The organism is Marivita hallyeonensis, assembly GCF_900129875.1.
GTDB lineage: Bacteria > Pseudomonadota > Alphaproteobacteria > Rhodobacterales > Rhodobacteraceae > Marivita > Marivita hallyeonensis.
Map to the genome: position 1 here is coordinate 1 of NZ_FQXC01000003.1, position 113437 is coordinate 113437.

Consider the following 113437-nt stretch of genomic DNA (forward strand, 5'->3'; position numbering starts at 1 on the left):
CAAAAACACTACCTTTGACCGCGATTACAGCGGGTTGAGAAAGCTCACGCAGGTCAAGTACAAGATGTAGTAGGTCGAGTTTTTCACCTAAATCGAATGTTTTTGTCCGCCGATGTCGATACCAGACGACTTGCTTTGGTGGCGCAATCTTCCTTTCGGAACACTCGAAAAACATGATCTGGCGGAAGGTATCAAAGTGGGGGTCATTGACAGCCCTGCAAGGCGCTGCCCTTCCCTTCAACATGTAGAAATGTACGACATTGAGGGTCGGCCAATCAACGAAGACACTCTGGGCACCAATTCGCACGGGCTTCGAGTGAGCGCAATAATTGGCGAACGAGGTCAGACCGAAGAACGAAGAGGCATTGCGCCGCTTGCTAACGTTACATTAATCGACGTCACTGATGATGATGTGAAAGATGAATGGGATTATTCAAAGATCGCACCAGCCATCCAAATATTAGTCGATGAATTTGATGTTGACATTATCAATATTTCTGGTGGGTGCACAGTTTTTCCGGACGATCCAAGATTTGAAGATGCATCATTATTCTTTGCTGAGGCTTTAGACTATGCTGCCGCGCGCGGTGTGATCGTGGTTGCGGCAACAGGTAATGACCCATCGGCACCTGTGGCCCTACCAGCACGGCTTGACGATGCCGTGGGTGTTGGAGCAATCGGATTGGCAAGCTTGGCACCAACGAAAACTAGGACTAAAGCCTATGAAGCTTGGGCTCTGGACTCCGCAGGCTGTACAGGAACACTGAATCAGCATACGCTGTACCACTTCAAGGATACCTCATTCGGGGATGGCCTTGACATGGTTGGACCAGGTATCGGTGTCGTGATGACATTTGAAGATGGAAGTTTTGTTGAATACGATGGAACTTCTTACGCGGCTCCCTACGTTACTGCTGTGGCAGCATGTGGTCTGTCGCTAACCAAGTTCGAGCCAGACTTGCGGGGAAGACCAAAGAGAGATATGCGCAAAAGTCACATTGAACTACTGTGCGTCGACCTTGGGATGAGCTTGGATCGACAAGGGCTTGGAATACCTGTATTAATGAGCAACGTGGGCGGCAAAGCGTGCTAGAGAGAGATATAATGAAGATCACAGTCGCTTTGAACAGTGAGGCCGCAACGTCAGGCGAGATCCAAAATCTAGGCGATTTGGTAAAAGATGACGAAGTGAGGGTACTGAAGATTTTTGGGCGCGGACGATTTGCTAACATTGAAGCTTCTCAGGACGCTTACATTCGTTTGAAAACGCGTATTGGACATGTCTGCGTGTTTACTCCCGCGTTGAAAGCTAAGCCTTTTTAAACGATTTTCACAACAGTCGTTCTGCACTCAACCGCTCCAGGCACTCGTCCAGCGACTTCCACGCCCTTGCAATCAACACGTCGATCTCCTCGCGGGAGATCACCAGCGGCGGGGAGATGATCATGCGGTCTCCGACGTGGCGCATGACGAGGTTGTTGGCGAAGCAGCGTTCGCGGCAGATGAGGCCGACGGTGCCTTCGTCGGCCTCGAACTTGGCACGGGAGGCTTTGTCGGGGGTGAGGGCGATGCTGCCCATCATGCCGACGATCTTGGCTTCGCCAACCAGCGGGTGGTCGGTGAGGGTTTCGAACATTTCCTTCAAATAGGGCGCGGTTTCCTCGCGGACCTTTGTGACGATGCCTTCCTCGTCCAATATCCGCAGGTTCTCCAACGCCACGGCACAGGCGACCGGGTGGCCGGAATAGGTGTAGCCGTGGTTGAACTCGACGGAGTTGATCACCTCAGCCACCTCGTCCGACAGGATCGAGCCGCCGATAGGCTGGTAGCCGGAGGACAGGCCCTTGGCGATGGTCATGATGTCGGGGCGGATGCCTATGGTCTGACTGCCGAACCAGTTGCCGATGCGCCCGAAGCCGCAGATCACCTCGTCCGCGATCAGCAGGATGCCGTACTTGTCCAGGATGCGCTGAATTTCGGGCCAGTAGGTCTCGGGCGGGACGATCACGCCGCCCGCACCCTGCACGGGTTCGGCGATGAAGGCCGCGACGCGGTCGGGGCCGAGGTTTTCGATGGCGGTTTCGAGTTGGCGCGCGCGTTCAAGGCCGAATTCTTCGGGCGTCATGTCGCCACCTTCAGCCCACCAGTTGGGCTGGTCGATGTGGTGGATGTCGGGGATCGGCAGGCCGCCCTGCATGTGCATGCCCTTCATCCCGCCAAGGCTCCCTGACCCGACGGACGACCCATGATACGCGTTCCAGCGCGAGATGATGATGTTCTTTTCGGGCTGGCCTTTCGCGGCCCAATAGGTACGGACAAGGCGGAGGTTGGTGTCGTTCGCCTCGGACCCCGATCCGGCGTAGAAGACGTGGTTCATGTGATCGGGCGCCAGTTCGGCGAGCTTTTGAGAGAGCGCGATCGCGGGCACGTGGGTCGTCTGGAAGAAGGTGTTGTAATAGGGCAGTTCTTCCATCTGCCGCGCCGCCACTTGCGCCAGTTCCTTGCGCCCGTACCCGATGTTCACACACCACAACCCCGCCATCGCATCGAGGATGCGGTTGCCCTCGCTGTCGGTGAGCCAGACACCCTCTGCGCGTGTGATCACCCGCGCGCCCTTCGCCGCCAGCCCGGCGCCGTGCGTAAACGGGTGCATGTGGTGCGCAGCATCCAGCGCCTGCAACTCTTCGGTGGGCATGTGATTGGTGATCGCGGCCATGGGGAGATGTCCTCTCAAACGGGTCAGCCGCAGAATATGATCAAATTATTCCAAGTCAATCGAATCGGGAGAGGCCGTCGCGGATCTGCTCCATCCCCTGCACCACATCCCCTTCCATCGCCTCTGCAGCGGCTGCAGCATCGCGCCCGGCAAGCGCCGACAGGATGTCCTTGTGCCGATCCGGAAGGTTGCGGGTGCCGAACTGCCCGCAGACGACCCGCAGCGAGGGCCCGAAGCGCAGCCACAGCCGATCCACCATTTCGGTGAGGATCGGAGCCTTGGCCAAAGCGTAGAGTTCGGCATGAAAGCGGTGGTTTTCAACGAGGTATTGCCGGACGTCGCCCCGCCGGATCGCATCGTCGAGGCGGCCATCGGTCTGGGTCAGCTGGGCGATATCAACGTCCTGCACCACCGCGACCGCGCGTCGTGCCAATTCGGGCTCGATAGCGCGACGGGCCACCAGCAATTGCTCAACGTCCTGCACCGCCAGTTCCGGAACCGCAATTCGCCGATTGCCCAGAAATGCCAGCGCGCCCTCTGCGGTCAACCGCCGCAACGCTTCACGCACCGGTGTCATGCCTACGCCAAGCGTTTCGGTCAAACCTTGTATGGTGACGGGCTGTCCCGGCTCCAGTTCCCCAAACAAAACCTGGTCGCGCAACGTGCGATAGACCACCTCGTGCGCCGGAGGACCGGCACGCCCCGATTCTGATTCAACGGCCGGACGCATATTCATTTCGCTCTCATACTTTGCCGCATCCTTGGGCAAACCGCTTCGGATACCCCGCTCACACGCAATCTTGCACGTTCTTCCGGGCCGTGAAAACATGACATCACTTGCCAGGACAGGCAACATTTGATCAAATTGGAAACCACGAAGCCGCAAGTGCTTCGGGTTCAACGGGAGACTTCCATGAAAACCCATCTGCTGACCATGACCGCAGGTGCCGCGCTGCTGGCTTCACTCGCCCATGCAGACGAAGTGCGTGTCTACAACTGGTCTGACTATATCGACGAAGACCTGCTCACGAAGTTCGAAGAGGAAACCGGGCTCGAGCTGATCTACGACGTGTTCGACAGCAACGAATTGCTCGAAACCAAGATGCTCGCCGGGGGATCCGGCTATGATGTCGTGGTGCCCACAGGCACCTTCCTGCAGCGTCAGATACAAGCGGGCGCGTTCCAGCCGCTCGACAAGTCGAAGCTGCCCAACATCGATAACCTTTGGGACGTCATTCAGGAACGGACTGCGCAATACGATCCAGGCAACGAATACTCCATCAACTACATGTGGGGCACAACGGGCATTGGTGTGAACGTCGGCAAGGTCACCGAGATCCTTGGCGCGGATGCCCCGATCGCATCGCTCGACCTCGTCTTCAATCCCGAGAATATGGAACAGCTTGCCGATTGTGGCGTGCATTTCCTGGATGCCCCGACCGAGATGATCCCGGCGGCGCTGTCCTATGTCGGGCTTGACCCGGACCGCAAGGACGAGGAAGCGCTGGCGGCGGCGGAAGAGGTTCTGCTGGCCGTCCGTCCGCACATTCAGAAGTTCCACAGCTCGGAATACATCAACGCGCTGGCGAATGGCGACATCTGCGTGGCGTTCGGCTGGTCCGGCGACATCCTGCAGGCCCGTGATCGCGCGGCCGAGGCCGATAACGGGGTCGAGATCGCCTACAACGCGCCGGTCGAGGGTGCGTTAATGTGGTTCGACCAGATGGCGATCCCGGTTGACGCGCCGAACCCCGAGGGAGCGCATGTGTTCCTCAACTTCATTCTGGACGCGCAGAACATGGCGCAGGCATCCAATTACGTCTACTACGCGAACGGCAATGAAGCGTCGAAAGAGTTTCTGATCGAAGATGTGATCGGCGACACGGCGATCTATCCGGACGAGTCGACGCTGGAAAACCTCTACACCGTCACCCCGTTCCCACCGCGTGAGCAGCGCAACCTCACCCGCATGTGGACCAAGGTAAAGTCGGGCACCTGATCGCATGTGACAAAGCCCACCCTGCACCCTGGGGTGGGTTTTTCTTTACGGATAGTTTTATGACTCAATGTGCTTTCGCACCGTGGAATGACCCCGAAGAGAAACCGCTGATCCAGTTCAGAAACGTCTCGAAGCGGTTCGGGGATTTCACAGCCATCGACGATCTGACCCAGGACATCTTCGAAAAAGAGTTCTTTGCCCTGCTGGGCCCGTCCGGCTGTGGCAAAACGACCATGATGCGGATGCTGGCCGGGTTCGATGCGCCAACCGAAGGCCAGATCCTGATCGCCGGGCAGGACATGGCCCGCGTGCCACCGAACAAGCGCGCGGTGAACATGATGTTCCAGAGCTACGCGCTGTTCCCGCATCTGACCGTGTGGGACAACATCGCCTTTGGCCTGAAACGCGAAGGCAAGGATAGCGAAACCATCAATGCGCGCGTCGACGAGATGCTGCGACTGACGCGTCTGGCAAAATTCGCCAAGCGAAAGCCGCATCAGATCTCGGGCGGTCAACGGCAACGCGTGGCGTTGGCCCGGTCCCTTGCCAAAGCACCGAAACTCCTGCTGTTGGATGAACCACTTGGCGCGCTCGACAAGAAGCTGCGGCAGGACACGCAGTTCGAGCTGATGGACATCCAGGAGAAAACCGGCACCACGTTTGTGATCGTGACGCATGATCAGGAAGAGGCCATGACAGTCGCCTCGCGCGTCGCGGTGATGGACGAAGGCCGCATCGTTCAGGTGGCCACGCCCGATCAGATCTACGAGGCACCGAACAGCGTCTACGTGGCCGATTTCATCGGCGACGTGAACATCATCTCGGGACGCGCCAAAACTCAGGGCGACAAGGTGGCGGTCCTGTGGGCGGAAGCCCAGCCGGACATTCTTGGAACCACGTCGAAATCCTTCAGCGACGGACAGGAAATCCACTTTGCCATCCGTCCCGAGAAGGTGGGCATCAGCCCGGACGAACCCGCGGATGCCCAGAACAAGATACAGGGGAAGGTGCTCGATATCGCCTATCTCGGAAATATCTCGACCTACCACGTAGAGCTTCCGACCGGCCATATCATCAAGGCTCAAACCGCCAACACCCGCCGCATCGCGCGGCGTCAGATCACCTGGGAAGACCCGGTATGGCTCAGCTGGACGGACACGGCCGGTGTCCTGTTGGAGCGCTAGCACATGCGCCGCCTGACCCTCATCGCGGTCCCGTACCTTTGGCTGATTGCGCTGTTCCTGATCCCGTTTGCGATCGTCCTGAAGATCTCGCTCTCGGATGTCGCGCTCGCGCGCCCGCCTTACATGCCCCAGCTCGACATCACCGGAGGCTGGGTCGCCATTCGCGAATTTTTCGCCGCGCTGGATTTCGAGAACTTCTGGTTTCTGACGACCGATGACCTGTACTGGAAAGCCTATCTGAGCTCACTTCAGATCGCGCTGCTCTCCACGGTTCTGACGCTTCTCGTGGGCTATCCCATCGCCTACGCCATGGCGCGCGCCGCGCCGGAATGGCGCCCGACCCTCCTGATGCTGGTGATCCTGCCCTTCTGGACCAGCTTTTTGATCCGCGTCTATGCCTGGATGGGCATCCTGTCGAACGAGGGTCTGCTCAACCAGTTCCTGCTGTGGCTCGGCGTCATCAGTGAACCGCTCACCATCCTCAACACCAACACCGCCGTGTATATCGGCATCGTCTACACATACCTGCCCTTCATGATCCTGCCAATCTACTCGGCGCTGGAACGGATGGATGACAGCCTGCTCGAAGCCGCCGAAGATCTTGGCTGCTCGCGGCTCAGCGCCTTCTGGCTGGTCACGATCCCGTTGTCGAAGAACGGCATCATCGCGGGGTGCTTTCTCGTCTTCATCCCGACGATCGGGGAATTCGTGATCCCCTCGCTTCTGGGCGGATCCGAAACGCTGATGATCGGAAAGGTCCTGTGGGAGGAGTTCTTCTCCAACCGCGACTGGCCAGTGGCTTCGGCCGTGGCGGTGATCCTGCTTCTGATCCTCGTGATCCCCATCATCCTGTTCCAGCGCAACGAACAGAAACAGCGCGAGGCCGAAGGATGATGCACCAGCCTGCTCCCTTCATCTTGCCCGTTAAACTCTGGGGGTCTGGGGGTAAAACCCCCAGCCGGTCGACCGCGACAGCGGGCGAAACCGAAAGGCGCCCAGCATGAAACGCTTCTCGTGGTTCAACGCCACCGCGCTGACGCTCGGGTTCGCGTTTCTCTACATCCCCATGATCATCCTCGTGGTCTACAGCTTCAACGCTTCCAAGCTGGTCACGGTCTGGGCCGGGTTTTCGACGCAGTGGTACGGAGAGCTGATCCGCAACGAAGAGTTCCTGAACGCGGCATGGGTCACGATCAAGGTGGCGGTGATTTCCTCCACCATCGCGACGGTTCTGGGAACCATGGGCGCATATGTTTTGGTCCGCGCAGGTCGCTTTTCCGGCCGCACGCTCTTTTCCGGCATGATCTATGCGCCGCTGGTCATGCCCGAGGTGATCACCGGCCTCTCCTTGCTTTTGCTCTTCATCGGGATTGGTCTTGATCGGGGCGTTTTGACGATCGTTTTGGCGCATACGACCTTTTCAATGTGCTACGTCTCGGTGGTGGTGTCTTCGCGACTGACGACCTTCGACCAATCGCTAGAGGAAGCTGCCCTGGACCTCGGCTGTTCCCCGTTCGAGGCCTTCCGGCTGGTGACCCTGCCGATCATCGCGCCCGCGGTGATCTCTGGCTGGCTTCTGGCCTTCACGCTGTCGCTCGATGATCTCGTGATCGCGAGCTTTACCACCGGGCCGTCGGCCACCACGCTGCCCATCAAGATCTTCTCTGCGGTGCGCCTGGGCGTCAGTCCCGAGATTAACGCGCTGTCGACAATCATGATCGGGATCGTGACGGTCGGGGTCATAACGGCCTCGCTGGTGACGAAACAGGCAGCGGTGCGTCAGGCACGCGAAGAGCGGATGGCAGACCGGCCCGCATGAGGCGCATCTACGAGGATGCGGCTTACCGGACACCCGGCGCGTGCTGGTGGCGCGAGAGCGCCGCGCCTGCCGCTCTTCCACGTGTGTCGGGCGACCGGCGCACGGAGGTCGCGATCATCGGTGGCGGGTTTACCGGGCTCAATGCCGCGCTTGTGCTGGCCAATGCCGGGATCGACGCCACTGTAATCGACACCGAGCAACCCGGTTGGGGCGCGTCGGGGCGCAATGGCGGCTTTTGCTGCCTCGGCGGCTCGAAGGCGAGCGGCAAAACCATCGGCCAGATGTTCGGCACGGATCAACGAGTGCAGTGGCACAAGGCAGAGCGCGCCGCTGTCGACCATGTCGCGGCGCTGCTTTCAGATCACGGTATCGACGCAGAGACACATTCCGACGGCGAGACAGTGCTCGCCCATTCTCCGAAGGCGATGCTTGGGGTGCGGCAAGCGGCGCAAGAGGCCGAACAAACCTACGGCGTTGCGGCGGAGGTCTTTGACCGCGCAGAACTGCGCCAGCGCGGTTTGAACGGAGATTTCCATGGCGGGATGACCCTGCCGATCGGGTTTGCGCTGAACCCCGGAAAATACCACGCGGGTCTGTTGCGCGCCGTGCAAGACGCCAACTCGCAGGTCTTCGGCCAGACACCCGCAATCGCGATCAACCGCGACGGCGAGGCATGGCGCGTCGATACGCCATCGGGCAGCGTCCGCGCACAGAAGGTCATTCTCGCAACGAACGGGTATTCATCGGAAGACGTGCCCGACTGGCTCCGCGGGCGGTATCTGCCCGTGCAATCGACGATCATCGTCACCCGCCCCATCACAGCCGAGGAACAAGTCGCACAGGGCTGGACCAGTCTGCAGATGTGTTACGATAGCCGCATCCTTTTACACTATTTTCGCCTGATGCCGGATGGCCGCTTCCTGTTCGGCATGCGCGGCGGCTTGCGCGCGACGCCCACGGCGGAAGCGCAGCTTGCGCGCAAAATCCGCGCGGATTTCGCGCGGTTGTTCCCGGCCTGGCGCGATGTAGACATCAACCACGAATGGTCCGGACTGCTCTGCCTGACGCGCCGATTGACCCCCTTCGCAGGGCCTGTACCGGACATGCCGGGCGTTTTTGCAGCCTTCGGCTATCACGGCAATGGCGTAGCCATGGGAAGCTATGCGGGCGCACGGTTGGCTGATCTTGTCATGGGCCGCGCTCCTACCGGCCCGTTTCCTGACTTTCTGAGCCTGCCGCCCAGGCGGTTCCCGTTGGGGTCCAAGCGGCGGGTGTTGCCGGCCCCGGCCTATGCGGTGGCGGCGCTGTTCGACCGCTGACACTGGTTTTTTCGTGCCGGCGGAAATGCGGTTTCGAAACCGCATGCAAAAGCCAATTCGAATTGGCTTCCGCTTGTGCCGTGCATCCCCCTTCGCTATTGCATTTCCAACAAAGAATTCAGGGAGGAGCGGTCATGCTCAAGCGTCCATTCGACAAGTCGAAACTGCCCAGCCGCCATGTGACCGAAGGGCCCGAGCGCGCGCCGCACCGGTCCTACTACTATGCAATGGGGATGACCGAGGAAGAAATCCATCAGCCTCTGGTCGGTGTCGCCACCTGCTGGAACGAGGCCGCCCCGTGTAATATCGCGTTGAACCGTCAGGCACAGGCCGTGAAGATGGGCGTAAAACAAGCCTTCGGCACGCCGCGCGAATTCACCACCATCACCGTGACCGATGGCATCGCCATGGGCCACGAAGGCATGCGTTCCTCCCTCGCCTCGCGCGAAGCGATTGCCGACACCGTCGAACTGACAATGCGCGGCCACTCCTATGACGCGGTTGTCGGCCTTGCGGGGTGTGACAAATCCCTGCCCGGCATGATGATGGCCATGGTGCGCCTCAACGTGCCGTCAGTGTTCATTTACGGCGGGTCGATCCTGCCGGGCCGCGCTCCACAGGTCGACGAGATCCCCGAGGATTTCCGGAGCCGTGACCTGACCGTGCAGGACATGTTCGAAGCGGTCGGCCGTCACCAGAATAACGAAATGTCGGACAAGGCGCTCGACATGCTGGAACGCGTCGCCTGCCCCTCGGCCGGCGCCTGCGGCGGCCAGTTCACCGCGAACACCATGGCCTGCGTGTCGGAAGCGATTGGACTGGCGCTTTTCAATTCGTCCGGGATGCCAGCGCCCTACGAGTCCCGCGATGCCTACGGTGAGGCGTCGGGACGCGCGGTGATGGATTTGATCGAACAGAACATCAAGGCGCGCGATGTGGTGACGCGCAAGGCGCTCGAGAATGCAGCGCGTGTGGTGGCCTGCACCGGCGGATCCACCAACGCCGGCCTACACTTGCCCGCGATTGCCCATGAGGCGGGGATCGACTTCTTTCTGGATGATGTCTGCGAGATCTTCCGCGACACGCCTTATTTCGTCGATCTGAAGCCGGGCGGCACTTATGTCGCAAAGGATCTCTACGATGCGGGTGGCATTCCGGTGGTAATGAAGGAACTGCGCAAAGCTGGCCTCATCCACGAGGATTGCATCACAGCCTCGACCCGCACCATCGGCGAGGAACTGGACCTGATCGAACGCACGGCGGATGGCAAGGTCATCTACCCGATTGAAAACCCGATCACCAAGACCGGCGGCGTTGTCGGACTCAAGGGCAACCTTGCCCCTGAAGGGGCCATCGTGAAAGTCGCGGGCATCCCGGCAGAGGGCCAGGTCTTTACCGGCCCTGCCCGCGTTTTCGAATGCGAGGAAGACGCCTTTGCCGCCGTCAAGGCGCGCGCCTACAAGGAAGGCGAGGTCATTGTCATCCGCAACGAGGGGCCCGCAGGCGGTCCGGGGATGCGCGAGATGTTGTCAACCACAGCAGCCCTGTCCGGTCAGGGCATGGGCAAGAAAGTGGCGCTGATCACCGATGGCCGGTTCTCGGGCGCGACCCGGGGCTTCTGCGTGGGTCACGTCGGCCCGGAAGCGGCGCAGGGTGGCCCGATTGCGCTTTTGAAAGACGGCGACATGATCACCATCAACGCGGTTGACGGGGTTCTGTCGGTCGATCTGTCGGATGCGGAATTGGCCCAACGCAAGGCCGATTGGTCCGGTCCGCGCGAGACGATCTACACCTCCGGTGCGATCTGGAAATTCGCAAAGCTCGTCGGACCGACCTACAAGGGCGCGGTCACCCATCCGGGTGCCGAAGGTGAAAAGCACCAGTATTCGGACCTGTGATCCGCAAGACGAAACTCTGGGCTACGCTTGCCGGCGCGGCCCTTCTCGCCGGGTGCGATGCAACCGGCACTGGCGGCAGCCTGTCGTTTCTCGATGCATCAACCGATCCCGCCAATTTCGCCGCAGCTAGTGCACAGCTCGCGGGTGGCGCTATCGTGGTCTCCGGACCTGACGGGTACTGCGTCGATGCCAGTACACTGCGCGCGACACGCGTCGGCGGCTTTGCGGCGGTGGCGAGCTGCAACATCCTGTCGGGTGGTGAAACCGGACCCATTGTCGAACCCGTGTTGGTCACGGTGACCGTGAGCCGTGCGACAGGGCCGGCTCCTGAACCGTCGGATCTTGCCCGCGCGTTGGGAACCGAACTTCTGTCCAACCGCGAGATGAGCGCAATCATCGCGGGCCGAATGGCGTCTGGCGGCGAAACGGCGTTTCAGGGGAGCGACCCACGGCACTGGCGCGGCGCATTCACACTAGGCCCTCACATGATCGGTCTTGCGCTCTATGCCCCTCAGGGCAGCCCGCTTGTGGGTGCCCAGGGAGCCGCGTTTCTGAACACCGTTTCTTCACGTATCCGCGCTAATTCCGCACCGGCAGAACAAAGTGCAGAACAGTCGCAGACTACACCAGATCCCATTACGGCGGGACTTGGTCGTTTATTTGGACGCGGTGATCTGCAATAAGGGCTATAACCGATCATCAAGGATCGGAGCGACACATGGAAAAGCGAGCAGCTGATGTCGGAGATGAAACCCGGACTGCTTGATCGCGTGATCGAGCAATCGGCCCTGCGTCGGTTCAGACGGTGGGCCGAAACCGCCAGTACGGCCCCCTTGCGCGAATTGCGTCGCAACAGGGCGTCGGCGCGGCAACTGAAATATCACCTCGATGAATTGATCCACGTTGCGGACAACCGTCTCGCCCTGCCGGTCATCGGCAATCAGGCGGTGCCGGTGCCTTACGACGCCGATTGGTCCTGGCGACCCGAGCTGTGGTGCGGCCCGCTACCGGTCAAAGGGATTTCCTCGGTCGAAAGCAAATCCATGCTGGGCCGTGAAGTCACCTTGTTCCACGACTGCGCGAAATCGGAACTGACACTTCGTCAACTGCGGAACACCAGTGAGCGCGATCTTGCGCCGTTCGGATTGCGGCTCGATGTGTTCCGGTTCGACGGGTCCTACCTGTCGCTCGTCATCGACCTGCCTGTCGACGCGACGCATGAATTGAAACGGAAACACCTGATCCGCATGGACGCGATTGTCGAACTTGAGCGCCCGCTCGAGATCTTCGCGAGGCTCAATGTCCAGCATGGGCCCAACACCGAGCAGATTGTGCGGGAACTCCCGCTGACGGATCGCGATCTCGTTGTGGAGTTTGACCTTGCCTACACCAAGCTGAATGAAAAGCGGGTCGAGAAGATCTGGATCGACCTCATCTTCGAGAACCCGGAGATGAGCCAGGTTATCCTGCGCGACCTGTATTTCAGCCGCCGCCCGCGGGCCGAGCTTTGAGGAGATCGTCATGACGGCCTATTCCCTGTCGAAATCCCGTTTCTTCGAAGGTGTCTGGGAAGGCGTGATCGCCGGAGATGCCGACGATGCGCCCAAGCCTCAGGTGGACGTTCGGGTCCACGACGTGCCCGTACCGGACGTCGTGATAGAACCGCTCGAAGACCCGGCGTCCTGGCTTTTGAAAGTTCCGGTCCCGGCAAACATGATCGCAGATGGTGTCCATACCTTCGTCATCTCAGAGGCCGCCATCGGTCAGCCTTTGGGTGATTTTTCGATCATCGCAGGCGATGCGGCGGGCGAAGATATCCGTGCGGAAATCTCGCTTCTGCGGGCAGAGCTGGATATGCTCAAACGGTCCTTCCGGCGTCACTGTCGCGAAACGGCGTAACAGGACTCGCTGCGCACACTTCGTCATGTCCCGGGACGGCATCCTGCGCTGACTGCGAAGAGTACGGTAACGTGGCGCAACAGCAAAAACTGGCGGAGACCTGCGCTGCAGATGGCGACCTTCCCGATCTGTTTTATAGCCGCTTTCGCCGAAATCGCAGGGTCCTTCGCGTTATGAGCTTGGTACAGTCTGGGCCACTCGCCGCTTTGGCTACTGTCGGGCATGGCACTTTTTGGGCTGTGCGCATGGCTCCTGACGCCAAGCTCCGCGGAACTGGCGGGACGGGCGTTTGCGGCTTACGGCGGCGTCGATATCGCGGCATCACTTCTGGGGTTGCGCCTTGTCGAGAGTTAGCGTCCTGACACTTGGGATACGTTAGGTGGGATCATGTGCCTGGCGGGAGCCGCCGTCATCCTGCTCGCGCCACGCGCCGTGGAAATGCCTCACGGCTCGGCACAGTTTTGCCCATTCAATTTCAAAGAAAAGTAACAATTGCCGCGTTAAGCCGGTGGCATGGCGACTTACGATTACCCCGGATATGACGACGATCAAATCACCTGGCCCGGCGGGACGGTCTCGAACGGGGACACGATCACCTTCACGCAACCCGCCGACCATCTGATCCAGATTACCGATGACGACACGCGGCTGCAGGATGGCACCGACGACCGGGATGATGAAGACGGCAATCAGACCGCTGTGGTTTATGACGAATTCGGCGCGGTCGAGACGTCCGGTCAAGTACAGCCTCGCGATGAGATCACGCTGACGGACGGCACGAATACTTTCTTCATGACCGAAATTTTCATCGCCGCGACGAATTCGTATTACTACATCTTCCACGATCCGGCGCCCCAGCTTGGCGTCCAGTACACCGTCACCAGCGTGACAAACCCGAACACAACGGATTACTCCGAACTGTCGACGACGGGCGTGGCGTGTTTCACGGCGGGGACACGCATTTCAACACCATCCGGTGACCGGCGGATCGAAACGCTTCGCAGCGGCGACATGGTGACAACGCTGGACCGCGGGGCACAACCGATCCTCTGGATCGGTCAACGCTGGGTGAGCTGGCGCGAAATGCGGCACCAACGGGGACTACGGCCCTTTCTCGTCCGCGCGCATAGCTTTGGGCCCGGACGCCCGTCGACCGACACCAGGTTCTCTCGCCAGCACCGCGTCCTGTTGAACGATCCGGACCTGGCGGGTGTCACTATCGACCCCGGTGGCGCGCTTGCCTCCGTGCATACGCTTACGGCGCTACCGGGAATTGAGGAACAGTGCCCGATGGCAGGCATCACGTATTTCCACATCCTTACCGAGGCGCATAATCTGGTTCTGTCAAACGGTCTGGCGACAGAGACCCTGTTGCTCACCGCGTACAGCAAAGGACTGACGCTGCGCGAGGCCGACGTGATCATTGGCGTCCCACCTGAGTTCTGCATGACCGAAATGCGCCCCGCCCGTGCGATCCTCAAGAACCAAACCGCACGCGAGTTCGGGGCGAAACTGGGACAGACTCAACGTGTTCGGGATGCCGCCCCTGCGCTTTAGGCAAACGCGTTCGTGGCGGGATTGAGCGGCTCACAACCGCAGGCACCACGCAAGACAGATGAACCTACCCACCCATCCGCGCATGAAGCTCTATGGGCGCGATCAGGCCAGTCTCCACGTTCTTGACCATGTGCCGCACTTTGACCGCCGTGTCCGCCCCCATGACAAGATGAAGCCCAAGGGGTGGAGGGCCGTCAGCCTGCTTTTGTGCCGTGGCGAGGTCCGCGAAAAACTGCTTTGCGAACGCCGTTCGGTCGATGCGATCCACGATGTCGAACCCGACTGATTTCAATGCGGCTTCATACGTTTCCGGTGAAGCCAGTGCGCTAAGCTCCGGCCTCGCCGCCCAAGGAACCGGGAAGTCCATCTGCCCATCCCGAACCTGCATAACGTCGTAAATTGCAAAACTCCCGTTTGGCTTCAGAACCCGCCGCACTTCGGTCGCCAAGGCCGTTTTGTCGGCAATATTCATGCCGACATGGATCATGTATGCCGCGTCAATCGATGCCGTATCGAGCGGCAGATCAAGCACACTGCCCTCAAGAAACCGTACGCGGTCCGTCAATCCCGCCCACTCCGTCAACACTCGGGCGGTTTCGACGAATTCCGGTGTCAGATCGATACCTGTGACGTGCGCACCGGTGGTGGACGCAACAAAGCGCGCCGGTCCCCCAAGTCCGCTACCAAGGTCGAGCACCTGATCGCCCTCGCGCAACTGAAGAGCCTGCACAAACGGTACGGTCGCACGTCGTCCGCCGATATGAAATTCATCGACGGGCGCCAAAGCGTCGGGTGACAATGGTGGTGTCAAATCCAGCGCGGCGCATCCATCCGAGATACGTTTGAGCAAATGGCCAGAATGATAGTGTTCCGCGATGTCTTGCAGGTTGGTCATGGCAAATCCCTTGGGCGGAGCTAGAAGAGTACATCAAAGCCACGGAGAAGTCATTGTTGTTCCGCTTTGACGCACTTCGGCAACGCGCCAGACGCATGTTCGACTCATTAGCCTCAATCGAAGCAGTGACCATCTGCCCCTGTTCAAAGGGGCGTCCTGCACATAGCTTCACAGGATGTCCTGGTCTTATTCCCTCGGCCACCTCTTCGGCTCCGAATTGCGCGTCCACGCGACGTTTTTCCTTTTGTTGGCCTGGATCGGCACGGCCGCCTGGCTGTCAGGCGGTCCCGCCGATGCGGTGGTGAACATTGCCTTCGTGTTGGCGCTGTTTGCCTGCGTCGTCGCGCACGAGTTCGGTCACGCTCTGATGGCCCGGCGCTTTGGCATACGCACCCCGGACATCACGCTTCTGCCCATCGGCGGGATGGCGCGGCTGGAACGGATCCCGGAAAAGCCATCGCAGGAAATCGCGGTCGCACTTGCAGGTCCGGCGGTGAATGTCGTGATCTGGGCTTTTCTCACTATCCTTTTGGGCGTCGAGACGAACCTTGCCGCGCTGGGCGAGATCGAAGAACCGGGCAGCGGTTTCTTCGCGCGCCTCGCTGCGGTGAACCTGTTCCTGGTGGTCTTCAACATGATCCCGGCCTTTCCCATGGATGGCGGGCGGGTTTTGCGTGCGACACTCGCAATCTCGCTCGGACGCGTCAGGGCGACACGGTATGCCGCGCTTGCCGGACAGGGCATCGCCTTTCTCTTCGGGTTCCTGGGCCTGACCACCGGCAATCCGCTCCTCATCCTCATCGCGATCTTTGTCTTCATGGCGGCGATTGCAGAAAGCTCGGATGTAGAGCTTCACGATCTCGCGCGGGGTTACGTTGCCCGTGACGTGATGATCACGTCTTATGAGGCGCTGCCCCCCAGCGCGTCCTTGCAATCGGCCGCCACGGCGCTCTTGCGCACAACACAGGCAGAGTTTCCCGTGATCACTCCGGACGGCACGCTTGCCGGTTTTCTCACCAAGGCCGAGATCTCAAGCCGCGCTTTGGCGGACCAGATGTCGATGTCAGTCTCCGCCGCGATGATCACCGACATCCCCTCAGTCGCGCTCCAGGCGCCGATGGAAGATGTGCTTGATGCGCTCCAGCACGCCCATGTTCCGGCGGTCGCCGTCACGGACAAGGCCGGGAATTTCCTTGGATACGTCACCCGCGAAAACGTTGGCGAATGGGCGATCCTTTACAAACGGAAATAAGCACACCGGGAGACAGGGCTACTGCAACTGGAACCGGTCCCACAGACCGTCAGTCCGCTCTCTGAGCAGATACAGGTAGGGCAGCGCGTCCCAACACATGACCTCATCTTCGAGGTTATCGAGCACAAACGTGCCAATGCTTGTTTCGACCAGCAAAACAGCATGCGGGAAAAGCTGCACCTGATGCACGGCAATTCCGCAGGTCAGCGCAGCACTGGGCACACCTAGATCGATCAATCGGCGCCGTTTCTCGAGAACGAAGTCCTCGCAGTCTCCAACGCCCTCGACAGGAAAATCCCAGCGCTCCTCAACGCCTAGCCGCTCTTGATCGGGAACAAATCTGATCTCGCGATTCACCTCCGCGTTGATCGCGGACAAGCTGTCGTAAAGGGCATCGGTCCACTCGATGACGTCCTCGCCATCAAGGACACAGGCGTCAGGCACCTTGTCGCAAAACGTCTGGTAAGGCCCCGGCGCGGTTTCCACACCGGCAATCGGCAAGAACCGCATCGACATGCATCGCGGCGCGTCTGACTGTGCCACCGATCCAAGGCAGACCACGCCCGCCGCCAAAACCATCTGCAATGAACGCGTTCGCGCAGTCATTTCGTTGCCTTTCATCGACCAGCATCGCACGGAACCCTGTTCAGGGATACCCGTCGCGCCTTCGCATCGCCGGCGACGCGGATTGACGTTCGGTGATGGCAGGGGCAGTGTTGCGGCAATCCTGACCCGGAGAACCTATGTCCCCTGTGCGCGGCATGGTGCTGAAGCTCAGCGCTGTCTTGCTTTTCGTCATCATGGCGTCGCTGATCAAGGCCAGCGCGGATGTGGTACCGCCGGGCGAGGCAGTTTTCTTCCGGTCATTCTTTGCCCTTCCCGTAATCCTCGGCTGGCTTGCCCTTCGGCACGAACTGGCGACGGGTCTGCGGACCAGAAACCCCATGGGTCATCTGTGGCGCGGCATGTTCGGGGTCAGCGCGATGGGCTGCGGCTTTGCGGCGCTTGGGCTTTTGCCACTGCCCGAAGTCACCGTTCTTGGGTACGCCGCGCCGATCCTGACCGTGATTTTTGCCGCGATCCTGCTGGGCGAACGCATCCGGCTGATCCGGATTTCCGCTGTCATCATGGGGCTTGTCGGCGTGGTGATCGTGATGTTGCCGCAACTCGGGAACGAAGACCTAGGAACCGCGGCACGCTGGGGCGTGGGGCTGGTGCTGGCCTCGGCGACGCTGCGCGCGCTGGCACATGTGCACATTCGCAAGCTGGTCCAGCATGAAACCACCTCTGCCGTGGTATTCTACTTCGCCGTGACCGCATCCTGCTTTGCGCTGCTGACCGCACCCTTTGGATGGGTCGTACCTGACCCCGTTACCGCGGCCCAACTCGTCGGTGCAGGGCTCGTCGGTGGGGTGGCGCAAATCCTTCTGACCTCTAGTTACCGCCACGCCGAAGCCGCGTTCCTCGCGCCTTTCGACTACGCATCGATCCTTTTCGCACTCGTGATCGGCTATACGATTTTCGATGAAATCCCCACGTCGCAGACGGTTATCGGCTCTGTGGTCATCATCGCCGCCGGTGTGCTCATCATCTGGCGCGAACGCCAGTTGGGCATGAAACGTGGACCCGCGCGGTCAAACCTCACACCGCAGGGCTGATTGCATTTCCCGCTGGTCAGGCTTAGATCACGAGCAGTCAAGACAGGGTGACGGGAGCCGCACTGCATGAACTGGATCACCAACTACGTCCGTCCCCGGATCAACTCGATCTTTTCCCGCCGCGAGATCCCGGAGAACCTCTGGGTCAAATGCGATGAATGCGGCACGATGCTCTTCCATCGCGAGATGTCGGACAATCTGAACGTCTGCTCGAACTGTGGACACCACATGGTGATCACACCGAGAGAACGGTTTCACGGGCTGTTCGACGGTGGCATCTTCTCCGAGGTAGACGTCCCCGAACCAGTCGCCGACCCGCTGCATTTCCGAGATCAGAAGAAATACCCAGACCGCCTGAAAGGCGCGCAGAAAGCCACCGGACAGAAAGAGGCGATGCTGGTTGCAACGGGTGAGATCGGCCGCACGCCAGTGGTCGCCGCCGCTCAGGATTTCGGCTTCATGGCCGGGTCCATGGGGATGTATGTCGGTAACGCGATCATCGCAGCGGCGCAAAAGGCGATTGAGCTCAAACGCCCGCTCATCCTATTCTCTGCCGCTGGCGGCGCGCGGATGCAGGAGGGCATCCTGAGCCTCATGCAGATGCCCCGCACCACCGTCGCCGTGCAAATGCTCAAGGAAGCCGGGCTGCCCTATATCGTGGTCCTGACCCATCCGACCACCGGTGGCGTCACCGCGTCCTACGCGATGCTGGGCGACATTCAGATCGCCGAACCCGGCGCGCTGATCTGTTTCGCTGGGCCACGCGTGATCGAACAGACGATCCGTGAAAAGCTGCCCGAAGGCTTCCAGCGCGCGGAATACCTGCTCGAACACGGGATGCTCGACCGAGTCACCGACCGCCGCAAGATGCGCGAGGAACTTGTGTCAATCGTGCGCATGCTGATGCACCTGCCGCCACCCGTGGCCGGTGACCTGCCTGCTCCGGGCCCGACGGATACGGCACCTGCGACGCCCGAACAACCGGAGGCAGACAAGACAGCGTGACCAAAACCGTTGGTTCCGACGTCATCCTGAACCGGATGATGGCGCTTCATCCCAAGATCATCGATCTGACGCTCGACCGCGTGTGGAACTTGCTTGCCGCACTGGACCACCCCGAGAAACAGTTGCCACCCGTCATCCACATCGCCGGCACCAACGGCAAGGGATCGACCCAGGCCATGATCCGCGCCGGACTGGAAGCGGCGGGTCACAGCGTTCACGCCTACACTTCTCCGCACCTTGCTCGGTTTCACGAACGCATCCGGCTTGCAGGCACGCTCATTACAGAAGCGCACCTGACCGAGGTCCTGGACGAATGCTACGCCGCCAATGACGGTGCCAACATCACCTATTTCGAAATCACCACCTGCGCCGCGCTTCTGGCCTTCGCAAGAACACCGGCGGACTACACACTGCTCGAGGTCGGTCTGGGCGGACGGTTGGATGCCACCAATGTCATTGAGACCCCAGCCCTGACCGTCATCACGCCCGTGTCGATGGATCATGAATCGTACCTCGGCGATACGATTGCCAAGATCGCCGGCGAAAAGGCAGGGATCATCAAACGCGGTGTGCCCTGCATTGTCGGGGCGCAGCAGCCCGACGCGCTGGATGTCATCGAAGACCGCGCCGCCCGCCTGGGCGCTCCACTTCTGGCGTATGGGCAGCAGTGGCATGTCGGCGAAGAGCGTGGGCGCCTTATCTATCAGGACGATTTCGGCCTGCTGGATTTGGACCTGCCGAACCTTCCCGGGGCGCATCAGATCGAGAACGCGGGCATGGCGTTGGCCGCGCTCCGGCACCTCGCCATGCCAGAGACCGCCTTCGACGGGGCGGTTACGCGCGCAGAATGGCCCGCCCGCATGCAGCACCTACAGAACACATCGCTCAACGCGCTGGCCCCGGATGCGGATCTCTGGCTGGACGGTGGCCACAATCCGGCCGCCGGTCAGGCGCTGGCCAAACACCTCAAGTCACTGCCCAAGCGGCCGACCGTCCTGATCTGCGGAATGCTGAACACCAAGGATGTGCGCGGCTACCTCGCGCCATTGGCCGAAACCGCGGACGGGCTGATCGCCGTGTCGATCCCGGGAGAGACTGCGACGCTGTCCGCAGCCGATACTGCCAAGGCAGCGTCAGACGTCGGCATGACGGCAGGGACTGCCGACACAGTGGAAGACGCCTTGCGCGATATCGCGGTCACTGCTCCGCAAGCGCGCGTATTGATTTGCGGATCGCTGTATCTCGCGGGACATGTGTTGCGCACGATCACCTGAGACAGCCTAGAACGCAGCGCTTTATATTGACGAAAACCCAGCAGGCCGCCTATATATCGCGGTCATAAAGAGCAGTATCCGCTCAAGCGGAACAAATGGGTGAACGCATGGTGCCAGTTTTTCGCGCAGTCGGTTTGACTGTGGCTCTCGCAGGGAGTCCGCTTTTTGCGCAGTCTTCCGCTATCACCGAAACGGCCCGCAGCTTTTCGTTCACCATGAACGGCACCGAGATGACGATCTCGCGCCAGGGACCTACCTGCCCGGGATCCTGCATCCAGCCGATGCAGGTCGCGCCGGGTGTTCGCACCTTGGGTGAGCTTGAAGTCATCGCGTTCCTGCAAAGCACGGTCGAAGCGGGAAGTGGTCTGCTAATCGACGTCAGGATGCCCGGCACCTTCATGTCCGGGTCGCTGCCCGGTGCGGTCAATGTCCCCGTCGCGACGTTTTCCACAGACAACCCGTACCGCGATGATCTTCTGTCGGCATTGGGCGCCGAGACCTCAGGCAACACGCGCAGTTTCTCCAACGCGTTCACCCTTCTGGTGTTCGGCGAAGGGGCAGATGACCGCTCCGCAACGGACGCCATTACGGGCCTCTTGGACGCCGGATATCCGGAAAACAAAATCCTGTATTACCGTGGCGGTACGGCGGACTGGACAAGGCTTGGCCTGAACTTGTCGGTGGGCCAGTGATGCAAAGGACGACCGGTCTGATCCGGATGGGGCTCATGGGCGCAGCCTTTATCGCGTTGACCATCGTGCTGATCGTGTTTCAGCCGGGGTCGCCGCGAAAGGCTGCGGTCACGCCCGTTCCTGAGTCGAGCGTCACGCGCGTCGCCCCGGCGATGGACAACCTCGCGGCCCCGTCGATGGAGGATGTCGGTCAAAAACCTCCGGCCATCGCCACCGATCCGGTGCGCGCCGGTGATGGCTCTGGTGTCGCGATCGTACACGCTGAACCAAGCTCGGTCCGTGACCTGACCTTCGGCGCAATCTCGAACCTCAAATCCGCAACCACCGGCGAGGCGCCCGCCCCCGGTGAGCCTGGAAGCTTTCTGCACAGCGTTGTGCAGCGCAGTCTGACCGCCACCGCGTCGACCCCCACGGGGGAGACGGTCGCACCGCGCCAGTTCAGAACGGCAAGCTATTTCGTCCGCCCCGGTGACACGCTCATCAGCATCGCCCAAGAGGTCTACGGTAATCCCGAGATGGCATCGGCCCTGTTCGAGACCAACACCGATATCTTGCCTGACCCGGATATGTTGCGTGCCGGAATGGTCTTGAGCCTTCCCGACCCTTAAACCACCACCTGTAGATAGTTTCGCAAATTGTGCGAAATTTGAAACTTTGCTCACCTAAATGTTGACCGGTGCGAATCACTGTGGCACAACACGTTCAGAACTCGTGACACGCCGGAAAGGCTGCACGACTGGGGGATAGCATCGGTGACAATCTGGACGTCAGAAGACAAGGTCAGGGTCGATTTCGACCAGCCTTGCAATGGCTTACACTCCACTCGATATGCGTCGCCCTCACGGACGAACCTCGGGCGCACCCTCGCGCCACCGACGTAAGGTAAAGCAAGGACCTGAACACAGGCGAGAAATATCGAGCAGCCTAAGAGGTCCTACGGGACCTCTTTTTTTGTGGCGCGACCGGCGCTTACACCTCGCCCCAATCCGCGGCCTGCATCTCGCGTAGCCGGCTGGCGGTGCGTTCGAATTCGAAGGTCCCGGTGCCTTCGACATAAAGCATCTCGGGTTCCGCGGCGGCGGACACGATCAGACGGACCTTGGCTTCGTAAAGCGCGTCGATCAGAGTGACAAAGCGTTTGGCCTCATTGAAGTTGGAACGGCTGAGGCGCGGAATATCCTCGATGATCAGAACTCGCACGGCATCGGCAAGCGCGAGGTAATCCGCCGGGCCAAGCATCTTGCCGCACAGATCGTAGAATTTCACCCGCGCGACACCATTGTGGAAACGCGGTAATTCAACCTCACGCCCCTGTACAAAGAGCGTCAGGCTGTCCTGCTGGCCATGGGTCAGTTCTTCCCAGATGCGATTGATCTCAGTCTTCGCGGCTGCATCGTTCGGCGCGAAATACACTTGCGCACCGGACAGACGATCCTGCCGATAATCGGTGGGCGACGCCAGTTCCTGCACCACCATCCGGGTCTTCAGCATGTCAATGAAAGGCAGGAAGATCTGACGATTGAGACCGTCTTTGTAAAGATCATCCGGCACACGGTTAGACGTTGTCACGACCACCACGCCCGCAGCGAACAGTTGTTCAAACAGTCGCCCGACAATCATTGCATCAGTAATATCGGTGATCTGCATCTCGTCGAAGGCCAGCAAGCGGACACTGTCCGACACCGACTTTGCCACCGGTTTGATCGCGTCCTCGACCCCGCGCTGACGGGCGGCGTGAATGGCGGCGTGGATCTCTTGCATGAAGGCATGGAAATGCACCCGCCGCGCCGGGGCGTTCAGACTTTCGACAAAGAGGTCCATCAGCATCGACTTGCCGCGGCCCACCCCGCCCCAAAGGTAAAGCCCTTTGGGCGGTTCCGGCGCCTTGCGGAAAAGCCCCTTCTTCACCGGCTGCGCTATCGCTGCGCGGATTCGCTCGAATTCCGGTAGCACGGCTTCCTGAGCCGTGTCGTGGGTCAAACGGCCATCTGCGATACGCGCGGCATAGATCTCGGGCAAGGTCGTCATTCCCGCCGATTAGCCTGTCTTTTCGGAATTGTGGAGAGGTCTATTCGACCGCGCGGATCAATTTGCGCTCCAAAACGCGCAGAACGGTTTTGAGGTCATGCCCACGCTTCAGGATCTGCCCGTCCATCCCGATCACCGCGTACTGACCTTGACGGCTCCGCAGCTTGGGGCGCTTTTCGATCCGGTAAAGCGGGTGCTCCGCTGTCCGGCGAAAGACCGAGAACACGGCCACGTCGCGCAAGGTGGAAATGCCGTAATCCCGCCATTCGCCCGCAGACACCATGCGGCCGTAAAGCGACAGGATCACACTCAGTTCCGTTCGGTGGAAGGCCACCTGCTCCGGGGCTGAGAAGGGTTTCGGGAACGGTGTGAGACTGTTCATATGTTATGATGTGTGCAGGGCTCAGGGTAAATCAAGCGTTTTGACGGAGGTCTGGTTTCAGAGTGGTAAATAGGTCCGGATTGGCCCTTTTGTTTCGCGCGCGAAACATTGGGGAAACCTGGCTGACCTACTTTGCCCGTGGGTTTGTTCCATCTTGATGCAAGACCTTTCAAAGCGTCCACCACGGTCGACGTCACACGTCAAACCGCAGTGAAAACCTCACCGAAGAAATCACTGATCTCATCTGTTGCATCCATCGGCAGGACCTGCGCAACGAATTGGTCGGGCCGGATAATCACCACCGCCCCGCGCTCTCGTTCAATTCCGCGAAGATCGAAGATATCGGGCCCGCCTTCTGCCGGGCAAAACGCCTTCTCATAGTCTGTCAGACCAAGAGCCCCCTTGGTCGGCAGCAACAGAGCGGGAAGACCGCCCAAATTCATCTCGCGATGCGGCTGCTGAAACACTGCGCGCACGTCGACCACGCTGTCGATATTGGCCGCTGGCGGCGTAACACGCCGCACCGGTCCTGACGCGCTCGCAAGGAAAGCGCAGAGCATTGCAATTGGTCCGTCGGGCTGCCCAATGTCTCCTGCGTTGGCGAACAGGAACATGCGCCACCGGCCGTCCGCCTTGAGCACGTGCCCCAACTGCATGGGCTTGGCATCCGCAAGGCGGGCGACCAGGGCCGAGTGAAAGCGTTTGCCGACGATGAGGCCTTTGGCAAGTGCTTGGTGCTGCGGCACACCAGTGATCAGGGACGGTGCATAGCAGGTCTCCACTCCGGCGGTGTACCGTCCGTGTTTCTGGAAATACTTCTGAAAGAGTTCTGCTTCGGCGGCGTTTTTCGGTTTCGCACTGAACAAGCGGGCCATGTCCTTGTCGAAATCGATCAGCTCCTGAGCCTTGGCGCGGCGCTCTTCGGAATACGTGTCGAGCAGCAAGGGAACCGCTGTGCCGCGCAAAACGGCAGCTAGTTTCCAGCCAAGATTGAACGCATCCGCCATCGAGACATTCATGCCCTGACCGGCTTTCGGGCTGTGCGTGTGACACGCATCTCCGGCAATGAAGAGGCGTGGATGTTTGGTGCCTCTCTCAGTCTCGGACACATCGTCGAACGCGTCGCAAACGCGCTGCCCGATTTCATAGGCAGACCACCACGCCACTTCCGCCACGTCGAACGTGTGGGGCGACAGGATCTCTTGCGCTTTTGCGATCAACAGTTCGGGCGTGACCTGTCGATCGGCTGCGCGTTCGCCGTCTTCAAGTTCGTCCAGTTCGATATAGAGCCGCACCATGTACCCGCCTTCGCGCGGAATGATCAGGACGCTCCCGGCGCTTGCGGATTGGATTGCGCATTTCAGCCGGATATCGGGGAAATCCGTGCGTGGCAGGACATCCATGACGCCCCAAAGTTGCCGGGCAGATTCGCCCTTCAATGCATGCCCCATCGCGGTGCGCACACGGCTGCGCGCGCCATCGCATCCCACAACATAGCGCGCATGGATCGTCTCGGTTTTCCCGTCCTCGTCGTGACAGGAAAATTCTGCGGTGACCGGAAAATCCGGATCATCGGTGCGCACCACGGACAGAAGTTCGCGGTTGTAGCACGGCGCGAGGCGTCGCGGGGACTTGCGCATGATATCAAGGTAGAAATCGTGGATGCGCGCCTGGCTCAGGATGATGTGCGGCATCTCGGACAGATCGTCTTCGACATCCTTGATACGATCCGCGCGGACAAGCGGAGAACCATCGTCACCGGGTCGCCAAAACGTCACTTCGTTGACCCAATATCCCTCTTTGACGACCTTTTCGGCAAATCCGAATGCCTCGAACATTTCGACGGATCGGCACGCAATCCCGTCCGCTTGTCCAACCTCAAGGGGTCCTGGCTTTCTTTCGGCGATGCGAACGGTGATGTCGGGAAACGCGGAAAGCTGGGCGGCGAGGGTCAGACCGGCAGGTCCGCATCCGACAATCAGAACGTCAACCTTATCAGGTTGCGCGTCACCACCTTCGAGTGCGGGGTGAAGCGACGGGTCGCCTGGCCGAAAGCCCTCTTCGTGGTACTGCATCGTGACCTCGCCTATCAGGTTGCAGGTCGACACTACTTGGCGCGATGGCCGCTTTGAAGTGTAAGTGTGTTTGATGGCGGGAGGGTTCGACTGCTGCCTGGCGTGTCACGCAAACGCACCCTGGCAGAACCAGCCAGACGACATGGTGCCGCCGTGGGCGTAGTAGAGCCAGAGGCGGTCGCCGTCTTCGGTGATCACCTCCCAATAGTCGCGCTGGCCACTGCGCCAGTTGGGATCGTCGAGCCACCATTCGGGCGCAATGCGTTCGGGGCCTGTCATGGCGTGGACGATGTGGTCCCTGCCCCGCCAGCGGAAGGTTTTTGGCAAGCGCGGGACGTCCGGCACCATCACAGGTTCGGGCCGCCACATGCGTAAGGGGCGGCGACGTCCGCGCTTTGGCCAGCCGCGCACGGGTTCTGACCAAGCGGCGGCGACAGTTATCGAGGTTTTCTCGGGGATGTGGCTATCGGCGGGCTGTACGCGGGTGATCGCCTCGATCCCCAGCCGCGCGCCAAGGCGACCGATCAGGTCGTCCAGACCTCCTTTCGCCGCGAGCCGCGCCTTGACCGCTTCCCCTGCTTCGAGATGGCCAACCTTGGTGCGCAGGTGAATGGGTTCGTGCACCACCGCTTCGAGCCGAAGCATGTCGATGCCATAGCCCGCATCAAGATCCTCGACCTTCATCCGCAGGAGTGGGCGGATCCGTTCGGGGTCGTCGGACGGCTTGGCCAGCGTGACGTTCATCCACTGCATCGTGCTGTCGCTGCGATAGGCCTCGAGTCGGAGGGTCCGCGCGCCACGGCCCTTGTTTCGCAGCGATCCACACAAGCGCGGAAGCATCCGGTCAAGCGCGGCCATCACATCGTCCTCAAGCCCGATCGGGTCCGGCAGGCTGAGCCGTGTGGCAAAGCGGTCAGGCGCGGGGGCCGGGCTGACGGGTTCCGGCAGGCTGCCCAGCGCCTGATCCATCCGCGCCACCAGACCCCGCCCAAAACGGCGGGCAAGGCCAGCGCGAGGCTGGCTGGTCAGGTCGTGCACCCGGCGCAGACCGAGACGGGCCAGTTGCGCCGCGGTGTGATCCTCAAGCCGCAGCGCCGCGATGGGCATGTGGGCGATGGCGGCATGGGTCTGACCGGGTGGCGCGACACGCAGGCGTTCGGCCACGGGCACGGCGGTGACTGTCGGTGCCGCGCCGCCACGTTCCCAATGCCGCCGCTTGCCCGCACGGGAGCGGGTGGCGCGCGCCTCTTGGTCGATGGCGTCACCGTTGCGGTGGTGGTCGTCCCCCGTCTGACCGCCGAACCGCGCGAGCGCCCAGGCCCCGCCCAGCGTATCGGCGACACCGAGTTGCACCGACAGACCCAGATCGGCGCAATCCTGATCGACCTGCCGGGCCAGACCCTCTTCCCCACCGAAAAGATGCGCGCAGCCTGTGAGGTCGAGCACCAGTGCGTCCGGTTCTTCCCGCGCGACCCAAGGCGAAAACTTGCCCGCCCAGCGGTGCAGCACCCCCAGAAACGCTGCCTCTGCATGCGGGTTCGAGAGCCGGGTCAGAAGATCGGCGCACATCGCATGGGCGTCGCGCAGCGGTTGGCCCTGGTACAGCCCGGCGGCCTGCGCCGACACGGACAGCGACGCGAGGACCTGCGCCTGCCCGATGTCCTTGACCACGGCAAAGGGCACCGACCCGAGGGTCGGGTCCCGGCGGATATGGCGTTCGGCGGCCAGCCGGGGAAACCAGATGGACAGGATACGTCGGTTGCGCATGGATCGCTTGGCAGCTTTTGTTCTTACTTTGTTCCTTTATAGAAGTGCTTCCAAGGGAGTCGAGAGCTTTGCCTTTCCAATTGCGTGGGGCATGCGTACCCTTTCCGGACATCGAAAGGACGAAGGACGCCTGATGCAGCACTCCCTGATTGGCGCGATTGCGGTCAGCTTGTTCGCGAGCTTGGCCTACGCCCATTCCGGCGTGACCAATCCGGCGGTACAGGCGCGCATGGATCTGATGGTCGGCGTGAAGGACGCAACGGCCGTCATCGGCAAGATGGCCAAGCAGGCATTGCCGTTCGACGCTTCCGCGGCAGAAACTGCGCGTCTTGCCCTGATCGATCACGCGACTCAGATCCCAGCCCTCTTTGAAGCCAACGAGCGCGATCCGCTGGATGAGGCGCGCGATGAGATCTGGCAGGATTGGGACGGCTTCGTTCAAAAGACCGAGACCATGCGCATTGCGGCGGGCTCCATGGACACATCCTCGCTCGACACGCTGCGCGCCGGACTGGCACCGCTCGGGGCAAGTTGCTCGGGTTGCCACGAAGCGTACCGCATCGACAAGTGACGCAGTCGGCCATCGCGTAATCCTTTCCTTGCAATGAGGACGCTTTCCCGCAAGGCTCCGGGAAAACAGGGACGAGGGAGGAGACCCGATGCGCACACGTGCTGCAGTCGCCACGCAAGCTGGCAAACCGCTGGAAATCATGGATGTGAACCTAGACGGGCCGCGCGCCGGAGAGGTGCTGGTCGAGATCAAGGCAACCGGGATTTGCCACACCGACGAATTCACGCTGTCCGGAGCCGACCCCGAGGGCATGTTCCCGGCGATCCTTGGACACGAGGGCGCGGGCGTCGTGCTTGAGGTCGGCGAAGGCGTGACCAGCCTGAAACCGGGTGACCACGTGATCCCGCTTTACACACCGGAATGCCGCGAATGCGATTACTGTCTGCATCCCAAGACGAACCTTTGTCAGGCGATCCGCGAGACGCAGGGCAAGGGTGTGATGCCGGATGGCACGTCGCGCTTTTCGACACTCGATGGGGATCCGATCCTGCACTACATGGGCTGCTCGACCTTTTCGAACCACACGGTGTTGCCGGAGATTGCACTCGCTAAAATCCGCGAGGACGCGCCGTTCGACAAGGTCTGTTACATCGGCTGCGGAGTGACAACAGGGATCGGTGCGGTGATCAACACCGCCAAAGTCGAGATCGGATCGCGCTGCGTTGTGTTTGGCTTGGGCGGCATCGGTTTGAACGTCATTCAGGGCCTGCGACTGGCCGGGGCGGACCAGATCGTGGGTGTGGACCTGAACCCCGACAAGGTGCCGATGGCCGAGAAGTTTGGCATGACCGATTTCGTGAACCCGAATGAGGTTGAAAGCGATCTGGTGCCGTACCTCGTGAACCTGACCAAGGGTGGCGCGGATTATACGTTTGACGCGACCGGCAATGTAAAGGTGATGCGCGACGCTCTGGAATGCGCGCATAAGGGCTGGGGCGAAAGCATCATCATCGGCGTGGCGCCTGCGGGTGCCGAGATCGCGACGCGTCCATTCCAGCTGGTCACGGGGCGCACGTGGAAAGGCACCGCGTTCGGCGGCGCGCGCGGGCGGACGGATGTGCCGAAGATCGTCGATTGGTACATGGACGGGAAGATCGAGATCGACCCGATGATCACCCACACGATGCCGCTTGAGGACATCAACAAGGGCTTTGACCTGATGCATGCCGGAGAGAGCATCCGGTCGGTTGTGATCTACTGATGTGACGCCTGAGGGGCCGCGCGCCCCTCTGTGACTGCTCAAATTATTTGTCGTGCGTGGTAGCCTGCGCGCGACCTTATGGTGTTCTCAAGTAAGGGAGACGATGTGATGAATTTTCATTTACGCACAGCTTTGACGGTGCTCTTGGTCGCGGCGACTGGACCGGGGTTGGCGCAACAGGTGACGGACAGTGTTGCGCCCGAGGCCGCAACCGAGGGCACAACCGCGTTCGGGGCACTGTCCGAGGCCGCCGCTGCGTCGCTTTCGGCGAAAGACGCGGGCACGCCGGTTGAGGCGCAGGACTGGATGGTGGCCGCTGCGAACCCGCTGGCGGTCGAGGCCGGGGCGCGGGTGTTGCGCGAGGGTGGGACAGCCGCAGACGCGATGGTCGCCGTTCAGGCCGTGCTGGGACTGGTCGAGCCGCAGAGCTCAGGCCTGGGCGGCGGTGCGTTTCTTGTCTGGTACGACGCGAACTCGGGTGAGGTCACAACCCTCGATGGTCGCGAAACCGCACCACTGGAGGCGACGCCGACGCTATTCCAGACCGAAGATGGAGAGCCTTTGGGGTTCTTCGACGCGGTCGTGGGTGGCAGGTCGGTGGGGACACCGGGCACGCCGGCCTTGATGCAGGCCGCACATGACAAATGGGGGCAGTCCGACTGGGCGGGTCTCTTTGCCGAGGCGATTGAGCTGGCCGAGGGCGGATTCACCGTCTCGCCACGGCTGGCGGGCATGGTGGCAGGTGACGCGGATCGGCTTGGCCGCTTCCGCGCGACGCAGGAGTACTTCTTTCCCGGCGGAACCGCGATTGCGGAGGGCGACACGCTCACCAATGCGGCTTATGCCAACACGCTGCGTCTGATCGCGGCGGAGGGGGCGGATGTGTTCTACACGGGTCCGATCGCGTCGGATATCGTAGCGACCGTGCGCACGGCGGCAGGCAATCCCGGAGTGTTGTCGCGCTCCGATCTGGCACTTTACGAGGTCAAGGAACGGGAGCCGGTCTGTGTGACCTACCGGGCGCATGATGTCTGCGGGATGGGGCCGCCGTCGTCCGGGGCGCTGACCGTCGGGCAGATCCTTGGCATGCTGGAGAGCTACGACCTTGCCGCGCTCGGCCCGGACAGTGCCGAGGCGTGGCGGTTGATCGGCGATGCCTCGCGGCTCGCCTTCGCGGATCGGGGGCTCTACATGGCCGACACCGACTACGTGCCGATGCCGACGCAAGGATTGGTCGCGCCCGCGTATCTGGCCGAGCGGGCGCAGCTTCTGCAGGGTGACGACGCGTTGCCCGAGGTGTCTGCCGGGTCTCCGGAATGGGATCACGCGATGCAGCTGGCGCCGGACGAAAGTCTTGAGCTGCCGTCGACCTCGCACATCTCGATTGTGGACAGCTACGGCAACGCGTTGTCGATGACGACCACCATTGAGAACGGCTTTGGGTCACGCTTGTTCGTGCGAGGGTTCCTTTTGAACAACGAACTGACCGATTTCTCATTCCGTACCCATGCCGACGGCCGCCCCATTGCGAACCGGTTAGAGCCGGGCAAGCGACCCCGGTCGTCGATGGCGCCGACCATCGTTCTGCGCGATGGCATGCCTACGCTGGTTTTCGGGTCGCCGGGTGGCAGCCGGATCATCGGGTATGTGGCCAAGACCATCATTGCGCATGTGGACTGGGGCATGGACGTGCAACAGGCCGTGGCCATGCCGCATCTGGTCAATCGGTTCGGCACCTACGATGTGGAAGAAGACACATCCGCGACTGATCTGGCACCTGCGCTCACCGAACTTGGTTTCGAGGTCGGCGCCCGCGCTTTGACATCCGGGTTGCACGCCATTGCCATCGGCGAAACCCTGACGGGCGGGGCCGACCCACGCCGCGAGGGGATTGCCCTTGGGGAGTGATGCAGGACCTGATACGGCGAGGATTGCGGGAACCGGAATATCCCTGAGGAGATTTCTTTATTATGTCTGACAGCCCTCCCCTCCTCGCCGTGCTCATCGACGCCGACAACACGTCGCCCAAATACGCGAGCGCCTTGTTCGAAGAAATCGCCTCTTTGGGCGAGGCGAGCGTGCGGCGGTGTTACGGCGACTTCTCCAGCCAGCAGATGTCGGGTTGGTCGCGGGTGCAGGCCGAATTCGGCCTCGTTCCGCATCACCAACCGGCCAACACCGTCGGCAAGAACGCCAGCGATATCGCGCTGGTGATCGACGCCATGGATCTGATGCACACCGGGCGGTTCGACGGTTTTGTGCTGGTGAGTTCCGACAGCGATTTCACACGTCTTGCACAGCGGCTGAGGGAACAGGGGCTGGATGTGTTCGGCATGGGGATGCAGAAGACCCCGGATGCTTTTCGGCGCGCCTGCAAACGGTTCATCTTTCTTGAAAACCTCGAAGGTGGGCCGGAGTCAGACAGCAAGACATCGGAACCCGCAAAGAAGGGGAACCTCACCGAGGCGCGCAATCTGATCCTCAAGGCGATGGATGCGATCGATCAGGACGAGGAATGGTACCGGCTGGGCCAGTTGGGTCAGCACATCGTGTCCGCCAATCCCGATTTCGACACGCGGACCTATGGCAAACGCAAACTGAGCGATCTGGTGTCCGAGATGAAAGTGCTTGAGGTCAAGCGCGGCGCCAACAACCAGTTGATGGTACGACGGCGCGACTGATCCCTGACAGCCTTCATTTTCTCTCCACTTGCCCGAAAACGGGAGGCGTGTCATGCTTTGTGCATATGCAATTTAGCCGATTGCACCGGGAGCCAAGGACATGGTGTCCGCCGATAAACCGATCCTGATCCGGGCGGTCGACGAAGACCCGCACGGAAAAGACGCCCGCCTGTCAGATGCAGCCTTGCTGGTCTTTGCACAGGAAGTCATCCAGCGCCTTTCCGTTATTGCAAACGATGCAGCCGTTGGCTCTGTGGTCGATGTCGACAGCTTCTGCTTTGCGCTGATCGAACCCACCGCGCAAAACGCCAAGATGATGCTTCTCAAGGCGCATGAGAACGGTGCGAGCCACCGGGACCTTTGTGTCGACTACATCGCGGCGGCCGCACGACGCCTTGGCGAATGGTGGGATGACGACATTATCACCTTTGGCGACATGGCGGTCGCGGCAGGGCGGATGCTGCATTTCCTGCGAGACCTGCGCGAGTTTGTGCCCGTTGTCCCGCAACGCGGATCACGCGAGGCCTTGTTCACCACCGTGCCGGGGGAACAGCATATTCTGGGTGTCACGATGGCGGCAGATATCATGCGGGACCATGGTTGGAAGATCGATCTTCAGATCAATCAACCGATCGAAACGCTGTGCGAGGTCGTGCGCAACAACAATTACATGATCATCGGCCTGTCGGCGACAAATGCGGAACGCGTACGGTCTCTGGCGGCAACCATCGTCGAACTGCGTCTGGCTGCGCCTCATGCCCGGATCTTCATTGGCGGCCACATCGTGCAGGTGGAACCGGATATCGCCGTGCGCACAGGGGCGGATGCTGCCGCCGATGATGTCGATTATTGTGTCGAAGCCTTGGAACGGCTGTATCAGTCTCTGCCGGTCATCAAGGACTGATTGACCGGCCTATGCGCCGTAGCGTGCCATGAAGGTTTCAATCGCACCGTGAATGATGCGCGCTTTTTGCTCTTCGGTGACGGTGTCGATAATCCCGAAGACCAGCTTGGGCCAGAGGTCCGCTTTACAGAGCTCCGCGAATTGGTCTGCGGCGAGGTCGAAATCGTCGATCTTCAATTCGCCCCGATCTACCGATTTGCGCAGGTAATCCACCAGAACGACCCGCATCACCATCGGACCAGAGTGATAAAACTCCTGGCCAAGCTTCGGGAAACGGTCAGATTCGGCCACACATATACGAAATATGCGCTGGCCCATGTCCGAGTAGATGAACGACAGGAACTGGTGCGCGACAAGGTGTAGGACCTTTTCCGGCGGCAGCGACATGTCGAGACGGTCAATCGATTCCTGAGCCTGCTGCTGGCACTGGACTGTCGCCACTTCCATGAAGAGCAAACGCTTGTCCGGGAAATAGCTGTAGAGTGTGGCTTTCGACACCCCGGCAGCACGGGCGATTTCATCGACGCTGGCGCCTTCGAACCCATCTCTGAGGAACACGTGCTGGGCGCCCTGAATGACCTGATCGTACTTCCGGCCTCGCCTGATTTGCGCCTGCGCAACTGCCATTTATGTCTCCCGACCACCTGACAAAAATCTAAACCGGACAGTTCACTTTATCAAGTGCGGGGCGGCGGAACAAAAAAACCCGGGCGCGAGCGCCCGGGCAGTTGGTCACGAAGGCTGATTGGAAGGAGAAGATCAGCCTTTGGAGAATTCGGGATATGCTTCCATACCCAGCTCGGCCATATCGAGACCGTTGATCTCTTCCTCTTCGCTGACGCGAATGCCGATGACGGCCTTGAGGATGGACCAAACGATCAGCGCTGCGACGAAGGTGAAGACACCGTATGCCGCGATACCGATCAGCTGAGTGATCAGGTTTGCTTCACCGTAGAAGATGACCGCGATTGTGCCCCAGATACCTGCGAACAGGTGAACCGGGATCGCACCGACCACGTCGTCGATCTTCATCTTGTCGAGCAGCGGCACAGTGAAGACCACGATCACGCCACCGATTGCACCGATCCACAGAGCACCGAAGAGTGTCGGAGCCAGAGGTTCAGCCGTGATGGACACGAGACCGGCAAGCGCACCGTTCAGCACGAAAGTGAGGTCGACCTTCTTGTAGAGCACCTGTGTCAGGATGAGTGCTGCAACCGCGCCAGAAGCCGCCGCCATGTTGGTGTTGGCAAAGATGCGCGACACGTCGGAGACGTCACCCACGGTGCCCATGGCAAGCTGCGAGCCGCCGTTGAAGCCGAACCAGCCGAGCCACAGGATGAACGTACCGAGGGTTGCGAGCGCCAGGTTGGAGCCCGGGATCGGGTTGACACGGCCATCCTTGTACTTGCCGATACGCGGCCCGAGGATGATCACACCAGCCAGAGCAGCCCAGCCACCGACAGAGTGCACAACAGTCGAGCCAGCGAAATCGGAGAAGCCCATTTCGGACAGCCAGCCGCCACCCCACTGCCAGGAACCCGAGATCGGATACATGAGGCCGGTCAGCACGATCACGAAGATCAGGAAGGGCCACAACTTGATCCGTTCAGCAACTGCACCCGATACGATGGATGCGGTGGCAGCAACGAACACGAGCTGGAAGAAGAAGTCAGAGCCGACAGACGCGTAATCCAATGCAGCATCTGCAGCGGCGACGCCGACTGGGTCGAGCACGGTCTGACCGCCAATGGCGAAGTAGCCATTGAAGTCGCCCGGGTACATCGTGTTGAAACCGATGAGCCAGTACATGATCGCCGCAATCGAGAAGAGCGCGATGTTCTTCGTGAGCTGCATCGCGACGTTCTTGGAGCGAACGAGCCCCGCTTCGAGCATGGCAAAACCGGCAGCCATGAAGAAGACGAGGAAACCTGCCATCAGGAAGAGCAGCGTCGTAAAGATATAGGGCCCCACCTCGTCCATCGACGGTGCGGCCTCTTGAGCCATGCCCATAACCGGCAGCGCAGTCAGCGCGGCAGCGGGCAGGAGTGTCTTGAGTAGTTTCATCGGTATGTGTCCCCTATCTCTGTCACAGCGCCGGTTCAGAGCGCATCCCCATTGGTTTCGCCCGTCCGCACGCGGATCGCCTGCTGCGCGTCGAGTACGAAAATCTTGCCATCGCCGATCTTGCCGGTCCGGGCGGTATTTGTAATGGTATCAACCACTTGATCGGCCATGTCGTCGGCGACCACGATCTCGAGTTTGATCTTCGGCACGAAATTCACCGCGTATTCCGCACCGCGATAGATCTCTGTATGGCCCGACTGAGAGCCGAACCCTTTGATCTCCGTTACCATCATGCCGCGGACGCCGATGTCTGTGAGCGCTTCGCGGACCTCTTCAAGCTTGAATGGCTTGATCGTCGCTATGATGAACTTCACCTTGGTCCCTTTCCCTTGCAGGTCGATCTTGTTTGCATGCGCAGAAAGTAGGATCGGCCTTGCGAAGGGAAGGAATGAGCCAGCGCTCACGGGGCTGTGAATTCGGAAGTTGCACAAATTTTGCACAATTTCAGACTTTTGATTATTTCTTAAGCAAATAAAAAACGCTGCCCTTGCAGGAAGGCAGGTCCACATCGACGCCGAAAGCCACTAAATTACATAAAACGAGCAGCATCTCAGGCGGTCCAAATGACTGATTCACGACGCGGCAAAGGCCGACTGGTGGCGGATCGTCGCTATCCCAAGAAGGCACAGCCGAAGGCAAAAGCGCGAAAACCGGCGCAGACCAAGCGCCGAAGGACCGCTGCCAAAGCGCCGCGCCGGGGGATCGTCGGCTTCTTTTCGCGTATCATCGGCTGGATCTTGCGCTTCTTCGTACGGCTTTTCATGCGCGCGGGGATTGTCGCTGCGCTGATCATCGCGGCGTTCGTCGGGTACGCCTATACAACACTTCCCGACGTCTCGACCGCATCTGACGGGCGCGCACGCGGGTCGGTGCAGCTTCTGGATCGGGACGGTGTCGCGTTTGCGTGGCGCGGAGACCAGTTCGGCGGCATCGTGACCGCGGACAGCGTATCCCCACATCTGAAGAACGCGGTGGTCGCGACCGAGGACAAGCGCTTTTACCGCCACTTCGGAATTTCCCCGCGTGGCATCGCCTCTGCTGTGCGCATCAACCTGTCCGAGGGGCGCGGGCCGTTGTCTGGACACGGGGGTTCGACGATTACACAGCAGACGGCAAAATTGCTGTGCCTCGGTGTTGAGTACGATCCGAGCGAATGGGAAAGCGAAGCCGAGTACGTCTCGGATTGCCGCCGCGGATCGCTCTATCGCAAGGGCAAAGAGGCGATCTACGCGCTCGCGATGGAGCTCAAATACTCCAAGGACGAGATCCTCTCGATCTATCTGAACAGGGCCTATATGGGCGGCGGGGCCTACGGCGCGGCGGCTGCGTCGGAACGGTTCTTTTCCAAACCCGCCTCTGCCCTGACCCCCCAAGAAGGTGCGATGATCGCGGGGCTTCTCACCGCGCCCTCAAGTCTCGCACCCACATCGAACCTCGAACGCTCACAGGCACGGGCCGCGACGGTTCTGCGGCTGATGAACGAACAGGGCTACTTGACCGATGAGCAGACCCGCGCGGCGCAGGCCAACCCGGCAACGCTGTCGCAACAGGCGCAGACGCAGACGGGTGGCTACTTTGCGGATTGGGTCATGCAGTCCGGTCCGGACTTCTTTACCCGCGACACGACCGAAGACGTAATTATCGAAACCACGCTCGACCAGCGCATCCAAAGCGCCGTGGAAGAGGCGGTCAAAACGGTCTTTGCGACCAAGGTGCGCGAAGGATCGAAAGCGCAGACTGCCGTTGTCGTCATGTCCGCCGATGGTGCGGTCCGCGGCATGGTTGGTGGCCGCAAGACAAATGTTGCCGGTGTCTTTAACCGCGCGACGCAGGCGAAACGGCAGACCGGGTCAGCCTTCAAGCCGTTCGTTTATGCCACCGCGCTGGAACTTGGCTACAGCCCTTATGACACGGTTCAGGACAGTCCGTTCTGCATGAACATCCCCGGCTCCGGTCAGTGGTGCCCCGAGAACTATACGCGGGATTACAAAGGAACAGTCACACTGGTCGATGCGCTGGCCGCGAGCCTGAACGTGCCTGCCGTCAAGATTTCCGAATCCGTCGGGCGCGATCTTGTGCGCAAGGTGTCGGTCGATTTCGGCATCGACAGCCCGCTGACAGACACACCAGCCTTGGCTCTCGGCGCGTCTGAGGCATCGCTTCTCGAAATGACGGGCGCGTTCGCTGGCATCCTGAACGGGGGGTCTTCGGTCACGCCTTACGGGCTCAAAGAGCTGCGTCTCAAAGGGGACGACACACAGATCATGGGCACCGGAGGCGGTATCGGTGAGCGCGTCATTCAGGAAGACGCGGCCCGGCAGTTGATCTGGATGATGGAAAAGGTGGTCACGAATGGCACCGGGACCCGCGCTCGCTTGCCCGACCGGCAAGCCGCAGGCAAAACCGGCACCACGCAAGCGGCGCGCGATGCCTGGTTTATCGGGTTCACGGCGGATTACGTGGCCGGTGTCTGGATGGGCTACGACGACAACACGCCTTTGACCGGTGTCACAGGCGGCGGACTGCCCGCTGAGATCTGGCACGAAACGATGCTCCGTGTGCATCAGGGCTTGCCCGCCCAGCCGCTTCCGATGATCGCGCCCGATCCTCCGCGTCAGGTGGCGCAGCCGGAACGCGCACAACCTCAGCGACAGCAACCACGTCCGCAACGCACCGGAAACGCGCTCGAGAACGCATTGAACCAGCTTCTGCGCGATATCCTCGGCCAGAACTGAACCGACAATCCCGGTCACAATGCCCCTTCCCATTTCGCCCCTCGCGCAATAGCGTCCCGCAAAAATGGAGGGGAGATCGCCATGTCCAACGCAATCGAGGAAAAGCTTGCGGAACTGGGGCTGAGCCTGCCGGACGCGCCAGCACCGGCAGCGAATTACGTGCCGTTCGTCCAAACGGGTAACCAGATCTACGTGTCCGGCCAATTGCCGGGCGGCCCAGACGGGCTCGTGACCGGAAAACTCGGGGCCGATCTTGATGCGGAGGCCGGCGCCGAGGCGGCAAAGTACTGTGCGTTGGCGCTGCTGGCGCAGGCACGTAAGGCGGCCGACGGTGATCTATCACGCGTACGACTGGTCAAGCTTGTCGGCTTCGTGAACTCGACAGCGGATTTCCACGACCAGCCCAAGGTCATCAATGGGGCCTCTGATCTCATGGTTGCCGTCCTCGGAGAAAAGGGTCGGCATGCACGGTCTGCTGTGTCCGCTGCATCCCTGCCCTTCGGCGTGGCGGTTGAGATTGAAGGCATCTTCGAGATCTCATGACCGGACTGCCGCCGTCCTTCTTTGCGCGGCCAATCGCGCATCGCGGTTTTCATGACAAGGCTGACGGTCGGATTGAAAACAGCCCGTCCGCCTTCTCCGCCGCTTTGGATGCGGGGTACGGGATCGAACTGGACCTGCAACTGTCCCGCGATGGCGTGGCCATGGTGTTCCATGATCCATTGCTCAATCGGTTGACGGAAGAAACCGGCCCGGTACGAGAGCGTGACGCCGCGGCGTTGCAGCAGATCAGGCTCAAAGGATCGAGCGATACGATCCCGACTTTGGCCGAGACGCTCGTGCAGGTTGACGGCGACGTGCCCTTGCTCATCGAGTTGAAGGATCAGCACGGTGAGATGGGCGAGACCGATGGTATGCTGGAGGCCGCGACAGTGGACGCGTTGCGGGGCTATGGAGGCGACGTGGCGCTCATGTCCTTCAATCCACATATGGTTGCCCGTCTGGCGAAACTTTGCCCGGAGCGGCCGCGTGGGTTGATCAGTTCGGCCTGGCGCAAGATCGACGAACCGGAGATCCCCGTCGCCACCCGCGCGCGGCTCGCCGGTATCCCTGACTTCGACGCCGTCGGAGCGCAGTTTCTGAGCCACGACGTGACCAACCTGGAAAACCCCCGTGTCGAGCAGCTCAAGTCTCAGGGTGTCCCGATCCTGTGCTGGACTGTCCGAAGCGCGGCGCAGGAGCATCAGGCGCGCAAGGTTGCCGACAATATCACCTTTGAGGGCTACGCCGCTTGAACCGCGCCAGATGTGGACCAAGTACCAAGGCGTAACCAAGGAACGGCCATGTCGGACCCCGCCGAAAACGTACCCACGATTGCGATCAACATGCATGGCTCGATCAATCAGATCGAGCCCGCGGATTGGGATGCGTGTGCCTGTCCGGAAATCGCCGACGGCGGGCGGGCCTACGACCCGTTCACGACACATCGTTTCCTGAAGGCACTTGAGGACAGCCGGTCTGTCGGGGCAGGCACGGGATGGGAACCACGCTATCTGACGGCTGAAATGGACAGTCAGATCATCGCCTGTGCGCCACTTTACGCCAAAAGCCACAGTCAGGGCGAATACATCTTCGACCACAACTGGGCGCACGCCTGGGAACGCGCGGGTGGTCGGTACTATCCGAAGCTGCAGATCGCTGTGCCTTTCACCCCAGCCACGGGACGGCGGTTCTTGACGCGACCGGGGTATGAGGTCGAGGGGATCAGCGCTTTGGTGCAGGGTGCCATTCAGGTGGCGGCGGACAATCAGCTGTCATCGCTGCACATTACCTTCTGCACCGAAGCGGAGGCGATCGCGGGTGAGCAAATCGGTCTCCTGCGACGGCGCACACAGCAATATCACTGGGAGAACCGGGGCTATGAGAGCTTTGACGCGTTTCTTGCAGATCTGAGTTCACGGAAGCGCAAAACGATCCGCAAGGAACGCGAGCGGGCGCAGGGTTTCGGCGGCACCATCCATCGACTGACCGGCGATCAGATCCTGCCCGAGCATTGGGACGCGTTCTGGGACTTTTACCAGGACACTGGCGCGCGGAAATGGGGCACGCCGTACCTCACGCGGAAGTTCTTCGATATCGCCCATGAGCGGCTGCGCGACGACATCCTGCTCGTGATGGCGGAACGTGACGGCCAATGGGTCGCCGGAGCGCTGAACGTCATTGGGCGCGACACGCTATTCGGGCGCTATTGGGGATGTGTCGAGGACCATCCCTGCCTGCATTTCGAGCTTTGCTACTATCAGGCCATGGATTACGCGATTGCGCATGGCCAGAGCCGGGTCGAGGCCGGGGCGCAGGGCGACCACAAACTGTCGCGCGGGTATCTGCCGGTCTTTACACATTCCCTGCACTGGATCGGCGATCCCGGGTTTTCAGAAGCTGTGGAGCGCTTTCTTGAGGCAGAGGCTCGGGCCGTGGGCGAAGACATCGAAGTGCTCACCGGCTATGGGCCGTTCAGAAAAGACAACGTTGAGGAGCAGCAATGACAGAGAAATTATCGGACATCGCGCGCAAAACGGTGCTCGAACCTTTGATTGCGGACGGGTGGACGGTCGATGAGGATCGCGATGCGATCTCGAAGACCTACAAGTTCGACGACTTCACCGAAGCCTTCGGGTGGATGACGCGCGCGGCACTTTGGGCCGAGAAGTGGGATCACCATCCCGAATGGTCGAACGTCTACAACAAGGTCGAAGTGACGTTGACCACGCATGACGTTGGTGGCCTGTCGTCGCTGGATGCGAAGCTGGCGCGGAAGCTGGATACGCTCTGAGGGGGCTGTGAAAGTCGCGCATATCCTTTATAATGAATCGGGTATTTAATTAACGCATTTCATCATGACCCAAGCCACAAACGAGCGGCTGACGCATCTTGTGTACGAAGCCTCCCTCGACAATTCCCTGCTTCCCGAGCTCATTCTGGAGCTGACCGAACAGGTGCAGATAGCGGCGGACGGCCGGATGATCGAGGCCGAACGACGCCACGACCTTAGCGATCTGATGGCGCATTTCCGACGCGCCATCGAAATCTCCGAAAAGATGGTGCGGCTGCAAGAACGCGAATCCGATCTGGAAGCGGTGCTTGGGACGCTTGCCGTGGGGATAGCGCTGGTTGATGACTCCGGTCGCGCGTTCGTCACGAACCGCGCCATGCGCGACACGGGTCTCGCACTTGATGGTCCCATCCGCCTGCTGCCAGCGGACGCGCCCGAAGGCGCCGCGTCGGAACCACAAAGCCTGACGCGCTGGGTGTCAGAGACGAACCGTGTTGAGATACCGAAATCCTTCGTGACGCGCGAGAGCGATACGACCTATCTGCTCCTGCCCCGTCAGGAGGCCATTCGCATGGGCTTTCCGGCGAAAGCCGCGGCTGTTCTCGTGGCAACGAACCCGAATACGGCGGATGGCTTGCGCGCACTGGCTACGGCGCATGATCTGAGCCTGCGTGAACAGGCACTGGTCCGTGCTCTGATGGAGAAAGGCGATCTGCGGGCCGCCAGCGAGGCCATCGGTATCAGTTACGAGTCGGGGCGCACCTATCTCAAACGCGTGTTCGAGAAGACCGGGTTAAAAAGCCAGGTGGACCTGATCAACACCATAGCGCGCAATCCGCTTTCTATGTTTCGCGAACGCCAGATCTCCGACGATGAGCGGTTCCAGGTTCGGCGCCTGCATCGTTTGTCCGACGGTCGGATGCTGGAATACTTCATTTTGGGTCCCGAGACCGGTCGACCGGTCGTCCTATTCGACGCTTTGTCGGGATCTTCAATCGACCTCATCGGCTTCCCACGCCGGTATCTTGAACACCTTGAGCATTATGGCGTCCGTCTGATCATGCCGTGCCGTCCCGGGATTTACCGGTCGGACTTCAGGAAGATGACGAGCCTGCGAGACTTCGCGCCCGACCTGCAGTCGCTGATCGACATGCTGGGCTACGAACAGGTCTCGCTGATGAGCTTTTCCTTTGGCTCCGGCATTGCATTGGCCACCACTCACGAATTGCCGGATCGCGTCAAAAAGGTGCTTCTCTCCTCACCGAGCTACCCAGAATACAAGCATGACAATTGGCGCGAGCTGGACCAGTTCTACCACCTGTCGGCGGTGCTGGCGCAGCGTTGGCCGGCCATGTTCCGACAGCTCATCCCGTTCCTCGTACGCTCCATCATCCAGAACGGACCGCGATACATGGACAGGTACTGCAAGCGCAGCCCAAGCGCCGACGATATCGCGCTGTTGTCCCATCCAACGATTGGCATTCGATCTTCCCAGATGCTTGAAGAGCGCACCGCCGGAGGCGTCGAAGGGATGGTCGAGGAGAACCTGCTGAACGCACGCGGATGGGATTTCGACGTCGCTGCGATTGGAACCGAGGTCGAAATCTACCACGGCGCGTTCGACAACGTAGCCCCGGCGCAGGGCGGTGCGGCGCTGGCCGAACGCCTGCCCAATGCGACCTACACCCGGTTCGAGGACAAGGGCCATTACCAGCATATTTCAAGCTGGCCATGGATGGTCGCCCGCGCGGCAGGGCTGGACGTTGCGCCCTATGATCGGACCTATTCGATCCCGGATCTCTGACCTGTCTCACATTGTCCCCAAATGGGGATATTGAAGCCGAATCCGCTGACCTAAAGTCAGCGCATAGTTCAAGATTTTTCAGCTTCTTTTTCGACAGGTTTTTATGACACAGGTTATTACCAAACTCGCCGCCTATGAGCTTTTGGCGCAAGAGCGTCCAATGGTGTCTCTCATTGATCGGGACATCCTAGCTCTGGGCGGCGACTTCATTCCCCTCCGCTCCGATTGGATTTCTTTGTTTTATGACACCGGCCACAAGGTCACTTCGGATGACGGCAGCCAATACGCGTTCCGGGCCATAACCACGCGCGGCGAGTACCTCTGGCTCGTGTTCTCCGCAGGCAAGACCCGGGGTTACCATGCCGAAACGACCTGTCCGCACAGCGCCTTCGCCGAAGCGCGCGAGGCGTTGACCTATCGGCGTGCCGTCAAATCCCGGTGGGATGACGTGCGAGCTGTGGCGCGGGCGCTCAGGCGCGGCAAGCTCCGGTTCGACGTGCTGATCGAGGACGCAATGGAGTCGCCACTCTGCGCCATGGGCACCCGGCATTTCCTGCGGTCCTTTGGTTTGAGTGGGATCAAGCGCATATCCGGCTTCAAGCTTGCCTGGATGATGCTGATCGAACCGCAATTGGGTTTCGTGATTTATCAGGCCGCATTGCGAGAAGGCGTTCTGTCTGCGTGTTCCCAGGATGATATGTTTGCCTCACATCTTGACCTCGCGACCCCGGATCAACCGGCTGCCTAAACAGCGCACCACGCCTGTTTTTCCGCGTTCCCTTGTCCAAAGGCTTGGCCTACGCTGCGGCCAATGCTGCGCTACACTCTCAAACGTCTTGCTTCGCTCGTCGTCAGCCTGATCGTCGCCTCGGTCGTGATCTTCACCGTGGTCGAGATCGCCCCCGGCGACCCCGCAAGCTTTATGCTGGGGATCAATGCGCAACCCGATACGGTCGCCGCGTTGCGCGCGGAGCTGGGGTTGGACCAGTCCAAGCTTGACCGGTATCTCGACTGGGTCGGCGGCATGCTGACCGGCGATTTCGGAACCTCTTACACGTACCGCGCGCCTGTCGCGCAGATGATTGCGGACCGGCTGTGGGTATCTCTTCCGCTGGCGCTCTATGCGCTCACCCTCTCTACCGTCATTGCCTTTCCGGCCGGTATCTTCGCCGCCGCTCGGCGCGGGGGTGTTGGTGATCTGAGCGTCACCGGGGCAACGCAACTTGGCGTCGCGATCCCGAACTTCTGGTTCGCGATGATGCTCGTCCTGATCTTCGCCATCAACTTGCGCTGGTTCAGCGCCGGGGGGTTTCCCGGCTGGGACCGCGGGTTCTGGGGCGGGATGAAGGCCTTGACCCTTCCGGCGATTGCTCTGGCTCTACCCCAAGCCGCGATCCTCACACGGGTGATGCGGTCGTCGTTGCTGGACATTCTGGGCGAGGACTTCATCCGCACCGCGCGCGCGAAGGGCCTATCGGCCCGCCAAGCCCTGTGGCGGCACGGGTTGCGCAATGCTCTGATCCCGGTGCTGACCATCATCGGCCTGCAATTCGCCTTTCTTCTGGCCGGCGCGATCATTATCGAACAGGTGTTCTTCCTGCCTGGGCTCGGACGGCTGATCTTTCAGGCCATCACGCAGCGTGATCTGATCGTGGTGGAGTCGGTGGTAATGCTGCTGGTTTTCGCCGTAATCGTCGTGAATTTCGTCGTCGATCTGGCCTATGCCGCCGTCGATCCGCGCCTGAGGACACGGGCATGAGCCGGAACCTCATCCTTGGCGGGACGCTGACCTTAGTATTCGTGCTCGCCGCGCTGCTGTCCTTTGTCTGGACACCCGATGGCGTCGAAGCGATGAACATTGCGGGTCGACTGAAGCCGCCCAACGCCGACAACCTGCTCGGGACCGATCATTTCGGTCGGGACATCCTGTCGATGTTGATGGTCGGCGCGCGCACCTCGATTGCCGTGGCGCTGGTCGCGGTCGGGATCGGCATGGGGATCGGCGTGCCGCTGGGCCTCGCGGCGGCGGCGCGCAGTGGCGGAATGCTGGACGAGGTCATCATGCGAATGAACGACCTGATCTTCGCCTTCCCGTCTCTCGTCATCGCGATCCTGATCACCGCGGTCTTCGGCCCCTCTGCCACGAACGCGATCATCGCCATCGGCATTTTCAACATCCCCGTCTTCGCCCGCATCACGCGGGGCACTGCGCTCAGCCTGTGGAAGCGCGAATTCATCATGGCTGCCAGAGTGGCGGGCAAGACCCGAACGCGGATCAGTGTTGAACACATCCTGCCGAACGTGGCGAACCTGCTGATCGTGCAGGGCACCATCCAGTTCTCGCTGGGTATCCTCGCCGAAGCGGGGCTGAGCTATGTCGGCCTGGGCGCGCAGCCGCCGATCCCTAGCTGGGGGCGGATGCTGGCGGATGCGCAGACCATGGTGGCGCTCGCGCCGCACGTGGCGCTGATCCCCGGCCTTACCATCGTTGCGATGGTTCTGGGTCTGAACCTGCTTGGTGACGGGCTGCGCGATGCGCTCGATCCGCGGCTCAAGGTGGCCCGGACATGAGCCTGCTCGACATCCGCGACCTGACCCTGTCGATCCATGGCAAGGAAATCCTCAAGGGCATTTCCCTGAGCCTTGCCGAAGGCGAGATCGTGGCGCTCACCGGGGAAAGCGGGTCGGGCAAATCAATGACCGCATTCGCAACGATGGGGCTTGTGCCCAAGGGCACCGAGATGCGAGGCGCAATCCACTTCGGCAAAACGAACCTCCTGACCCTGACAGAGCCGCAGATGTGCGACCTGCGTGGGCGCGAGATCGGGATGGTGTTTCAGGAACCCATGACGGCGCTGAACCCGGTGCAGACCATCGGCGCGCAGGTGATGGAGACGATCCTGGTGCATGACGCGATGACGCCTGCCCGTGCAGAAGAGCGCGCGCGGGACGTACTTGACCGCGTGGGCCTGCCTTCCGACCGGTTTCCGCTTGGTCGGTACCCGCATGAACTGAGCGGCGGACAGCGCCAGCGCGTCGTGATCGCCATGGCCATCGCGCTGCGCCCGCGGCTACTGATCGCGGACGAACCGACAACAGCGCTCGACGTGACGACACAGGCGCAGATCCTCGATCTGCTCAAAGATCTCGTCCGGGAACAGAATATGGCGCTGATGATGATCACGCACGATCTGGCCGTTGTCAGCGATTTGGCTGATACGCTCAACGTCATGCGGCACGGTGAGATCTTGGAGTGCGGGCCAACCGGTCAGGTCCTGCGCGAGATGCGCCATCCTTACACACGGCAGTTGTTCGAGGCGTCGCGCCATGAAGCCAATCTTGGCGCCGCAAAGGCAGATGATGTTCTTCTCTCGGTCCAAGATGTCAGCCGTGACTATCCCCTGCCCCGCACATCCCTGTTCGGATCGAGACCGCAATTCAGGGCAGTCAAGCAGGTCAGCTTCGACATCAAACGCGGCGAACGTGTTGGTCTGGTGGGAGAGTCTGGCTGCGGGAAATCCACCCTCACGCGCGCGATCCTCGGGCTGGAGCCGGTGCAGGAAGGCCACATCACGCTCGACGGCGATCCGGTCTGGCAGGACGGACACGCCAACCTTACGGTGCGGCGCAAGATGCAGGTGGTGTTCCAAGACCCCTACGGCAGCTTCAACCCCCGCCACCGCGTTGCACGTCTGATCACCGAACCGTTCCACCTTTTGCCGGACCCGCCATCGGGCGCGAAGCGTGACACAGCCATCGCCGATGCGCTTGCGGCCGTCGGGCTGCGCCCGGAAGATGCGGACAAGCACATACACGCGTTTTCCGGCGGCCAGCGCCAGCGCATCGCAATCGCACGCGCGCTTATCATCCGACCGGAACTGATCGTCTTCGATGAGGCCGTCTCGGCGCTCGATGTCCGCGTGCGCGCACAGATCCTAGACCTCATGGCCGACCTCAGCCGGGACTACGGACTCACTTACCTGTTCATCAGCCACGACCTGAGCGTCGTACGCTCCATCACCGACCGCGTGCTTGTCATGCGCGCTGGCGAGATCGTCGAGGACCGACCGACCTCGGACATCTTCGATAACCCGCGCCACCCATATACGCGCAGTCTGATCGACGCTGCACCACAATTGCCCGACTTTCAGGAGACACAAGATGCTGCCCTCCCTGCCCTTTGACCCGTCGCATGTCCTGATCGGGGGCACGTGGCGCGCGACTACAGACACATTGCCCCTCGTCAATCCGTCTGACGGCAGCACCCTGTGCCACATCGCGCGCGGCACCGCAGATGACGTGGACGCAGCGGTCAGCGCGGCGCAAGCGGCTTTGGACGGAGAATGGGGTCAGTTCACCGCATTAGAGCGCGGGCGATGCCTGTCGCGGCTCGGGCAACTTGTGCTCGAACATGTCGATCTGCTGACCGAGCTCGAAGCGCTTGATGTCGGGAAACCGCTGACACAGGCGCGTGCGGACGCAGTTGCACTGGCACGTTATTGCGAATTCTACGGTGGTGCGGCGGACAAGATCCATGGGACAACGATCCCCTATCTCGACGGATACACTGTCTATACTTTACGAGAACCGCACGGGGTGACGGGTCATATCGTGCCCTGGAACTACCCAATGCAGATCATCGGGCGCTCTGTATGCGCGGCATTGGCAATGGGCAATGCCTGCGTTCTCAAACCGGCCGAAGACGCCTGTCTGACCGCGCTGATGTTCGCGCATCTGGCGCAAGCGGCGGGGTTGCCGGATGGGGCGCTGAATGTGGTGCCGGGGCTCGGGTCCGAAGCGGGTGCGGCGCTCTCGGGTCATCCCGGCGTGCATCACCTCAGCTTTACCGGATCGGTTGCCACTGGGCGCGCGGTGCAGCGGGCGGCGGGCGAGAACGTCGTCCCTGTCACGCTCGAACTTGGCGGAAAGTCCCCGCAGATCGTGTTCGCCGATGCTGACATTGACGATGCCCTGCCCTTCCTCGTGAACGCAGGGCTGCAAAACGCCGGCCAAACCTGCTCTGCCGCCTCACGCATCCTGATCGAGCGCAGCATCTTCGACACCGTCGCGAACAGAATGGCGGACTCTTACCGTCTGAAGCGCGTTGGTCCAGCCACCAGCGATCCCGATATCGGGCCGCTGATCTCGCTGAAACAAAAGCAGCAAGTCGAAACCTTGCTTCAGGCGGCGGGTGACCTGCCGGTTATCGCCGAAGCGCCGCTCCCGAAAGATCTGCCAGTGGGCGGTGCGTACGTCCAACCCCGCCTTTACGGCCCGGTCGCCCCAAAACATCCGCTGGCGCAGGACGAGGTCTTCGGCCCCGTGCAGGTCCTCATTCCGTTCGACACCGAGGACGAAGCCATCCGCATCGCCAATGGTACGATCTACGGTTTGGTCGCGGGGGTCTGGACCCGCGACGGCGCGCGCCAGATGCGGCTCGCCAAGGCGCTGCGCAGCGGGCAGGTGTTCATCAACAACTACGGCGCGGGCGGGGGCGTCGAACTGCCGTTCGGCGGGATCGGCAAGTCCGGACACGGGCGCGAGAAAGGCTTCGAAGCGCTCTATGGGTTTTCGACGCTGAAAACCGTGGCGGCACGGCATGGCTAAGCCGGTGCAATTCGTTGTCTTGCTCATTGCGGCTTGCCTCGTTGCCGGTGTCTTCGGAGCGTTACACAACCAACTCAGCTACTCGGTCGGCCCGGCCTATTTCGAAGATCTGAAATTCACACAGTTCGGCATCCCGGAAGACCAGCGCAATCGGATCGGCGCCGCGCTTGTCGGATGGCGCGCGTCGTGGTGGATGGGTCTTTTGCTCGGTCTGCCGATCTTCGGCCTCGCCGTGGTTCTTATCCCGCAGCGCCATGTGCTGGCGCTTGGGGCAGGCGCGCTGTTTATTGCGCTCTTTTGTGCGATGGTCGGTGCGCTGATCGGCCTCTTGCTTGGATTGCTGGGAAAGTCGCTACCGCTGATTGCCGATCTGCTTGCGGAACTGCCACCAGATACCGGTTTCCGCCGCGCGGCGCTGATGCACGAGGGCAGCTATCTCGGCGGTGCGGTTGGCGGCGGGATTGCCCTCTGGACGATCTGGCGCGCGCGGCGCAGTCTGAACGCCTGACAGGGGAGCAGCGACATGCGGCTTAGCAAGAAAAACGCCATCGTCACCGGCGCGGCTTCGGGGTTCGGTGCCGGAATCGCACGCAAATTCGCGGCCGAGGGCGCGCGCGTGATGGTCGTGGACGTGAATGCAGAGGCAGCACAAGACATTGCGGACGAGATCGGCGGGATCGCGCAGACCGCCGACGTCTCGAAAAGCGGCGAAGTGGACGCGATGATCGACACCGGCGTCAAGACGATGGGCCATATCGATATTCTCGTGAACAACGCAGGCGTCACACACCTGCCCGGCCCGCTGGAAGACATCAGCGAAGAGGATTTCGACCGGGTGTTCGCGGTGAACTGCAAATCCGTCTACCTCGCCGCACGCAAGATCGTACCGCATTTCAAGGCGCGTCAGGCGGGCACCATCCTGAACATCGCGTCCACCGCAGGCGTTTCGCCGCGCCCACGGCTCAACTGGTACAACGCCTCGAAAGGCTGGATGATCACGGCGACACGCACCATGGCGGTGGAGCTTGCACCAGACGGCATCCGCGTAAACGCGTTGAACCCGGTGGCGGGTGAAACGCCGCTTCTCAAAAGCTTCATGGGCGAAGACACACCCGAGATCCGAGCGAAGTTTCTGTCAACAATCCCCTTGGGTCGCTTCTCCAAGCCCGAAGACCTCGGCAATGCAGCTGCTTTCCTGTGCTCGGACGAAGCCAGTATGATCACCGGCGTGTGCATGGAAGTGGACGGAGGTCGCTGTATATGACGGAGGCTTCTTTGGTTCGGAAATATACCGGGGGGAGCCGCCGTGAGGCGACGATGGGCAGCGCCCCCCAAGTGACGGCAAGTGAGACGTCCGTATGACGCCGGGCCGACGCAATCTGATCACGGATGTCGCCGGTTTGCGCGTGGGTCATGCGCAGGATGACAAACTGAAATCAGGAACCACGGTGCTTTTGTCAGAAGACGGACCGATGACGGCAAGCTATGCGGTGATGGGCGGTGCGCCTGGCACGCGCGACACCGATCTTCTGGAACCGGACAAAACCGTTTCCGGCGTCGATGCCATCGTACTGTCGGGCGGATCCGCTTTCGGCTTGGCGGCGGCGCAGGGCGTGATGGATGCACTTGCGGCGCAGGGGCGCGGGTTCCCCGTCCACAGTGCACGCGTGCCGATTGTTCCGGCGGCCATCATTTTTGATCTGCTAAATAACGGCGACAAGGCTTGGGACGAAAACCCCTACCCGGCGCTTGGCCGTGCCGCAATGGCAGAGGCACGGCACGACTTTTCACTGGGCACCGCAGGGGCTGGCGCGGGCGCAACCGAGGCGCGGTACAAGGGCGGCCTGGGGTCCGCATCGATGGTGATGCCGGACGGGACCACGATTGGTGCGCTGGTGGTCGTGAACGCGCTTGGCAGCGCGGTCACACCGTCGGGCAACAATTTCTGGGCCGCGCCGTTCGAGATCGGGGATGAATTCGGCGGGTTGGGACCTGACCCCACAGGCGGGCTTCAAGCGCTTGCCCCCAGCCGCAAGACCGCAGCGATGGCCGAACATGGCAACACGACAATCGGAATTGTGGCGACGGATGCGATGCTCGACAAGGCGGGTTGCAAACGGCTGGCGACGGCTGCGCATGACGGGTTTGCCCGCGCGCTGGTTCCGGCGCATACGCCCTACGATGGTGATCTGATCTTCGCCGCGGCAACCGCGCGACGCGGACCACCCACAGTGGATGTTCTACCACTGCTCGGACACTTTGCGGCGGTTTGCATGTCCCGTGCGATTGCCCGCGCGATCTGGGAAGCAACGCCACGCGACCGGGACGCGCTACCGACGTTTCGGCAAGAACTCGGCGAAAAGCACTTGGACGGGCTTTGACAACGCGGGTCCAAACGCGCTTCCCTCACCTCAGGATCGGTGGTTTATCAGGATCGCTGCCCGGCGCGAGTGGTTCCACCCGCGCGACTTGCTGTGGCTCGGGGAGATCGAACCGCAGCCCGACCCGCGCAAGCTGCGCCGTCACCGGATCGCTGTCGCGGAGGAACACCACGTCAAGTGCAGCCGCCTCCAGCCCGGAAAACACAAGCGCTTCCTGAATGGCGCGCGCCAAGGCGGATTCCGCGCCCGGGATCGTGCCTGTGAACCCAATAAGATGACCGCGAACGCCTGTATCGTAGGTGACCTCCGCCAAATAGCCGCGACGCGCCATTCCAGTCGCCGTGCGCAGCTTTGCGTCGATGGCGTCCAGCAATCCGTCCGGCATGCCTCCCGGCGCGCGCAGTTCTTGCGGGCGCGCTTCTGCCTCGGACGGGCCTTGCGCGACGGTGTCGGCCAGCCAGTCCACCGCTTCGGTTGGTAGAAGGATTGACGACGGCGCAACCTCCGGATTGAGCGCGATACCGATCTCCTGTCCGGCAAGCATTCCGACAATCGAGCGCCCGGACAGGGCCGCATAGGGCACGGCACGGCCCGCGAATGTGCTGAGGCGGTCCTCGGTGTCGAAGACCAAAACAAAGCGTGCGTCGCCCAGATCGAACAGTTCCGGTTCCGCCTGATCTCCCTCTGCCTCACGTGCGAGCATCAGGTATAGCTCGGTCTCGGACAGGCGGTCATAGAAGCGCAACCGGGCTGTGCTGTCTTCGGGCGCGGCCTCCATCGCCGCGTGGGCGTGATCCAGGGGCGTTTCCAAACTCATGCCATCACCTCTGCCACCCGCACGCGCAAAGCGGGCAGGACCTCTGCCTCGAACCATGGGTGTTTCTTCAGCCAAGCGGTATTGCGCCAGCTCGGATGCGGCAAGGGCAGAACCGACGGCCAATGGTCGCGCCAGTTACGCACCACCTCTGTCACACCCGCCTTGGTTCCCAGATGGTATTTCTGTGCGTATCCGCCGACCACAAGCTTCAGCGGCACGTCACCGACATGTGTCAGCACTTCGTCATGCCATGTCCGACGGCAGATCACGGGTGGCGGCAAGTCGGAACCTGCCGCATCGTAGCCCGGAAAACAGAACCCCATCGGCACAATCGCCACTTTGCTTTGGTCGTAGAAGGCAGGCCGGTCCAGTCCCAGCCAGTCGCGCAGCCGGTCGCCCGAGGGGTCGTCAAAGGGCACACGGCTTTGATGCGCGCGCATGCCGGGGGCCTGGCTGCAGATAAGAAGCCGCGCGCCGGGTCGGAACCACACCACCGGTTTCGGCCTGTGCCGGGTTGCGGTGGCGGCAAATCGGTCGGCGCAGAGAGCGCAGTCGGAAAGGCGGGCCTGAACGGTCATGTCAGCAGATGTAATGCGCCGCAGCTCAGGTCAAAGATACAGGCACGATGAACCGCGTTTCGTAACGGATCATCTCAACGATGCGGCGCAGATGGTCGGGGCGAAACGCGATACAGCCTTCCGTCGGGAAACCCGGCCTGCGCCAGCGATGCAGGAAAATTGCAGACCCCCGACCTCTCTCGGCGTAGGGCCAGTTCCAGTCGGTCAACAGCACGAGATCGTAGAGCGGATCGGCGCGGCGCAGCGTTTCGTGGCTGTGCGGATACGGCGCGCGAACCATGAGGTTATAATCTTCGTGGCCTGGATCGTCCGACCACAGATCGCCCGGTCGGATCGGCACCGCCCAGTCTACCGGTTTCGCCATGCGGTCTGGCCGGTAGAGCAGCCCGACTATCCGATGCACCCCCACCGGCGTTGCGCCGTCGCCTTCGCGCTTGTCCGCCTGAACGCCGCCGCGTCCTATGGTGCAGGGCCACTTTCGGCCCGCAAAACGCAGCCCCTGCCGGGTCAGCACCATGTCGGACGGCGTCACAGCATGTGCCCCGATTTCCGCGCTTTCGTCGCCAGGTAGGCGGTATTGTGCGGGTTCTCCCCCACTTTCAATGGGACCCGTTCCGCAACCTCGATCCCGCAGTGCTGCATCATGTCGATCTTGGCCGGGTTGTTCGTCATCAAGCGCACCGACGAGAAACCAAGCTTGCGTAGGAGTTCTGACCCGATGCGAAAGTCGCGTTCGTCGTCCTCGAACCCCAGCCGGTGATTGGCCTCTACCGTATCGAACCCCTGATCCTGCAAGGCATAGGCGCGCATCTTGTTGGCAAGGCCGATGCCGCGCCCTTCCTGATTGAGGTAGAGGAGCACGCCAGCACCTTCAGCCCCCATCGCTTCGAGCGCTCCGTTCAACTGCGGACCGCAATCGCATTTCAAACTGCCCAGAAGGTCCCCCGTGAAACAGGCCGAATGCAGCCGGGCGAGCACGGGCTTGGCCCGATCCGGGCGTCCGATCTCGATGGCGTAATGCTCTTCTGATCCGTCTTCGGGACGGAACACGTGCAACCGGGCATTCTGCGCGGCGCGCAAGGGAACGCGGGCCGCGATCACTTCGTCGAATACCAGCGTCGCCCCAAGCTGTGGCGCCGCAGCATCGGGATCGAGGCAAGTCAGTGCGTTGTCTTCGGCGAAGCGCACCGCATCCGTCACGGGCACCGCGATCACGGCAGGTAACAACCGGGCCGATTTCACAAGCATGACCCCCAAACGGTGCAGTTGAGGATCACCGTCCCGGCGTGTCACCAATGGGCCTTTCATCGGGCGGGACAGATCATCTGCCGGATCGGCGATGGCTTGCACCCAGTCCACCGTGGCATCGGACGGCAGCGCGACCCGCGCCACGTCGCCGTCATAGGCCCGCGCCTTGAGTGTCTCGGCCCGCCTGCCAGTCACCACGAGGTCGACGCTTTGGCCCATACCCATGATTGTGGACAAGCGCCCTGGACTGATGGTCTCCGCCGCGGCCACCACGAGACCGGATCCTGCGCCCAAAACAACCGGCACGCCCATGCGCAGGTCCGCCCGCGCGCGCGAAAGCAGGTCTGTTATGTCAGGAGCTAGCGTCATTCAGATCGGGATCCCGAGGGCCGTGCCTGAAACAAACGGCCGCGATTTGTGTAACATTAAGCCCGTGCATACACGAGGCCGTGAAACACTTGCAGCAATTCTTGCCGCTGTGCAACGCCTCCCCCATCTCCGATGAAACCGACGGAGAGACATGACAATGGCACAGCTCAAGAACATCCTTCTGGTCGACGATGACGACGATCTGCGCGAGGCGTTGGCCGAGCAACTCGTGATGACCGAAGATTTTGAAGTGTTCGAAGCCGATTGCGGCACGGCCGCGATGGGCCGCGTCAAGGAACAGCTTTATGACCTCATCATTCTAGACGTGGGTCTGCCCGATACCGATGGCCGCGAATTGTGCCGCCTGATGCGGAAACAGGGCGTGAAGGCTCCGGTACTTATGCTGACCGGTCACGACTCGGACGCGGACACCATTCTTGGCCTCGATGCCGGCGCGAATGATTACGTGACCAAGCCTTTCAAATTCCCGGTGCTTCTGGCCCGTATCCGCGCCCAGCTGCGCCAGCACGAGCAATCCGAAGACGCCGTCTTCACGCTTGGGCCGTATACATTCAAACCGTCGATGAAGCTCTTGATTACGGAAGACGACAAAAAGGTGCGCCTGACCGAGAAAGAGACGAACATCCTCAAGTTCCTCTACCGCTCGACAGATGGTGTGGTGGCGCGCGACACGCTTCTGCACGAGGTCTGGGGCTACAATGCGGGCGTGACGACACACACACTGGAGACGCATATCTACCGCCTGAGACAAAAAATTGAACCAGATCCGTCCAATGCGCGTTTGCTGGTGACCGAGTCAGGTGGCTACCGCCTCGTCTCCTAAGACCTTGGTCGGTTATTGATGCAGATCAAAGTGGCATTCCGCCCGCATCTTTAACCCATGTTGCAACAGTTCCCGTCGCATATGCGGGTCATCATATGCACCTCCCTGTTGGACTTGGCCCGGGCATCTGCCCGGGTCTTTTTTTATCAGTAGACAGAGATGGATTTGACCTGAACGTCGGCTTCGTAATCCGCGCCGTAGGCGACAACGGCAAGGCTTCTTACTTCTGACGGCGCAAAGCTTTGCGGCATGGCGTCGTGCGACGCCTCGAATGAAGAGAACGGCAGGCGCATGGTCTGCCAACTCTCGCTGGCTGTGAATGACGCGCGGTAAGAATACCAGACGCGGTTCAGATCAGGCGTTTTCAGAAAAACGTAATATGTCTGCCCGTTTCCCTTGGTGACAAGAGACAGGCCTTGCGCATCGGCCGGCCAGGCATTTGCGAAGCGATGACGTACCTGAATGAAACCGCCATTGTTCTTCGTGCTAACCATGCCGCGCAGGCGCAACACCGCGTCCGGACCGGACCCTGCGATTTCAGCCCGGCCTTGTGAGACACCGCCCATGACTCCATCCGCGACAAACTCCCATCGCGCGGAGGCACTGCCGGAGAAATCCTCGAACACCGTTTCGGCCATCGCTTGCCCCGCCATGATGATACTGATCAGGATCGCCACTCTTCGCATACAAGACGAGGTAGCTTGACCCTCAAACAAAAAAAGGTGCCCCGCAGGGACACCTTTCTGTCTCGAAGATAAAGGACGCGAGATTACTCTGCATCTTCCTTCTTCTTCGGTTCTGGAGCCAACTCTTCGCCGGTGTCCTGATCGACCATCTTCATCGCAAGGCGGACCTTGCCACGGTCGTCGAAGCCCAGAAGCTTCACGAACACTTCCTGACCTTCCTTCAGCACATCCGACGGATGGTTCAGGCGGCGGTTTTCGATCTGGGACACGTGCACCAGACCGTCACGCTTGCCGAAGAAGTTCACGAAGGCGCCGAAGTCGACGATCTTCACGACCTTGCCCTTGTAGATCTGGCCTTCTTCCGGCTCTGCCACGATCGAATGGATCATGTCATAGGCCTTCTGGATGGCTTCGCCGTTCGGGCTGGCGATCTTGATGATGCCGTCGTCGTTGATGTCGACCTTGGCACCGGACACTTCCACGATCTCGCGAATGACCTTACCGCCCGAACCGATCACTTCACGGATCTTGTCGGTCGGGATTTGCATCGTCTCGATGCGCGGTGCGTGGACGGAGAATTCCTGCGCCCCGGTCAGGGCCTTGTTCATCTCGCCCAGAATATGCATCCGGCCTTCTTTCGCTTGAGCGAGGGCTTTCTTCATGATCTCTGGCGTGATGCCCGCGACCTTGATGTCCATCTGCAACGACGTGATGCCGTTTTCGGTACCCGCCACTTTGAAGTCCATGTCACCAAGGTGATCTTCGTCGCCCAGGATGTCGGTCAGAACCGCGTATGAGCCGTCTTCTTCAAGGATCAAGCCCATCGCAACACCTGCAACCGCAGATTTAAGCGGAACGCCCGCGTCCATCATGGACAAAGAGCCACCACAGACCGACGCCATCGAAGACGAGCCGTTGGATTCCGTGATCTCGGACACGACGCGCACGGTGTACGGGAAGTCCGTTGCCGCTGGCAGAACCGCCTGCAACGCGCGCCATGCGAGCTTGCCGTGGCCGATTTCACGACGTCCGGGAGGGCCCACGCGACCCGCTTCGCCCACCGAATAGGGTGGGAAGTTATAGTGCAGCAGGAAGTTTGACCGATAGTTGCCATGCAACGCGTCGATGATCTGCTCATCGTCGCCGGTGCCCAGCGTGGTAACAACCAGACCTTGCGTTTCACCACGGGTGAAGAGCGCAGAGCCGTGTGTCCGCGGCAGAAGGCCTGTCTCGCACACGATGTCGCGGACTTCGTCCAGCGCACGACCGTCGATCCGCTTGCCTGTCTTGACGACATCACCGCGCAGGATGGACGCTTCGAGCTTTTTCATCGCCGACCCGAGGTTCGGGTCTTCTTGCTGCTCTTCTGTCAGGGCCTCAACGATGGCTGCCTTGGCGTCGGACAGGGCCGTCGTACGTTCCTGCTTATCGGTGATCGCATAAGCGGCGCGGATCTTGTCCTCGCCTGCGGTTTTCACGGCGTCGTACAGCTCGGAATAATCCGGCGGCTGGAAGTCGAACGGCTCTTTCGCCGCGTCTTCTGCCAGATCGATGATCAGGTCGATCACCGGCTGGATTTGCTCATGCGCGAACGTCACAGCGCCCAGCATTTCGTCTTCTGTCAGCTCATAGGCTTCGGATTCGACCATCATCACGGCATCTTTGGTGCCAGCGACAACAAGGTCCAGACGCTGATCCGGGTTGTTTCGCAGCTGGTCCATATCCTCAACTTCTGGGTTCAGGATATACTCGCCATCGGAATAACCCACACGGCAGCACGCAATCGGCCCCATGAACGGCGCGCCAGAAATTGTCAGGGCAGCGGAGGCGGCAATCATCGCAACAACGTCGGGGTCATTGACCAGATCATGGCTCAGCACGGTGCACATCACGAGGACTTCGTGCTTGAAGCCTGGCACAAACAGCGGGCGGATCGGACGGTCGATCAGGCGCGCTGTCAGCGTTTCCTTCTCGGTCGGACGCGCCTCGCGCTTGAAAAAACCACCCGGGACTTTGCCAGCCGCGTAGTACTTTTCTTGATAGTGGACGGTCAGCGGAAAGAAATCCTGACCCGGCTTCGGCTTCTTGGCAAACGTCACGTTGGCCATGACCGAAGTTTCACCGAGGGTCGCAATCACGCTGCCATCGGCCTGACGGGCAACCTTGCCCGTTTCCAGTGTGAGCGTTTCTTCGCCCCACTGCATGCTTTTCGTCACTGTATTAAACATCATCGTTTCCTGTAAGGGAGCGCTCCCGGCCCTCCGGGTCTCCCGTTTGAATGGCGGCCCCATTGCCGCCGACCCCTTCATCCATGTCATGCGCCGGGGTCGAAGCGTCACGTCTCAGATGAGTGCGCCTTACAGGAGATTGCGTTGATTGGAAAGCGGTTTACCGTGTGCGCTCTCAGCCATTTGAAGCACACGACTATAGGTGAAACGGCAGGTGCGAGCACCCTCACCCATTGCCGCCATTTGGTCCGCTATCATTCCTCGCTTCGCGTGATTGATTACGTCGTGCCACATGGCGTCGAAGCTGCACAGGACAGGGGTCAGGTCGCTGCGACCGGCCTGCCAGAAGTAGTCGCGGAAGGCACAGTCAGTGACGGTCAGTTCGATCCTGCCCTCACTGCAGTGTTGTTCCGCCTTCAGCGCGTTGCCCCACATGCGACGCATCCAATCGAGCGGTGAGACCTTTTCGAGGTCGCCGAACGGATCGCGACGGGACCAGAGCCATGCACGAGTCATGCCATACGTCAGTCTTCGCCCAACCGCGCGCAGAGCTTTCTGTACAACGGCAACAGCTTCGGCGCGGTCGCAACCATATTCGTTTTCCAATGCGCTGGCTGACGCGAGCACCGTCGTCGCCAGCGTTTTGGCGAAGCCCTCATCCCTGCCCCACGAGAGGCCTCTTGCTTCATAGCGAGCTTGTTCGCGGTGCAGGTCCGCGTGGCCAAGTCTCGTTCCGCCGACCCTGGCGATTTGCCTTAGGTACGCTGAGACCCAGAGCTTCTCGACAAGCGATTTCATGCTTTCTTGCGCGCCTCGAAATAGCATTTCATCACCGTCTGAAACCGGTGCGCCAGTTCGCGCTGCGCGTCCTTGTCCATCTCCGGTTCGGTCAGGATCGTCCCGATATAGGCGGCGTATTCGATCCGCGCTGCGAACTCTGCGTCGTTTTCCGGAATGTTGTAGCGCTCAGAATAGATGTCGCTTAGGAAGGCCAGCCTGCGCCGGTCGGCGTCTGCCACGCGTCGCGCCAAATCACTGTCACGGCGCGCCAATTCACGAATTCCAAGCTCAAGTCGGTAATCCACATCCATTGCCATCTCGGTAAGCAAGCGGTCTTTTTCTTCCGGATCAAGATCATTGGGAATGGCATCGATAAGTGCTTCTGTCTGCGCCTCGATCCAGTATTCGACCAGTGCCGAAAGGAACGCGGGATGATCTTCGAAATGGTGGTAGAACGAGCCCTTCGTGCGTGCGGCACTTTCGCAGATCGCGTCCAGTTTCAGCGCTTCTGGCCCCAGCTCCGATAACTTCGATAGGGCATGGACCAACCAGTCTTCCTTGGTGAAACGTCGGCGTTTCATACCTGGAAAAGCCCGATTGCGCCGAACGTCGCCACAGGAACGAAGAGCCAGCCCTGCGGGAGTTTGCGATGGCTTTGGCCAATCCGGATGACCAAGCCAATCCCGGTCACGGCAAACGCTGCCGCAAGCAAGGTCACACCCCAAGCCAAAGCGATATCACCGGACCAAGCCGCGTAAGCAAAACCGACGGCCATCGCGGCGATTGCGCAGCTTGTGAAGTGCCAGCACAGGTATTGCGTGTCACGCACCACCGGCACCAATCCGTCGGCACGAAGCAGCGGGGCCGCGATATCCTTTCCGCCAAGAACCAGATGAACGCCAAGCCAGACCGCGCTTAATGCTGCCGCAAGTGAAAACCACATCATGCCAAACTCCATTTCCCATACCTTATTGTATGTTTTGCGAGAACCATCAATACTTTTTGGTATGTTTTTGCGTTTCCACAAAAAAAGGGGCCCGAACCGGCCCCTTTTCAGAGATACTAACTCTATTTGATCAGCGGCGGATGCCCAGACGCTGGATCAGGTCCTGATAGCGCGCTTCGTCTTTGCCTTTGGTGTAGTCCAGAAGCTTACGGCGCTGCGCAACAAGCTTGAGCAGACCACGACGCGAATGATTGTCTTTCTTGTGCGTCTTGAAGTGCTCGGTCAGTGTGGAAATCCGGCTTGTCAGGATCGCAACCTGAACTTCAGGAGAGCCTGTGTCGCCCTCTTTCGTTGCGAATTCCTTGATCAGACGGTTTTTTTCTTCGGCAGTGATCGACATCGGGGTCTCCTTTCGAAGGTTTGTGTGAATGGCACAAGCCGGGATGTCGTCCAGCAGGGCCCATGGAGAATCTCCGCGCGTTGGCGGATGCGGGCGTATAGGCGATAATCCTTGGTTTGGAAAGCCCCCGTAGTGGGCTAGCCCGCGCGGCGCATCCGTGGTTCATCGCGCGCAGTCAGAGCATGCGTTGCGACATGCGCTACGATGCGGCCATCTAACATGACATCCGTCCACTCCGGCCCTTCGACCTCAGACAATTGTAACGCGATGAGGGGCGGCGTCGCCCTTTTCGGATCGACAAGGTTGAGAACGTAAGACTGCGTCTCGTCAAAGTTTTGGAACCGCTGGACAGGCCGACGGATCGGCCTGTCCTCTGGCAATGGCTGGTTGATGCGCCCTTCGCGTCGAAACAGGCCCAAGGCGTGGACCGGGACGTCCGGCCAATCGACCGGCGGATGCGCATAAGGCGAGGGTTTCACAGATGTCGTCCGACGCGGTTCGGCAAAGGTCGTGAGAGAGAGACCAAGCAGCGCCAGAAGACAGATCGAGAAGAACAGCATAACAACCATAATCGTGAGCGATTGCGTCAAGCTCTAGTCTGCAGAGGTAAACGGCGTGTTTTCGCGTGCGTTAGCCAGGCCGCAAAAAAGATAAACTTGTCACGATCAAAGCCCCTCACTCAGGACTGCGCGTTTCTCTTGGCCATACCGTCGGGTTGGTTTCAAAGGAGACATACAGCGGATGGCGGGGATGTCCGTGCTTGGTCAGCCCCAAATGACACGCGTTTTCGGGAAGACTGCGCGCCACTTCCGTAGCGCGATCCCGATGCGCACCATGCGCTCCCCAAGCTGCCACTGTCAGGTCTGCTGCATCTACCCATGATCGGAGCACCGCATCATTGTCTGCGCCAACCGGATCCTCTGCCAACTTCAGGTCAGCCGGCTTGGTCGCACGAAATGCAAAGATATTCGCAACCATCATTGCGCCGTATCCCATCCGCCGCGCCCGGATTTCACATCTGGCCACGGTGGGGTCATTGCGGTGCTCATCTGCCGTGGACGGATTCAGCATCACGAAGAGAACGGACGGCAGGCGCTTGTCCCAAACGCGCGACAGACCATAGCGATACGCATCACATGGTGAATACCACACACGCGAGACGCAGCCCTCGGATGCGTGCATTCTGAAGACCAATCGGTCGCTCAAACTGTTGGGCAACGTCGTCAAGGCGTGACGAAAACCCGTGTCGGATGCACCTCGCCAGCTTTGTACTGTCCGACCGCGACCGGCTCTCCATTGAGCGACACCCAGCATTCATCACCATATTCGACGCCGGAGGCGACAACCATCGCCGGATTGCCGTTCCGCAAACGTGCCGCTGCCTCGGGTGTGCAGGTCAGCTCCGGCAACTCCGTGAGCCCGACTGCAATGGGTTGCACGTACGTGTCCAAATCCGGAGTGCGCGCCAACCTGTCAATCTGCTCAAGGCTTATTCCGTCTTTCGCTTCGAACGGTCCGGACCATGTGCGCCTGAGCCAGGCCACGTGTCCGTAACACCCAAGCAGGTTTCCAAGGTCGCGCGCGATGGACCGCACATATCCCCCCTTGCCGCAGATCATTTGCAGTACCGCGTGGTCAGCATCGGGACGGTCCAGCAGCGTCAGCTCTTCGACCCATAGGGGCCGCGCCGACAGCGTTACATCTTCCCCGTCGCGGGCAAGTTTGTAAGCGCGTTCGCCATCGACCTTGACTGCAGAGAACTTCGGCGGAACCTGATCGATCTCGCCCACGAACCGATGCAGCGCCTCTTTGATGTCGTCATCGGACGGGCGCAGGTCAGAGGTCTGGATTATCTCCCCTTCGGCGTCATCGGTGTTGGTTGCCTGTCCCAGACGCACGGAAAACTCGTACGCCTTTAGCGCATCGGTGATGTAAGGCACTGTTTTCGTGGCTTCTCCAAGCGCGACGGCCAGAACACCGGTTGCGTCGGGGTCCAGTGTCCCCGCGTGCCCTGCCTTCTTCGCGTCCAAGGCCCAGCGCACCTTGTTGACCACCGCCGTCGACGTGATGCCTGCCGGCTTATCCACAACCAGCCAGCCAGAGATATCACGTCCTCTACGTTTTCGCGCCATGTGAAGTGCCTGCCGGATTGGAAGACCGGCGGGGTAACGCAGGCATTTCAGCCTGTCAATTCGAAGAAGGCAGATCAGTCGATTTCGCGCGCTTCGTCGATGAGCATCACCGGGATACCGTCCCGGATCGGAAAAGCCAGATGCGCCGCGTGGCTGATCAGTTCCTGCTTCGCTGCATCGTATTCCAGACGTCCCTGCGTCTGCGGACACACCAGAGCTTCAAGCATCTTGCGGTCGAAACCGGGATCGGTCGTCATTGGAGGATGTCTTCCGATTGACCGCCGCGCAGAGCGTATTCGATCAAGGTCACCAGTGTTTCGCGACGCGTCGACAAGGACGGTGCTTCCAACAGCGCCTGCTTTTCTTCTGGTTCGAAATCCAGAAGCATAGACAGCGAATTGATCAGCAACTCATCATCGGCATCCTTGAGCGTGGCCCAATCGGCTGACAGGTCCCGCGCTGAGAAGTATCGGTCTAGCAGTTCCAGAAAACCGGCTCGGTTGAACCCACGGTCGTGCTCGGGTCCACCCTGGTCACGCTCGAACCCATCCCAGTTCACTTCGAACTTCCGGTAGGGTGTGAAGCCGTCGACCTCATCGCCCAAGCGGAATCGCGAAATACCGCTTAGCGTTACCATATAGCGGCCATCTTCGGTTTCCGAGAATTGCGTCACGCGTCCCGCACAGCCGATGCGGTGAAGCGCGTTGCTGTCACCTTTGGGATGGGCGTTCGGCTGCACCATCCCGATCATGCGCGCCGGCGTTTTCAGGGCGTCTTCAAGCATCTGAAGGTAGCGCGGCTCGAAAAGGTGCAAGGGCAAGCGTGCACGAGGCAGCAAAAGCGCCCCGGGCAACGGAAACACGGGGATGGAACCCGGAAGGTCAGAGACGCGTGTCATGCCCACAGACGTAGCCCCAACGACCCGTCAGGCAAATATCATCGAACTCAATTTACGACGCCCGTTAAGGGCAACCGGATCGTTCGGCTTAAGGGCGTCGAAAACCGTCATCAACTGTGCTTTCGCGGCGCCGTCATTCCATTCCCGATCCCGGCGGAAAAGCTCCAGCAAATGATCGACGGCGGCCTGGCCGTTACCGGCTGCGTAGAGCGCCTGAGCAAGATCGAAACGCGCCTGATGATTGTCCGGGTTTGCCTCCACTTCCGCCTCGAGTTCGGCGACCGGGCCGGAATTCGCGGCTTGCTTGGCGAGTTCGAGTTGCGCGTGGGCGGCCTCGATTTCGGCACTGCCCGAGATCTCTGCAGGCGCGCCGTTGAGGATTGCTTCGGCCTGTTCCAATTCGCCCATGGCGATATGCGCCCGAACAAGACCCCCATAGGCGCCTGCGTGGTTCGGGTCTTCCTGCAGGATCGCCGCAAAGGTCTGAGCCGCATCGACAGCCGCGCCCGTTTCGAGCATCTCTTCCGCCGCCGCCACGGCATCGTCCAGACCGCCGCTGGCGTCTCCGCCCGCTGCTTTGACGACGCGGTCAACAAAGGCCTTGATTTCGGAGGCTGGCTGCGCCCCTTGGAACATGTCGATGGGACGTCCCTGCACGAATGCCACCACCGTAGGGATCGACTGGATCGGCAAACCCTGCTGCGCCAATGCCTGCACAAGGCCCTGTGCCTCATCGACATTGACCTTCGCCATCTTGACCGCGCCGCGCACCTCTTTCACCGCCGCCTCGAGTTGAGGACCAAGCGTCTTGCACGGGCCGCACCAAGGTGCCCAGAAATCGACAATCACCGGCGTTTGCATGCTGGCTTCGACGACGTCTGCCATGAAGCCCTGCTCCGAGACGTCTTTGATCAGATCGGTGTCTGCCGGGCCTTGTCCGAGTTCGATCATTGCTGTCTCCTAAGCGTTCCGATTGCGTTGGGGCTTAGATGGCGCAGCGCACACTGCGTTGCAAGTGGTAGCCGGCAAGCAGAGCGTCTATTCGCGCCGCAACCGCCTCTGGATGGGTGATCGGCACCATGTGCCCGGCCCCTTGAATGACAGCGTCGGTTGCCTTCGGAATGCGCGCGGCAAGGGCCGCATGGATGGCAGGGATGATCGGGTTCGTCTCGCTTCCTCGGATCAGACAGGTCGGACAGGTGATGTTTTCCAGTCCATCTGGTTTCAGAAGGCCTGCACTATCGTGAAGGAGTATGGCCTCTGTATCCCGGATGAAATGCATCTGGTTTGCGAAGGCCGCGCGTTCCTTCTCGCTCAAACTGTCCCATGCACGCCCGTCGCCCCAAACGCGCGTGAATTCCTGCGCGGCCGTGTCCCAATCCTCGGTTTGTAGCGCGGTGCTGAAACCTGCTTCTTCCACTATGTACGTTTTCAGCGCGGCGGGCTCACTGTTTCGCGCGGCGGCGAAGAGTACCGGTTCGATAAGCGTCACGCTCCGCACCCGGTCGGGTTCTTCCATTGCAACGCGCAGTGCGACGGTCGCACCAAAACTGTGCCCGATCAGATGCGCGCCGTCGCCAAGACAGTCTTTGGCAATCGCGGTGACCTGATCGTGAATGTCGCAACGGTTGTCCCACGCTGCGCTGCGACCATGCCCCGGCATATCCGGGGCAACCATCGTGAGCCTATCGGACAAGAGCTGCGCCAATCGCCCCCACGCTTTCGAATGCGCCAACGCGCAATGCATAAGAACCGCCGGTTCCGGCCCTTCGCCGAAGCGACGCAAAAAGACCGGAAAGCCGCCTTTGTCGACCAAGTGCGTCAAAGCTTGCCGGAGAGGTAGAGATCCAGATCCGCGATCCGGTCCTGCCCCCAAAACCGCTCGTCAGTGTCGGTGATATAGAACGGCGCGCCGAAAACCCCCCGCGACACGGCTTCTTCGAGGTTGGCGGCGTAGGTTTCGGCCCCAGCCAATAATCCGCTGTCGGCCAGAGCCGGATCGAAGCCTGCGTCTTCCAGCGTCGCGCGGACGATGTCATCTTGCGAGATGTCCTTTTCTTCGGCCCAAACGGCGCGCAAGAAGCCATGCGTCAGCTTGCCAAGGTCGCCGCCTCCCGCGTTCTGCGCGGCAATGATGGCGTAGGACGACGGCGCGCCATTGGTCGGCCAGAACGCAGGCTGCAGGTTCAACGGCATCCCAAGCTTCTTCGATTGACGCGTCAATTCCTGCGCACGCAGTTCCATGCGGCTTGGATGCCGTTCCTTGGGCGGTGTGCCACCGGTGCGTCCGAACAAGGCAACAACGTCAAGCGGCTTGTACGTGATCGTCGCGCCGTGCTTTGCCGCCACCTCTTCCATGCGGGTCCCGGCAAGGTAGGCGTATGGCGACAGTGTTGAGAAAAAGTAATCAATGTGGGCCATTCGGCGTCCTCCCCGCGTGTTCGCTTTGCGCGACGGTAGGCGCATGCTAAGGCGAGCGCAACGTCACGAATCTGTCATATCCGACTGCCACGGAGCCCCTTTCATGCCATCCATCGTCGAACCCAAGCTCATTTCGGGCAACGCCAACATGCCTCTTGCGAAAGGGATCGCCCGGCGGATGTCGATGTATCGCGGAATGAACGTCGGCTTGGTGGATGCGCGGGTCGAGCGGTTCAACGATCAGGAAGTCTTTGTCGAGGTGTTCGAGAATGTTCGCGGCGAGGATATGTTCATCATCCAGCCAACCTCGAATCCGGCGAACGACAACCTGATGGAACTGCTCATCATGTCGGATGCGCTACGCCGGTCCTCGGCTTCGCGGATCACGGCGGTCATCCCCTATTTCGGCTATGCACGCCAGGATCGTCGGTCCAAAGCGCGCACGCCGATCAGCGCAAAACTGGTCGCCAACATGATCGTCGAGGCGGGCATTGAACGGGTTCTGACAATGGACCTGCACGCGGCGCAGATCCAGGGTTTCTTCGACATTCCCGTGGACAACCTCTACGCCTCGCCGATCTTCGCGCTCGACATTCTGCACCAGTTCAAGGACGGCGTGAAAGACGTCATGGTGGTGTCGCCTGATGTCGGGGGTGTGGCCCGGGCCCGCGAGTTGGCGAAACGGATCAACGCGCCGCTGTCCATTGTCGACAAGCGCCGCGAGAAGCCGGGCGAGGTGGCAGAGATGACCGTGATCGGCGATGTGACTGGCAAGAAATGTATCATCGTCGACGACATCTGCGACACAGCAGGAACGCTCTGCAAAGCCGCCGAAGTGCTGATGGAGCATGGCGCGACCGAGGTTCATTCCTACATCACCCATGGCGTCCTAAGCGGGCCGGCGGTGGATCGGATCACCAAATCGGTCATGAAATCCTTGGTCATCACTGACAGCATTCAGGCCACGGGCCCGGTGGCGGAGGCCAAGAACATCCGGATCGTCCCGACCGCGCCGATGTTCGCGCAGGCGATCCTGAACATCTGGAATGGCACGTCCGTGTCATCCCTTTTCGAGACGGACACACTCGGGCCGATCTACGAGGGTATTCTGTAAAGCCCCTGCGCAGGTGGGTCCCTCCGCCGCGCTTCGCAATTCAAACTAAATTAGAAAACCGCAAACAACAGGTGACCACGATGTGGTCGCCTGTTGTTGATTGCGTGTTTCAGGCGCTTCCGATCCACAACCGGTTTCGGGGGGTTCCGTGAGGTCGGCTGCAGACCGGAAGCTTGTGAGCAAGACAGAGATGCAACCCAACTCTCCCGCTCTCAATGTTATTATCAATGTTAGTATTTAAGTCAATAACATTGTAAATAACATGGTCATTGACTGAATCTGGTCCATTGCTATGCAGATCGTGTGACTACAGAAGCGTCAAATCGGCCGGTTCGCAGAACTGCCAAAGATATCCGCCGCGAAGAAACGCGCGCGCGTCTTCTCGACGCTGCAAAAAACCTTTTTGCCGAACATGACTACGATTCCGTCACGGTTACTGAAATTGCCCGCGAGGCGGGCGTCACCCACGGAATGATCAACGTGTACTTCGGTGGCAAACCGGGGCTGCTCTACGAAATCATCCGGCAGACCAACGCGCTCCAATATGACGACACGCTGAACGTCGCTGCAGAAGAGGACTCAGCGCTCAAACAGTTGGAACGCACCTTGTTCTCATGGATCGACGGCGACACCGAGGATACGCGACTGCTGGCCGTCATGCAGTCATATTCATGGGTCTGGCCAAGCGAGACGGAACTCGACAACCAGACTGTCCGTTCCGGGTTCAAAGCCGTGATTGCGAAGATCGTGTCAAATGGAAGCGGCTCTGGGGAATTCCGATCTTCGCTCGACCCGCACCATACCGCCCGATCGATCTGGGCGATCTACACTTGGGGCATCCGCGCAGCAATTTTCCAGGGTGCCACCGCGCTCGAATGCCACACAGAGATCATGCTGCAGGTGCGCCAACTCGTCCTCGCTGATCCATGACGTCATCGGCACCCTAACCGAGTGGTGTCGCGGGTGACCTGTTTCCGTCGCGCTTTTGCTTGATCCATCCTCTCTTCCGGTTGACGCTGCACTGACTGTTCAAGGAGTGCGGAATGCCGATTGAAAACGCCCCTTTCTCTCAAACGGAATACGACCGCCGGATCGCGCTCACTCGGGGCGCAATGGCCAACGCGGGGCTGGATGCGCTGTTCGTCACCGATCCCTCCAATCAAGCCTGGCTGACCGGGTATGACGGATGGTCCTTCTACGTGCATCAGGGTGTCCTGCTGCGCATGGACGGCGAACCGGTCTGGTGGGGCCGTCACATGGATATGCTAGGCGGACGGCGCACCTGCTGGATGCATGATGACAATGTCCTTGGTTACGGCGATCACTACGTGCAATCAACCGTGCGACATCCCATGCAGGACCTCGCGGCGCGCATCGCGGCGATGGGCCTGGACCGGGCGCGCATCGGTGTCGAAATGGAGAACTACTACTACTCCGCAAAGGCTCACGCCGTACTTGGTGCGGAATTGCCGGACGCCACACTGATCGACGCCACCGCGCTAGTGAATTGGCAGCGGATCGTCAAATCTGATGAGGAGCTGGCTTTCATTCGCAAAGCCGCACGGATTTCGGATAAGATCGTTCAGACCGCCATCGACAGGGCGGAACCGGGTCTGCGAAAGAACGACCTTGTGGCGGACATCTTTCATGCCGGCATCACCGGTGTGGATGAGATCTGGGGCGACTATCCTGCCATCGTCCCGCTTACACCTTCTGGTCTGGATGCCACAGCGGCACACCTGACATGGAACGGCGACCCGATGCGCTCAGGTGAGGCGACATTCTTTGAACTCTCGGGGTGTTACCGCCGCTATCATGCGCCGCTCTGTCGAACCGTCTTCCTTGGCACCCCGCCGCAGGAGATGCTGGACGCCGAAAAGGCACAGCTTGAGGGCATCGCCGCCGGTCTGGACGCCGCCCGCGCGGGAAACAGGACCTGCGACATCGCAAATGCTTTCATCGACGTGCTCAAGACACACGGTATCCACCGTGAAGGCCGCTGCGGCTATCCCATCGGGCTCAGCTATCCCCCCGATTGGGGTGAGCGCACCGCGTCCATTCGGCCCGAGGACGAAACCGTTCTGCAACCTGGAATGACCTTTCATTTCATGCCAGCGCTGTGGATGGACACCTGGGGATTGGAGACAACCGAGACGATCCTCATCACGGAAACCGGTCCTGCCGAGCCGTTCTGTACCGTCGAACGCAAGCTTTTTGTGAAACCCTGAGCGATGGATGCCCTGAACCGAAGTATCGACATCCTGCGCGAGTTGATCGCGTTCCCGACCGTATCGACCGACAGCAATCTCGATATGATTCAACACATGGCCGGTTTGTTGGAGGAGGCAGGTGCACGCTGCGAACTGATCGCTGCGCCGTGCGGGACCAAGGCCAACCTCTTCGCAACGCTCGGGCCGGAGCGGGATGGAGGAATCCTCTTGTCCGGCCACAGCGACGTCGTCCCGGTAAGCGATCAGGAGTGGACCAGCGATCCGTTCGCCATGGAGGAGCGCGACGGGCGGCTCTACGGGCGTGGGACCTGCGACATGAAAGGCTTTATTGCCGCGACGCTCGCCCTCGCCCCAGTGTTTGCGGCACGTGTCAAAGACCGGCCGCTGCACTTCTCGTTCACCTATGACGAGGAAACCGGCTGCCTTGGCGCACAGCATCTGTCGGAAGTTCTGAAAGCCAAGGGCCTGACGCCCGGTGTGGCCATCGTCGGCGAACCAACCGAGATGCGCATCATCGACGGACACAAGGGATGCTACGAGTACACGACGCGCTTTTCCGGCTTGCCCGGTCACGGATCGCTGCCCGATCAAGGCGTCAATGCGGTCGAATATGCGGTGCGCTACGTGAATCACCTGCTTGGCCTGAAAGACGCACTGCGCTCCCGCGCCCCGGCGATGTCGGGCTTCGATCCCCCCTGGACCACAGTGAACGTCGGCGCGCTTACTGGCGGGGTTGCCCATAACGTGATCGCCCCAACAGCGCAGGTCGATTGGGAGATGCGGCCGGTACAGATTGAAGACGCGACTTTCGTCAAAGACAGCCTTCATCGCTTTTGTTCCGAGGAACTCCTTCCTCGCATGCGAGCAATCCACCCGGACGCAAGCATTGAGACCGAGGTGATCGGCGAGGTCGCCGGCCTCGAACCCGCCGACGACAACGAAGCCCGCCGGATCGTGTCGGAATTGACCGGGGCCAACACGTCCGACCTCGTGTCCTTCGGCACGGAGGCCGGCATCTTTCAGGCCCTCGGTATGAATGTTGTCGTCTGTGGTCCGGGTTCTATAGAACAGGCGCACAAGGCCGACGAATACCTCGCCATCGATCAGCTGGGTCAATGCGTCCGGATGCTGGAACGTCTCGCTGAACGGCTGTGATTGGTAGGTCGAACCGGTATGTCCGACCTACGCTCCCATGATGCGCTTGCGTCGTTCCCTGATCTTCACGTCGGCTGCGACAGTTCCGTCATGAAACGATCCAAAGAGTTTGTCCCACGGAATCTCCAGTGACCCGTAATTGCACTCGAAATATCGGTGATGCATTTGGTGGTGAAATGTCCCCAGCTTCAACCGGTTCTCATCCTTCACGAGAAGCCCCTCGAACCCGGTATGCGTCGTGGCCGCCGTGAGCGTGTAGTATTGCAGGTGATACAGGATATGCACCGGGTGGGCCGGAACAATGAAGTGAATCAGCACCGAGCCCAGAAAGATCACATGCTCCACCGGGTGCATCGACAGACCTGACCACGGACCGACATTGATGTTGCGGTGATGCAGGGCATGCACGTGTTTGTAGAGAACCGGCACGTGTAACAGACGGTGGATCCAGTAGAAGTAAAAACTCTCCCAGATCGGAATGAGCAGGAACAACAGCACGAACCACACTGGGTGCGCTGCCCAAGTCAGCATCGGCGCGTAGCCATTTGCCAAGGCCCAGAAGAGGAGCACTTCATAGGCCGTCCAGATCGTCACGCCGCTCGCCAGCGTCCAGAACATGTTGTCCCGGATCTGACCACCCAGCGTGAACTGCCGCCCATCCTTCATCAGCGGGCGCGGATCGAATTTCAGTCGCTGGCCTTGTTTGGTGAAGGTGTAGAAATACAGGTGGAGCCCGCCCGCGACGACCGTCATCAGCACGAGGTTGCGTACAAACATCTCTGCAATCCAACCGACCGCGAGTGTGCGTGTTTCTTCCAGCGGCGGCTGAAACCATGTCAGTGAAACGAATGCGATAGCGACGATGATGAGCTTCTCGGAGATCAGAAACCAAGAATTCCAGAACCAGAGCGCAATCTCTTTCGGCCGCAGGGGCCACCGAAAAAGCGGCGACACCTGAATTGGAACGTCCGGAACATGGTTCCATCCTTTGAACGGTGCATCGGCCACGCGTTGGTTTCCCTCGCAAAGGTGACAACACATCGAAGATGGCACACTCGAAGGTCAGTGTATGTAGACACTCCGCATCAGTCCGAAAATTCCCTGCGAACTATGGGACATCCCAGTCGTCTTCGTTGTCGATTGCGCCGATGGCGATCCAGGACATCCGGACACGCGCAACCTTTGTGTCGAGCCATGTGCGAAAGATGGCTTCAAAGCCTGTCTCTGAAACTTTCTCTGCCGAAATATCCGCCCGCACGTTATGTGCGCTGTCCATATCCCAGAGCGTCAGCGACACGTGGACCAGAGGCGGTAACGAGAATGGACGTTCGAAGGCGATCCATTGGCTGCGCGACCGAGCGCCCTCGCCGGTCCACATCTCACCGCCTTCTTCGAAGTCCGAGAAAAGGTCCACTGATCCCTGCGCGATCCCGACCCGTGCGCTGTCGATCACTTGCATACTACCGCCTCACACACTGCGGTGCCGGACACTCCGGCTTCACCCGCCACTAAACGAAAAAAGCCCCGCATTGCTGCGAGGCTCATGATAAACAAACCGATACCGTCCTCAGAGCGACGGCTGTTTCGGCGACAAACCGATATGAGTCCCAACCGCGACCATATCCGCCAAAAGCTTGGCAGCATCATCTACCGGGCCCGGCTCGTTCTTGAAGGCTTCCTTGGTCTGGTTGTAGGCGTTCTGCGCCTCGTCGACCATCGCTTCGTAAGCAGCCTGATCCACGTCCCCTTTCGGCACCGCACGTTCGGCGAGAACGGACAGGCTTTCGCCAAGCTCGGCGAAGCCGCCGGTCACAACGAATTCCTCTGTGCCCTTCTCGGTCTCGACAGAAAGAATGCCTGGACGCAACGTGGTGATCAGCGGCGCGTGGTTCGGCATCGCCGTCATGTCGCCGTCGGCACCGGGGATCTGCACAGATTTGACCTGCGCGGACATGAGGCTGCGCTCGGGGCTGACCAGATCGAATTGCATGGTGTCTGCCATGTCAGAACTCCTCTTGGGTCACGCCCCTCGCGAAAAGCTCCGCGAGGAGCGATGAGCGCCTGGTTAAGCGGCTTCCGCAGCCATTTTCTCGGCCTTGGCTTTCACTTCGTCGATGCCGCCCACCATGTAAAAGGCCGCTTCGGGCAAGTGGTCATACTCGCCAGCGACAACAGCCTTGAAGGACGAAATCGTGTCTTCGAGCGGAACCTGAACACCGTCGGACCCGGTGAACACCTTCGCCACGTCGAACGGCTGCGACAGGAAGCGCTGGATCTTACGCGCACGGGCCACGGTCATTTTGTCTTCTTCGGACAGTTCGTCCATGCCGAGAATCGCGATGATGTCCTGAAGCGACTTGTAGCGCTGCAGGATACCCTGAACGTCACGTGCCACCTGGTAGTGCTCTTCACCCACGATCTGCGGGTCCATAAGGCGCGAGTTGGAATCGAGCGGGTCCACCGCCGGGTAGATGCCAAGCTCGGAAATCGCACGGGACAGAACGGTTGTCGCATCGAGGTGCGCAAAGGTCGTTGCAGGTGCAGGGTCGGTGAGGTCGTCCGCAGGGACGTACACGGCCTGAATGGAGGTAATGGAACCTGCCTTTGTCGATGTGATGCGTTCCTGCATCTGGCCCATGTCGGTCGCCAATGTCGGCTGGTAGCCCACAGCAGATGGGATACGACCGAGCAGAGCGGACACTTCGGAACCAGCCTGTGTGAAGCGGAAGATGTTGTCGACGAAGAACAGTACGTCGGTTCCGGACGCGTCACGGAACTGTTCCGCAAGCGTCAGACCTGTCAGAGCAACACGCGCACGCGCACCGGGAGGTTCGTTCATCTGACCGTACACAAGCGCCACTTGGCTTTCCGCCAAGTTGTCCGGCTTGATCACGTTGGATTCAATCATCTCGTGGTAAAGGTCGTTGCCCTCGCGGGTCCGTTCGCCAACGCCCGCGAACACGGAATATCCGGAGTGCACTTTCGCGATGTTGTTGATCAATTCCATGATGAGAACGGTCTTGCCCACACCGGCACCGCCGAAGAGACCGATTTTACCGCCCTTGGAGTAGGGGGCGAGGAGGTCGATGACCTTGATACCTGTCACGAGGATTTCCGACTCGGTCGACTGCTCCGCGAATTCGGGTGCAGCCGCGTGGATCGGGCGGGTTTCGTCCGCTTCGACCGGGCCACCTTCGTCGACCGGCTCACCAACAACGTTCAGGATGCGGCCCAGTGTTGCTGTGCCCACCGGCACCGAAATCGGGCCGTCCTGATCCACAACTTCCTGGCCACGCACGAGACCTTCAGTCGCGTCCATCGCGATCGTCCGGACGGTGTTCTCGCCCAGGTGCTGCGCCACTTCCAACACCAGCTTCTTGCCGTTGTTGTCCGTTGTCAGCGCGTTCAAAATAGCCGGCAGATGGTCGTCGAACTGAACGTCCACGACGGCGCCGATCACCTGCGTGATTTTGCCTTTTGCGTTTGCCATCTAGTTAACCTCTCAGGCTAGAAGTGTGGTTTCATTTGCTGCCAACCGCAGCAGATTTTTTTTTTGATCCCGCCTTTTGGGCGAGGTTCGAAAACTTTGATCCAAAGCGCTCGACAAGGTCGTCGATCACTTTCTGAAGTCGGCCCCGCGCCCCGACATAAAGACAGGCCGCCGGTGTTCTAAGACGATGCGGAATGTGCAGAGCGGCGTATTTGTCCGTGAACCGCGCCCGGCTTTCCTCGAAGGCCGCACTGGCCGACCCGCCGCTGTGGTGTTTGACACGGAACGGCACAACATAGCTGCGCCCGCCTGCCATACGGCTTTGCATACACATATCGAGCGCAAAAAGGTGAAATCCGTTCAGGTCAACCGACGGAAACACCATACGCGCACGCGGCAGGATCAACAGGTTCTCGTCCAGAGACATCACATCGACCGGTCCGGATCGTGCATCCCGCCAGTCACCGTGTGGGTCATTGAGGTGCAGCACCAGGCGTTCAGGGTGCGCCGAAGACCAGCCCGCGTTGCCCGCCACCATCCAGTTCGGGTCCCGCGCTTCCAGATTGTTGAGAACCGACGTCAGCTTTTCCGCTCCGTCTTCCACAAGTTCGATATCGTCATGCGTCAGCAAGATGTACTTGCCCTTGCACTGCGGGAAGACACGACGCAGCGCATTGTAACCGTCGAACCGGTTTTCACCCCTGTTGTCGAGTGCGAGAAATTCGGTGTTCGACGCGTCGAAACCTTGTTTCTCGAACGACTCAAGCAAGCGCTGATATTTCTCGTCGGACGCCACCAACGAGCACACGGAGAACAGCAGCTCGGGCTGCTGTTCTTCGGTGACATAGTGTGGCGTGATACCCAACATCGTGATGATCCGACCCGTCCGTGATTACAGCGCTTCCGCGCCCGAGATGATTTCGATCAGTTCGTTCGTAATCACGGCCTGACGCGAACGGTTGTACTCGATGGTGAGCTTGTCGATCATCTCGCCCGCGTTCCGCGTCGCGTTGTCCATCGCGCTCATCCGGGCACCCTGTTCAGATGCTCCGTTTTCGAGCAGCGCCGCAAAAATCTGCGTCGCCACACCGCGAGGGAGAAGGTCAGCAAGGATCGCTTCTTCATCCGGCTCGTAATCGTAAAGCGTGTTTGCACCGTCGCCCGCATCGTCATCGGTCTCGTAGGCTGCGGGGATGATCTGCTGGGCCGTCGGGGTCTGGCTCACGACGTTAACGAATTTTGCGTAGAAGATCGTCGCAACGTCGAATTCGCCTGCATCGAAGCGGCCGAGGACATCCTTGGCAATACCCTGCGCATCGGCATAACCGATCCGCTTTACCTCGCTCAGATCGATATGACCGACGAAGTGATCGCCGAAATCGCGCTTCATCGCGTCGCGGCCCTTTTTGCCGACGGTCAGGATCTTGACAGTCTTGCCCTTCCCCTTGAGCTCGGTCGCATGCTGCTTGGCGAGTTTGGCGATGTTGGCGTTGAAGCCACCGCACAATCCGCGCTCTGCCGTCATGACTACCAGAAGATGGACGTCATCTTTGCCGGTGCCGCTCAGCAGTTTTGGCGCGCTGTCGCTGTCGCCCACACTGGCGGCCAACGCACCCAAAACTGCATTGAAGCGTTCCGTGTATGGGCGCGATTGCTCGGCGGCATCCTGTGCCCGCCGCAGTTTCGCGGCGGCCACCATCTGCATGGCCTTGGTGATCTTGCGGGTCGATTTGACCGACTCGATCCTGTTTTTCAGGTCCTTAAGACTTGGCATTGCCTCGTCTCCTTACGAGAAGTCGGCGGCGTATTCGTCGATCGCTGCTTTGAGCTTGTCGGCAGCGTCGCCCTTGATCTTCGGATCCTCGTTGGTGATCCAATCTAGGATATCCTGACGCTTGCCGCGCATGTGTCCCAACAGACCGGCTTCGAAATCTTTCACCCGGTCGAGCGGGATTTTGTCGAGATACCCGTTGGTGCCCGCAAAGATCACGCAGACGATTTCCGCGTTGGTCAGCGGCGAATACTGCGGCTGCTTCATCAACTCGGTCAAACGCGCGCCGCGGTTCAGCAACTGCTGGGTCGAGGCGTCGAGGTCGGAACCGAACTGCGCGAAGGCCGCCATTTCGCGGTACTGCGCGAGGGACAGTTTCACAGGACCGGCGACCGAGGACATCGCGCTGGTTTGCGCCGACGATCCCACACGAGACACCGACAGACCGGTGTTCACCGCAGGACGGATGCCTTGATAGAAGAGTTCCGTTTCAAGGAAGATCTGGCCGTCGGTGATCGAGATCACGTTGGTCGGAATAAACGCCGAAACGTCACCACCCTGCGTTTCGATGATGGGCAGAGCCGTCAGCGAACCCGCGCCGTTGTCTTCGTTCAGCTTCGCGGACCGCTCAAGCAGACGCGAGTGGAGGTAGAAAACGTCACCCGGATACGCTTCACGACCCGGGGGACGACGGAGCAGCAGGGACATCTGGCGATACGCAACCGCTTGCTTGGACAGGTCATCGTAGATGATGAGCGCGTGCTTGCCGTTGTCGCGGAAGTATTCCGCCATCGACGTCGCCGCGTAGGGTGCAAGGAACTGCATCGGAGCCGGATCGGACGCGGTGGCCGCGACCACGATTGAGTAGTCAATCGCGCCGGACTCTTCCAGCTTCTTCACCAGCTGCGCCACGGTGGAGCGCTTCTGGCCAACGGCGACGTAGACGCAGTAGAGCTTCTTGCTCTCGTCGTCGCCAGCCGCATCGTTGTAGGACTTCTGGTTCAGGATCGCGTCAAGCGCCACAGCGGTTTTACCGGTCTGACGGTCACCAATGATGAGCTCTCGCTGGCCACGGCCGATCGGGATCATGGAGTCGACGGCCTTCAGGCCGGTTGCCATCGGTTCGTGCACCGACTTCCGCGGGATGATGCCGGGTGCTTTCACGTCCGCAATCGAACGCTCTTTCGCGTTGATCGGACCCTTGCCATCAAGCGGGTTGCCCAGACCGTCCACAACACGGCCCAGCAGTTCCGGACCCACCGGCACGTCCACGATCGCTTTCGTGCGCTTGACGGTGTCGCCTTCCTTGATGTCCCGGTCGGAACCGAAGATCACGATACCAACGTTGTCGGCTTCGAGGTTCAGCGCCATGCCGCGAATTCCGCCCGGGAATTCGACCATTTCACCGGCCTGAATGTTGTCGAGGCCGTAGACACGCGCGATACCGTCACCAACGGAAAGGACGCGGCCCACCTCGGTGACTTCGGCGTCCTGCCCGAAGTTCTTGATCTGCTCCTTAAGGATCGCAGAAATCTCGGCTGCTTGGATACCCATTTATCCGACCTCTTTCATTGCATTCTGGAGGGAGTTGAGCTTGGAGCGGATCGAGGTATCGATCATCTTCGAGCCCACTTTAACGACAAGACCGCCGATGAGGCTTTCATCAACGGTCGCATTTATCTTAACGTCTTTGCCAACTTTCGCCTTGAGCGTCTTGGCCAGCTCTTTGGATTGCGCCGCGCTCAATTTGACCGCCGATACGACATCCGCTGTAACCTCGCCCTTCTCATCCGCGATCAGATCGCGCAGGCGGTTGATCATCTGAGGCACAACAAACAGGCGGCGCTTGGACGCCATCAGCGCCAGCACGTTCTGCATGGTCTGCGTCAGACCCATCTTTGCCGCAACAGCGGAAATGGCGGCAGATTGTTCTTCGCGGGAATAGACGGGTGAATGGATCAGATCGGTCAGTTCAGGGCTGCTGGCAAGGGCGGCCGACAGATCGTCAAGGTTGGCTTCAAGCTTGTCGAGCTCTTTACCCTCTTTGGCAAGGTCAAAGACCGCCGTGGCATAGCGATCTGCGATGCCTGAGGAAACGGATGCTGATTCAGACACGTCCACCCTTCCGCTAGTTAGCCTCCGATCCCCCGGTTTCAGCGGTGGTCAGAGGCGTTTTCGTTTGTGCAAATGCCGTGAGGCATAGAAATCAGCGCGGATGTAGCAGAGGCTTTCAAAGCCCGCAACACGGTAAGGTGAAATACCCCGAGTCGGCATTTTCATTGTTTACAAGGAGTTAACACGAAGTGCGACGGAATGCGCGCGCGCTAAACACCTAAAGTCGAGCCATCTTCTCAACTTTTCGCGATTCCTGTTAGCGCGAACTCATCAGTCGTAAGACAGATCGGGCGATGGCGGGATTGGAAGCTGACAGCATCGGCGGCTTTCACCAGTAGAACCGCCCGCGCAACCCACGCGGGAACGTTTAGAGAAAGACACTGCCCTCGATGACGATCTGGCTCTCCCCGCCGATCAAGACGGTTTCTCGATCCCTGTCGCCAAGGCGGATGTAGACACGCCCAGTCCGGCCGATCGCGGTGCCTTGCGCAATCGTAAGGTCATGCTTGAGTCGCCCTTCCTTCTGCATCCATTTCGCGACCGCTGCATTCAGCGATCCGGTGATCGGGTCTTCGCTCATTCCGCTGGATGGCGACACGTTGCGAATTTCGAAATCGCAAGGTTGACCGTCACCATACGCACCAAGAAGGCTCACCCCAGAGAATTCAGGCCAGCGGATCAGATTTGCGTCGACCGCAAGGACATCAGCCGCGGTTTGCAGCTCGAGCAACTGCCAGACAGGTCCATTCTCGAGTCTGGCAGATCGCAAAACGAGGCTCGCGTCAATCTTTAGCTTTTCGCATAACTCGGTTTGCGTATCTTCGGGCATAGGTGCGACCCGTGTCGGTGGCGCGACAAAGGCCGGAACGGCTCCGACAAGGTCAATAGCGACCAATCCGATCTCGCATTCCTGCACGACTTGACCCGAAGATTTCGGCCTGCCCCCGACGTGCCGCCAAGCGGCGCAACTGCCGAGTGTGGGATGGCCCGCAAAGGGCATTTCTTTCGCTGGGGTGAAGATGCGAACGCGGTAGTCGGCCGCAGGAGAGGAGGGCGGCAACAGAAACGTCGTTTCGGCAAGATTGGTCCAGGCCGCGAAGGCTTGCATGTGCTCGGTGGACAGACCTTCTGAGTCGATGACGACGGCAAGGCCATTGCCTTTCGTTGGCTCGGACGCGAAAACGTCGACCTGCACAAATCGACGTTTCATCGTCACGCCTCCTGTCTGGGAACATTCACGGGAACACGCGCCCTGGCCGGCTTGGCGGCCGGACTTGGGACAAGATTTCCCAAGGGTTTGAGCACCCGGCTTTCAGCACGATTTCCCGACGGCTTGGGATGCACCTTCGTCACCTCAACCATCAGGATACCCCCGGCGATGAGCGCTGACACGCTGCGACCAACCGTTTCCCAGATCGGTCCAGTCTTCATCCAGAACCTTCGGGTCGACGGCGGTTGATAAAGCACTGCCGTATGTCGCTTCGGATCAAAGAAATGCGCCTGAAGCTGTGCTTCGAGCTGGCCCATTGAATACGGTCGACCAAACCCGAAGGGCGTTGCGTCGGATCTCGCCCATAGACCGGACCGGTTCGGGACGATGAACAACGCCTGCCCACCTGGGCGCAGCACACGCCAACATTCTTCCAGCAAGGCGGACTGCCTTTCGGACGTTTCGAGGCCGTGCATCAGAACAAGCTTGTCGAACCTGTCATTTTCAATCGGCCACAGCGTCTCTTCGCAAAGGACCGACACGTTCGGCATGCCGGCGGGCCAAGGCATCACGCCCTGCTGTGCGGGCATAAGGCCAATGATCCGACGCGCCTCGCTCAGGTAGGGGCGCAACAACGGCACCGCAAAGCCGAACCCGCCGAGGGTTTCGCCCTTGGCATTCGGCCAGAAGACCTTGACCTGATCCCGCACAACACGTTGCGCCACACGACCAATCGCGCTTCGATAATAGAAGTCGTGCAGGGTCTGCACATCGAGATGCATTGTGGCCTCCGGCTCAATCGGCCTACGTTTCCCTGAATGTACCCACTGCCGTGAGAAACGCCATGCCCCTTGAACTCGTCACACTCCCAGCGCTTTCGGACAATTACACTTACCTGCTGCACGACGCTGGCAGCGGGGAAACGGCCTGTATCGATGTGCCTGAAGCCAAACCCATCTTGGACGAGCTATCCAAACGAGATTGGACGCTGACCGAGATCTGGCTCACCCATCACCATCATGACCACATCGGCGGCGTGGATGACCTGCTTTCCAAATACGATGCGAAAGTGACCGGCGCCAAGGCCGATGTTCACAGGCTGCCCCCGCTGAACCGCGAAGTCGCCGATGGCGATGCGTTTGAATTCGGCGGCGAAACCGTTGACGTGTTCGACGTTTCCGGTCACACGGAAGGTCACATCGCCTTCATCCTCAATTCTTCTGACTACGCGTTTACTGCGGACAGTCTTATGGCACTGGGCTGTGGCCGCCTGTTCGAAGGCACGGCGGCACAAATGTGGGACAGCCTCCAAAAGCTCGCGGCGCTGGACCCTGAAACGCTCATTTGTTCCGGTCACGAATACACGCAGGCCAACGCCCGCTTCGCAATCACGGTCGATCCGGACAATGCCGACTTGAAAGCCCGGATCAAGCGCATAGATCAGGCGCGTCGCAAGAACGAACCGACCGTTCCAAGCACACTTTCCGACGAACTGGCGACAAACCCGTTTTTGCGCGCCACAGACCCTGCAATCCAAGCCCAACTCGACATGATCGGCGCCGCGCCCGTTGATGTCTTTGCCGAAATCCGAGCGCGCAAAGACCGGTTCTGATGCAAAATCACGCGAAGTTGCGCACAATCCGACAGAACAATCCTGTCAAGACCAAGAAAAAACTTGAAGCTTGGTCGGTAACAACCAAACTTTAATATTAAGATGACAGTTGTTTCGTACGCTGCGGAGCAACAAAAATAGAAGGAGCACTGCATCGTGCCTTCATTTTCGAATACCCTTGAGCAGGCAATCCACTCTGCGCTGGCGCTGGCAAACTCACGGTCGCATGAATTCGCGACCCTCGAGCACTTGCTTCTCGCGTTGATCGACGAACCCGACGCCGTCCGCGTGATGAAAGCGTGTTCGGTTGACACCGAAGAACTGCGAACGACGCTGGTGGATTACATCGACGATGATCTATCCAACCTCGTGACCGATATCGAAGGGTCCGAGGCGGTGCCGACTGCCGCCTTCCAACGCGTGATCCAGCGCGCCGCAATCCATGTGCAAAGCTCTGGCCGGTCCGAAGTGACCGGGGCGAATGTCCTTGTTGCAATCTTCGCGGAACGCGAAAGCAACGCGGCCTACTTCCTTCAGGATCAGGACATGACCCGCTACGACGCGGTCAACTTCATCGCGCATGGTGTCGCCAAGAACCCAGCCTACGGCGAAAGCCGTCCGGTCTCTGGCGCGACCGAGAACGAGGAAGAAGCGCAAGCGGCCGAGCCGCAGGGCGAACAGAAGGAATCTGCGCTTGCGAAGTATTGCGTCGATCTGAACGCGAAGTCGCGTGAGGGCGATATCGATCCGCTCATCGGTCGCGATTCCGAAGTTGAACGCTGCATTCAGGTCCTGTGCCGCCGCCGCAAGAACAACCCGCTGTTGGTGGGGGACCCCGGCGTGGGCAAGACCGCCATCGCCGAAGGCCTCGCGCGCAAGATCGTGTCGGGCGAAACACCTGCCGTTTTGGCGAACACGACGATCTACTCGCTCGACATGGGTGCGCTTCTGGCGGGTACCCGCTATCGGGGTGATTTTGAGGAACGTCTGAAGGCGGTTGTGACCGAATTGGAAGAGCACGAAGATGCCGTCCTGTTCATCGACGAAATTCACACCGTGATCGGTGCAGGCGCAACGTCAGGTGGCGCCATGGACGCCTCCAACCTGCTCAAGCCCGCGCTTCAGGGCGGCAAACTGCGCACCATGGGATCGACCACCTACAAGGAATTCCGTCAGCACTTCGAAAAAGATCGGGCGCTGAGCCGCCGGTTCCAGAAGATCGACGTGAACGAACCGACGGTCGATGACGCCATCAAGATCCTCAAGGGCCTCAAACCCTATTTTGAGGAGCATCACAGCGTCAAATACACCACCGATGCGATCAAGACCGCCGTCGAATTGTCGGCGCGCTACATCAATGACCGCAAACTGCCGGACAAGGCCATCGACGTGATCGACGAAGCCGGCGCTGCGCAGCATCTCGTGGCGGAGTCCAAGCGGCGGAAGACCATCGGCGCAAAAGAAATCGAAGCCGTCGTCGCGAAGATCGCGCGCATTCCGCCGAAGAACGTTAGCAAGGACGATGCAGAGGTGCTGAAAGACCTCGAAGCATCGCTCAAGCGCGTGGTTTTTGGTCAGGACGCTGCAATCGACGCCCTGTCTTCGGCGATCAAATTGGCACGTGCCGGTTTGCGTGAACCGGAAAAGCCCATCGGCAACTATCTGTTCGCCGGCCCCACCGGTGTCGGTAAGACCGAAGTTGCCAAGCAACTGGCGGACACGCTGGGTGTGGAACTCTTGCGCTTCGACATGTCCGAATACATGGAAAAACACGCTGTCAGCCGACTGATCGGCGCACCTCCGGGGTATGTCGGATTTGACCAGGGCGGTCAGCTGACCGATGGCGTGGATCAACACCCGCATTGCGTACTTTTGCTCGACGAGATCGAAAAAGCGCACCCGGATGTCTATAACATCCTGCTGCAGGTGATGGACCACGGTTCGCTGACCGATCACAACGGGCGTACTGTCAGCTTCCGCAATGTGATCCTGATCATGACGTCGAACGCCGGTGCTGCTGAGCAGGCGAAAGCGGCCATCGGCTTTGGTCGGGATCGTCGTGAAGGCGAAGATACAGCGGCCATCGAACGTACGTTCACGCCGGAATTCCGCAACCGTCTTGACGCGGTGATCTCCTTCGCGCCGCTGCCGAAAGAGGTCATCCTCCAAGTGGTCGAGAAGTTTGTGCTGCAACTCGAAGCGCAGCTCATGGATCGCAACGTGACCATCGAACTGACAAAGCCTGCTGCCGAATGGCTGGCCGAGAAAGGCTACGACGACAAGATGGGCGCACGTCCACTCGGGCGCGTCATTCAGGAAGAGATCAAGAAGCCGTTGGCCGAAGAACTCCTGTTTGGCAGCCTTGCCAAAGGCGGCGTAGTCAGAGTGTCGGTCAAGGACGGCAAACTTGTTCTGAACACGGAAGGCCCGGACAATCCGCGTCTTTCCAGCAAGAAGCCTCCGCTTCTGACGGCGGATTGATCCGCCTCATCTCAGCGATACTACTTGCGTCCGCCACACCTGTTCTGGCGGACGCACCATTTCTGGGGTTTCCCTTGGACTGCACGCTCGGAGAGACGTGCGTGATCGAAGACTACCCCGATGTCGATCCGTCTGAGGGCGTTTCGGATTACCGCTGTGGTTTGAAATCCCGCGACGGGCACAGCGGCACTGACATCGCCTTGCTGAGCTTCGAACAGATGGTGCAAGGCGTGCCGGTGATCGCTGCTGCGCCGGGGCGGGTTCAGGCGACCCGCGACATGCTTCCCGATCAACCGTACGTTCCCGGGACTGAATTGAACGGACAAGAATGCGGCAATGCAGTGCGCATCGACCACGGCAATGGCTATCAGTCGGTCTACTGCCACATGAAGCTTGGCTCGATCCTTGTCTCTGCCGGCCAGCGCGTATTGGCGGGTCAGATGCTGGGCGAAGTTGGTCTGAGTGGACTGACCAACTATCCGCATCTTCACCTGACGATCACTCAGGGGAACAGCATCGTGGATCCCTTTGCACCAACGCAAGAAAACGCCTGTAGCGAACCGCTTGAAACGCTGTGGCTCGACACGCCATATTACAGTGATGCCGGGATTTTCACGGCAGCGGTATCCAACCAGGTACCCGAACTTGAAGAGGTTCAAACCGGATCAGCGCGGGTGACGACCCTCACGGGGACCGACGCGATGGTGCTTTACGGGCATGTTTTCCACGCAAATGCCGGGGACAAAGTAGAGTTTTTGATGACAGGACCCGATGGACCGGTGTTCGACCACACTGCACGGATCGACGCCGATCAGGCGCAATTGTTTCGCGCGTTCGGGCGTCGCGCCCCGGATGGTGGGTGGGACGCAGGCAAATATCGCGGCTACGTACGGTTGATCCGGGGCGACACGATTCTCGCGGTGCGTCACGCGGACGTCACCGTCAAATAGCTATTGCTCGGTAAGCTTCAGCTCAATCCGACGGTTCTGCGCGCGCGCTTCAGCCGAATCTTCGGTGTTTACGGGTTGATACTCCCCGAAACCATTCGCCGACAATCGCTGCGGCGGGATGCCAAGCTCTTCGATCATATAGCGTACGACTGACAACGCCCGCCCCTGCGACAGCTCCCAGTTGTCGGCAAAACGCCCTTGCCCTGACAAGGGCAGATTGTCGGTGTGCCCGTCCACCCGAATGATCCAGTTCAGTTCGTCCGGGATATCTTGGGCGACATCCTGAAGAATCTGCGCCACATTCGCGATCTGCGCGCGACCCTCCGGGGACAATCCGGCTTCGGCCGGCGGGAACAGCACTTCGGACGAAAAGACAAAGCGGTCGCCTTCGATGCGCACACCTTCACGGTTGCCCAAGACCTCTCGCAAGCGCCCGAAGAATTCCGACCGATAACGCTCAAGGTCCTGGTTTTCGCCCGCCAGCCGCCGTTTTTCTTCTTCCAGACGCTGACGTTCTTCTTCGAGCCGGATGCGCTCGGCCTCTTCCAACTGACGGCGGCGGCGTTCTTCGGAGGCGACCCGCGCAAGCGCGGTGTTCAGTTCGTTGCCAAGACTTTGTAGCTGGATTTGCGCCTCGACATCCCGAGCCTCGGCCTCGTCCAGCAGCGCTTGCAAGGACGACAACTGTCGCCGCAGCGCCCCGACCTGCTGGTTCAACAGCTCGGTCTGACGCTGCGCTTCGGTGGCCCGGGCAGTTTCCGTGTTCAACTGTTCGCGTGCTCGTTCCAGCAACAACCGCCGCTGTTCTGCCTCCGAAAGACGGTTTTCCAAAGCCGTTTCCGCGGCAAGCTTGGCCGCCAAAGCCGCAGCCAATTGGTCCCGCGTGTTCTCCAAAGACGTTGCCGTGCTTGTCTGTTCCGCGAGGGCCGCAGCCAGACGCTGCTCCAGCGTTTGCTCCTGTTCCGTCCGCGCGGCTGCCTCCGCCTGTGCCTCGGCCAAGGCCTGCCGTAAGGCCGCTACGGTCGCAGCGGTCGCTTGCGCGTCAGAGAGGCCTTCGGACAGTTGCGCATTCTCCGCCCGCAGCGCTTCAAGACGTTCCTCGAGTGCGTCGGCTTCGGCCAGACGTGCCAGAGCTTCGGACAGTTGCGCTTCCAGTGACGACAAAGAGCTTTCGTTGATTGCAGCCGCTGACAGATCCGTCTGAAGCGCTTCAATCCGCTCCGCCTGCGCATCGAGCCGCGCCTGCAATGCAGCGGCGGTTTCCTCGCCTTCCAGAAGTGCCGCAGCCAAACGTGCGGTCAAATCATCTTCGGCCGCGCGCGCAGCCGCCAACAGTGTCAGCGTCTCTTCTGCCTCTGCGCGCTGCTGCTCGAGCGCGAGGGTCATTGCGGTCAGTTCGGCATCCGCGTTCTGCAACCGCTCACGAAGCGCTTCGGCCGCAGCAGCCTCGGCCAGACGCAGTGCCTCCTCCTCACTCAACTCGGATTCAAGCGATCCCACCTGCGCGGTGAGGTCCCCGATTGTCGCGGTCGCATCAGCATTCTGCGCACGAAGATCAGCGACGAGCGCCTCCAGCGCCTCGCGTCGCGCTGCTGCCAGCCGCGCCGCTTCGGTTTGTTCATCGATTTCATTACGCGCCGTCGCAAGTGCAAGGTTCAGCGCCTCCTGCTCCGACAACAGCCGCTCGCGCGCCTCGGCTAGGTCTGCAACCTGGCCCAGAGCAGTGTCGCGTTCCGCCAGCAATCCGGCCACCTGTTCTTCGAAAGATGCGATGCGCGCATCCGCAGCTTCAAGCGCCGCCGCCTGCCGGGCCCGCGTGGCGGACAATGACGCAATAATCGCTTCCTGCTCGGTCAGACGCGTGCGCGTATCGTCCAGTGTCGCGTTCAGTACGCCAAGCTCATTGGTCAATGCCGTGTTGCGTTGCTGCTCAAGCCCGAGCGCACGCGCGAGTTCCGCGATCTCGGAGGAAAGCGTGTTGAGTTCGTTCTCTTGACCGGTGATGGTGTCACGCAGGACGGCCTGCACCACCATAAAAATCGTCAGAACGAACATCAGGACCAGCAAAAGCCCCGTCATCGCATCCACAAATCCGGGCCAGATCGAGGCTTGGAAACGCGCCCCAGTGCGACGGGACAGGGCCATGCCTAGCCCTCCTCACCTTTGTCGTCGCGCGTCGCTCTGCGCCCTAGTCGATCAAGAGACCGGGCAATCGTCGACAAGTCGGTCCGCAATTCCGCCATCGTCTCCTGCCGACCTGCAGCGATTTCCTCAAGAATACGCAGCATCTGTACATCTATGGACCGTAGGCGCATCCGGCTCTCGGCATCGAGGCCCTCGTTTTCGGACTTGTGCTCAAGAGCGTCGAGAAGGCGTTCCTGCCCTTCCGCGAGGCGCGCAAACGCCGTGGCGGTCGGGGCGGTGGCTTCCATCCGTTCGGTCATCCGCTCCAAGGCGTCACCAAGTTGGCCGAGCCGATTTTCCACCTCTGCCCGTCCCTGTTCGGAGCGGGCAAACAGCAGTTGCAGCGTCTCCATCTGGTCGACCATCTGATCCAGTAACAGACCCGCCGTTCCCATCTCGCCAGTGCCGTCACTGTCGCCGCTGGAAAACCCGAGCTTGGTGATCGAACTCAACCATTCTTCAAGCTCGCGATAGAACCGGTTTTGCCCATGCCCGGCAAAAAGCTCCAACAACCCCACAACCAGAGACCCGGCAAGCCCCAGCAAGGATGAGGCGAAGGCGACACCCATACCGGACAACTGACTGTCGAGGCCGGTCATCAGGCGCGCGAAAACCTCGGTGCCCGTCTCACCTTCTTCAGGTGCCAACCCCCGGATCGTGTCAACCAAAGCCGGAACGGTCGTCGCCAAACCGTAGAACGTGCCAAGCAAGCCAAGGAAGATCAGAAGGTTGACGATGTAGCGCGTGATCTCGCGCGCTTCGTCAATTCGCGTGGCAACGGAATCCAGGATAGATCGGGTCGACGCCGTGTTGATCTGCATCCGCTTGCTGCGAGACCGCAGGAGCGTCGCCAATGGGGCCAGCAGCAAAGGCGCCTTTGATTGAACCCCGCTTTCACGCTCACGCGCAAAGGTTTCGATCCAGCGCACCGATTGAATGAGCTGCCAAACCTGCCAGAACACGGCCAGCACGCCGACGACAAAAACGAAAAGAATGAAACCGTTCAGGTACGGGTTCGCCTCGAACACCGGCAGCACCCGAGGCAACGCCAGAACCGCCCCGGAGCCTGTCAGCCCCAGAACGAGAAGCATCATCAAAACCTGTCTGACAGGCTGTGAAAACTGTGGCTCGGCCTCGATGTCCGGCTGATCCATAAGGACAGGTCCTGACGCGGGTTTCTTATTCTTCGCGCGCCACCCTAAGCGGTTCATTGCCAATCGCCAAGTCGTTAAGCAAGCAACGTACGCACCCGGTGACTCAGCCATTCCAGGTCTGCATCCGGAATGCCCAATTCGGCCAGATGAGACGCCGTATTGAACAGGTAATCGCTGTTCGGACCTCGCCCGCCCACGGCACGCGCAATGATCTGCGCCTGCTCCTCAAGCTCCAGCGCACCGCAATACTGGACATGGTCGGGATCGATGACATAAGTGACAGCCGTCACTTCGCGCCCGTCGTGCAGCGTCACGGTCAACGATTTTTCGAGGTAAGCCGAAGACACCAGTTCCCTTTCCCGCAGGTAGGTCATTGTTGCGTCAACCTCGGCCTCGTGCATTTGCATCGCCAGACCGTCGCACACGCTGCCCGGATGTTCGTCCAGCGCGAGCACAAGTCCCGGGTCGGTCTGCGTCCCGCGATGATGGATCGACCGCATGCAAAAGCTCCGGGCGTAGCCACGAAGCTGCGCATGCGCGGTCTCGACCGGTTCAAAGCCCGGGTTCCACAAAAGGGAGCCGTATCCAAAAACCCAAAGCGTCATCGTACTGGTCCTGCTGTCCTGCGCGCGATAAACACCAATCGCGCAGCGGACAAAAGGGGGATGCGTCGGTGAAACGCCTGTTTCTGGGGATCGTTGCGGCCACGCTCGCCTATTCCGGCTGGTGGTTCTATGCCGCGCAAGAAATGCGAAGCGGTGTGGAAGACTGGTTCGCCGATATGCGCGCCGCCGGTTGGGACGCCGACTATGCCGACCTCACCGTGCGCGGCTTTCCAAGCCGTACTGATGTGACACTGACGAACCCGAGCTTGCGCGCGCCGGACGGGTCGATCGCCTGGACCACGCCGTTCTTACAAATCCTCGGACTTAGCTACAAGCGCGGGCATGTGATCGTCGCGTGGGCAGACAGCCAGACGTTGCAAACCGACGCCGGTATGATCGAGGTCACCTCAGACGGGATGCGCGCCAGCGTGGTGCATGAGGACGGTCGCATCCTGCGAAGCAATTTCGAGGCGCCCGTGCTCAATTTGGCCGGCCCGGATCAGACCTTGGCGGCCGCCGGTGTCAATGTCGCGCTCGAACACGTGGCCCCCACGCCGTCATCCTACCGTCTTTTTCTGTCAAGCGATGGTCTGGCCATGTCCAGACCGGATCTCATCGCCGGAATTGCGCCGGAGTCGCTCGCCACACTGCGCGCGGATATGGGTTTCGACCTGTCAGACGCTCTGACGGTGCAAAACTTCGCGGAAGACCTGCCGCAGCTCACTCAGCTCTCCATTCGCACAGCGCAGGTCGATTACGGTGCGCTGACGCTCCAACTTGCCGGGGATGCAGATCTCGACAGCCAAGGCCGCGCCACGGGGGAGCTTCGCGTCGAGGCGCAGAACTGGCGTGAAAGCCTGCGCATGGCCGAAGCAGAGGGCCATTTGCCCGAGGGGGTTGCGGATGGGCTTGTCGATCTTCTGTCACTTGTCGCCTCTCTCAACGGCAACAGCGAAACGCTCGACGTAACACTGGGGCTTGATCGCGGCGCCGTCCGGCTTGGACCCTTGCCCGTCGGAGAACTGCCACCTTTGCGCTGGCGCTGAGTCTTGCCAAACCCCGCGCCCGCCGCGACAGTACCACCCAGACGCGAGGGAATGCATGACAGACGCAATATTCCGACGGATCGACGACGCCCGCGATGATTTGGTCACGCTCACACAGGACCTCATCCGCATCCCGACGCTGAACCCGCCCGGCGAAAACTACGCTGCGATCTGTGACTATCTCGACAAACGCCTCTCCGGATCAAATTTCGAGACAACCTGGATCCGTGCCGAAGGCGCGCCCGGTGACAGCGACCGCTACCCGCGCTGGAACCTGATCGCACGTCGCGAGGGCAAGTCCGGTGGCGATTGTGTTCATTTCAACTCTCACACGGATGTGGTCGAAGTCGGTCACGGCTGGACCCACGAGCCGTTTGGCGGGGCGGTCGAAGGAGACCGGATCTACGGGCGTGGTTCCTGCGACATGAAGGGCGGTCTTGCCGCCTCGATCATCGCGGTCGACGCCTTCATTGCCGAACATCCCGACTATCACGGCGCGATCGAGATCAGCGGCACGGCGGATGAGGAATCCGGCGGCTACGGCGGCGTCGCCCATCTGGCAGAACACGGTTGGTTCGACCCGAAACGCGTCCAGCACGTCATCATCCCGGAGCCACTCAACAAGGACCGCATATGTCTGGGACACCGCGGCGGCTGGTGGGCCGAGATCGAAACCAAGGGCGAGATTGCGCACGGCTCAATGCCCTTTCTCGGCGATTGCGCCGTCCGCCACATGGGAGCCGTTCTGCACGCGTTCGAAGAAACGCTCTTCCCGGCCATGGCCGCCCGGCATACGGAGATGCCCGTCGTCCCCGACGGCGCGCGGCAATCAACGATGAACATCAATTCGATCCATGGCGGCCAGCCTGAGCAGGACGCCGACTATACCGGCCTGCCTGCCCACTGCGTCCCGGACAGCTGCCGCATTGTCATTGACCGAAGGTTTCTGATGGAGGAACCCATTGAGGCCGTCCGGCAAGAGGTCATCGACCTACTTGATGATCTCAAATCCCGCCGCGCAAATTTCGACTACGAGATCCGTGAGATCAATCGCGTCATCCCTTCAATGACCGAACGCGACGCCCCTATTGTCACCACTGTGCACGACGCCATCCGCGACGTTTTGGGGCAGGACCCATCCTATGTCGCCTCCCCCGGCAGCTACGACCAGAAACACATCGACCGCATCGGCAAACTGAAGAACTGCATTGCCTATGGCCCCGGCGTGCTCGAACTGGCGCACAAACCAGATGAATGGATCGGCATTTCCGACATGCTCGACAGCGCAAAAGTCATGGCGCGAAGCCTCGAAACCCTGCTCCTTCCCTGATCTTCTCCGGTTCGGAAATATCTCGGGGGTGTGGGGGCAGAGCCCCCACCCTGATCGGATTGGCGAAGCCAATTCGAAAAATTCACACCGCAATGTTATCGATCAACCGCACCCCGGCGAGCCACGCTGCCGCAAACAACCGTGCCGGTGCCTGTGCCGACTGCAACAAGCGCAGATCATCGGCCGCACGCAGTTCGAGGTAGTCAATGCTTGTGAACCCGGCCGTCTCCAACCGCTTGACCGCATCCGGCAACAAGTCAGACATCTCCGAGCCGGTCTGCAACGTTTCGGCCATGCCTTCCATCACCTCGTTCAGAACCGGCGCATAGACCCGCGCGCGATCTGACAGGAGCAGGTTGCGTGACGACATGGCAAGCCCGTCTTCCTCCCGAATGGTCGGGCAGCCAACCACTTCAATCGCAATATCCAGATCCGCCGCCAGTCGCGTCACCACCTGCAATTGCTGATAATCCTTCTCGCCGAAGAACGCCTTATCCGCACTTGTCTGCAGGAACAGCTTGGAGACAACGGTGGCCACCCCATCGAAATGCCCGGGCCGTGTCGCGCCGCACAGGCAATCGGTGAGACCGGATACCGACACATTGGTTGAAAAGCCCGCCGGGTACATCTGTTCCCCGTCCGGAACCCAGATCGCATCGACCGCGAAGCGTTCCAGCTTGCGCGCATCCTGCTCTTCCGTTCGCGGGTAGTTCGCGAGGTCCTCTGGATTGTTGAACTGCTTCGGGTTCACAAAAATCGTCACGATAACCCGGTCGCACACCGCCTTGGCCGCAGCGACAAGACTCAAATGCCCATCGTGCAGCGCCCCCATCGTCGGAACAACACCCACCACCTCGCCTGCGCGTTTCCACGGTGTGATCAACGCACGTAACTCGGACTTGTCCCGAAAAATCGGCACGATCACGACTTCGGCTCCTGCGCAGAGTCGCCGAAGACATGCTCGGCAGAAGGGAACGCCCGGCGGCGCACCTCGTCCGCATAGGCCGCCACCGCCGCTTCGGCCTGCTGACCCAAAGTGGCGTAACGCTTCACGAATTTCGGTTTGAACCGTGTGAAAAGGCCCAGCATATCGTCAACGACAAGGATCTGCCCATCACAGCCAGCGGAGGCGCCAATCCCAATCGTCGGGATCGGCACGGCCGCAGTTATCTCGTTCGCGAGCGTCTCCGGCACTTTTTCCAACACCACCGCAAAGGCTCCCGCCTCCGACACCGCCTCCGCGTCAGCGATCAGCTGCGCCGCGGCATCGCCGCGCCCCTGCACCTTGTAGCCGCCCAAGGTGTTGATCGATTGCGGCGTCAGGCCGATATGGGCCATCACCGGAATGCCGCGCGCGACGAGGAAGGCAATCGTGTCGGCCATTCCCACACCACCCTCGAGTTTCACGGCACCGGCCTCGGTCTCGGACATCAGTCGTGCGGCGTTGCGAAAGGCCTGCTCGGGGCTTTCCTCATAGGAGCCGAACGGCATATCGACGACCATCATCGCCTGCCTGAGGCCGCGCTTTACCGCTTTCCCGTGCAGGATCATCATTTCCATCGTCACGCCCAGCGTCGATGGCAGGCCATGCAGCACCATGCCGACACTGTCGCCCACCAGAACGAAATCGCAGTGCGAATCCATCAGTTCCGCCATGGGTGTCGTATAGGCCGTCAGACTGACCAACGGCGTAGCTCCTTTGCGCGCCCGAATGTCGTCGGGAAGAGGGGCGGATTTTCTGGCTGTGGCGCTCATGGCGGGGCGTCCTTCTTGGCCTTCGTTGCATTCGAAATACCAGCGCATCCGGGTGCTGACACTGCGCAAATTGCAGCATGTGCTTGATTGCAGGGCGATTCGCCATGACAGTTGGACAAACAACGGGGCTCAGCCCATCAACAGGAGGGACCTATGACCGGACGTTTTCTCAGCGGAGTTGCGGCTGCGACGCTTCTATGCACCCCGGCCATCGCGCAACAAACCGACTTGACCATCGCGCTCCAGCTCGAACCACCGCATATGGACCCGACCAGCGCAGCTGCAGGCGCGATTGACTCGGTGCTGTACTCGAACGTTTTCGAAGGGCTGACCCGGTTCATGTCCGACGGATCGGTGGTGCCCGGTCTGGCGGAAAGCTGGGAGATCAGCGAGGACGGCACGACCTACACGTTCAATTTGCGCGATGAGGTGACGTTCCACGATGGCACCGCAATGGATGCCGAGGATGTGAAATTCACACTCGACCGTGCCCGCGCTGAAGACAGTGCCAACGCGCAAAAAGCCCTGTTTGCGGGCATCGAAGAGGTGACGGTCCTCGACCCGTCGACCGTCGAAGTCAAACTCTCCGCACCCGACGGCAACTTCCTTTTCAACATGGCCTGGGGAGACGCGGTGATCGTCGCGCCCGAAAGCATTGAAAACATCAAACAGATGCCAGTCGGAACGGGCGCATTCAAATTCGACCAATGGGTGCAGGGCGACCGTGTGGAGATCAGCCGCAATCCCGACTACTGGGGCGAGGCACCGGCGCTGGAACGCGCCACCTTCAAATTCATCTCTGACCCGACCGCTGCCTTCGCCGCCATGATGGCTCAGGATGTTGACGCTTTCGCCGGGTTCCCGGCCCCAGAGAACCTTCCACAATTCGAGGCCGATCCGCGCTTTCAGGTGCTTGTCGGCTCGACCGAGGGCGAGACGATCCTGAGCACCAACAACAAGATGCCTCCTCTGGATGACCTGCGCGTCCGGCAAGCGATTGCCCATGCGATCGACCGCCAGGCGATCATCGATGGTGCGATGTTCGGCCTTGGCACACCGATCGGCACTCATTTCGCGCCGCACAACCCGGATTACGTCGATCTGACGTCACAATCCGCGTATGACCCCGAGAAATCCAAGGCGCTTCTGGCCGAGGCCGGTCTTGCCGACGGATTCACAACGACACTGAAATTGCCGCCGCCCTCCTATGCCCGTCGAGGAGGCGAGATCATCGCCGCGCAATTGCGCGCGGTGGGGATCGAGACCGAGATCACCAATCTCGAATGGGCGCAGTGGCTGGAAGAGGTGTTCCGTGGGAAGGATTTCGGCCTCACCATCGTCAGCCATACCGAGCCTTTTGACATCGGAATCTATGCGCGGCCAGAGTACTATTTCCAGTATGACAATCCGGAATTTCAGGCGCTGATGACCACACTCACCGCCACAACCGATCCGGCGGCTCGGTCCGACCTTCTGGCGCAAGCCCAACGCATGATCGCTGATGACTACGTGAATGGCTATCTGTTCCAGTTGGCGTTCCCGACGGTGGCAGACGCGCGCATCCAAGGGTTGTGGCAGAACGCGCCGACACAGGCGACGGATCTTACTGGGGTGAGTTGGTCGAACTGAGCAGTCAGCTGGCAATACCAGAAACCGCGGCGGCCGGGACACGCGAACGCGTGGTAGTCCCGTCGCAGTTTTCTTTTGGGGATAACCAAAATTTAGTTCCCGGGTGAAAGAAACTTCGTACGAAGTTTCTTGGGGGTCTCCAGTAAATTCTGGGCCAGCTTGATCCGTGACATGAAGATCGGCTTAAGACCAGATTGCCAAGGCTTTAAGTCCAATCTACGCTCGGTTCATGGGCATCCCGGTGGAAAACTTCTTTCTCAAGCCAGACACCAAAGGCACGCTTCAGGCCCGAATCCAGCAGATGGTGGCCGAGGGCATCCTGTCCGGTCGTTTTCGGCGTGGGGAGAAACTCCCCTCCAGCAGAAAGCTCGCAAAACACCTGGGCGTCAGCCGGATCACCGTGACGCTGGCCTATACCGAATTGCTCTCCAACGATTACCTAAGCTCGAAAGGACGGTCGGGATACTTCGTCTCGGACGATGCTCCGACACCGCCGACATTCGATGCGACACCGGAACGCGCGGACTCGGTCGACTGGACCCGCGCATTGGGGCGTCGCTTCACGGGATATGCCACACTGGTGAAACCACAGAACTGGCAGGACTACCGTTACCCCTTCCTTTACGGGCAGACTGACCCGCAGCTTTTCGATCATGCCCATTGGCGGCTTTGCGCCCTGCAGGCACTGGGGGCCAAGGATTTCGCCGCGTTGACGCAGGATTATTCCGATCAGGACGATCCACAACTTGTCGAGTTCATCCTGCGCCACACGCTTCCTCGGCGCGGGATCACGGCGCGACCCGACGAAGTGCTCATTACCCTTGGTGCGCAGAACGCGCTTTGGCTGACAAAGCAGGCATTGCTCAACGAGAGCCGGCTCGCGGTGATCGAAGACCCGTGCTATCCCGCGTTGCGCGAGATCCTGATGCGCGCCCGCTGCTTCGTTCACGCAACGCCCGTGGACAAGGATGGCTTACCCCCGGACCAGATCCCGGAGGGGGCGGACGTGATCTTTGTCACGCCCAGCCACCAGTGCCCCACCTCTTACACGATGCCGCTCGCCCGGCGACAGGCGCTTCTGGCCCGCGCGCGCGATCTGGATGCGTTGATCGTAGAGGACGATTACGAGTTCGAGATCGCCCATATCAAACCGCCCATGCCCGCGCTCAAAAGCCTCGATGCCGACGGGCGCGTGATCTATGTCGGCAGTTTCTCCAAATCGCTTTTTCCGGGTTTGCGCCTTGGTTACATCGTCGGCTCCGCCCCGTTCATTCGTGAGGTGCGCGCGTTGCGCGCTTCGATTTTGCGCCACCCACCAGGACACGCCCAGCGCACGACCGCTTATTTTCTGAGCCTCGGCCACTACGACAGCCTTGTGAAACGCATCGGGAAGGCCCTGAACGACCGTCGTGTGATCATGGAACACGCCATCCGCAAATACGGCCTGACAATCGCTGGAAAAGGCACTCATGGCGGATCATCTTTCTGGATGCGCGCTCCAGATCACGTGGACTGTGAAGAATTGACCGTGCGCCTGCGCGAAGAGGCCAGTGTTCTGATTGAACCGGGAACCGCGTTTTTTGCCGGACCAAACCCGCCGCGAAACTTCTATCGCATCGCCTACAGCTCGATTGCGCAGGCGCGGATCGATCCGGGCATCGCCGAAATCGCCCGCGCCATCGACGCAACATCCGTCACATAGAGGCGTCGACGCCGAAGCCCTCTGGGATGGTGTCCAACCCGTCCAGCACGAGGTCCGCCATCACCTCCGCCACTTTCGGGGCCATGCCAAAGCCGATCTTGAAGCCACCATTGGCGATGTAGTGACCCGGTCGATCGGGCCAGGCACCCAGCATCGGCGCGCGAGACCGCGCGCGCGGTCGCACACCGGCCCAACGGTGGATCACCGGTGCGTCCGCCAGCACTGGCATCGCTGCGCGCGCGCGGGCGACAAGTTCGTCACACTGGTCATCAACCGAAGATGGGTCTTCGAATTCCCGCTCAGTCGTGGATCCCACTGCCACCGTACCATCCGCGTGCGGTACGATGTGCAGCCCGTCCACGAAGACCTGCGGCGCTACCATAGCTGCATGGCGGAAGGCCACGGACTGCCCCTTGACCCCGACGCCGACCGCTTTTCCAAGCGCATCAGAAAGCGCCAGAAGCCCCTGCCACCCGGTCGCCCAGATCACCGCACCCTGGTCTTGGGCATCCGGCACGACCTCGACACGCCTGGTTCGCAAAGCGGCGACCAATGCCGCGCAGGCGTGTCGCGGATGCAATCGCGCGGTCAGGGTGTCGAGGATCAGAAATCCGGTCCCGGTCCTCGGGGCGAACTCCCCTGCGTCTGACGAAGGGACCACGTCCCACACCGCTCGCCCCTGCCAAAGCGCCTTCGCACCATCGATCCGTGATCGCGCGAGATCAAGCGCGCGGTCATCGACGATGGGTTGCAGGCGACCCAACCTCGCATAGCCGGGATCGACGCCGCCAGCCTCCTGCACCTCGGGCCAGAAGGCCTCTGCCATCAGCAGGCTTTCCAACTGAAACGCCTTTTTGTCATTCCAATTCTCGGGCACATGCGGCGCCAGTGCACCGACAAGACCACCGCTCGATCCAGACCCAGCGCCGAACGGGTCGACCACCTGAACCCGCGCGCCGCGCCTGGCCAGCACCCACGCGATGCTGAGACCGAAAACCCCCGCCCCGCGCACTGTGATTTCCGCCATTGCCAATCCGGACACCCCTCGCCAATGTCGCGCTGTCGTTAAGGTATCTCGAAATGAACCACCAGTCAGAACCCGTCGAATGGCGCGACCGGGATGTGCCTGTGTCCCGGCGCTTCGACGACCCCTATTTCTCGCTCGACAATGGTCTGGCCGAAACGCGCTACGTGTTTTTGCGGGGCAATGACCTGCCTGCACGGTTTCGGGACGGATTGCACATCGCAGAACTGGGGTTCGGCACCGGCCTGAACCTGCTGGCCACAATGCACCTGTGGCGCGCCAGCGGGCAAACCGGAACGCTTCACTTTACAAGCTTCGAGGCCTTCCCAATGACCCCTGACGATATGATCCGCGCTCAGCAGGCTTTTCCAGAGCTGTCGGCCATCGCCGCTGAGCTTGCTCCATATTGGCTGGCACAGGCAGGGACGATCGCGCTGCCGGGACTGTCGTTCACTTTGATCGAAGGCGATGCGCGAGAGACCGTGAAACACCTCACACGCCCGGTCGACGCGTGGTACCTCGATGGCTTTTCGCCTGCAAAGAACCCAGAACTCTGGGACCCGGACTTGCTTGCCCATGTCAGTGCGAAGGCCACCGAAAACGGCACGGCCGCCACCTACACGGCTGCTGGCCACGTACGGCGTGCCCTCGATGCGGCGGGGTTCACCACCGAACGGATCCCCGGGTTTGGCCGCAAACGCCACATGACCATCGCGCGAAAAACCTCCGCATGACAGAGACGAACAACAAGCTTGGCATCTGGCTCATGATCGCGACGACCTTTGTTTTCGCTGTTCAGGACGGATTATCTCAGCACCTCGCCAGCACGTACAACGTGCTCATGGTGGTGATGATCCGGTACTGGTTCTTCGCCGCCTTCGTGGTTTTCGTCGCAAGCCGACGTGCAGGCGGATTGCGCACCGCCGCCTCCACCGAACAGCCATTGCTCCAAGGCTTTCGCGGTCTGCTTCTGGCCAGCGAGATTTGCGTCATGGTGCTCGCCTTTACCTATCTCGGGCTTGTGGAAAGCCACGCGATCTTCGCCTGCTATCCGCTGCTCATCGCGGCGCTCTCAGGACCGATCCTAGGTGAGCAGGTCGGGTGGCGCCGATGGGCGGCTATCGGCTTCGGCTTTGTCGGTATCCTGATCATCCTGCAACCCGGTGTCGATGTATTCTCACCCCTTGCGATCATTCCGGCGGTGTCGGCGCTGATGTTTGCGCTTTACGGATTGCTCACGCGCTACGCCGCGCGCCGAGACAGCGCCGCCACCAGCTTTTTTTGGACAGGCACGGTCGGCGCCATCTACATGACCTTGATCGGAATCTGGTTCTGGGAGCCCATGTCCGGCGCGGATTGGGGATGGATGGCCATGCTCTGCGTCACCGGCGCCTTGGGACATTATCTGCTGATCCGCTGCTATGACGTGGCCGAAGCCAGCGCGGTACAGCCCTTTGCATATTTCCAGCTACCCTTCGCCTCCAGCATCGGGATCTTCCTCTTCGGTGAGACCATTGAGCCGCACGTGATCTTTGGCGCGAGCCTGATCGTTGCGGCCGGGCTTTTCACCCTATGGCGACAGAGGCAGAAGGGTTGAGCCGATCAATTCTTCTGAAAACGGCACAGGATGTGGAGGACGCCCGAGGCGCGCGCGGTACACGGGCAGGCTTTCGGTCACCCGCATGACGTAATTGCGCGTCTCGGCAAACGGAATGTGCTCGATCCAGTCGATGATCTCCATACCACCCTGTCTTGGGTCACCACGCTCGTTCATCCAGCGGATCGGACGGCTTGGCCCGGCGTTATAGGCGGCCGCCATCATCACGGCGTTGCCGTCGAACTGGTCGGCCAAACGCTCCAGATAGGTGCCGCCCAAAACGGCATTGTAGACGGGGTCGGTTAGCAGCTTGGTCTCGGAATACTCCACGTCCAACCATCCGGCGACCTCACGCGCTGTGGCAGGCATCACCTGCATTAACCCAAGCGCGCCCACGGGCGACACGACACGATGGTCGAACTCTGATTCGCGTCTGGCAATCGCAAGGACAAGCTCTGGCGGCACGGCATGCCCGACCTCGGCCACCGGGTGTAGCGCGTAATACGGCGCATGGACTTCGTGTCCAAATTGGGCTGCCCGTTTGCCCAGCATGACCTGAATATGCGGCTGGCCTAGGTCTTCGAGCATTTGCCCCATCTGCCCGATCTCTGTCCGTGACAGGCTTTCGGCAAGGTGTGTGAGGAACCGTTCGGCCAAGGCAGTCTCATTCGCATCAAGCAAGAGCACCGCCGCCTCGAAGACCGATGAGTCGGTAAACGCCGCATCGCGCCAATCGGGGAATTGTTCTTCACCACTCAACCGTGCATCGGGTGCGATCCCACCACGCTCTGCTGCGAGCAGGCCGTAGAATGACGTCTGGTATTCCGCGCCAAACGCATAGGCTTCGGCCGCGGCGGCGTCATCTCCCAAAGCTTCATGCGCGCGCCCCAACCAGTAGCCTGCACGGCCCAGTGAGATCGGTGTGTCGACCGCCCCTCGAAACGCTTCGAAATGTTCCGCTGCTTGTTCAGCGTCATTAAGAAATCGCAGGGAAATGTATCCGGACAACCATTCCAGATCCGCAAAGCGCGAACCGCTGTCGAGGTGATGCGAAGACGCGATGCGATAGGCAAGATCGTAATCCCCGGCGCGCATCATGCGCCGGGTCAGATCGGCCCGTTGCCGTGCCCAGAACTCTGGCTTTCCCAGGGTCTCTTTCGAAGACGACCGCGCCAGGAGCAATTCTATGGAATCCTCGGTGCGACCCTTGCGCATCCGCCAAGCAAACCGTTCAAAGGCCAGGCCGGCATCGGCGCTCAAGCCCGCCGGGACCGCATCGATCAACGCGTCCACGCCAGCAGCATCGGACCGCAATCCAAGGCGCGCTGCCGAAAGCGCATCCCATCCATCATCGACCAGCGGAAGCATCGCCTGCGCGTTGCTGATCCATCCCCGCCAAAGCATGACGTCCAACCGTTCGGGATGCAGCGGAGCCAGTAGCTCGCCATAGGTATCTACGAATGACGCCTGTTCTTCAGCGGTCAGGCTTAAGGTCAACCATGCGGTTGTGATGACGTCATGAGCCGCCTCGCGGTCATCCGCCGTCAGATGCGCGCGCGCGAGCGACAGCGCGCCCGCACCTGTTTCAGGGACGTGACCTGCATAAAAGGTCCTGATCGTTTCTGCCGAAGCCGACGTCATCGCGGCTTCGCTTTTCTCCTTCAAAAACGCAAGGCCCGGCCAATCCGGATTGCGCGACACAAAGTCCGTCACTTCGCGCTCGGATCCTTGCCCCGCCCGAAGGTAGTGCCACAAGATCACATCGAGCGCCGCCTGCCCGTCGCCCCGCGCTTCGATTTGCGCGGCAGCCCAGTTTCCCTCGCGCATGAGGTCCATCGCGCGCTCAAGCGGGCGGTCCGCTGTTTGGGCAAAAACAGGCAAACTCACAAGAAAAGCAATCGCCGTGAGGACCGCCTTAAACCGAAACATGACTTGCATTTTCCCCACTGAAACAGGATAGACGGCTCGCTAAAGGATAACCCGGTCCAAGTGAGCTTCAACTCACATTCGCGGGACGGGTGCAACGGCAATACTGCCACAACGTGAAAAGGAGCGTGACAATGTTCAGTGGGTCAATGGTTGCACTGGTCACACCGTTCAAGAACGGTGCAGTGGATTTTGCCGCGCTCAAACGCCTTGTGGACTGGCATGTCGATCAGGGCACGCACGGTCTGGTTCCCGTGGGCACGACGGGTGAAAGCCCGACACTGAGCCACGAAGAGCACGAAGAAGTCGTGACCTCCGTGGTCGAGGCCGCCAATGGGCGCATTCCTGTCATCGCCGGTGCAGGGTCGAACAACACTGCCGAGGCAATCCGGTTTCTGCAGCACGCCGAAAAAGCGGGCGCGCAGGCAGGTCTGGTCGTGACGCCGTACTACAACAAGCCGACACAAGACGGGTTGATCCGGCATTACACAGCGTTGCATGATGCCTGCACCCTGCCGATTTTCATCTACAACATCCCCGGGCGATCAGTCGTTGACATGACGCCCAAGACGATGGGCGAATTGGCCAAGCTGCCGCGCATCATCGGCGTTAAGGACGCAACCGGCGATCTCGCACGCGTGTCTGCCCAGCGCATCACCTGCGGCAAGGACTTCGTGCAACTCTCCGGTGAAGACGCCACGGCGCACGGCTTCAACGCACAGGGCGGTGTGGGCATGATCTCGGTCACTGCAAATGTCGCGCCAAAGCTGTGTTCGGAAATGCAGGAGGCGACCCTCGCCGGAGACTTCGGTAAAGCGCTGGACCTGCAGGATCGGCTGATGCCGCTGCATCACGGGATCTTCACAGAACCGGGCCTGTGCGGTGCGAAATACGCGATGAGTCGTCTGGGACTTTGCGACGAAGACATGCGCCCGCCGCTTTTCCCGGTATCGCAGCCGACGCGCGACCTGATTGACAGCGGTCTGCGCCATGCCGGACTTCTGAATTAATCCAGCCTTACCTTCCACAAGAGCCAACGAAAAAGGCCGCGCAACTGATGCGCGGCCTTTTTTTTTAGCTGGTGTTTGTCCTTACGATTCCAAACCTTCGGGCTGCCCCACGACGACAAAGCGCAACGCATCGGGTTGAAGCAGTCGTGCCGCGACCCGCTGGATGTCCTCCAGTGTGATCGCCTCGACCTTCGCATTACGCGTGTTGACGTAATCGACAGGCAAGTCATCCATTTGCATACCGACAAGGATGTTGGCGATCCGACCATTGCCATCGAAGCGCAGGGGATAGGCCCCGGTAAGGTATGTCTTGGCGCTTTCCAGTTCCTCTGCGGTGACGCCGTTCTCAGCCATCTTCGTCCATTCGTCACGGATCACCTGAATGGCTTCCGCAATCCGGTCATTGGCGCTTGAAACACGGCCGAGGTACAGCGCTGCGTGATCTTTCGGCACGAGGTAGCTGTAAACACCGTAGGTCAGACCCCGCTTTTCGCGCACTTCTTCCATCAGGCGAGCATCAAACCCGCCGCCGCCCAGAATTTCATTCAGCACGTAGGCTGCAAAGAAATCAGGATCGTCGCGCGCGAGCCCCTCATGCCCGAATATGGCAACCGATTGGGGTACATCGAACGGCACCACTGTGACACCCGCTGCGGTTTCGACATCGATATCCGCCGCCTGCGGGAGGCCCTCGGCAGGCAGCCCTTCAAGCAACTTGTCAAGTACCTGAGCCAGCTTCTCGGGCGAGATGGCCCCAGCCGCGCCCACATAAACGCGGTCCCGGGCCAATGCACCAGCATGCGCGGTTACAAGGTCATCGCGGGTGAGACCCGTGACACTTTCCTCAGTGCCTTCGATCGGCGATCCGTAGGGGTGATCGCCAAACACCATTTCGTCGAAGGCTTGACCGACCAGAAAATCCGGATCCTGCTGGTCTGATCGGATGCCCGAAACAATCTGCGCCCGCACGCGATCAATTGCGTCCTGATCGAAGCGCGGCTGGGTCAGCGCATCGCGCAGAAGCGCCAGCGCCTCGTCCTGATTTTCCGTCAGAAAGCGTGCCGAAATCGACACGGCGTCATCGCTGATGTCGAAATCAAACGACGCAGCAAGGGCCTCTGCCTGCTCTGCAAAAGCGCGAGAGTCGAGCTCTGCAGCCCCTTCTTCAAGCAATGCCACCATCAGATTGGTCGCACCGCGCTTGCCAGCTTGGTCGAGGGACGCTCCGCCCTTGAAGCGCAGTTCCAGCGCGACGAATGGTATCGAATGCTCTTCGACCAGCCAAGCATTCACGCCTCCGGGGCTTTCGACCTCTGTGATATCGATCTCGGCCCGCAACGGGGTGGCGAACAGAACGGCCAGAGATAGAGCGGTAAAGACACGGGTCATCAAAGTCATTGCGTCACCTCCTCGGCGCCGCGCAGGAAGCCGGTTACCGCGTTGTCACGGTCGAAAACCTCTTGTGCGGCGGCAATGATTTCCTCAGGTGTGATGGATTGCAGGATCTCTGGCCATTCATGCACGTCATCCACGGTGAGACCCGATGTCAGAGCTGCGCCATAGCGTCGGGCAAGCGAATTGGAGCTATCTAGCTCGTAGACTTGTGACGCGCGCAGTTGGAACTTGATCCGCTCAAGCTGCGCCGGATTGACCCCTGTCTCGATGAAGTCCGCTACCACGCGGTCCATGTCCGCTTCGGCTTCTTCAAGCGTCACACCTTGGGCGGGCACGTTCACGATACCGAAGGTTGTGTCATCCAAAGACAGTCCGCTGTAGAACGCGCCAGCGTAAACCGAACGGTTTTCGTCGAACTGCAAAACTTGCGGCAACACCGACGTCTGAGATCCGCCCAGCACTTCGGCCAGAAGCGTCAATGCGGCGGCCTTGCGCTGATCGCCCGGGTCGCGTTCCGGGGCAAGGTAGGTGCGCATCACATAGGGCTGCGCAACGCGCGGGTCTTCGAACGAGATACGACGTTCCGCCATCTGCGGCGGCTCCGACGGGCGCACGCGCTCTGGCAACTCGGCGTTCCGCGGGATCGGACCATAGTGCTCTTGAGCCAGCGCCAGAACCTCATCGGGCTGAACATCACCAGCGACAACCAGGACCGCGTTGTTCGGCGAATAGAACCGCTCGTAATAGGCAAGCGCATCTTCAAGATCGAGATTCACCATCTCGTGCCGCCATCCGATGATCGGCGTGCCATAGGGGTGGTTGAGATACTGCGCTGCCATACGCTGTTCCCGGAACAAGGCGCCAGGATCATTCTCGACTCGCTGGTTGCGTTCTTCGATGATGACGTCCCGCTCAGTCAGGATATCTTCGCGGTCAAGCTGGATGTTCTTCATCCGATCCGCTTCCATCTCCATCATCAGGCCAAGCCGATCCGCCGCGATACGCTGAAAATATGCAGTGTAGTCAAAGCTGGTGAATGCATTGTCGGTGCCGCCGTTGGCCTTGACGGTTTCGCTGAACTCTCCCGGGGCAAGCTTTTCAGTGCCCTTGAACAGAAGGTGTTCGAGAAAATGCGCCACACCGGACACGCCCGGCTGTTCATCGGCGGACCCAGCGCGGTACCAGACCATATGTACCACGGCCGGCGCGCGATGATCCTCGATCACCACGACATCCATGCCGTTATCAAGCTGGTAGGTCGTTACCTGATCTTCGATGGTTTGCGCGTGTAAGGGTGCGGCTGCAAGAAGGCATGCCCCGGCAAGGGCGGACAGTCGACGCATCGGCAAAATCTCCTTGGTTTGGCAGATAAGGTACGATGCGCGTGCGCAACTTCAAGCGCGCCAACAGTTTCGTGAGCGGCTTTGTCACCCAATCCTCAACGACGACTAAGGGTTATCCGTAAGAAACCCCTAGTGTGCTTTAGCAAATCACTGAGGAGGAGCCGACGGCGTCAACACCCCGGCGCGCCGCGCCGCGTCCAGCGCGCGGTAGGAATCAAGTCTCTGACTGCGATAGACACGATTGTAAGTATCGGTTGGCACAAGCCGCCAGTTGAACAGGGACCGCCGTTCGCGGAACTCCTGATCTTCGGCGGCAAGGTCTTCGCGGATGCCCGGCTGTCGTCCGAACCGCGACGCACGTGCCACCAGCGCCTGATCTCCCGCGCCGATACCGGCCTGAGGATCAAGCCGTGACGGAGAACCGCCCAAGGCCGCAACCGCGTCGCGCAATGGTGTCTGGTCCGTCCGGTTCGCACCACCCGGCGTCGGCGGCGGCAACTGTGCGAAGCTCTCAGGTGTTTCAAGCGGCTTGTTCGGCACAATGGAAAATTCTTCCGGCGTTCCCGAGGGATTGCGCAGCTGCTTGAGGTTGGTCTCGCGAATGCCCGACTCTTCACGTGAGCTACACGCGGTCAGAACCACCAATGCCAGAATGATCAATGTGCGCGGCATTGCCCTTGCCCGCCTCCGTGTTCGCCTCAGACCTGCTTTACCCCATCCTGGGACGCGCGTCACGAGGCGTTTTTGCTCCCTGAAAACAAGGCCAGACCAATTGCCCCGATGAACACAGAGATATCAGCCACGTTGAACGCATACGGGTTGTCGATCCCGCAACACGACATGTTCAAGAAATCAGCGACCGCACCGTACAGCAAACGGTCCACCACATTGCCCAGCGCGCCACCGATCAAAAGCCCCGCGAACACCAGACCCGTCCGCCCCGGCGGATCGCGGCGCATCCAGACCAGCACGAATAGAACGATGCCCAAAGCGACCGAGATGAGCACCCAGCGGGTCCAGTCGGCGGTGCCAGAGAACAGGCCGAAATTGATACCCGTATTCCACGCCATTCGAAAATTCAGGTAGGGCGGCAGGACATCGATCGCCCCAACCCGCGCGAGGTCCATGACATGCACAACCCACCACTTGGTGAACTGATCGACCACGAAGACGATCACAGCAATGAGGGCGACCAATCGCACCGGCGCCCCCTAGTGACGGAAGTGACGCATGCCGGTCAAAACCATGGCAAGGCCCGCTTCATCCGCCGCCGCGATCACTTCGTCATCGCGCATCGACCCGCCGGGTTGGATGACACAGGCGGCACCAGCCGCGGCAGCCTCCATCAGCCCGTCGGCGAAGGGAAAGAACGCGTCAGACGCCACGGCGCTGCCTTTGGTAAGCGGCTCTGCCAATCCCAATGTCTCGGCCATGCGCTCGGCCTTCTTGGCGGCGATCAACGCGCTGTCGACGCGGCTCATCTGGCCTGCCCCGACGCCCACCGTCGCGCCGTCTTTGACGTAAACGATGGCGTTCGACTTTACGTGCTTCGCAACCTTCCACGCAAAGAGCAGGTCGCGCATCTGATCGTCCGTTGGCGCGACCTTTGTCACAATCTTCAGATCGTTCAAATCGATCTGTCCATTGTCACGGTTCTGAACCAGAATCCCGCCTGAAACCTGTTTCCACGCCGTTCCCGGCTCGGCCGTGTTGGCAAGTCCGGGTGTCATGAGCAGGCGCAGGTTTTTCTTTTTGGCAAAGATGTCTTTCGCCGCCTGATCGACGCCCGGTGCGATGACAACCTCGGTGAATATCTCGGAAATCGCCTCTGCCGTGTCGCCGTCCAGCGTCGAGTTCAGCGCCACGATCCCGCCGAAGGCCGAGGTACGGTCGCAATCGAAGGCTTTCTGATACGCTTCTTTCAACGTTGCCCCGGTTGCGACGCCACACGGATTGGCATGTTTGATGATCGCGCAGGCAAAGCCGTCGCGTGGCAGAAACTCCGAAACCAGCTCGAATGCCGCATCGGTGTCGTTGATATTGTTGTAGCTGAGCTCTTTGCCCTGAAGCTGTTCGGCCAGCGCAATTCCGGGCCGGTTGGAGCCGTCGCGATAGAAAGCCGCGCCCTGGTGCGGGTTCTCACCGTAGCGCAGGGGTTGCGCCAGCGTTCCGGCAAACACCCGGCGGCGCGGGGTTTCTTCGCCAATCGCACCAGCCATCCAAGTGCTGACGGCGGCATCGTAAGCGCCGGTTCGGGCATAGGCGACCTGGGCCATCTTCTGTCGGAACCTCAGGCTTGTCTGGCCGTCGTTCTCGTCAAGTTCCACCAGCAGCGCATCATAGTCCTCGACATCCACGACGGTGGTCACGAAGCTGTGGTTCTTGGCCGCGGCGCGGATCATCGCAGGGCCGCCGATATCGATGTTCTCAATGCAGGTGTCGTAATCTGCGCCTTTTGCGACGGTGGCCTCGAACGGGTAAAGGTTCACCACCAGCAGATCGATTGCCTTGATATCGTGTTCAAACATGGCGGCGACGTGATCATCATTGTCGCGCAGGGCCAAAAGACCGCCATGCACTTTCGGGTGCAGCGTCTTGACCCGGCCATCCATCATCTCGGGAAAGCCTGTCACCTCTGACACGTCCTTGACCGGCACACCTGCGTCGCGCAGTGCTTGCGCGGACCCGCCGGTCGACAGCAGCTCCACTCCCCGCGCATCGAGCGCCTTTGCAAGATCAACGAGCCCTGTCTTGTCAGACACAGAAAGAAGCGCGCGGCGGAGAGGGGCAAGGTTGGTCATGGCAGCAAAAGGGTCCCGGATTGTTCAGTTCAGCAGCGTCGCGTCGTCCTGAACAAGGTCCCGCACCGCGACTGCAGTGTCCTGAGCCTTCGCCAGCGACCAGCGAACGCGGGTCGCATACTCCATCGCGCGGCCAGATAAAACGATCTGTTTCGTCGCGCGCGGTCTGAGCCGGCCTTTTTCAAGGTAGACCGATGGCTCCAGCGCAAGATCGCAGAGCGCATCAAAGCGGAAAATCCAGATCTCACCACTGCGCAAAGCCATCGATACCGCTGCGCCGTTCATGTCGATCGCGGCGTCGACCTCGGGGTGAAGGTGAAAACGAATGTCGAACGGAATGCCATTGAGCCGCGCGGCCTCCATCTTTTCGTTGAAGCGTGCTTTGCTGGCATTGTCGAGTGATACCAAAAGGTCTTCCCCAACGATCCCCCGCCCGTCGAAGGTCAATTCCAGGATGCGGGCATGGGTCAAACCGTGGGTCGTGACATACCCATCATGCCCGCCTTCGAACCGCACTCCGTCAGAGGCGCGCGACATCTCTACCGGAACACCTTTGGGCACATCATCCAGAAGCTCGCGTTCAATCGGACCCATCCGCGATGTGACGCCGAGGCGTGAACTTGAATAGCCATCGAGGCAAAGCGTGGAATGGGACGGCGTCGCCCGACCCGCACGCCGCCACTCTTCACCGAACGTCGACCCGGACCCGCAATTGACGATCAGCGGACGACGACCCGAAGTCAGCTCAAAGGCCAGAGTTGAAGCGTGTGCGTTGAAACTGGCAATCCCGCTTGGAGGGGCTGCCGCATCTATCACCATTGTCGTGCGTCCGCCCGTGAGTCGCGCGTACCCCATCGCCAAATCCTGGGCTGCCTGCGCTTTGACGCCCGCAGCTGCCAGGGCCGTGTCGAGCCGGCCTTCGATACCGCGACCGCCTCCGTGGAACCGGGCAAGACCGCCATCGGCGTGACGCAGGGCGCGAAGTGTGGGCACGATCTTCACAATGGCCTCAAGATGCGCCATATCCGGCGCCCGCCCGACCTCGTAAAGCGCGTCGCGCGCCCAGATCAGCAGGGTGCAAACCTCCATCAACTCTTCGGGATTGCGCGTCGGGACGCCACCGCCTTCGTTGATCTGTCTTGCGCATTCCTGACCCAGCGCCTTGATCGCCGGATCCGCCTGTTCTTCCATCCCCTGCAAGGACAGCCCCGCCGAGATCAACCCGGTGAGCGCTTCGAACCGTGGCAGCCCCGGGGTCGAACTGTGCCAGCGGCGGTTGAGGAAGATTGTTTGCTGCGCAATGGAACGGAAGAAGGCGTGCGATTGCTCTGGCGTCGCGCCGCCCAGAACGAAGATCGCGTGATGCAGCCAGCGAATGACGCGCCGCCCGGCAAGCTCTGGCGTCCAGCCCGGGCCAGTGCCGTTGCCATAGCGGGTGATCCATTCGAACAACCACGTCTGCGCAGTTTGCCGGGTTTTCGGATCGCCGACGCTCGCCATGTCATCCAGCCAGTGAAAGCCGTGAATTTCTTCCAGGAAAGCATCGTCCGGCGGCGGAATATCCCAGATGATCGCACCGGGTGCTTCGACCAGGTGACCCGCGAATAGAAGGTTCCCTGCCGTCAGTTGCCGTCCTCGGGCGTAGGACCCGACAGTGCGCGGTTCGGGATGGCCGATAAACGCAGCAGCTGGCTTGGCGCGCGTCGAGAGCCGTGCATGCACACGGTTCATGAAACGGGTTTGTGCCCGTTTGACGGCGTCCATTCGGATCATCAGCTCTGCCTCTGTCCTGCGTTTGCGCAGGTGTTCTTATGCCGAAATCATAACTCTGCGAAAGGTTTGAGTCACGGCTGAATTGTCAGGATGGCGGGGTCCCGCCCTTGAACCGCAAGAGCGCCATGTAGAATCCATCCATTCCCCCTGTCTCCGGCCAATAGTCAGGTCGCAGGCGCACACCGCCTTCTGCGCTGATCCAGTCGGGGTCGAGTCCCGGGGCCGAGGGTGGGAGGACCTCGAAGTCATCGGAGGCAGAGAGCAACCACTTGATCTGGTCCTCGCCCTCTTCTCGCAGCAGGCTGCAAGTGCAGTAGACAAGTAAACCGTTCGGTTCGAGGTGGTCTTTCGTACGGACCAGCATTTCCCGCTGCAACGACACAAGACTGTCGAGCCCGGTTTGGTTTTTCACGTAAGGCAGATCCGGATGACGCCGGATCGTCCCAGTCGCCGTGCAGGGCGCATCGAGAAGAACCGCGTCGAACCGACCGCCGCTATAGTCCAAGGCATCGGCAACAACGGTGTTCGCCTTGAGCTGGGTCCGTTCGAGATTCTCACTCAGTCGCGCCATGCGCGACTCAGAGATGTCGAGTGCTGTCACGTCGGCGCCAGCCGCCGCGAGCTGCATCGTTTTCCCGCCGGGAGCCGCACAGATATCGAGGATGCGCTTGCCTGTGACGTCGCCCAATAGCTTGACTGGCAAGGCCGCAGCCGCGTCCTGCACCCACCAGTCCCCAGTGTCGTACCCCGGCAGGCTTGAAACCTGTCCGCGAGCGGCCAAGCGCAACGACCCGGTTGGCAGCACATCTGCATTCAGTTTGGCAGCCCAACCTGCCGCATCGGATTTGACCGACAGATCGAGCGGAGGCGGAACTGCATGCGCGCGTTCGAAGCGCGCGACGGCGGCCTTGCTCCACGCCTTGGCAAGCCGCGGCCGTAGCCAGCCCGGCAGTTTCGTGTCCGGCGCCTTGGCCCAGTCTTCGTCACCGATCTGCGTCATCTTCCGCAGTACCGCGTTGACGAGGCCCTTCATCGGCGCGGTTTTCTTGTTGCGGCCGGCAATCTTCACTGCCTCGTTGACAACGCCGTGCGCCGCACCACCCGTCATCAATTCGATAGTCGCCATACGCAGGAGATTCATCACCCGAAGTGGCGGCTGACGTTGCAGATTTGGCGTCAGGATGTGATCTGCCCGACCCAGATAGCGCAGGGTCTCGGTGATCAGACGCTGCGCTGTAGCCCGTTCGGCAGGTGACAGAGCTTGCCAGATCGTGTCGCTTGTCACGTCCGACAACATTCGGCCTTCTCCGATGATCTGGCTTAGCCCGTCCAGGGCAACCAAACGAGGCGACGGGGTGTGCGACACAGGATACTCCGCATTCGGGCCGGGCTTGTCCCGGACCGGATGGCGCGTATATCAACAGGTATCAAGATGGAAGGCCAAGATGAGTTCCGACGTCCCAGAAGACCTGCCACCCGCGGCCCAGCGCGCCCTTGCCGAGGCCGAAGAGCGCCGAAAGAAAGCGGCTGAACAGACACCCTTGCCGAAGGAACTTGGTGGGCGGGACGGGCCCGAACCGGTGCGGTACGGCGATTGGGAAAAAGGTGGTCTTGCGATCGACTTCTGAAATCAGCGCAGACGGAAGTCAGCCGACTGGCCCGCTCCGCGATCAGCCGTGAAACGCATTTCACTGCCGTTTGCGAGCACTTCCTGGCAATTGTAGCCAAGATCATCCCCGCCCCAATTCAAGTCACGGCAGAAATAGCCGTTCTCCCAAGACCAGTTTCCGGTTACATCCCACGTCACCCCGCGCCCCGAGATGGAGCCGTCTGCACCCACCTGGAGGCGCACCATCGGCCGGGATAGGGTTTTGCCCTGGACAAGGGCAACAAACTCCGAACGATCGTCGATCCGTTTCAGTTCTGCCGCAGCGACTTGCGGCAGGAGTGCAACCGTCGCCGCGGCGGCGAATAGGGTCAGGCGTGTCATCGTGCAATGCTCCGTGAGGACTGATTACCTCAAAGATACGCACGAGATGTACGATTGGTTCACTTGACCGATCACGCCGCGCAAAATTTTGCGTCAGTCTTCAGACAGGCCCAACACGTCCAGCATGTCGTATTCGCCGGGTGCCTTGTCCTGACCCCAAAGCGCCGCCTTCAATGCGCCGCGGGCGAAAAGGGCACGGTCACTCGCGACATGACGCAGCGTGATGCGTTCCCCGGCGGCTGCGAAGAGCACATCGTGTTCTCCGACGATGTCGCCACCCCGGATTGCGGTAAATCCGATATCGCCCTTGCGGCGGGCACCCGTGATCCCGTCGCGCCCGCGGTCGGAATGTTCGCGCAGGTCGATACCCCGTCCTTCTGCCGCTGCTTCGCCCAGCATCAGCGCGGTGCCAGAAGGCGCGTCGACCTTCTTGTTGTGATGATACTCGATTACTTCGATGTCGTAATCGTCATCCAACGCGGCTGCGACCTTGCGGGTCAGCACCGTCAGAAGATTGACGCCAAGGCTCATGTTGCCGGCACGAACTATCACTGCATGGCGTGCCGCCGCGCGGATTTTGGCGAGGTCTTCATCCATCAGTCCAGTGGTTCCGATGACATGCACGGCACGGGCCTGCGCGGCGAGTTCTGCAAAATGGACCGTTGCGGCGGGGGCCGTGAAATCGATGACAGCGTGTGCCCGGGCAAAGCATTCCAGGGGATCGTCGGCCACCAGAACACCTATGGCCGCGCCGCCCATGGCGGTGCCGACATCCTTGCCGACCCAATCATGCCCTTCGCGTTCCACCGCACCGGCCAGGTGAAGCTTGGGATGTTTCGCGATCTCGGTCACTAGCATCTGACCCATACGACCGGACACGCCCGTCACAACCACGCCAATGTCATCGCTCATCTTCGCCCTCCAGCGGTGGATTTCCGCCTCCATAGCCGTTGGCCGGGCGCTTGGCAAAGGCCGCCGGACGTCTTATGTGCCGGACATGGCAAAAAACCGATCTCACAGCTCAGAGGGTCCAAGCCAGCGACAGCTGCGCGTTGGAGAACTGATCCGTCGCACCCTGGCGGATGTGCTCGCGCGCGGCGACATCCACGACCCGGACCTGAACAGGTTTTCGATTACGGTGGGCGAAGTGCGGACCTCGCCTGATCTGAAAGTGGCCACGGCTTACGTGGTCCCGCTTGGCGGCAAGGGTCAGGAGGACGTGCTTGAGCTCCTGAATCGCAACCGCAGTGAATTGCGCCGCGCCGTATCGAAGAACCTTACGCTCAAGTTCTCGCCAGAGCTGCGCTTTCGCCTTGATGATACGTTCGACCGGATGGACGACACGCGCCGCATGTTCGCGCAGGATGCCGTGCGCCGCGATGTTGAGAGCTAGTTTCGCAGCGCTGGCCCTATGCGTCAGCCTTGGGACCAGTGTCGGTGCCGCAGTCTCATGCGAAGAACGCAGTTTCGACGGTCTGCGCTACACCGCTTGTCACGTCGATCCGCGCGAAGATGACTTGCGCCTGTTCCTTAATGGGCCTTCAGGCGAACGGTACGGTCAGTTCTCGGCGATCGACGCTGTCTTGCAAGCAGAGAACGCGCGACTGGCCTTTGCCATGAACGGCGGCATGTACCACGAAGACCGTGCACCTGTGGGGCACTACATCGAAGACGGCCAAGAAGTGATGCGGGTGATCCCCAACGCCGGTCCAGGGAATTTCGGATTGCTGCCCAATGGGGTGTTTTGCATCCGTGAAGACCGGGCGGATGTGATCGAGACGCTGGACTATGCGGCGGCGCGACCCGAGTGCCGTTTCGCGACGCAATCCGGACCGATGCTGGTCATCGATGGCAAGCTGCATCCACGGTTTTTACCGGACAGCACGTCGCGTTACATCCGTAACGGGGTCGGCACGTCCGGCGACGGGACCGAAGTGGTGTTTGTCATCTCGGACGACGCTGTGACATTCCACGAATTCGGACGCATCTTCCGCGATGACCTGAAGCTGCCTCAGGCGCTATTTCTTGATGGCAGCGTGTCTCGACTTCACGCACCGCAGCTCAACCGGTCGGATTTCGGTCGATGGCTGGGTCCGATTGTTGGCGTCGTCGAACCCTTGACCGAGTAGCAGGGTTGCGGCCCGGCTATACGCGCTCTACCTCTCTGCGATCACATTCTCTCCCATCGGAGCTTTTATGACGGATACCCTTCAGGACCTTACCCAAAGCTTGCTGCAACGCGCCAAAGACGCCGGTGCCGATGCGGCAGATGTTCTGGCCGTCCGGGGCAACTCCATCTCAATCAATGTGCGCAACGGCGCGTTGGAGCAGGCAGAACGGTCGGAGGCGACAGATATCGGCCTTCGCGTGTTCGTCGGGCAACGCGTTGCGAATGTGTCCTCTTCCGACGTCCGGGCCGAAAGCCTCGCAATCATGGCCGAACGCGCGGTGGCCATGGCGCGGGAAGCTCCTGAAGACCCGTATGTCGGGCTTGCCGATCCGGATCAACTGGCCCGCGACCGCAGTTCCGAGGCACTTGAACTGTACGATCCGTCAACCGAACCGGCGCCTGCCACTTTGGAGGAAGATGCCCGCGTGGCAGAAGCCGCAGCGCTGGCCGTGGAAGGCATTACGCAGGTTTCGGCGGCTTCGGCCGATTACGGCACGCAGGATGTGTATCTTGCCGCCAGCAACGGCTTCCAAGGCGGGTACAAGCGGTCGTCGCGCTCTGTCTCTTGCGTCGCTATCGCCGGAACCGGCACCGCGATGGAACGTGATTACGACGGCGATCAGCGCATTTTTCAAAGCGATCTGAGATCACCGAAAGAGATCGGCGAGAGAGCGGCAGCGCGGGCCCTGGAACGGATGTCACCGCGCAAGCCCAAGACCGGTGCCTATCCGGTGTTGTTCGATGAGCGGATTTCGTCCAGCCTGATCGGCCATCTTCTGTCGGCCATTAACGGAGTGTCGATTGCACGCCGTTCATCCTGGGCGTTGGATCTCATGGGCGAGGTTGTTCTACCGACCGGCTTGTCGCTGGTCGAGGATCCCGCACGTGCCAGGGTGGGCGGGTCACGTCCGTTCGATGCGGAAGGCCTGCCAACGGCGAAACGCAATATTGTGGAAAACGGCGTTCTGACGGGCTGGACACTTGACCTTGCAACCGGACGAAAGCTTGGGATGGACTCAACGGCAAATGCCGCAAGAAGCACGTCCGGCGGGCCATCACCAAGTGTATGGAACGTCGCTCTGACCCAAGGTGACAAAACGCGGGACGATCTGATCGCGGAGATGGGAACCGGTCTGGTCGTCACGTCCATGATCGGCTCAACGATCAACGCTAACACCGGAGACTATTCTCGTGGCGCAGCGGGCTTCTGGGTCGAAAACGGAGAAGTGGCTTATCCGGTCAGCGGCGTCACGATCGCCGGCAATCTCAAGGACATGTTGCGGACAATCGTCCCCGCGAATGATGCAAGACCCTGGCTCAGCCGGGTTGTGCCATCACTTCTGGTCGAAGGTTTGACACTTGCCGGTGAATGATCTGGACCTTCTGATCGACGCCGCGCGCGAAGCGGGTGAGATCGCCAAGCACCATAAGGCAAAGGGGCTGAAGATCGACGACAAACCGGACGATGCCGGACCGGTGACGCAGGCCGATCTTGCGGTGGATAACGCGTTGCGTGAAGGGCTGCTGGCGGAACGGCCGGGCTTTGGCTGGCTCAGTGAAGAAACCGACGACGATCTGGAACGGTTGTCCGCGCGACGCGTGTTCGTTGTCGATCCGATTGACGGTACGCGAAGCTTCATCGCGGGTGAGCCGACATGGGCGCATTCGCTGGCCGTGGTTGAGTATGGCGTTGTGACCCACGGCGTTGTGTATCTGCCGGAACTGGACCTGATGTATGCCGCGCAGAAAACGGATGGCGCGTCCTGCAACGGCGAGCCGTTGAACGTGACTCGTCAAACGAATATCGACGCCGCCCGCGTTCTGGCGACCAAACCGAACATGGACCCGAAACACTGGCGCGCTTCGGTTCCGGGGTTTCGCCGGTCGCACCGACCCTCTCTGGCCTACCGCCTGTGCCTTGTTGCGCAGGGCCGCTACGATGCGATGCTGACCCTGCAGTCAAGCTGGGAATGGGATATCGCAGCGGGCGCGCTCATCCTTGCTGAAGCGGGCGCAACTGTCACGGATCGCAGCGGCACCGCGTTGCGTTTCAACAACGAGGTCCCGCAGACGGCGGGTTTGGTCGGCGCCTATTCAGGGCTGCATGCCCAAATTGCAGACAAACTCGTCTACTCGACAAAGCACGAGAACACGTAGAACGGTCTAGACGACTTCGATCACACCCTTGTCAATGGCAAGCATGTAGCCACGACGCGCGATGTTCTTGATCAGTAATTCGCTGACCAACTGGTTTCCAAGCCCGT

The 113437-nt window shown here is 60.5% G+C and carries 114 protein-coding genes and 1 pseudogene (1 of these 115 cut by a window edge); 58 read left to right on the forward strand and 57 right to left on the reverse strand.

Translation table 11 applies throughout. From position 1 onward, the window contains the following. A partial coding sequence (locus BUA42_RS21320) for a hypothetical protein (protein WP_218588629.1) occupies positions 1–244 on the reverse strand: 244 nt, incomplete at its 3' end. On the opposite strand from BUA42_RS21320, the gene BUA42_RS09470 reads away from it, so the two are divergent. After that, a complete protein-coding gene (locus tag BUA42_RS09470) occupies positions 197–1093 on the forward strand; it encodes a S8 family peptidase (RefSeq protein WP_245819006.1) in 897 nt (298 codons plus the stop codon). The two genes, BUA42_RS21320 and BUA42_RS09470, sit on opposite strands and share 48 nt — an antisense overlap. 11 nt (positions 1094–1104) lie before the next feature. Further along, on the forward strand, positions 1105–1323 hold the full coding sequence (locus tag BUA42_RS09475; RefSeq protein WP_072777520.1) for a hypothetical protein: 219 nt from the start codon (positions 1105–1107) through the stop codon (positions 1321–1323). Between the two features lie 7 nt (positions 1324–1330). Here the strand turns inward: BUA42_RS09475 and BUA42_RS09480 are convergent, their stop codons facing one another. Beyond that, a complete protein-coding gene (locus tag BUA42_RS09480) occupies positions 1331–2716 on the reverse strand; it encodes an aspartate aminotransferase family protein (protein ID WP_072777521.1) in 1386 nt (461 codons plus the stop codon). Positions 2717–2771: 55 nt separating this feature from the next. Next, a complete protein-coding gene (locus tag BUA42_RS09485) occupies positions 2772–3446 on the reverse strand; it encodes a GntR family transcriptional regulator (RefSeq protein WP_072778369.1) in 675 nt (224 codons plus the stop codon). Positions 3447–3629: 183 nt separating this feature from the next. Here BUA42_RS09485 and BUA42_RS09490 point away from each other — a divergent pair, with 183 nt between their 5' ends. The 11 genes and pseudogenes from BUA42_RS09490 to BUA42_RS09540 all read left to right on the forward strand — a co-directional run bounded on the left by BUA42_RS09490 (position 3630) and on the right by BUA42_RS09540 (position 14391). Further along, positions 3630–4715 carry a polyamine ABC transporter substrate-binding protein gene (locus BUA42_RS09490; protein ID WP_072777522.1) on the forward strand — a complete coding sequence of 362 codons (1086 nt, stop codon included), beginning with the start codon at positions 3630–3632 and terminating at the stop codon, positions 4713–4715. Between the two features lie 59 nt (positions 4716–4774). Then, positions 4775–5899 carry an ABC transporter ATP-binding protein gene (locus tag BUA42_RS09495; RefSeq protein WP_072777523.1) on the forward strand — a complete coding sequence of 375 codons (1125 nt, stop codon included), beginning with the start codon at positions 4775–4777 and terminating at the stop codon, positions 5897–5899. 3 nt (positions 5900–5902) lie between these two features. Next, positions 5903–6793 (forward strand): ABC transporter permease subunit, encoded by an 891-nt coding sequence (locus BUA42_RS09500; RefSeq protein WP_072777524.1) that lies wholly within the window; start codon positions 5903–5905, stop codon positions 6791–6793. A gap of 106 nt (positions 6794–6899) precedes the next feature. Further along, positions 6900–7718, forward strand: a complete 819-nt coding sequence (locus tag BUA42_RS09505; protein ID WP_072777525.1) for an ABC transporter permease — start codon at positions 6900–6902, stop codon at positions 7716–7718. Next, positions 7715–9037, forward strand: coding sequence for an NAD(P)/FAD-dependent oxidoreductase (locus BUA42_RS09510; RefSeq protein WP_072777526.1), 1323 nt, complete (start codon positions 7715–7717; stop codon positions 9035–9037). The genes BUA42_RS09505 and BUA42_RS09510 overlap by 4 nt, the downstream gene beginning before the upstream one ends. 134 nt (positions 9038–9171) lie before the next feature. Further along, complete coding sequence (ilvD, locus tag BUA42_RS09515) at positions 9172–10935, forward strand: dihydroxy-acid dehydratase (protein WP_072777527.1); 1764 nt, start codon at positions 9172–9174, stop codon at positions 10933–10935. Continuing rightward, positions 10932–11618, forward strand: coding sequence for a hypothetical protein (locus tag BUA42_RS09520; protein WP_072777528.1), 687 nt, complete (start codon positions 10932–10934; stop codon positions 11616–11618). Before ilvD ends, BUA42_RS09520 begins: the two co-directional genes overlap by 4 nt. A gap of 54 nt (positions 11619–11672) precedes the next feature. Then, complete coding sequence (locus BUA42_RS09525; RefSeq protein WP_178346887.1) at positions 11673–12446, forward strand: DUF6478 family protein; 774 nt, start codon at positions 11673–11675, stop codon at positions 12444–12446. A gap of 10 nt (positions 12447–12456) precedes the next feature. Beyond that, positions 12457–12834: a hypothetical protein gene (locus BUA42_RS09530; protein ID WP_072777529.1), complete on the forward strand. Its 378-nt coding sequence runs from the start codon at positions 12457–12459 to the stop codon at positions 12832–12834. Positions 12835–12945: 111 nt separating this feature from the next. Next, positions 12946–13323: pseudogene (locus tag BUA42_RS09535) on the forward strand (YnfA family protein). 24 nt (positions 13324–13347) lie between these two features. Continuing rightward, complete coding sequence (locus BUA42_RS09540; protein ID WP_072777530.1) at positions 13348–14391, forward strand: Hint domain-containing protein; 1044 nt, start codon at positions 13348–13350, stop codon at positions 14389–14391. Between the two features lie 64 nt (positions 14392–14455). Here the strand turns inward: BUA42_RS09540 and BUA42_RS09545 are convergent, their stop codons facing one another. Continuing rightward, positions 14456–15286 (reverse strand): class I SAM-dependent methyltransferase, encoded by an 831-nt coding sequence (locus tag BUA42_RS09545; RefSeq protein ID WP_072777531.1) that lies wholly within the window; start codon positions 15284–15286, stop codon positions 14456–14458. A 175-nt stretch (positions 15287–15461) separates the two neighbouring features. Between BUA42_RS09545 and BUA42_RS09550 the strand changes: the two genes are divergently transcribed. Continuing rightward, positions 15462–16538, forward strand: a complete 1077-nt coding sequence (locus BUA42_RS09550; RefSeq protein WP_072777532.1) for a site-2 protease family protein — start codon at positions 15462–15464, stop codon at positions 16536–16538. 18 nt (positions 16539–16556) lie between these two features. Here the strand turns inward: BUA42_RS09550 and BUA42_RS09555 are convergent, their stop codons facing one another. Then, positions 16557–17159, reverse strand: a complete 603-nt coding sequence (locus BUA42_RS09555) for a transglutaminase-like cysteine peptidase (RefSeq protein ID WP_072777533.1) — start codon at positions 17157–17159, stop codon at positions 16557–16559. Between the two features lie 122 nt (positions 17160–17281). Between BUA42_RS09555 and BUA42_RS09560 the strand changes: the two genes are divergently transcribed. The 5 genes from BUA42_RS09560 (at position 17282) to BUA42_RS09580 (ending at position 21775) form a co-directional block, all read left to right on the forward strand. Then, on the forward strand, positions 17282–18196 hold the full coding sequence (locus tag BUA42_RS09560; protein ID WP_072777534.1) for a DMT family transporter: 915 nt from the start codon (positions 17282–17284) through the stop codon (positions 18194–18196). Between the two features lie 66 nt (positions 18197–18262). Continuing rightward, complete coding sequence (accD, locus tag BUA42_RS09565; RefSeq protein WP_072777535.1) at positions 18263–19201, forward strand: acetyl-CoA carboxylase, carboxyltransferase subunit beta; 939 nt, start codon at positions 18263–18265, stop codon at positions 19199–19201. A gap of 35 nt (positions 19202–19236) precedes the next feature. After that, the gene (locus BUA42_RS09570; RefSeq protein WP_072778373.1) at positions 19237–20475 is read left to right on the forward strand and encodes a bifunctional folylpolyglutamate synthase/dihydrofolate synthase; all 1239 of its coding nucleotides are present in this window, start codon (positions 19237–19239) and stop codon (positions 20473–20475) included. Positions 20476–20690: 215 nt separating this feature from the next. Continuing rightward, positions 20691–21167, forward strand: coding sequence for a rhodanese-like domain-containing protein (locus tag BUA42_RS09575; protein WP_218588630.1), 477 nt, complete (start codon positions 20691–20693; stop codon positions 21165–21167). Then, positions 21167–21775 carry a LysM peptidoglycan-binding domain-containing protein gene (locus BUA42_RS09580; protein WP_072777537.1) on the forward strand — a complete coding sequence of 203 codons (609 nt, stop codon included), beginning with the start codon at positions 21167–21169 and terminating at the stop codon, positions 21773–21775. Before BUA42_RS09575 ends, BUA42_RS09580 begins: the two co-directional genes overlap by 1 nt. Positions 21776–22136: 361 nt before the next feature. On the opposite strand, the gene zapE is transcribed toward BUA42_RS09580, so the two are convergent. The 4 genes from zapE to BUA42_RS09600 form a co-directional block, all read right to left on the reverse strand. After that, positions 22137–23195, reverse strand: coding sequence for a cell division protein ZapE (gene zapE / locus BUA42_RS09585; protein WP_072777538.1), 1059 nt, complete (start codon positions 23193–23195; stop codon positions 22137–22139). 40 nt (positions 23196–23235) lie between these two features. Beyond that, the gene (locus BUA42_RS09590; protein ID WP_072777539.1) at positions 23236–23577 is read right to left on the reverse strand and encodes a DUF2794 domain-containing protein; all 342 of its coding nucleotides are present in this window, start codon (positions 23575–23577) and stop codon (positions 23236–23238) included. Positions 23578–23777: 200 nt separating this feature from the next. Further along, positions 23778–25652: an FAD-dependent monooxygenase gene (locus tag BUA42_RS09595; RefSeq protein ID WP_072778375.1), complete on the reverse strand. Its 1875-nt coding sequence runs from the start codon at positions 25650–25652 to the stop codon at positions 23778–23780. Positions 25653–25757: 105 nt separating this feature from the next. Then, positions 25758–27419, reverse strand: a complete 1662-nt coding sequence (locus BUA42_RS09600; RefSeq protein WP_072777540.1) for a DUF6504 family protein — start codon at positions 27417–27419, stop codon at positions 25758–25760. Positions 27420–27552: 133 nt separating this feature from the next. Here BUA42_RS09600 and BUA42_RS21160 point away from each other — a divergent pair, with 133 nt between their 5' ends. The 5 genes from BUA42_RS21160 (at position 27553) to BUA42_RS09625 (ending at position 32776) form a co-directional block, all read left to right on the forward strand. Further along, positions 27553–27990: a c-type cytochrome gene (locus BUA42_RS21160; RefSeq protein ID WP_072777541.1), complete on the forward strand. Its 438-nt coding sequence runs from the start codon at positions 27553–27555 to the stop codon at positions 27988–27990. Between the two features lie 88 nt (positions 27991–28078). Then, entirely contained in the window at positions 28079–29191 is a 1113-nt protein-coding gene (locus BUA42_RS09610) for an S-(hydroxymethyl)glutathione dehydrogenase/class III alcohol dehydrogenase (RefSeq protein WP_072777542.1), read from the forward strand. A 108-nt stretch (positions 29192–29299) separates the two neighbouring features. Further along, positions 29300–31099: a gamma-glutamyltransferase gene (ggt, locus tag BUA42_RS09615; RefSeq protein ID WP_072777543.1), complete on the forward strand. Its 1800-nt coding sequence runs from the start codon at positions 29300–29302 to the stop codon at positions 31097–31099. Between the two features lie 62 nt (positions 31100–31161). Further along, complete coding sequence (locus BUA42_RS09620) at positions 31162–31872, forward strand: NYN domain-containing protein (protein WP_072777544.1); 711 nt, start codon at positions 31162–31164, stop codon at positions 31870–31872. Between the two features lie 100 nt (positions 31873–31972). Beyond that, the gene (locus BUA42_RS09625; RefSeq protein ID WP_072777545.1) at positions 31973–32776 is read left to right on the forward strand and encodes a cobalamin B12-binding domain-containing protein; all 804 of its coding nucleotides are present in this window, start codon (positions 31973–31975) and stop codon (positions 32774–32776) included. A 9-nt stretch (positions 32777–32785) separates the two neighbouring features. Here the strand turns inward: BUA42_RS09625 and BUA42_RS09630 are convergent, their stop codons facing one another. The 3 genes from BUA42_RS09630 to BUA42_RS09640 all read right to left on the reverse strand — a co-directional run bounded on the left by BUA42_RS09630 (position 32786) and on the right by BUA42_RS09640 (position 35217). Then, positions 32786–33403: a TetR/AcrR family transcriptional regulator gene (locus BUA42_RS09630; protein ID WP_072777546.1), complete on the reverse strand. Its 618-nt coding sequence runs from the start codon at positions 33401–33403 to the stop codon at positions 32786–32788. 132 nt (positions 33404–33535) lie between these two features. Continuing rightward, the gene (locus tag BUA42_RS09635; protein WP_072777547.1) at positions 33536–34843 is read right to left on the reverse strand and encodes an ammonium transporter; all 1308 of its coding nucleotides are present in this window, start codon (positions 34841–34843) and stop codon (positions 33536–33538) included. Between the two features lie 35 nt (positions 34844–34878). Beyond that, positions 34879–35217: a P-II family nitrogen regulator gene (locus BUA42_RS09640; protein WP_072778376.1), complete on the reverse strand. Its 339-nt coding sequence runs from the start codon at positions 35215–35217 to the stop codon at positions 34879–34881. Positions 35218–35466: 249 nt separating this feature from the next. Here BUA42_RS09640 and BUA42_RS09645 point away from each other — a divergent pair, with 249 nt between their 5' ends. From BUA42_RS09645 to BUA42_RS09710, 14 genes are all read left to right on the forward strand, one after another. Further along, positions 35467–37638, forward strand: a complete 2172-nt coding sequence (locus BUA42_RS09645; RefSeq protein WP_072777548.1) for a transglycosylase domain-containing protein — start codon at positions 35467–35469, stop codon at positions 37636–37638. 81 nt (positions 37639–37719) lie between these two features. Then, positions 37720–38181 (forward strand): RidA family protein, encoded by a 462-nt coding sequence (locus BUA42_RS09650; protein ID WP_072777549.1) that lies wholly within the window; start codon positions 37720–37722, stop codon positions 38179–38181. Continuing rightward, positions 38178–38933, forward strand: a complete 756-nt coding sequence (locus tag BUA42_RS09655; RefSeq protein ID WP_072777550.1) for a glycerophosphodiester phosphodiesterase family protein — start codon at positions 38178–38180, stop codon at positions 38931–38933. The genes BUA42_RS09650 and BUA42_RS09655 overlap by 4 nt, the downstream gene beginning before the upstream one ends. A 48-nt stretch (positions 38934–38981) precedes the next feature. Next, complete coding sequence (locus tag BUA42_RS09660) at positions 38982–40184, forward strand: GNAT family N-acetyltransferase (RefSeq protein WP_072777551.1); 1203 nt, start codon at positions 38982–38984, stop codon at positions 40182–40184. Then, positions 40181–40471, forward strand: a complete 291-nt coding sequence (locus BUA42_RS09665) for a 4a-hydroxytetrahydrobiopterin dehydratase (RefSeq protein ID WP_072777552.1) — start codon at positions 40181–40183, stop codon at positions 40469–40471. The genes BUA42_RS09660 and BUA42_RS09665 overlap by 4 nt, the downstream gene beginning before the upstream one ends. 64 nt (positions 40472–40535) lie before the next feature. Continuing rightward, a complete protein-coding gene (locus BUA42_RS09670) occupies positions 40536–42275 on the forward strand; it encodes a bifunctional helix-turn-helix transcriptional regulator/alpha/beta hydrolase (RefSeq protein ID WP_072777553.1) in 1740 nt (579 codons plus the stop codon). A gap of 103 nt (positions 42276–42378) precedes the next feature. After that, positions 42379–43023, forward strand: a complete 645-nt coding sequence (locus tag BUA42_RS09675; protein ID WP_072777554.1) for a hypothetical protein — start codon at positions 42379–42381, stop codon at positions 43021–43023. 63 nt (positions 43024–43086) lie between these two features. Further along, positions 43087–44034 (forward strand): ABC transporter permease, encoded by a 948-nt coding sequence (locus BUA42_RS09680; RefSeq protein ID WP_072777555.1) that lies wholly within the window; start codon positions 43087–43089, stop codon positions 44032–44034. Further along, entirely contained in the window at positions 44031–44846 is an 816-nt protein-coding gene (locus BUA42_RS09685; protein ID WP_072777556.1) for an ABC transporter permease, read from the forward strand. Before BUA42_RS09680 ends, BUA42_RS09685 begins: the two co-directional genes overlap by 4 nt. After that, entirely contained in the window at positions 44843–46459 is a 1617-nt protein-coding gene (locus BUA42_RS09690; RefSeq protein ID WP_072777557.1) for an ABC transporter ATP-binding protein, read from the forward strand. The genes BUA42_RS09685 and BUA42_RS09690 overlap by 4 nt, the downstream gene beginning before the upstream one ends. Next, complete coding sequence (locus tag BUA42_RS09695; protein WP_072777558.1) at positions 46437–47882, forward strand: aldehyde dehydrogenase family protein; 1446 nt, start codon at positions 46437–46439, stop codon at positions 47880–47882. The genes BUA42_RS09690 and BUA42_RS09695 overlap by 23 nt, the downstream gene beginning before the upstream one ends. Continuing rightward, positions 47875–48390 (forward strand): hypothetical protein, encoded by a 516-nt coding sequence (locus tag BUA42_RS09700; RefSeq protein ID WP_072777559.1) that lies wholly within the window; start codon positions 47875–47877, stop codon positions 48388–48390. Before BUA42_RS09695 ends, BUA42_RS09700 begins: the two co-directional genes overlap by 8 nt. A gap of 15 nt (positions 48391–48405) precedes the next feature. Beyond that, positions 48406–49146 (forward strand): SDR family oxidoreductase, encoded by a 741-nt coding sequence (locus BUA42_RS09705; RefSeq protein ID WP_072777560.1) that lies wholly within the window; start codon positions 48406–48408, stop codon positions 49144–49146. A 94-nt stretch (positions 49147–49240) separates the two neighbouring features. Continuing rightward, on the forward strand, positions 49241–50263 hold the full coding sequence (locus tag BUA42_RS09710; RefSeq protein WP_072777561.1) for a P1 family peptidase: 1023 nt from the start codon (positions 49241–49243) through the stop codon (positions 50261–50263). Positions 50264–50288: 25 nt separating this feature from the next. Here BUA42_RS09710 and BUA42_RS09715 read toward each other — a convergent pair whose 3' ends face one another. From BUA42_RS09715 to ribA, 4 genes are read right to left on the reverse strand one after another with little or no spacing between them, the layout of a single operon-like run. Then, on the reverse strand, positions 50289–51080 hold the full coding sequence (locus tag BUA42_RS09715) for an SseB family protein (RefSeq protein WP_072777562.1): 792 nt from the start codon (positions 51078–51080) through the stop codon (positions 50289–50291). Then, positions 51077–51658, reverse strand: coding sequence for a uracil-DNA glycosylase family protein (locus tag BUA42_RS09720; RefSeq protein WP_072777563.1), 582 nt, complete (start codon positions 51656–51658; stop codon positions 51077–51079). The genes BUA42_RS09715 and BUA42_RS09720 overlap by 4 nt, the downstream gene beginning before the upstream one ends. Positions 51659–51683: 25 nt before the next feature. Continuing rightward, positions 51684–52190, reverse strand: coding sequence for a L,D-transpeptidase family protein (locus BUA42_RS09725; protein ID WP_072777564.1), 507 nt, complete (start codon positions 52188–52190; stop codon positions 51684–51686). Further along, positions 52187–53275, reverse strand: a complete 1089-nt coding sequence (gene ribA, locus BUA42_RS09730; RefSeq protein WP_072777565.1) for a GTP cyclohydrolase II — start codon at positions 53273–53275, stop codon at positions 52187–52189. Before ribA ends, BUA42_RS09725 begins: the two co-directional genes overlap by 4 nt. A gap of 157 nt (positions 53276–53432) precedes the next feature. On the opposite strand from ribA, the gene BUA42_RS09735 reads away from it, so the two are divergent. Beyond that, on the forward strand, positions 53433–54119 hold the full coding sequence (locus BUA42_RS09735; RefSeq protein ID WP_072777566.1) for a response regulator transcription factor: 687 nt from the start codon (positions 53433–53435) through the stop codon (positions 54117–54119). A gap of 146 nt (positions 54120–54265) precedes the next feature. Here the strand turns inward: BUA42_RS09735 and BUA42_RS09740 are convergent, their stop codons facing one another. From BUA42_RS09740 to BUA42_RS09805, 14 genes are all read right to left on the reverse strand, one after another. Further along, the gene (locus BUA42_RS09740; protein ID WP_178346889.1) at positions 54266–54796 is read right to left on the reverse strand and encodes a CIA30 family protein; all 531 of its coding nucleotides are present in this window, start codon (positions 54794–54796) and stop codon (positions 54266–54268) included. Positions 54797–54888: 92 nt separating this feature from the next. Next, positions 54889–57033 (reverse strand): polyribonucleotide nucleotidyltransferase, encoded by a 2145-nt coding sequence (pnp, locus tag BUA42_RS09745; RefSeq protein WP_072778378.1) that lies wholly within the window; start codon positions 57031–57033, stop codon positions 54889–54891. Positions 57034–57162: 129 nt separating this feature from the next. After that, entirely contained in the window at positions 57163–57831 is a 669-nt protein-coding gene (locus BUA42_RS09750) for an L-2-amino-thiazoline-4-carboxylic acid hydrolase (protein ID WP_072777568.1), read from the reverse strand. Next, positions 57828–58394, reverse strand: a complete 567-nt coding sequence (locus BUA42_RS09755; RefSeq protein ID WP_072777569.1) for a TetR/AcrR family transcriptional regulator — start codon at positions 58392–58394, stop codon at positions 57828–57830. The genes BUA42_RS09750 and BUA42_RS09755 overlap by 4 nt, the downstream gene beginning before the upstream one ends. Further along, positions 58391–58759, reverse strand: coding sequence for a hypothetical protein (locus BUA42_RS09760; RefSeq protein ID WP_072778380.1), 369 nt, complete (start codon positions 58757–58759; stop codon positions 58391–58393). The genes BUA42_RS09755 and BUA42_RS09760 overlap by 4 nt, the downstream gene beginning before the upstream one ends. A gap of 130 nt (positions 58760–58889) precedes the next feature. After that, complete coding sequence (gene rpsO, locus BUA42_RS09765) at positions 58890–59159, reverse strand: 30S ribosomal protein S15 (protein WP_072777570.1); 270 nt, start codon at positions 59157–59159, stop codon at positions 58890–58892. A gap of 137 nt (positions 59160–59296) precedes the next feature. Next, on the reverse strand, positions 59297–59728 hold the full coding sequence (locus BUA42_RS09770; protein WP_072777571.1) for a hypothetical protein: 432 nt from the start codon (positions 59726–59728) through the stop codon (positions 59297–59299). Positions 59729–59834: 106 nt separating this feature from the next. Continuing rightward, positions 59835–60341 carry a DUF1643 domain-containing protein gene (locus tag BUA42_RS09775; RefSeq protein WP_072777572.1) on the reverse strand — a complete coding sequence of 169 codons (507 nt, stop codon included), beginning with the start codon at positions 60339–60341 and terminating at the stop codon, positions 59835–59837. A 41-nt stretch (positions 60342–60382) separates the two neighbouring features. After that, positions 60383–61291 (reverse strand): tRNA pseudouridine(55) synthase TruB, encoded by a 909-nt coding sequence (gene truB / locus BUA42_RS09780; RefSeq protein ID WP_072777573.1) that lies wholly within the window; start codon positions 61289–61291, stop codon positions 60383–60385. 74 nt (positions 61292–61365) lie between these two features. Next, entirely contained in the window at positions 61366–61548 is a 183-nt protein-coding gene (locus tag BUA42_RS09785; RefSeq protein ID WP_072777574.1) for a Trm112 family protein, read from the reverse strand. After that, a complete protein-coding gene (locus BUA42_RS09790) occupies positions 61545–62189 on the reverse strand; it encodes an LON peptidase substrate-binding domain-containing protein (protein ID WP_072777575.1) in 645 nt (214 codons plus the stop codon). Before BUA42_RS09790 ends, BUA42_RS09785 begins: the two co-directional genes overlap by 4 nt. Before the next feature lie 27 nt (positions 62190–62216). Further along, positions 62217–63140, reverse strand: a complete 924-nt coding sequence (locus BUA42_RS09795) for a thioredoxin family protein (protein WP_072777576.1) — start codon at positions 63138–63140, stop codon at positions 62217–62219. 34 nt (positions 63141–63174) lie between these two features. Beyond that, positions 63175–64005 carry an alpha/beta fold hydrolase gene (locus BUA42_RS09800; protein WP_084066187.1) on the reverse strand — a complete coding sequence of 277 codons (831 nt, stop codon included), beginning with the start codon at positions 64003–64005 and terminating at the stop codon, positions 63175–63177. A gap of 5 nt (positions 64006–64010) precedes the next feature. Next, positions 64011–64610 (reverse strand): 2-hydroxychromene-2-carboxylate isomerase, encoded by a 600-nt coding sequence (locus tag BUA42_RS09805; protein WP_072777577.1) that lies wholly within the window; start codon positions 64608–64610, stop codon positions 64011–64013. Positions 64611–64713: 103 nt separating this feature from the next. Here BUA42_RS09805 and BUA42_RS09810 point away from each other — a divergent pair, with 103 nt between their 5' ends. The 4 genes from BUA42_RS09810 to argE all read left to right on the forward strand — a co-directional run bounded on the left by BUA42_RS09810 (position 64714) and on the right by argE (position 69110). Further along, positions 64714–65724, forward strand: a complete 1011-nt coding sequence (locus tag BUA42_RS09810; protein WP_072777578.1) for a ribose-phosphate pyrophosphokinase — start codon at positions 64714–64716, stop codon at positions 65722–65724. Positions 65725–66027: 303 nt separating this feature from the next. Further along, on the forward strand, positions 66028–66654 hold the full coding sequence (locus tag BUA42_RS09815; protein WP_072777579.1) for a TetR/AcrR family transcriptional regulator: 627 nt from the start codon (positions 66028–66030) through the stop codon (positions 66652–66654). A gap of 113 nt (positions 66655–66767) precedes the next feature. Continuing rightward, entirely contained in the window at positions 66768–67952 is a 1185-nt protein-coding gene (locus tag BUA42_RS09820) for a M24 family metallopeptidase (protein WP_072777580.1), read from the forward strand. Positions 67953–67955: 3 nt separating this feature from the next. Further along, the gene (gene argE / locus BUA42_RS09825; RefSeq protein ID WP_072777581.1) at positions 67956–69110 is read left to right on the forward strand and encodes an acetylornithine deacetylase; all 1155 of its coding nucleotides are present in this window, start codon (positions 67956–67958) and stop codon (positions 69108–69110) included. A gap of 27 nt (positions 69111–69137) precedes the next feature. Here the strand turns inward: argE and BUA42_RS09830 are convergent, their stop codons facing one another. The 10 genes from BUA42_RS09830 to BUA42_RS09875 form a co-directional block, all read right to left on the reverse strand. Then, complete coding sequence (locus tag BUA42_RS09830; protein ID WP_072777582.1) at positions 69138–70151, reverse strand: sterol desaturase family protein; 1014 nt, start codon at positions 70149–70151, stop codon at positions 69138–69140. Positions 70152–70218: 67 nt separating this feature from the next. Then, on the reverse strand, positions 70219–70569 hold the full coding sequence (locus BUA42_RS09835; protein ID WP_072777583.1) for an H-type lectin domain-containing protein: 351 nt from the start codon (positions 70567–70569) through the stop codon (positions 70219–70221). A gap of 108 nt (positions 70570–70677) precedes the next feature. Next, positions 70678–71112 carry a F0F1 ATP synthase subunit epsilon gene (locus BUA42_RS09840; RefSeq protein WP_072777584.1) on the reverse strand — a complete coding sequence of 145 codons (435 nt, stop codon included), beginning with the start codon at positions 71110–71112 and terminating at the stop codon, positions 70678–70680. A gap of 63 nt (positions 71113–71175) precedes the next feature. Further along, positions 71176–72600 carry a F0F1 ATP synthase subunit beta gene (gene atpD, locus BUA42_RS09845; protein WP_072777585.1) on the reverse strand — a complete coding sequence of 475 codons (1425 nt, stop codon included), beginning with the start codon at positions 72598–72600 and terminating at the stop codon, positions 71176–71178. A 31-nt stretch (positions 72601–72631) separates the two neighbouring features. Next, positions 72632–73468 (reverse strand): hypothetical protein, encoded by an 837-nt coding sequence (locus tag BUA42_RS09850; protein WP_072777586.1) that lies wholly within the window; start codon positions 73466–73468, stop codon positions 72632–72634. A 24-nt stretch (positions 73469–73492) separates the two neighbouring features. Next, positions 73493–74374, reverse strand: coding sequence for a F0F1 ATP synthase subunit gamma (locus BUA42_RS09855; protein ID WP_072777587.1), 882 nt, complete (start codon positions 74372–74374; stop codon positions 73493–73495). 12 nt (positions 74375–74386) lie between these two features. After that, positions 74387–75925, reverse strand: a complete 1539-nt coding sequence (gene atpA / locus BUA42_RS09860) for a F0F1 ATP synthase subunit alpha (protein ID WP_072777588.1) — start codon at positions 75923–75925, stop codon at positions 74387–74389. Continuing rightward, the gene (locus BUA42_RS09865) at positions 75926–76486 is read right to left on the reverse strand and encodes a F0F1 ATP synthase subunit delta (RefSeq protein ID WP_072778384.1); all 561 of its coding nucleotides are present in this window, start codon (positions 76484–76486) and stop codon (positions 75926–75928) included. It lies immediately after the preceding gene. Positions 76487–76853: 367 nt separating this feature from the next. Next, the gene (locus BUA42_RS09870) at positions 76854–77696 is read right to left on the reverse strand and encodes a PhzF family phenazine biosynthesis protein (RefSeq protein ID WP_072777589.1); all 843 of its coding nucleotides are present in this window, start codon (positions 77694–77696) and stop codon (positions 76854–76856) included. Between the two features lie 2 nt (positions 77697–77698). Next, positions 77699–78478, reverse strand: coding sequence for a methyltransferase domain-containing protein (locus BUA42_RS09875; protein ID WP_072777590.1), 780 nt, complete (start codon positions 78476–78478; stop codon positions 77699–77701). 62 nt (positions 78479–78540) lie between these two features. Here BUA42_RS09875 and gloB point away from each other — a divergent pair, with 62 nt between their 5' ends. The 3 genes from gloB to BUA42_RS09890 all read left to right on the forward strand — a co-directional run bounded on the left by gloB (position 78541) and on the right by BUA42_RS09890 (position 82739). Next, the gene (gene gloB, locus BUA42_RS09880) at positions 78541–79308 is read left to right on the forward strand and encodes a hydroxyacylglutathione hydrolase (RefSeq protein WP_072777591.1); all 768 of its coding nucleotides are present in this window, start codon (positions 78541–78543) and stop codon (positions 79306–79308) included. A gap of 156 nt (positions 79309–79464) precedes the next feature. Next, complete coding sequence (clpA, locus tag BUA42_RS09885) at positions 79465–81789, forward strand: ATP-dependent Clp protease ATP-binding subunit ClpA (protein WP_072777592.1); 2325 nt, start codon at positions 79465–79467, stop codon at positions 81787–81789. 101 nt (positions 81790–81890) lie between these two features. Beyond that, positions 81891–82739: a M23 family metallopeptidase gene (locus BUA42_RS09890; protein WP_245818992.1), complete on the forward strand. Its 849-nt coding sequence runs from the start codon at positions 81891–81893 to the stop codon at positions 82737–82739. On the opposite strand, the gene BUA42_RS09895 is transcribed toward BUA42_RS09890, so the two are convergent. From BUA42_RS09895 to BUA42_RS09905, 3 genes are all read right to left on the reverse strand, one after another. Next, positions 82740–84884: a peptidoglycan -binding protein gene (locus tag BUA42_RS09895; RefSeq protein WP_072777593.1), complete on the reverse strand. Its 2145-nt coding sequence runs from the start codon at positions 84882–84884 to the stop codon at positions 82740–82742. A 2-nt stretch (positions 84885–84886) separates the two neighbouring features. Next, positions 84887–86077, reverse strand: coding sequence for a biopolymer transporter ExbB (locus BUA42_RS09900; RefSeq protein WP_072777594.1), 1191 nt, complete (start codon positions 86075–86077; stop codon positions 84887–84889). Between the two features lie 74 nt (positions 86078–86151). Further along, the gene (locus BUA42_RS09905; RefSeq protein WP_072777595.1) at positions 86152–86682 is read right to left on the reverse strand and encodes a gamma-glutamylcyclotransferase; all 531 of its coding nucleotides are present in this window, start codon (positions 86680–86682) and stop codon (positions 86152–86154) included. Positions 86683–86750: 68 nt separating this feature from the next. Here BUA42_RS09905 and BUA42_RS09910 point away from each other — a divergent pair, with 68 nt between their 5' ends. Then, positions 86751–87728 (forward strand): DUF2125 domain-containing protein, encoded by a 978-nt coding sequence (locus BUA42_RS09910; RefSeq protein WP_072777596.1) that lies wholly within the window; start codon positions 86751–86753, stop codon positions 87726–87728. Positions 87729–87783: 55 nt separating this feature from the next. Continuing rightward, positions 87784–89058 carry an acetylornithine deacetylase/succinyl-diaminopimelate desuccinylase family protein gene (locus tag BUA42_RS09915; protein WP_072777597.1) on the forward strand — a complete coding sequence of 425 codons (1275 nt, stop codon included), beginning with the start codon at positions 87784–87786 and terminating at the stop codon, positions 89056–89058. An 82-nt stretch (positions 89059–89140) separates the two neighbouring features. On the opposite strand, the gene panC is transcribed toward BUA42_RS09915, so the two are convergent. Together panC and panB are read right to left on the reverse strand one after the other, a co-directional pair. Continuing rightward, entirely contained in the window at positions 89141–89983 is an 843-nt protein-coding gene (gene panC / locus BUA42_RS09920) for a pantoate--beta-alanine ligase (RefSeq protein WP_072777598.1), read from the reverse strand. Continuing rightward, complete coding sequence (gene panB / locus BUA42_RS09925; RefSeq protein WP_072778388.1) at positions 89980–90813, reverse strand: 3-methyl-2-oxobutanoate hydroxymethyltransferase; 834 nt, start codon at positions 90811–90813, stop codon at positions 89980–89982. The genes panC and panB overlap by 4 nt, the downstream gene beginning before the upstream one ends. 153 nt (positions 90814–90966) lie before the next feature. Here panB and BUA42_RS09930 point away from each other — a divergent pair, with 153 nt between their 5' ends. Both BUA42_RS09930 and pdxR read left to right on the forward strand, forming a co-directional pair. Further along, a complete protein-coding gene (locus BUA42_RS09930) occupies positions 90967–92442 on the forward strand; it encodes an ABC transporter substrate-binding protein (protein ID WP_072777599.1) in 1476 nt (491 codons plus the stop codon). A gap of 229 nt (positions 92443–92671) precedes the next feature. Next, positions 92672–94144, forward strand: coding sequence for a MocR-like pyridoxine biosynthesis transcription factor PdxR (gene pdxR, locus BUA42_RS09935; protein WP_072777600.1), 1473 nt, complete (start codon positions 92672–92674; stop codon positions 94142–94144). On the opposite strand, the gene BUA42_RS09940 is transcribed toward pdxR, so the two are convergent. Continuing rightward, positions 94137–95177: an NAD(P)/FAD-dependent oxidoreductase gene (locus BUA42_RS09940; protein WP_072778389.1), complete on the reverse strand. Its 1041-nt coding sequence runs from the start codon at positions 95175–95177 to the stop codon at positions 94137–94139. The genes pdxR and BUA42_RS09940 overlap by 8 nt on opposite strands. 47 nt (positions 95178–95224) lie before the next feature. Between BUA42_RS09940 and mnmC2 the strand changes: the two genes are divergently transcribed. Next, positions 95225–95902, forward strand: a complete 678-nt coding sequence (gene mnmC2 / locus BUA42_RS09945; protein WP_072777601.1) for a tRNA (5-methylaminomethyl-2-thiouridine)(34)-methyltransferase MnmC2 — start codon at positions 95225–95227, stop codon at positions 95900–95902. Continuing rightward, positions 95899–96765 (forward strand): DMT family transporter, encoded by an 867-nt coding sequence (locus BUA42_RS09950; RefSeq protein ID WP_072777602.1) that lies wholly within the window; start codon positions 95899–95901, stop codon positions 96763–96765. Before mnmC2 ends, BUA42_RS09950 begins: the two co-directional genes overlap by 4 nt. On the opposite strand, the gene BUA42_RS09955 is transcribed toward BUA42_RS09950, so the two are convergent. Continuing rightward, on the reverse strand, positions 96739–98601 hold the full coding sequence (locus tag BUA42_RS09955; RefSeq protein ID WP_342716003.1) for a lytic transglycosylase domain-containing protein: 1863 nt from the start codon (positions 98599–98601) through the stop codon (positions 96739–96741). The two genes, BUA42_RS09950 and BUA42_RS09955, sit on opposite strands and share 27 nt — an antisense overlap. A gap of 224 nt (positions 98602–98825) precedes the next feature. Between BUA42_RS09955 and dapA the strand changes: the two genes are divergently transcribed. After that, on the forward strand, positions 98826–99701 hold the full coding sequence (gene dapA / locus BUA42_RS09960; RefSeq protein ID WP_072777604.1) for a 4-hydroxy-tetrahydrodipicolinate synthase: 876 nt from the start codon (positions 98826–98828) through the stop codon (positions 99699–99701). A gap of 81 nt (positions 99702–99782) precedes the next feature. Here the strand turns inward: dapA and BUA42_RS09965 are convergent, their stop codons facing one another. The 7 genes from BUA42_RS09965 to BUA42_RS09995 all read right to left on the reverse strand — a co-directional run bounded on the left by BUA42_RS09965 (position 99783) and on the right by BUA42_RS09995 (position 108379). Further along, entirely contained in the window at positions 99783–101090 is a 1308-nt protein-coding gene (locus BUA42_RS09965) for a M16 family metallopeptidase (protein WP_072778391.1), read from the reverse strand. 5 nt (positions 101091–101095) lie between these two features. Continuing rightward, positions 101096–102439 carry a M16 family metallopeptidase gene (locus tag BUA42_RS09970; RefSeq protein ID WP_072777605.1) on the reverse strand — a complete coding sequence of 448 codons (1344 nt, stop codon included), beginning with the start codon at positions 102437–102439 and terminating at the stop codon, positions 101096–101098. Between the two features lie 147 nt (positions 102440–102586). Continuing rightward, positions 102587–103111: a DUF3035 domain-containing protein gene (locus BUA42_RS09975; protein ID WP_072777606.1), complete on the reverse strand. Its 525-nt coding sequence runs from the start codon at positions 103109–103111 to the stop codon at positions 102587–102589. Between the two features lie 59 nt (positions 103112–103170). After that, positions 103171–103641, reverse strand: a complete 471-nt coding sequence (gene lspA / locus BUA42_RS09980; RefSeq protein WP_072777607.1) for a signal peptidase II — start codon at positions 103639–103641, stop codon at positions 103171–103173. Between the two features lie 9 nt (positions 103642–103650). Beyond that, positions 103651–105240 (reverse strand): bifunctional phosphoribosylaminoimidazolecarboxamide formyltransferase/IMP cyclohydrolase, encoded by a 1590-nt coding sequence (purH, locus tag BUA42_RS09985; protein WP_072777608.1) that lies wholly within the window; start codon positions 105238–105240, stop codon positions 103651–103653. A 24-nt stretch (positions 105241–105264) separates the two neighbouring features. Next, on the reverse strand, positions 105265–107013 hold the full coding sequence (locus BUA42_RS09990) for a heparinase II/III family protein (protein WP_072777609.1): 1749 nt from the start codon (positions 107011–107013) through the stop codon (positions 105265–105267). 85 nt (positions 107014–107098) lie between these two features. Continuing rightward, positions 107099–108379: an RsmB/NOP family class I SAM-dependent RNA methyltransferase gene (locus BUA42_RS09995; RefSeq protein WP_072777610.1), complete on the reverse strand. Its 1281-nt coding sequence runs from the start codon at positions 108377–108379 to the stop codon at positions 107099–107101. Positions 108380–108458: 79 nt separating this feature from the next. Between BUA42_RS09995 and BUA42_RS10000 the strand changes: the two genes are divergently transcribed. Continuing rightward, entirely contained in the window at positions 108459–108641 is a 183-nt protein-coding gene (locus BUA42_RS10000) for a DUF1674 domain-containing protein (protein ID WP_072777611.1), read from the forward strand. A gap of 2 nt (positions 108642–108643) precedes the next feature. Here the strand turns inward: BUA42_RS10000 and BUA42_RS10005 are convergent, their stop codons facing one another. Continuing rightward, positions 108644–109003 carry a dihydrodipicolinate reductase gene (locus tag BUA42_RS10005; RefSeq protein ID WP_072777612.1) on the reverse strand — a complete coding sequence of 120 codons (360 nt, stop codon included), beginning with the start codon at positions 109001–109003 and terminating at the stop codon, positions 108644–108646. A 93-nt stretch (positions 109004–109096) separates the two neighbouring features. After that, positions 109097–109915 (reverse strand): 4-hydroxy-tetrahydrodipicolinate reductase, encoded by an 819-nt coding sequence (gene dapB, locus BUA42_RS10010; protein ID WP_072778393.1) that lies wholly within the window; start codon positions 109913–109915, stop codon positions 109097–109099. Positions 109916–110000: 85 nt separating this feature from the next. Here dapB and rbfA point away from each other — a divergent pair, with 85 nt between their 5' ends. From rbfA to BUA42_RS10030, 4 genes are all read left to right on the forward strand, one after another. Continuing rightward, positions 110001–110396 carry a 30S ribosome-binding factor RbfA gene (gene rbfA / locus BUA42_RS10015; protein ID WP_072777613.1) on the forward strand — a complete coding sequence of 132 codons (396 nt, stop codon included), beginning with the start codon at positions 110001–110003 and terminating at the stop codon, positions 110394–110396. Beyond that, positions 110383–111132, forward strand: a complete 750-nt coding sequence (locus BUA42_RS10020) for a phosphodiester glycosidase family protein (protein WP_072777614.1) — start codon at positions 110383–110385, stop codon at positions 111130–111132. Before rbfA ends, BUA42_RS10020 begins: the two co-directional genes overlap by 14 nt. 67 nt (positions 111133–111199) lie before the next feature. Continuing rightward, on the forward strand, positions 111200–112546 hold the full coding sequence (locus tag BUA42_RS10025; protein WP_072777615.1) for a TldD/PmbA family protein: 1347 nt from the start codon (positions 111200–111202) through the stop codon (positions 112544–112546). Next, entirely contained in the window at positions 112539–113330 is a 792-nt protein-coding gene (locus BUA42_RS10030) for a 3'(2'),5'-bisphosphate nucleotidase CysQ (RefSeq protein ID WP_342716004.1), read from the forward strand. The genes BUA42_RS10025 and BUA42_RS10030 overlap by 8 nt, the downstream gene beginning before the upstream one ends. Positions 113331–113336: 6 nt before the next feature. Here BUA42_RS10030 and BUA42_RS10035 read toward each other — a convergent pair whose 3' ends face one another. Then, positions 113337–113437, reverse strand: the 3' end of a protein-coding gene (locus BUA42_RS10035) for a winged helix-turn-helix domain-containing protein (protein ID WP_072777617.1). 604 nt of this gene lie beyond the right edge of the window; only the last 101 of its 705 coding nucleotides appear in the window; its start codon lies off the right edge, out of view; its stop codon occupies positions 113337–113339.

Coding starts and splice junctions, on each gene's coding strand:
- BUA42_RS09475 (WP_072777520.1), top strand. CDS start 1,105: ATGAAGATCACAGTCGCTTTGAACAGTGAGGCCGCAACGTCAGGCGAG.
- BUA42_RS09480 (WP_072777521.1), bottom strand. CDS start 2,716: ATGGCCGCGATCACCAATCACATGCCCACCGAAGAGTTGCAGGCGCTG.
- BUA42_RS09485 (WP_072778369.1), bottom strand. CDS start 3,446: ATGCGTCCGGCCGTTGAATCAGAATCGGGGCGTGCCGGTCCTCCGGCG.
- BUA42_RS09490 (WP_072777522.1), top strand. CDS start 3,630: ATGAAAACCCATCTGCTGACCATGACCGCAGGTGCCGCGCTGCTGGCT.
- BUA42_RS09495 (WP_072777523.1), top strand. CDS start 4,775: ATGACTCAATGTGCTTTCGCACCGTGGAATGACCCCGAAGAGAAACCG.
- BUA42_RS09500 (WP_072777524.1), top strand. CDS start 5,903: ATGCGCCGCCTGACCCTCATCGCGGTCCCGTACCTTTGGCTGATTGCG.
- BUA42_RS09505 (WP_072777525.1), top strand. CDS start 6,900: ATGAAACGCTTCTCGTGGTTCAACGCCACCGCGCTGACGCTCGGGTTC.
- BUA42_RS09510 (WP_072777526.1), top strand. CDS start 7,715: ATGAGGCGCATCTACGAGGATGCGGCTTACCGGACACCCGGCGCGTGC.
- ilvD (WP_072777527.1), top strand. CDS start 9,172: ATGCTCAAGCGTCCATTCGACAAGTCGAAACTGCCCAGCCGCCATGTG.
- BUA42_RS09525 (WP_178346887.1), top strand. CDS start 11,673: ATGTCGGAGATGAAACCCGGACTGCTTGATCGCGTGATCGAGCAATCG.
- BUA42_RS09530 (WP_072777529.1), top strand. CDS start 12,457: ATGACGGCCTATTCCCTGTCGAAATCCCGTTTCTTCGAAGGTGTCTGG.
- BUA42_RS09540 (WP_072777530.1), top strand. CDS start 13,348: ATGGCGACTTACGATTACCCCGGATATGACGACGATCAAATCACCTGG.
- BUA42_RS09545 (WP_072777531.1), bottom strand. CDS start 15,286: ATGACCAACCTGCAAGACATCGCGGAACACTATCATTCTGGCCATTTG.
- BUA42_RS09550 (WP_072777532.1), top strand. CDS start 15,462: ATGTCCTGGTCTTATTCCCTCGGCCACCTCTTCGGCTCCGAATTGCGC.
- BUA42_RS09555 (WP_072777533.1), bottom strand. CDS start 17,159: ATGAAAGGCAACGAAATGACTGCGCGAACGCGTTCATTGCAGATGGTT.
- BUA42_RS09560 (WP_072777534.1), top strand. CDS start 17,282: ATGTCCCCTGTGCGCGGCATGGTGCTGAAGCTCAGCGCTGTCTTGCTT.
- accD (WP_072777535.1), top strand. CDS start 18,263: ATGAACTGGATCACCAACTACGTCCGTCCCCGGATCAACTCGATCTTT.
- BUA42_RS09570 (WP_072778373.1), top strand. CDS start 19,237: ATGATGGCGCTTCATCCCAAGATCATCGATCTGACGCTCGACCGCGTG.
- BUA42_RS09575 (WP_218588630.1), top strand. CDS start 20,691: ATGAACGGCACCGAGATGACGATCTCGCGCCAGGGACCTACCTGCCCG.
- BUA42_RS09580 (WP_072777537.1), top strand. CDS start 21,167: ATGCAAAGGACGACCGGTCTGATCCGGATGGGGCTCATGGGCGCAGCC.
- zapE (WP_072777538.1), bottom strand. CDS start 23,195: ATGACGACCTTGCCCGAGATCTATGCCGCGCGTATCGCAGATGGCCGT.
- BUA42_RS09590 (WP_072777539.1), bottom strand. CDS start 23,577: ATGAACAGTCTCACACCGTTCCCGAAACCCTTCTCAGCCCCGGAGCAG.
- BUA42_RS09595 (WP_072778375.1), bottom strand. CDS start 25,652: ATGCAGTACCACGAAGAGGGCTTTCGGCCAGGCGACCCGTCGCTTCAC.
- BUA42_RS09600 (WP_072777540.1), bottom strand. CDS start 27,419: ATGCGCAACCGACGTATCCTGTCCATCTGGTTTCCCCGGCTGGCCGCC.
- BUA42_RS21160 (WP_072777541.1), top strand. CDS start 27,553: ATGCAGCACTCCCTGATTGGCGCGATTGCGGTCAGCTTGTTCGCGAGC.
- BUA42_RS09610 (WP_072777542.1), top strand. CDS start 28,079: ATGCGCACACGTGCTGCAGTCGCCACGCAAGCTGGCAAACCGCTGGAA.
- ggt (WP_072777543.1), top strand. CDS start 29,300: ATGAATTTTCATTTACGCACAGCTTTGACGGTGCTCTTGGTCGCGGCG.
- BUA42_RS09620 (WP_072777544.1), top strand. CDS start 31,162: ATGTCTGACAGCCCTCCCCTCCTCGCCGTGCTCATCGACGCCGACAAC.
- BUA42_RS09625 (WP_072777545.1), top strand. CDS start 31,973: ATGGTGTCCGCCGATAAACCGATCCTGATCCGGGCGGTCGACGAAGAC.
- BUA42_RS09630 (WP_072777546.1), bottom strand. CDS start 33,403: ATGGCAGTTGCGCAGGCGCAAATCAGGCGAGGCCGGAAGTACGATCAG.
- BUA42_RS09635 (WP_072777547.1), bottom strand. CDS start 34,843: ATGAAACTACTCAAGACACTCCTGCCCGCTGCCGCGCTGACTGCGCTG.
- BUA42_RS09645 (WP_072777548.1), top strand. CDS start 35,467: ATGACTGATTCACGACGCGGCAAAGGCCGACTGGTGGCGGATCGTCGC.
- BUA42_RS09650 (WP_072777549.1), top strand. CDS start 37,720: ATGTCCAACGCAATCGAGGAAAAGCTTGCGGAACTGGGGCTGAGCCTG.
- BUA42_RS09655 (WP_072777550.1), top strand. CDS start 38,178: ATGACCGGACTGCCGCCGTCCTTCTTTGCGCGGCCAATCGCGCATCGC.
- BUA42_RS09660 (WP_072777551.1), top strand. CDS start 38,982: ATGTCGGACCCCGCCGAAAACGTACCCACGATTGCGATCAACATGCAT.
- BUA42_RS09665 (WP_072777552.1), top strand. CDS start 40,181: ATGACAGAGAAATTATCGGACATCGCGCGCAAAACGGTGCTCGAACCT.
- BUA42_RS09670 (WP_072777553.1), top strand. CDS start 40,536: ATGACCCAAGCCACAAACGAGCGGCTGACGCATCTTGTGTACGAAGCC.
- BUA42_RS09675 (WP_072777554.1), top strand. CDS start 42,379: ATGACACAGGTTATTACCAAACTCGCCGCCTATGAGCTTTTGGCGCAA.
- BUA42_RS09680 (WP_072777555.1), top strand. CDS start 43,087: ATGCTGCGCTACACTCTCAAACGTCTTGCTTCGCTCGTCGTCAGCCTG.
- BUA42_RS09685 (WP_072777556.1), top strand. CDS start 44,031: ATGAGCCGGAACCTCATCCTTGGCGGGACGCTGACCTTAGTATTCGTG.
- BUA42_RS09690 (WP_072777557.1), top strand. CDS start 44,843: ATGAGCCTGCTCGACATCCGCGACCTGACCCTGTCGATCCATGGCAAG.
- BUA42_RS09695 (WP_072777558.1), top strand. CDS start 46,437: ATGCTGCCCTCCCTGCCCTTTGACCCGTCGCATGTCCTGATCGGGGGC.
- BUA42_RS09700 (WP_072777559.1), top strand. CDS start 47,875: ATGGCTAAGCCGGTGCAATTCGTTGTCTTGCTCATTGCGGCTTGCCTC.
- BUA42_RS09705 (WP_072777560.1), top strand. CDS start 48,406: ATGCGGCTTAGCAAGAAAAACGCCATCGTCACCGGCGCGGCTTCGGGG.
- BUA42_RS09710 (WP_072777561.1), top strand. CDS start 49,241: ATGACGCCGGGCCGACGCAATCTGATCACGGATGTCGCCGGTTTGCGC.
- BUA42_RS09715 (WP_072777562.1), bottom strand. CDS start 51,080: ATGAGTTTGGAAACGCCCCTGGATCACGCCCACGCGGCGATGGAGGCC.
- BUA42_RS09720 (WP_072777563.1), bottom strand. CDS start 51,658: ATGACCGTTCAGGCCCGCCTTTCCGACTGCGCTCTCTGCGCCGACCGA.
- ribA (WP_072777565.1), bottom strand. CDS start 53,275: ATGACGCTAGCTCCTGACATAACAGACCTGCTTTCGCGCGCGCGGGCG.
- BUA42_RS09735 (WP_072777566.1), top strand. CDS start 53,433: ATGGCACAGCTCAAGAACATCCTTCTGGTCGACGATGACGACGATCTG.
- pnp (WP_072778378.1), bottom strand. CDS start 57,033: ATGTTTAATACAGTGACGAAAAGCATGCAGTGGGGCGAAGAAACGCTC.
- BUA42_RS09750 (WP_072777568.1), bottom strand. CDS start 57,831: ATGAAATCGCTTGTCGAGAAGCTCTGGGTCTCAGCGTACCTAAGGCAA.
- BUA42_RS09755 (WP_072777569.1), bottom strand. CDS start 58,394: ATGAAACGCCGACGTTTCACCAAGGAAGACTGGTTGGTCCATGCCCTA.
- BUA42_RS09760 (WP_072778380.1), bottom strand. CDS start 58,759: ATGATGTGGTTTTCACTTGCGGCAGCATTAAGCGCGGTCTGGCTTGGC.
- rpsO (WP_072777570.1), bottom strand. CDS start 59,159: ATGTCGATCACTGCCGAAGAAAAAAACCGTCTGATCAAGGAATTCGCA.
- BUA42_RS09770 (WP_072777571.1), bottom strand. CDS start 59,728: ATGGTTGTTATGCTGTTCTTCTCGATCTGTCTTCTGGCGCTGCTTGGT.
- BUA42_RS09775 (WP_072777572.1), bottom strand. CDS start 60,341: ATGCACGCATCCGAGGGCTGCGTCTCGCGTGTGTGGTATTCACCATGT.
- truB (WP_072777573.1), bottom strand. CDS start 61,291: ATGGCGCGAAAACGTAGAGGACGTGATATCTCTGGCTGGCTGGTTGTG.
- BUA42_RS09785 (WP_072777574.1), bottom strand. CDS start 61,548: ATGACGACCGATCCCGGTTTCGACCGCAAGATGCTTGAAGCTCTGGTG.
- BUA42_RS09790 (WP_072777575.1), bottom strand. CDS start 62,189: ATGACACGCGTCTCTGACCTTCCGGGTTCCATCCCCGTGTTTCCGTTG.
- BUA42_RS09795 (WP_072777576.1), bottom strand. CDS start 63,140: ATGATCGAACTCGGACAAGGCCCGGCAGACACCGATCTGATCAAAGAC.
- BUA42_RS09805 (WP_072777577.1), bottom strand. CDS start 64,610: ATGGCCCACATTGATTACTTTTTCTCAACACTGTCGCCATACGCCTAC.
- BUA42_RS09810 (WP_072777578.1), top strand. CDS start 64,714: ATGCCATCCATCGTCGAACCCAAGCTCATTTCGGGCAACGCCAACATG.
- BUA42_RS09820 (WP_072777580.1), top strand. CDS start 66,768: ATGCCGATTGAAAACGCCCCTTTCTCTCAAACGGAATACGACCGCCGG.
- argE (WP_072777581.1), top strand. CDS start 67,956: ATGGATGCCCTGAACCGAAGTATCGACATCCTGCGCGAGTTGATCGCG.
- BUA42_RS09830 (WP_072777582.1), bottom strand. CDS start 70,151: ATGTGTTGTCACCTTTGCGAGGGAAACCAACGCGTGGCCGATGCACCG.
- BUA42_RS09835 (WP_072777583.1), bottom strand. CDS start 70,569: ATGCAAGTGATCGACAGCGCACGGGTCGGGATCGCGCAGGGATCAGTG.
- BUA42_RS09840 (WP_072777584.1), bottom strand. CDS start 71,112: ATGGCAGACACCATGCAATTCGATCTGGTCAGCCCCGAGCGCAGCCTC.
- atpD (WP_072777585.1), bottom strand. CDS start 72,600: ATGGCAAACGCAAAAGGCAAAATCACGCAGGTGATCGGCGCCGTCGTG.
- BUA42_RS09850 (WP_072777586.1), bottom strand. CDS start 73,468: ATGTTGGGTATCACGCCACACTATGTCACCGAAGAACAGCAGCCCGAG.
- BUA42_RS09855 (WP_072777587.1), bottom strand. CDS start 74,374: ATGCCAAGTCTTAAGGACCTGAAAAACAGGATCGAGTCGGTCAAATCG.
- atpA (WP_072777588.1), bottom strand. CDS start 75,925: ATGGGTATCCAAGCAGCCGAGATTTCTGCGATCCTTAAGGAGCAGATC.
- BUA42_RS09870 (WP_072777589.1), bottom strand. CDS start 77,696: ATGAAACGTCGATTTGTGCAGGTCGACGTTTTCGCGTCCGAGCCAACG.
- BUA42_RS09875 (WP_072777590.1), bottom strand. CDS start 78,478: ATGCATCTCGATGTGCAGACCCTGCACGACTTCTATTATCGAAGCGCG.
- gloB (WP_072777591.1), top strand. CDS start 78,541: ATGCCCCTTGAACTCGTCACACTCCCAGCGCTTTCGGACAATTACACT.
- BUA42_RS09895 (WP_072777593.1), bottom strand. CDS start 84,884: ATGGCCCTGTCCCGTCGCACTGGGGCGCGTTTCCAAGCCTCGATCTGG.
- BUA42_RS09900 (WP_072777594.1), bottom strand. CDS start 86,077: ATGGATCAGCCGGACATCGAGGCCGAGCCACAGTTTTCACAGCCTGTC.
- BUA42_RS09905 (WP_072777595.1), bottom strand. CDS start 86,682: ATGACGCTTTGGGTTTTTGGATACGGCTCCCTTTTGTGGAACCCGGGC.
- BUA42_RS09915 (WP_072777597.1), top strand. CDS start 87,784: ATGACAGACGCAATATTCCGACGGATCGACGACGCCCGCGATGATTTG.
- panB (WP_072778388.1), bottom strand. CDS start 90,813: ATGAGCGCCACAGCCAGAAAATCCGCCCCTCTTCCCGACGACATTCGG.
- BUA42_RS09930 (WP_072777599.1), top strand. CDS start 90,967: ATGACCGGACGTTTTCTCAGCGGAGTTGCGGCTGCGACGCTTCTATGC.
- pdxR (WP_072777600.1), top strand. CDS start 92,672: ATGGGCATCCCGGTGGAAAACTTCTTTCTCAAGCCAGACACCAAAGGC.
- mnmC2 (WP_072777601.1), top strand. CDS start 95,225: ATGAACCACCAGTCAGAACCCGTCGAATGGCGCGACCGGGATGTGCCT.
- BUA42_RS09950 (WP_072777602.1), top strand. CDS start 95,899: ATGACAGAGACGAACAACAAGCTTGGCATCTGGCTCATGATCGCGACG.
- BUA42_RS09955 (WP_342716003.1), bottom strand. CDS start 98,601: ATGGACCTCATGCGCGAGGGAAACTGGGCTGCCGCGCAAATCGAAGCG.
- dapA (WP_072777604.1), top strand. CDS start 98,826: ATGTTCAGTGGGTCAATGGTTGCACTGGTCACACCGTTCAAGAACGGT.
- BUA42_RS09965 (WP_072778391.1), bottom strand. CDS start 101,090: ATGACCCGTGTCTTTACCGCTCTATCTCTGGCCGTTCTGTTCGCCACC.
- BUA42_RS09970 (WP_072777605.1), bottom strand. CDS start 102,439: ATGCGTCGACTGTCCGCCCTTGCCGGGGCATGCCTTCTTGCAGCCGCA.
- BUA42_RS09975 (WP_072777606.1), bottom strand. CDS start 103,111: ATGCCGCGCACATTGATCATTCTGGCATTGGTGGTTCTGACCGCGTGT.
- purH (WP_072777608.1), bottom strand. CDS start 105,240: ATGACCAACCTTGCCCCTCTCCGCCGCGCGCTTCTTTCTGTGTCTGAC.
- BUA42_RS09990 (WP_072777609.1), bottom strand. CDS start 107,013: ATGATCCGAATGGACGCCGTCAAACGGGCACAAACCCGTTTCATGAAC.
- BUA42_RS10000 (WP_072777611.1), top strand. CDS start 108,459: ATGAGTTCCGACGTCCCAGAAGACCTGCCACCCGCGGCCCAGCGCGCC.
- BUA42_RS10005 (WP_072777612.1), bottom strand. CDS start 109,003: ATGACACGCCTGACCCTATTCGCCGCCGCGGCGACGGTTGCACTCCTG.
- dapB (WP_072778393.1), bottom strand. CDS start 109,915: ATGAGCGATGACATTGGCGTGGTTGTGACGGGCGTGTCCGGTCGTATG.
- rbfA (WP_072777613.1), top strand. CDS start 110,001: ATGGCAAAAAACCGATCTCACAGCTCAGAGGGTCCAAGCCAGCGACAG.
- BUA42_RS10020 (WP_072777614.1), top strand. CDS start 110,383: ATGTTGAGAGCTAGTTTCGCAGCGCTGGCCCTATGCGTCAGCCTTGGG.
- BUA42_RS10025 (WP_072777615.1), top strand. CDS start 111,200: ATGACGGATACCCTTCAGGACCTTACCCAAAGCTTGCTGCAACGCGCC.